Genomic DNA, 115,343 nt, shown 5'->3' with positions numbered 1-115,343 from the left:
TCCGGTGCCGATCGGCGGCCGTCGCGCGGGGGGCGTTGGCGAAATCTTTGGCACCCGCGGTGACGGCGCGGGAGCGGTGAGTGGCTCGCGGTCAACGTACCGAGAACCCTGGCCGATCGTTCGGTAAGTGCCGTGCGCCGCGATCGAGCCGATCTTCGCCGCCGCTTATAACAGTCGCCGGGCAGATGCTCATTTATGTGAACGCCGTTATCGGGAGTCCAAAGTGGCGCGAAAAAACACCCTACCCATTCTTCTGGCGGTGACGGTCGCGGGTGGCCTGACGCTCGGGATCCCCGCGGCCGCGGCCGCGCGGACCGTCATGTCACCGGTCGCCCCGGCGGAGGACGAGCCGGGCCTCTCGCCGGAGCCCGTCACCCTGGAGAACGCCGAGGAGCCGGGCGAGGACGTGGACGTGAGCCCGGTCATGCAGGAGAACGAGCCGGGGACGGCCGAGCAGCGGCCCGTCTGCACGGGCAACACGTGTAACAACAACAACGGCGGGATCTGGAACCAGAACGTCGGCGGCTGGAGCTATCCGCTGGCCTACACCTACAACGACACCAAGTCCGGCAACGCGCAGCCCATCGCCGCGGGCACGGGCACGGGCACGGGCACGGGTCTGGGCACGGGTCTGGGCACGGGCCCGGGGGTCACCGGCATCGGCCCGGCCATCGGCCCGGGCGCCGGTGCGGGCGCCGGTGCGCCCGGAGGCGAGGTCGCGCCACTGCAGAACGCGACGCAGAGCGCGGAGCAGTGGCCGGAGGCTCCGGTGGGAGCCGGCAAGGCCTCGGACGTCGAGGGAGAGCCGGAGGAGCTTCCCGGGAAGGAGGCCACCGGCGAGGAGGGAGTCCCGGAGAAGGAGGGCCGGGAGACGGCCGAGGAGGAGTTCCCCGAGAAGGACACCACCGACGAGGAGGAGACCGACGAGGACAAGGCGGACGAGGACGAGGCGGACGAGGCGCCGGCCGGCCTGGCGCCCGAGGAGATGGCCGGTCCCGCGCCGGTCGCCGCGGCCGGCCCGGCCGGCGGCGCCCGGCTGCCGTTCACGGGCGCCCCGGTGGGTCTGGCCGCCGCCGGTGCGGGCCTGCTGGCCGTCGCGCTCGGCAGCACCCTCGTCGCCGCGCGGCGGCGGCGCTCCACCGATGCCGGGTAGCACCGGCGCGGTAGTCCGGTGACACACGGTGATCTGGTGACACGCGGTGATCCGGTGACACACGGCAGAACCCGCAGGCTGGCCGTCGCCGGCCTGCCGACGCTGGCCCTCGGCCTCACGCTGGCCGGGGGCTGGGCGGTCCATCTCGGGCTCGGCGTGCGCGACCACCTGGACGCGGCGCGGGCCGCGCTGCTCCGGGCGCGGCCGGGCGACCTCGACCCGGGAAACCTGGGTCCGGACAGCCCGGCCGCCGCGGCGCTCGCCGAAGCCCTGGGGCACGCGGCCGAGGCGCGGCGGCTGAGCGGCGGCGCCTACTGGGCGATGCTCACGCACCTGCCCGTGGTGGGCGACGGCGCCGCCACGGCCCGGGGCCTCGCCGCGTCGGTCGCGGACATCACCGGCGCGCTGGTCCGGGTGGAGCGCTCGGCCGCGCCCCTCCTCACGGCGGGCGCCCGGGCACCGGGAGACATGCGGCGGGCGATCGACGCCTTCGACGCGATGGCGCCGGTTCTGCGCGACGCCACGGCCCGGGTGGAGGCGGCGAGGGCGCTCATGGCGCGCACTCCGGCGTCGACCGGGCTGGCCGCGCTGGACGGCGCGCGCGGCGCCGTGCTGCGCGAGGCGGCCCGGCTGCGCGGCTTCCTGAGCCGGGGGGCGGAGGCCGCCGCGCTCCTGCCGCCCATGCTCGGCCGGGACGGCCCCCGTCGCTACTTCCTGGCCTTCGAGACGAACGCCGAGGCCCGCGGCACCGGCGGGCTCGTCGGCGCGATCGGCGTCCTCACCGCCGACCACGGCAGCCTGTCGGTGACGCGGCTGTCGGCCGACAACGGCCTCGCGAGCAGCCCCGAGCCCGTCGCCGACCTCGGCCCGCGGTTCGTCTCGCGGTACGGGCGCGGACCCACCACCATGCTGTCGGTCTCCAACCTCTCCCCGCACTTCCCGTACGCCGCGACGACCTGGACGGGGCTGTGGCGGCGCCAGACCGGCCAGACGCTCGACGGCGCCGTGGCGACCGACCCCGTCGGTCTGTCCTATCTCCTGGACGTGACCGGGCCGGTGCGGCTGCCCGGCGGCGAGACGGTGACGGCGGGCGGCGTGGTCGACCTGACGGAGCGGGCGGCGTACGCCCGCTATCCCGACCCCCGCGAGCGCAAGAAGTACCTGATCGGCATCGCGGGCGCGGTCAGCGAGGCGCTGACCCGCCGGTTGAGCGATCCCGTCCGGCTGCTGCCGGCCCTCTCCCGCATGGTGGGCGAGCAGCGGCTGCGGGTCTGGAGCCGGGCCGCCGGCGAGCAGCGCCGTCTCGCGGAGACGCCGCTCGGCGGTGTGCTGCCGGAACGGCCGGGGCCTTACGCCGGGCTGGTGGTCAACAATTCGGCCGGCACCAAACTGGACTACTACCTGGACCGCTCGCTCACCTATGCCCTCGGCCCGTGCCGCCCGGACGGCACGCGCGCCTCCACGGTGCGGATCCGGCTGACCAACGACGTGCCGCGCGGGACTCTCCCGGCGTACGTCACCGGCCGCCTCGACACCCCGCGGCGTCCGCGCGCCGCCGGCTCCAACCTGCTGTGGGTGTCGCTGTACGGCGCGACGGGGGCCAGGGCGGCGGCGGTCCGGCTCGACGGCCGGCCGGTCCCGTTCTATTCGGAGACCGAGCGGTCGCATCCCGTGTTCTCCAAGGTGCTGGAGTTCGCGCCGGGCCAGTCGCGGACGCTGGAGTTCGACCTGCTCGAACCGTACGCGCGGGCGGCTCCCGTGGTCCCCGTGCAGCCGCTGGTCCGCCCGCAGCGCACGGCGGTGACCGCCGACGACAGGGGCTGCTCGTCCTGACAGACCGTGAGGCGGACCGGACGGGAACCGTAAAGGCCCGGCGCGCCCCCGGCGGCGGCGCGCCGGGCGCGGGTTAGCGTCCCGCCCATGGAGCGTACGTACGCGAGCGGCGTGCCGGACGATCCGGGCCGGTTCCGCATCCTGTTCGTGTGCACGGGCAACATCTGCAGATCGGCCATGGCCGAGCGGCTCGCCCTGGCGGCCCTCGGGCCCGGTTCGCCGATCCTGGTGGGCAGCGCGGGAACCCGCGCGGCCGAGGGGCAACCGATGAGCGAGCGGGCGCGCGTGGAGCTGCTGCGGCTCGGCGGGGATCCGTCGGGTTTCGCCGCGCGGCCGCTCACCGCCGAGGCGGTGGCCGGAGCCGATCTCGTGCTGGGGGCCACGCGTGAGCACCGTGCCGCGGCGGTGGCCCTGTGTCCCGTCGCGGCACGGCACGCGTTCACGATCGCCGAGTTCGGGGCGCTGGCCCGCGCGGTCCCCACCGGCCGGGTGCCGGAGGACGGCGACCCGGCCGCCCGGGCCCGGGTGCTGCTGGAGGAGGTGAGGGCGCTGCGCGGGCTGGTCCGGGTGGACCGGCCCGACATCGCCGACCCCTACGGAGGTTCCCGCAGGGCCTACCGCGAGGCGGCCCGCGTCATCGCGGACTCGCTCGCCGTCCTGCCGCGCCCGCTCGGACCCGTGCCGGCGCCCTGAACCCGCGGCGAGCCGGCACGGGGCCGCTCACATGTGCGCCGGAGCGGCGTCCGGCAGCGTCTCCTGGGCCGCCTGTGGTGCGTAGGCGTACCCATAGCGGTCGTCCTGCTTGACCGGGACGAAGTTCAGGACCGTTCCGACGAGCCGGGCGCCGACCGACGACAGCATCTCCTCCGCGCGCAGCACGTGCTCGCGCCGCGTCCTGCCGTGCCGTACGACGAGCAGGGCGCCGTCGCAGACCGCCGAGAGGGCGGCGGCGTCGGTGACGGGCAGCAGCGGCGGCGCGTCGATGACGACCATGTCGTACTCCTCGCGGAGCCGGCCCAGCAGCGTGCCCATGCCCCGGGAGCCGAGCAGTTCGCTGGGATTCGGCGGGATCCTGCCGCTGGGCAGCACGGACAGGCCCGGCCGGCCCCACGTCTGGATGACGTCCTCCAGCCGGGCCTGCTGGATGAGCACGTCGCTGAGGCCGGTGCCCGCCTCGATGCCCAGGTAACCGCCGAGGCGCGGCCGGCGGAGGTCGCCGTCGACGAGGAGCACGCGCCATCCCGCCTCGGCCATGGTGATCGCGAGGTTCGCGGCGGTGGAGGACTTGCCCTCCTCCGGCAGGCAGCTGGTCACCACCAGCGACCTCACTTCCCGGTCCACTCCTTTGAACTGCAGGTTCGTCCGGAGGGAGCGAAAGGACTCCGATCGCGACGACCGGCCGGTGTCCCGGACGATCAGGGGGTGGTCCCGCGCGTCCCGTTCGAGGGCGACGGTCCCGAGGACGGTGCCTCCGGTGGCCTGCTGCAACGCCTCCTTGGTCTTGATCGTGGTGTCCAGCCGGTCGCGCAGGACCAGGCTGCCGATGCCGATGAACAGCGCGATCAGCGCGCCGAGCGCGACGTTGACCGGCGGGTTGGGCGAGACCGGCGCCGTCGGGGTCTCGGCCGGGTCGATCACGGTGATCCGGAGCACGGGGTGGTCCCCCGCCGCGGGCCCGCTGATCTGGTTGATCACTTTCGTGAACGCGGCGCCCAGGGCGTTGGCCGCCCGGGCCGCCCGCGCCGGGTCGGTGTCGGTGACGCTCGCGCGGAGCATGGAGGTGCTGGGCACGACCTCGGCGACGATGTTCCCCTGGAGCGCCTCGGGGTCCCCGTCCGCGGCCTGTCTCACCACCCTGCGGCTGGTCAGCAGGGTCGCGTACGACTGCACCCGCTGTGCGGACAGCGCCCCGGCCTGGAGGGCGGCGGAGATGTCGTCGTCCGTCTCGTCGGCGGTCAGCAGCATGGTCATCGTCGCGACGTACTTGGGCGGGGTGCGCGCGGTGACGGCGAGGGCGGCGCCCACCCCGATGCCCAGCGCGAGCAGGAGCACCAGCCAGTTCCTGCGGACGAGCCGGGCGTAGTAGAGAGAGTCCATGATCATCGCTTTCCGGTCGGAGATGACGTCTGTGGAAGAGCCCGCGGGTAGACCCGCACCCGCTGCGGCAGGCCGATGAGCGCGCAGGCGGCCACCACTCCGACGGAGGCCGCGCTGAGCGGGGTGACCCAGCCCAGCAACATCGCCAGGTGCAGCAGTCCGGCGACGGACGCGATCACGGCCAGGGTCACGGCCGTGAGCGCCGGGCCGAGCCCGAGCCCGCACAGGCGGTGGGAGAGATGGTCGGTCCCGCCCTGCGTCAGGGGGCGTCCCGCCCTCTTCCGGGACAGCAGCACGACCCCCGTGTCGACGGTCGCGACGAAGGCCGGCAGCAGCAGACCGGCGACCGCGGTGACGCGGTCCCGGCCGGTGACCAGCAGCGCCGCCGAGCAGGCGAGGACGAACCCGATGAACAGCGAGCCGGCGTCCCCCATGAAGATCTTCGCCGGCGCCCAGTTGTACGGGAGGAACCCCGCGACGGACAGCAGCAGGCTCACGAGGACCATCCCGATCACCGGCTGGGCGCACAGGAAGGCCACCGCCGCCAGGGTCGCCGCGCTCGCCGCGGCGACCGCGCCGAGGGCGCCGTCCATGTTGTCGAGAAGGTTGAAGGAGTTGGTGATGACGACGATCCACAGCGTGGTGATCGGGATGTCCGGCCAGCCTCCGGTGACGGGCGCCTGCACACCGGTCAGCACCACCCCTCCGGCCGCCAGCGACTCGACCGCCAGCCGGGCACCCGGAGACAGCTGCCGCAGGTCGTCGATCAGCCCCAGCAGCGTCACGGCCAGCGCCCCCGCGACGATCGCGACGGCGCGGGGGTCGGCCGGACCCGCGAGGACGGCCGGAGGGACGACGGCGCCCAGCATGATCGCGAGGCCGCCCAGGAAGGGAGTGGGACGCCGGTGCGTCTTGTGGCCGCCGGGCCGGTCGGTGACGTCCCAGCACAGCGCCACACGTCTGAGCAGGGGCGTCGTCGCGGCCGACAGCAGGAGGGCGCCCGCCGCGGCGGTGAGGAGGGCCGGGCCGTTCATCGCCGCGCCGCCGCCTGCGCCGCCGCCTGTTCCGCCCGGGCCTCGGCGATGGTCTCCAGCAGGATGTCGTCGAGCGTCCGGCGAGTTGTCCATCCGGTGAGCTCGCGCAGTCGTGTGGTGTCGGGCACCCGGCGGGCCATGTCCTCGAAGCCCGCGCCGTAGGCGTCGGAGTAGGGGACGAGGTCGACGCCGGAGGTGCTCCCGCTGAGCTCGACGACCAGTTTGGCGAGCTCCAGGATGCTCACCTCGTCGCTGCGGCCGATGTTGAAGGTCCGGCCGACCGCGCCGTCGTGGTGCAGCAACTCGACCAGGGCCCGTACGACGTCGAGCACGTGGGTGAAACAGCGGGTCTGGGTGCCGTCGCCGAAGACGGTCAGCGGGGCGCCGGCGACCGCCTGTCTGACGAGGCGTGGGATGACCATGCCGTAGGCGCCGCTCTGCCGGGGGCCGACCGTGTTGAACAGCCGGACGACGACGACGGGCAGGCCGCGTTCCCGGTGGTAGGCGTTGGCCAGGATCTCGTCCACGGCCTTGGCCGTGCTGTAGGACCAGCGGGCGACGCCGGGGTTGCCCAGGACGCGGTCGGCCGACTCGCTGAGCGGCCCCGCGGAGTTCTTGCCGTAGATCTCACTCGTGCTCGTGAGGAGGACCTTCCGGCGGTGGCGGTGCGCCGACTCGATCACGGTCTCCGTGCCGCGGATGTTCGTGATCAGCGAGCGGAGCGGGCGTTCCACGATCAGCTTCACGCCCACCGCCGCGGCGAGATGGACGACCACGTCGCACTGGTGGACCAGTTCGTCGACCAGGAGGGGGTCGAGGACCGAGCCCCGCACCAGCCGCAGCCGGGGATCGCCCGCGTGTCGCGCGAGGTTCTCGCGGCGCCCGGTCGACATGTCGTCCAGAACGGTCACCGAGTCGCCCCGCGCGAGCAGGGCGTCGGTCAGATGGGATCCGACGAAGCCGCTTCCGCCCGTTATCAGATATGTGGTGTGTGCGCTCGGCATGGTCAACACTTCTCTCCACGTAGATGGCGGTTGACGGGTCGCATCGGGGATGGTCAGCCGCGCGGGTGCGCGGCCTTCTCGAACCAGCTCACGGTCAGGCGGAGCCCCTCGTCCAGCGGCAGGGGCCGGATTCCGGGGAGCAGGTCCAGCAGCAGACGGGACGACGCCCGGGAGTCCCTGATGTCGCCCGCCCGCGCCGGCCGGAACTCCACCTCGATCGGCCGCTCCAGCACGGCTTCCAGCGCCTGCCTGAGGCCGAGCAGGGACACCCGCGTGCCGAACGCCAGGTTCACCGGTCTCCGGCTGGTGATCCGGCGTACTGCGGCCTCGGCCACGACGCCGGCCACCGACCCCACGAAGGTGAAGTCGCGTGACTGCTCGCCGTCCCCGTGGATCTGGACCGGCCGCCCGGCCAGGGCGGCGGAGACGAAGGCCGGGACGACGGCGGCGTAGGCGTGACCGGCCGGCTGGAGCGGCCCGTAGACGTTGAAGAAGCGGAACGGCAGGACCGGCAGGCCGTAGCTCGCCGCGTAGGCCAGCGCGTACGCCTCCGCCGCGAGCTTGCCGGCGCCGTACGGGCTGAGCGGCCGCGCCGGAAGGTCCTCGTGCTTGTGCGGCTCGCGGCAGTCGCCGTACACCGACGACGAGGACGCGAGCACGACGTGCGGCCGGGTGGCCCGGCAGGCGTCGAGCACGTGCAGGGCGCCCGTCGCGTTCACGGTGTGCGAGGCGATGGGATCGGCCAGGGACCTCGGCACCGACGGCCGGGCCGCGAGGTGGATCACGTGCGTCGCGCCAGGGACGATCTCCGCCAGGAGGTCCCGGTCGAGGATGCTGCCCTCGATCACGCGGACGCCCGCGTCGTGGAGGTTGGCGCGGCTCCCGGTGCTGAAGTCGTCCAGCACCGTGACGCTCTCGACCTCCGGCCGGTTCGTGAGCGTCCGGCAGAGGTTGGCGCCGATGAAGCCGGCGCCGCCGGTGACGAGGACCCTCATGCGACGCTCCCCCTGAGCCGTCGTGACGTGGTCGCCGGCGACCGGTAGAGCTCCCGGTAGAGATCCTCGGTGTCGGCGACCAGCCGCTCCACGCCGAAGGCCGCCGTCGTCCAGCGCAGCGCGGCCGCACCCATCCGGGAGGCGAGCGCGGGATCGGACAGCAGGCGCACGGTGTGCCCGGCCAGTTCGCCGGCGTCGGGAGCCGCGAGCAACCCGGTGGAGCCGTCGTGGACGACCTCGGCGACGCTGCCCACCCTCGTGGCGACGACGGGGGTCCCGGTCATGCCCGCCTCGACGAGCGTCAGGGGCGTGCCCTCGTTGTCGGAGGTGAGGATGACCACGTCGGCCGCGGCGTACACGGTCTCGACGTCCCGCCGCCACCCGAGCAGATGGAAGGAGCGCGGCGCCTCCGCCGCGGCGCGCTCCACCTCCCCGCTCAGCTCGCCGCCTCCGCAGACGACGAACCGGCACGCGGGCAGGCGGCGGAGCACGGCATGGGCGGCGGCGACGAACCGGTCGGGCCGTTTCACCCGCGTGAGGCGGCCGACGAAGGCGACGACGGGCACGTCCGGTGGAAGGCCCAGGGCGGCGCGCGCCGCCGCGCGGCCGGGGACCCGGCCCAGCGAAACGCCGGGCGGGATGACGATGTACTGCTCCGGCCGCCCGATCCCGGCGGCGAGCAGGTCGTCGCGGACTTGTGCGCCGACGGCCACCAGGCGGTCGGTCATCGCGGCCAGGCGCCGTTCGGCCATGACGTAGAGGCGCCGCTTCGCCGGCGAGAAGTAGCCGTGGAGCAGATGTCCGTGGAACACGTGCACCCGGGCCGCGCGGACGCCGGCGAGACAGGCGGCCGTACGCCCCAGGGCCCCGGCCTTGGCCGTGCGGGTGTGCACGATGTGCGGCCGGAACTCCCGCATGGCGCCGGCCAGGCGGGCGAGCGCGCGGCAGTCGTCGGCGGGCCGGACCGCCCGGCCGAGCCCGGTGACGCGGTGCACCCGCGTCGCGCCGTCCCCGCTGAGGAGCCGGTCGCCCTCGTCGCCGTCGACATGGCCGGTGTAGAGGCGGTGGTCGAACTCCTCGCGGCCGAGACCCTCGTACAGTCCCATGACCTGGGTCGCGGGGCCTCCGATGTTCATGCGCGCGATGATTTCCATGACACGAATACGGCCGTCCGATGTCAGCACGGGGCTCCTCGCTCACAGAGCTGTTTCACGAGGAGAAAAGCTAACCCGCCGCCGCGCCCGCGCCGCCGCGTGCGCACCGCGCCGGACAAGAGTTTCCGATTCCGGTACTTCCGCGTGATCGATCACCTGATCACCGAATTGGCGGCGCCGGATCAACGGAAAAGTGGCCGGACTTCGCCGGAAAGAAAAAGCCAAGATGCCGTGTGCGCCTTGCCGCCGGGTGTTTCCGGCGATTTTCTTGCGCTGCCGGGCCGTTACGGGCGGCGACGGGCCGGTCCGGGCCGCGATTTCGCCCCGAGCGGACAAAGAATCAGACAAAGAATCGGACAAATAAATCGGCGCACGACGGCCGGGACGCGATCGGGAGCGGAATGAGTGATCTACGGGTGTGCGAGGTCGTGAAGACCCTCGACGTCGGCGGCGCCGAGGTGTTGCTGGTGGAGCGGCTGCTGCGGGCCCGCACGGACGTTCTCCGCTACACCGTGGTCTGCATGCGCGCGTCCACGGGCGAGTTGACGGAGCGCCTGCGGGCGGCCGGCGTGGGCGTCGTCGATCTCAGCGCGTGCCCCCGCCCGCTCGTCTACGCCAGGCTCGTCGCCACGGTCCGCGGGCTCGCGCCCCACGTGCTGAACGTCCACTCCCCGGCGCCCGCCGTCGTCCTGCGCCTGTTCGTCCGGCTCGCAGGGCGGATGACAGGGTGGCTCGCAGGGCGGATCACAGGGCGGCCCGCTCTGGTCGTGACCGTGCACAACGAACATTGGCGCAGGTTCGGGGGGCTCGACCGCCTGACCAGGGGGCTCGACGACTGCACGGTCGCGGTGGCGCCGCTCGTGGCGCGGTCGAAGGCGACGGCCGGCTGCCGCCGCGTGCTCACCCGCGTCCACGGCGTCGACGTGGCGGAGCAGCGGAGGTGGAGCGCCCGGGCGGACCAGGTGCGGCGCGAGTTCGGGGTGCCCGGCGACGCCTTCCTGTTCGCCTGCGTGGCCAACTTCCGCCCGCAGAAGAACCACCGCCTGCTCGTCGAGGCGGCGGCGGAGGTCGTACGGCGCAGACCCGGCGCCCTGTTCCTGCTCGCGGGCGACGGCCCGCTGCGGCACGAGATCGTCCGGGAGGTGGCGGCCCGCGGCCTGGACGGCTCCGTACGGGTCCTGGGGCAGGTCCCCCGGGCGGGCAGGCTGGTCGCCGCCGCCGACGTCCTGGTCCTCTCGTCCGACCACGAAGGGCTCCCGGTGGTGGTCATGGAGGCGCTCGCGTCCGGGGTGCCCGTCGTCTCCACCCGGGTGGGCGGAGTGCCCGACCTGGTCGTCTCCGGACACAACGGGATCCTGACCGAGCCGGGCTCCGTGCCCGGCCTGGCCGGGGCGATGCTCCGGGCCATGGAACCGGGACCGCACCGGGACCTGCGGGCCGGAGCCCTGGCCTCCGCCGAGGGCCTGGACATGGCGGGTACGGCGGAGTGGTTCGAACGGCTCTACGAGGAACTGGCGTACGGAGCGACGGCCTGATGTGCGGGATCGCGGGAATGGTCTCGACGGCTGGGCCGGACCCGGATCTGGTGCGGCGGATGTGCGATATGATCGCGCACCGGGGGCCGGACGGCGAGGGTCACTACCACGACGAGAGCGCGGCGCTCGGCATGCGGCGGCTCGCGATCGTCGACGTGGCTACCGGTGGCCAGCCGGTCCACAGTGAGGACGGCATGGTCGTCGCCGTCTTCAACGGAGAGATCTACAACTACGCCGAACTGCGCCGCGACCTGGAACGGCGCGGGCACCGGCTGCGGTCCGGCGGCGACTCGGAATGCCTCGTGCACCTCTACGAGGAGCACGGCGCCGACCTGGTCCACCGGCTGCGCGGGATGTTCGCCTTCGCGATCTGGGACCGGGCGCGCGGGCGGCTCGTGCTCGGGCGGGACCGGGCCGGCAAGAAGCCGCTCTACTGGCGCGGAGAGGGCGGCACCATCTGGTTCGGGTCGGAGCTGAAGTCACTCGCCCAGGACCCGGGAATGGACAGGGAGCTGGACCCGGTCGCCCTCGACCTCTACCTCACCTACCAGTACGTCCCCGCGCCGTGGTCGATCTACCGGCGGGTGCGCAAGCTCCCGGCCGGGCACGTGCTGATCTGGGAGAAGGGCCGGAGCGAGACACACCGCTACTGGTCGCCCGACTGGACGCCGCGGAGGGTGGCCGACCCCCGCGCGGAGGAGGAGCGGCTGCGCGAGCTGATCCTTGAGGCGACGCGGATCCGCCTCATGGGCGAGCGGCCCGTGGGGGCGTTCCTGTCCGGCGGGATCGACTCGTCGGCGGTGGTCGCCGCGATGGCGACGCACAGCGCCGAGCCGGTCCGGACGTTCTGCATCGGGTTCGAGGAGGCGTCGTACGACGAGCGCCACAAGGCGTGGCTGGTCGCGCGCATGTACGGCACCGACCACCACGAGCTGGTCGTCACCTCCGGCATGCTCGACGTGGTGCCCCGCCTGGCCCGGCAGTTCGACGAGCCGTTCGCCGACTCCTCGGCGATCCCCTGCTTCTACCTGGCCGAGCTGAGCCGGGGGCACGTGACGGTCGCGCTGAACGGCGACGGCGGCGACGAGTCCTTCGGCGGTTACCAGCGCTACGCCCTCATGGACATGGCGCGCGCGCTGCCCCGCCTGCCGTCGCCGCTCGCCGCCGCGTGCCGGCGGCTGGGCGCCGGGATGGTGGAGCGCAGCGAGTACGGGACCCTGCGGCGGCGGGTCGGCCGTGTCCTCCGGTTCGCCGCCGAGCCCCCCGCACGCCGGTACGCGGGACTGATGCGCCACTGCGGAGAGGCGCGGAAGGCGCTGCTCTACGGCGACGAGCTCGGCCGCGCACTCGCCCGTGCCGGCGGTGACGGGCTGCTGGAGGTGCTCTTCACTGCCTCCCGCGCGGGGACGGACCTCGGCCGGGCCCAGGACGTCGACATGCTGACCTACCTCCCGGGCGCTCTCCTGGTGAAGATGGACACCACGACGATGGCGCACTCGCTGGAGGGCAGGTCGCCGTTCCTCGACCATCACCTGGTCGAGTGGGCGGCCGGGCTGCCCCGGGAGCTGAAGGTCCGGGGCCGCCGCACCAAGGTCCTGCTGCGGCGGGCCGTCGCCCCCTGGCTGCCGCCCGAGCTGGTGGACGGTGCCAAGAAGGGGTTCGGCGTCCCGCTCGCCTCCTGGCTGCGCGGCGAGCTGCGCGATCTCGCCTGGGACGTGCTGGCCGACGAGACGGCGCGGGCCCGTGGCCTGTTCCGGCCGGCGGCCGTACGCGAACTGCTGACGGGCCATATGGACGGCGCCGACCACAGCGGCGTCCTCTGGTCGCTGATCCAGTTCGAGCTCTGGCAGCGGACCCGCGCCGTTCAGCCGGTAAACGTCCCGCGCTGAACCTCAGCGCCGGACGTCGGCGCAGGGTCAACGCAGGTCGGCGCAGGGTCAACGCAGGGCGGCGCAGGCCGCCGGATCCGTCGGTTCCGACGAGAGGGGGTGCCGCAGGCCCAGCACGGCGAAGGCCACCACGAGCGCCGTCACCGTCCCGGCCGCGAGCCACCAGCCGCGGCCCATCCGGGCGTCTCCCCCCAGAGCGCGCGGCACGAGCAGGGCGCAGCCCGCCACGCCGAGCAGCACCACGGGCAGGGCGAAGCGCGCCTCGGTCGTCGTCGTGACGAGCGTGGCGGCGGCTCCCAGGAACGCCGCGACCACCGTCGGCGCGTGGCCGCGCGGCACTCCCGCGCGGGCGCGCACCGCCGCCGCGACCAGCGCCGTTCCTCCGCACACGGTCACCGCCGCGATCGGCAGCAGGAGGCCGAAGTCCTCCACGCCGGCCGGGGCGCTGTACGGTGTCGACCCCGACCAGGCCAGGGCGGCCGAGAACTTCTCCGCGAGGAAGCCGGGCGACCACGGCAGGCCGGCCAGCAGGGTCCGCACCGGCCCGCCCCGGGAGACGGACGCCATGAGGGGATCGCAGTAGAACAGCCGGGGGGCGCCGGGCAGGACGGTGTCGTACCGGACGATGTAGGAGCCGAGTTCGGCCTGGTAGCGCGCCAGGAGAGCGGTGAGGGGCGGCGCGGGGAGCCAGCCGTAGTTCAGCACGAGGTTGAGCGCGAACTGGGGGAGCAGGGCGAGGGTCAGGCCGGGCAGTGTCCACAGGGCGCGCAGCCGGTGGACGGCCACCGACGCCGCCGCCAACGCGGCGAGGGGGAGGAGGTAAGCCGGCCGGATGTTGAGGGCCACCCCCGCGAACAGTCCCGTCAGGGCGATCGCCCACCGGGACCTCGCCGAGGCGAACAGGACCGCGCAGACGAACGCGGCGGCCGCGGGCAGGTCCATCAGCGGGTACGGCGCGAAACCCGCGCCGGCGATCCAGGCCAGGGCGGCGCACAGGCAGACCACCAGAGGGCTTCGCGCCCCGAGCCGCCAGGCGATGGCCGGCAGCAGCACGGCCCCGGCCAGTGCCAGGATCAGCGCGTTCTCGGCGAGGACCGCGACGGCGCCCGCGCCGGGGAGGACCCGGTCCACCAGGGCCGCCGGAGCGTAGACGAGGTAGGTCAGAACCCCACGGAGACGAAGGGGGAACTCGAACATGGTGTCGAGCGTCGCGGCTCCGGTGGGACCGGCCCTGCCGGCGGCCATCGGGGTCAACGTGGCCTTGGTCGCCCAGCCGCCGTGGAGGAGCACCTCCCATCCGGCCTTTGAACCGGCCCAGTACGACGTGGCGTCGTAATGGAATTCCCGGGCGGGGCGCCGGGCCATTGTGAGAAGAAACAGCAACCCCGCCGTGACGACTGTGATGACGCGGCGCGTCCTGGCCACCGATTTTCCCCGGGCGGCGCCTTCTGGGGGAGCCGTCGTCCTGGTCAGGAGTTCTGCCATGTCGCCGTTGTAACAGCATGGGGCGATGGCCGGGCACAGGCACGCCACGATCCGGCGATTCTCTGGCGCGTTTGGTTTCTTTAGGGGGTCTTGGCGTTGTCCGGCCCCTCCGCGCGGGTGTTCTCCGGCGGCTTACGGTTACCTTGGCGGGAAGTGCCGGAGCCCCCCTCCCACCACAGCGTTCGGGTGATTTCTTCGTGGAGTACGCAATCGTCGCGGTGGCCGCGGCAACGCTCGTCTTCCTGGTGCAGGCGTGCCTGGACCGGCGGGCGGCGGGGCCCGTCACAGGGGTGCTGCTCCTGGCGTTCGCCGTGCGGCTGCTCATCCACACCCTGGTCATACGGACCGGACTGCTGCCGTACGGCGGTGACAACTTCGGCTACGAGAAGAGGGCTCTGGAGATCGCGGCGTACTGGAACCACGCCGGCATCCAGTTCGTCACCTCCGACCAGTTGCCGAACCTGGAGCACGTCGCGGTGCCGTGCAACATCTTCGCGCTCGTCGTCTACCTGTGCGGCGGCCGGGCCTCGCTCGCCTGCACGTCCGTGGTGGCACTGGTCGCCTGCGCGTTGTGCGTCGTTATGTACCGGTTCGCCAGGGTGGTGGGCGCCGACGAGCGGGCCGCCTTCCGGCTCCTCGTGCTCACGGCGTTCATGCCCGCGTTCCTGCTGCACACGTCGGACACCTTCAAGGACGGGTTCAACGCCTTCCTCGTGGTGACGTGCCTCGGGCTGGCCGCCTCGAACGTGCGGCGGTTCGACCTCCGCAAACTGGTGCTGCTCGCACCGCTGCTGTGCGCGCTGTGGAACGTGCGGCCGTACATGGTCTTCATGTGCGCGGGACCGCTCCTGTTCGGCTTGTCCGGGGCCAGGCGGGCGCTTCCGCTCTGCACGCTGGCCCTGCTGGCCGGCGCCCTGTCGCTGTTCGTCTTCTTCCCCGAGGCGACCACGAACGTGGCCGTGGATACGCCGCGGCAGCAGTTCGAACAGGCGCAGTCGGAGACGGTCCGCGGCGCGAACGCCGAAGGCGGCTCGGGAGTCGTCTTCGCCGACGGTGGTGACCCGTGGGGCGCGTTCGGGCCGAAACTCCTCTACACGCTGCTGTCCCCGTTCCCGTGGACGGGCGGCAGCCTCGTGCTGCAGCTCGGCAAGATCGAGACTTTGGTCTGGTACTACCTCGTCCTCTGCGCGGTGCGGGGCGGGCGGCACCTGTGGCGGCACAACCGTCGCGTTCTCGTGCTCATCCTGGTCTTCGTCGTCCCCTGCACGGTCGCCTATGCCACCAGCATGAGCAACATCGGGCTCATCTTCCGGCAGCGCATGCCCATCGTCATGGCCGTGAGCCTGTTGTCGGCGGTGGGGTGGACGTACTCCCGCAAACGCTCCAGCGAGAGCCTCTCGGCGGCCGTGCCCCGGGAACACGCGCGTCTGTGACACACCAGCCAGGAGCCGGCCGTGAGGATTCTGCACATCGCCCATCGCCTGCCACCCGAGCCCGGCGGCAAGGAACGCTATGTCGAACGGCTCGTTGGCGAGCAACTGCGGCGCGGGCACGAGGTGGCCGTCGCGCACCGGCGGGGTGATTGCCCGCCGGGGGCGGAGCCGCTGCGCCCGGCGCGCACCTGGCCCGCCCGGGTCGTCTCGCTGCGGTCGGACGAGGCGGGCTTCGCCGTCGAGTGCGCCCGGGCCCTGCGCACCGCGGGCCCGCTCGACGTCGTCCATCTGCACGGGGACCACCGGGAGGCGCTCGCGCTCGGCCCGGCGGCGCGGCGCCTCGGCGTCCCGCTCGTGCTCCACGTCCACGGCGCCCTCGCGATGCGCCACCGCCCGGTCATGCCGTGGGCGTTCCGCCATGTGGCCGGCTTCGCCGTGGTGGGCGCGCGGCCGAGGGCCGACCTGCTCGCCGCCGGTGTGCCCGGACGGCTGGTCCACGTCGTGCCGAGCGGCGTGGACCTGAACCGTCTCCGCGGGTTCCGGTGCGGCCCGCGCGAGCGCGGCCTCGTCGTCAGCGTGGGATCGCTCGTGCCGGTGAAGAACCACGAGCTGACCGTCGAGGCGTTCGGCCGGGTGCGGGCCGACCGGCCGGACGCGCGCCTGGTCATCGCCGGGGACGGGCCGGAACGCGACCGGCTGCGGCGGCTGGCGGCGGCCTGCCCGGGGGTGGAGCTCGCCGGGCACCTGTCCGGTGACGAGGTCCGCGCGCTGGTGAGCCGGGCGGAGGTCTTCGTGCAGTCGTCGCGCCGGCTGTCCGGCGTCGGCGAGGGGATCCCGCTCGCGGCCCTGGAGGCGCTGGCGCTCGGCACCGCCGTCCTGGCGTCGTCGGACGCCTCGCTCGACCCGGTGGTCCCGCCGGACTGCTATCGGATGTTCCGCTCGGGGTCGGCGGCAGGGCTGGCCGCCGGGCTGCGTGATCTCCTCGACCAGGGCGGTCTGCCACGGCAGGCCACCGAGAAGGGGATGCGGGCCGTGGAGGGCCTCGACTGGCCGCTCGTGGCCGCGCGCGTCGAGCGGCTGTACGAACGCGTCGTCCACGGGACTCCCGCACCGGCGGAACCGTGACGACGGGAGGGGTCCGGCCGCCCGGACGGCGGCACCTGCGGACCTTCACGTCGCTGAGCGCGGCAGGTCTCGGCGAGGCACTGCTGCCCACCCTCGCCCTGGTGGCCCTCGTCCGCGTCGCGGGAACCGAGGCCACCGGCCAGGTCGTCTTCGCCCAGTCCCTCGCCAACCTGTGGTTCCTGCTGTGCGATCCCTGCCTGGAGAACGCCGCCCAGCGGTTCGTCCCCCTGGAACAGGCGCGCGGCGGGCGCGGCGCCGCGCTCTTCCTCCGCCTCCTGCGCCTGGACGCGGGAATCGGCCTCGCGGCGACCGTCCTCGCCCTCGCGGCCGTGTTCGGCGCCCGGCTCGCGGGCCTGACCTCGGAGGGCTTCGCGCTCACGCTCGCCCTGTCGGCGGTGGGCCGGGGAGCAATGGCGCCGTACGGCACGGCCTTCGCCGGGTTCGCGCTGGCGGACCGGCTGACTCTGTCGGGGATCGTCCGCGTGCTGGGCGCGCTGCTGTCGGTCGCGCTCTCGTTCGCCGGGCTGCTCACCGGCGGCCCGCTGCTCTACCTGGCCGGTCAGGCCGCGGCCGCCCTGCTGGCGGCGGCGGGGTTCTGCCTGCTCGCCGGGCGGGTCGTCGCCCGGGCACTCGGCATGCCCACGGGCAGTCCACCGCTGCCCGCCGGGCTGCTCCGGTTCACTTTTCCGGCCACGGCCGGCACGACGATCGCGGGGATTTCCGACTCGGGCATTCTCGCCGTCGCGGGCCTCGTCGGCGGCCCGCCCCTCGTCACCATCCTCAAGATCGCCATGGCTCCCGGGCGGTTCTACGCCAACCTCGCGATTCCGGTGGCCGCGATGCTGTATCCGCGGCTCGCCCGGGCCGTCGCGGCGGGCGCCGGTGCGGCCGTCATGAGACGCGACGTCGCGCGCGTGACGCGGCTGATGACCGTCGGTGGCGTGGCGACGGCCGCCGTCGCGGTGCCGGCCCTGGTCCCGGTCGTCGCCCTGGTCTACGGCCCCGCCCAGGCGGCCGCCGGCGCGGTGGCGGCGCCCCTCCTGTGCGCCGCCTGCGTGAGAGGAGCGGCCTGCTGGTCCAACGTGCTGCCCATGGCCCTGGGCAGGTCGGGATGGCGGCTCAGCTACCTCGGCGCCGAGGCGGCCCTGCTCGTCGCGACGCTGCTCGCGGCCGGCTGGGCGGCGCCGGGTGCCCAGGCGACGGCCCGCCTGTTCGCCTGGGGGACGCTGGCCCTCGCCGTCCTCGGCACCGGCTTCTGGATCCTGTCGGCGCGGCACCTCCTCCGCCGTGCCCCCGACCGTGCCCCCAGCCGGCCGGCCCCGGCGGACGCCCGCGTGCCGGCGCCCCGGCCCTGACAGACGCCCCGGCCCTGACAGACGCCCCGGCCCTGACAGACGCCCCGGCCCTGACAGACGGCCCTGACAACGCCCCTACAACAACGGGCAAGGAAAGAACGCGCGCCGGGTGTCGGCGCCGTCGCGTCACAGGCGGGTCGTCAGGATGACGCGCATGGAGACGCGTATGGAGACGACTTCACCCGTCCGTCCTCCCGCCGCCGCACCGGTCGCGGACGCGGCCGGGAGCGCCCTGCGGTCCCCATGGCTTCCCGCCGCGACGACGGCCTCGCTCACGGCGATGGTGCTGCTCCGCTTCGGCGTCTCCCCGCGCGACCTGCTCGTCTTCAGCGCGTACGCCGTCGTGTGCCTGGCCGTTCCCGGCGTGCTGCTGATCCGGGCCCTGCTGCCGGGCCATCTCCTTCATCTCCGTACGGCGGCGGAGGAGGCGGCCCTCGGCCTGGCCCTCGGCTACGCGCTGGAGACGCTCGCCTACGTCGCCGCCCGCGCGGCCGGGCTGCCCCTGCTGGTGCTGGCCTGGCCCGCCACCGTGTACGCCCTGCATCTGGCGCGGCCGTCGCTGCGCGGCCACTGGAGACGGCCGCCCCGCCGGCCCGCGCCGCTGTGGTGGTCGTGGGCGCTCGCCCTGACCATGCTCTACCTGCTGGCGCTGGCCGTCGCGACGTTCCTCCGGAGCAACGCCCTCACCTGGCCGGGGCTGGCCGTCTCCGACGCCGACATGCCCTACCATCTGGCCCTGATCGGCGAGCTGAGGCACCATGTGCCGCCGATATCGCCGATGGTCGCCGGGGAGCCGCTGTCGTACCACTGGTTCGTCTACGCGCACTTCGCCGCCGCGAGCTGGATCACCGGCGTCGAGCCGCTGGTGCTGCTGTTCCGCCTTGGCATGCCGCCCATGATGGCCGCCCTCGTCGTGCTCCTCGCCATGGTCGGCCGGCGGGTGACCGGCTCGTACGCCGGCGCTCTGGTGGCGCTGACCGGCACCGTCCTCATGACCGCCCCGAACCTCTACCGGGGGGCGAACATCGGGACGTTCACCTGGCGGGGCTTCCAGTCCTGGACCAGCCCGAGCCAGACGTTCGGCGCGCTGCTGTTCGCGCCCCTCGTGCTGGTGGCGATCGGCCTGCTGCGGTCCCGCGGGCGGGACCCGCGCGCCTGGCTCCTGTACGGCGTGTTCTGCGTCGCGGTGATGGGGGCGAAGGCGACCCATCTCCCGCCGCTGGCCGCCGGTCTCGCGCTGGTCGCGGCGGCGCGGGCGATCAGGAGCCGCCGCCCGCCGTGGCCGGAGCTCGCCATGCTCGGCGTGACCGTGGCGTGCGCCGCGTACGCGCAGTTCGTGCTGTTCGGCGGGGCGCGGCTGGCCATGGGGGTCGATCCGCTGTCGCTGCTGCGCCGCGCCTGGGGGGAGCTGACCGGTCACCCCGGCGCGGTTCCGCCCGCCGCGTCGGTCGCGGGGATCACCGCGCTCTACCTGGCGTGCCTCGCGGTCACCTGGGGCGGGGTGCTCGGCCTGTGCCACCGGCCGCGGCTGTTCCTGCGGCCCGACGTGACGCTGCTGCTCGGCACCGGCGCCGCGTCGGTGGGGGCCGTCCTGCTCCTCGGCCACCCGGCCGCCGGTCAGCTCTACTTCTTCGGCGCCGCCTACCCGTACCTGATGATCGTCGCCGCCCGCGGGCTCGTCACCGCGGTCCGCCGCGCGGCGCTGCCCGCCCGCACCGTCGCGTACGCCGCCTGCGCCGGGGTGGTCTGCGCGAACCTCGTGCGGCTGCTCTGCGACGTCCGGTCGCCGCTGCCCGCCGGACAGCCGGACGGCGTCCTCTACCGGCCGTACGTCGTGCTGGCCGTCGTCGCGGTGACGGCGGTCGCGGTCGTCTTCCGCCTGCGGCGTGCCCGGCGCCGCGCGGGGGCCTGGGCGTGCCTGCTCGTCGCGTTCTGCGCGGTGGGCTGGCCCGCCGCCTGGACGGCCCGGGCGCTTTCCGTCGTGGACCCGGTGCCGCCGGGCACCCCCACGGGCGTGCCGCCGGTGGCCGCCGGGGCGGTGCCCCGGGGCCTGGTGCCGGCGGCGCGGTGGCTGCGCGCACACGCCGCGCCGGACGACCTGGTGGCGACGAACGCGCACTGCCGCTGGGGGTACGCCGACCCTTGCGACACCCGGCAGTTCTGGGTGTCGGCGCTGACCGAGCGGCGCGTGCTCGCCGAGGGCTGGGCGTACACGGAGACGAACCAGCGGCGCTGGCGGCCGGGGGAGGCGGTGGAGAACCTCCCGTTCTGGGACGCCGAGCGGCTGCGGCTGAACGACCTCGCCTTCACCACCCCCTCGGCGGAGGGGATGCGGCTGCTCCGCGACCGGTACGGCGTGCGCTGGCTGATGGCCGACGAGCGCCCGGCCACCGCGTCCGCCGGGGCCGCCGCGCTCGGCCGGGTCGCCGCCCTGCGGTTCCGCTCGGGCGACTACGCCGTTTATCGGCTCCCCTGACGTAAAAGAACCGGCAAGATCGGGTCCGCCGGAGGGGTCCCGCCGCCGCGAGGCGACCGCCCGCCGTCAGGCTTCACCCCATGGTCGAAGCTCGGCGTCAGCCGCGATCCGCCGCGACGGGACCGGGGCGCCCGCGGGACCGGTGGACGGCCGCCGCGACGGCGGCACGGTGTCTGCCGGGGGCGCGGTGTCTGCCGGGGGCGTTCGCGGCCGCCGTCGCGGTGGCCGCCGTGCTCTGCTACGGCGTCTCCGCCGGGGAGGTCGCCCGCTTCACGGCGTACGCGGGGCTCGGGATCGCGGCGCCGGGCGTGCTGTGGGTCCGGGCGCTCCACCGCGGCGGCCGTACGGCGGCCGAGGAGATCGCCCTCGGCCTGGCCTGCGGGTACGCCGCCGAGGTGTTCGCCTACATCGGGGCCCGCGCCATGGGCGCGCCACTGCTCGTGGCGGGCTGGCCGGTCGCCACCTATGTCCTCTTCCTGGTCGTGCCGGGGCTGCGCCGGCACTGGCGGAGCGGCCGCGGCCGATGCGCGCCTCCCGTCTGGTACTCCTGGTCGCTCGCCCTCGCCTTCGCCTATCTGACGGCCTGGGGCGCGGTCACCTACTTCCGGCCGAACCCGCTGACCTGGCCGGCGCTGGGCAGGTTCGTGAGCGACCTTCCGTTCCACCTGGCCCTGACCGGTGAGCTGAAGCACCACGTGCCGCCCAGCCTGCCGATGGTCGCCGGTGAGCCGCTGCTCTACCACTGGTTCGTCTACGCGCACCTCGCGGCGGCGAGCTGGATCACCGGGCTGGAGCCGCTGGTGCTGCTGGCGCGCCTCGCCGTGCTGCCCATGCTCGCGGCCCTCGTCGTCCTGATCGGGATGACGGCCAGGCGCGTCACGGGCCTGTGGGCGGCGGCCTCGCTGTCGGTGGCGGGGGCCGTGCTCGTCGCGCTGCCCAGCCTCTACCTCGGCTCCAACGGGTCGTTCACGTGGGGCGGCATCCCCGACCTCGCCTGGACGAGCCCCACCCAGACCTTCGGCGCGGTGCTGTTCGCCGCGCTCGTGGTCCTGCTCGTGGACACGCGCCGGCATCCGCGCCACCGGGGAGCGTGGGCCCTGGCGGCGCTCCTGCTCCTCGCGGTCATGGGGGCGAAGGCGACGTATCTGCCGTTGCTCGCGGCGGGGCTGGTGGCGGTGGCCGTGACGGAGGCCCTCAGGCGTGGCCGCCCGTCCCGGCAGGCGCTCGCGATGCTGGCGCTCACCGGCGGCTGTCTGCTGTACGCGCAGTTCGTGCTGTTCGGCGGGGCCCGGCAGGCCGTCGTCGTCGCGCCTCTCTACACCGTACGGGCGTCCTGGCGGGAGCTCACCGGCCGGGGACAGCTCGCGTCGCCGGCGCCGGGCTCGCTGTGGGCCATGACGGCGGTGTGGCTGCTGGGCTGGCTCGTCACCTGGTCGGGGACGGCCGGGCTGCTGATCCGGCCCCGGTCGCCGCTGCGGCCACCTCTGGCCCTCATGCTGGGCATGGGCGCGGCGGGCCTCGGTACGGCGCTGCTGCTGGGCCATCCCAACCGCAGCCATCTCTTCTTCCTCTGGGGGGCCTACCCCTACCTCGTGATCGCGTCGGTGTGCGGTCTCGTCGCCGTCGTGCGGCGCGCGCGGCCGCCGCGCCGGGTGATCGCGGCCGCCGCCTGCGTGGGGGTGGCCGCGGCCTACCTGGTCCCCGTCCTGTGCGGGGTGCGGGTGCCGCTCGGCCCCGGCCGGCCGGACACCGTCCTCCTGACGCCCTACCTCGTGCTGACGGCCCTCACGGTGCTCACTGCGGTCGTCGCGGCCCGGGTGTGGGGACGCCGCCGAGGTGCGGCCGTGCCGCTCGTCATGCTCGCGGCCGTCGGCCTGCTCGCCGACGCCCACGGGTTCGTCCTCGGGCACCTGCCCGGGCGCGGCGGCTCCGGCGGAGCGGTCGCGGCGGAGCGGCCGCGGCCGGTGCCGCCCGATGTGCCGCCCGATGTGATGGCGGGTGCGATGGCGGCCGGGCGCTGGCTGCGCGGCCACTCCGCCCCCGGCGACCTGGTCGCCACGAACGCGCACTGCCTGCGGGGCACGGAGAGCCCCTGCGACAGCCGCCACTTCTGGGTGTCCGCGCTGTCGGAGCGCAGGGTGCTGGTCGAAGGCTGGGCCTTCTCGGAGAGGAGCGAGGGCGCCTGGCGGCCGGACCGGCCGGCGACCGTGCTCCCGTTCTGGGACCGGCGGAAGATGGCGGCGAACGAGGCGGCCTTCACCACCCCCTCGGCGGCGGCGATCGGGCTGCTGCGCGACCGCTACGGAGTGCGCTGGCTGGTCGCCGACGAACGGCTCACCGGGCCGGGGACGAGCATCGGCCGGTTCGCCGATCTCCGGTTCCGTTCCGGTGACTACGCGGTTTATCGGGTGCCGGGCGGCGGGGGTCACTGATCCCGTCATCAAGGGCAAAGAAACGATCGCGGCCTGCGTCGGAGCGCCCGGCGGCGGGGGAGCCGGTGGTCTTATCGCGCTGAGCACGTCGAGCGTTTCGAGACAGCGAGGGAAGACGTGGCTGAGCAGATCCCGGTGAACGACCTCCGCCGGCACGCGAGCGTGTCGGAGAAGGAGGTGAGCGCCTCCGTCGGACGGGTGCTGGGCAGCGGCCGGTACGTCCTGGGCGAGGAATGCGAGTTCTTCGAGAAGGAATTCGCCGAGTTCTGCGGCACGGCCCACTGCGTGGGCGTCGCCAACGGAACCGACGCCATCGAGCTCGGGCTGCGGGCGCTCGGCGTCCGCCCGGGCGGGCGGGTGGCCACGGTCGCCAACGCGGGCCCCTACACGACGACGGCCCTGACGGCGCTCGGCGCGCGGCCGGTGTTCGTCGACGTGGACCACGAGACGAGATTGATGGACCTCGCCCACCTCAAGCAGGTCCTGGACGAGCAGGTCCTCGACGCGGTCGTCGTCACCCACCTCTTCGGGCTGCTGCACGACATGGAGACCGCGCTGGACCTCGCGGACCGGGCGGGGGTCCCCGTCTTCGAGGACTGCGCCCAGGCCCACGGCGCCCGCCGGGACGGCCGGCGCGCCGGCTCCTCCGGCGCCGCGGCGAGCTTCAGCTTCTTCCCGACCAAGAACCTCGGCGCCCTCGGCGACGGCGGCGCCGTCGTCACCGGCAGCGCCGAGGTGGCCGAGCGGGTCAGGCGGCTGCGGCAGTACGGCTGGGAGCCGAAGTACCGGGTCGCGGCGGCGGGCGGGCGCAACAGCCGCCTCGACGAGATGCAGGCCGCGGTCCTGCGGGCCCGGCTGCCCCTGCTCGACGGCTGGAACCGGCGGCGCCGGGAGATCGCGGCCCGCTACTCCCGGGAGATCCGCGGCGCGCGGGTGACCTGCCCACCGGTGTACGGGGAGGAGTTCGCCGCCCACCTCTACGTCGTCGTGAGCGACGACAGGGAGGCGCTGCGGACGCACCTCGCCCGCGCGTCGATCCTGACGGACGTCCACTACCCGGTGGCCGACCACCGCCAGCCCGTGCCGGGCCGGGCCGGTGACCGGGACCTTCCGGTCGCCCTTCCGGTCACCGACGCGCTGACGGCCTCGGTCCTGACGCTGCCCTGCTTCCCCGAGCTCACCGACGAGGAGGTCACCCGAGTGATCTCCGCGGTCGACGCGTGGTGACGCGATGTTCTCGGTGATCGTCCCCGTCTACCGGAACGCGGAGTTCGTGCCGGCGCTGATCGCGGAGTTCGGCGGTGTGAGCGCGGCCGTCGCGGAACGCCACGGGATGCCCGTGGAGTTCGTCTTCGTGGTCGACGCGAGCCCGGACGACAGCTTCGAGCTGCTGCGGACGGCCCTGGCGCAGGCGCCGTTCCGCTCCCAGCTGCTGCTGCACGCGCGCAACTTCGGCGCCTTCGCCGCTATCCGCACCGGCCTGCGGGCGGCCTGCGGCGACTATTTCGCCGTGATCAGCGCCGACCTCCAGGAACCCCCGGAGCTGCTGCTCGGGTTCCTCGGCGAGCTCGCGGACGACCGGGCGGACATCGCGGTGGGCGTCCGCAGGTCGCGCGAGGACCCGGGCCCGTCCCGCCTCGCGGCCGGCGTCTTCTGGAGTTTCTACCGCCGGTTCGTCGTCCGGGACATCCCGCGCGGAGGCGTCGACGTCTTCGGCTGCAACCGGCGCATCAGGGACGAGCTGCTGCGGCTGGAGGAGGCCAACAGCTCGCTGGTCGGGCTCGTCTACTGGCTCGGGTTCCGGCGCAGCGAGGTGCCCTTCGAGCGGCGCGCGCGGGCGTTCGGGAAGAGCACCTGGACGTTCCGCAAGAAGCTCGACTATCTGCTGGACAGCGTCTTCGCCTTCACCGACCTGCCGATCCGGATCATCACGGTGCTCGGCGCGCTCGGGTTCGCGTTCGCCGCCTTCCTCGCCGTCTTCGTCGTCGTCATGCGGCTGACCGGGCAGATCGCGGCGGCGGGCTACACGACGACCATCCTGGTCATCACGTTCTTCGGCGCGCTCAACACCCTCGGCCTCGGCTTCCTCGGCTCCTACGTCTGGCGGAGCTACGAGAACACCAAGAAACGGCCCCTGGCCCTGGTGCGTTCGGCGCTCTCCTTCGACGGCGCCTCCGAGGCCCCCGGCGAACTCTCCGATCTCCTCCACTCCGGCAGGCGGCCGTGAAGCAACCCCATATCCATCCGCAGTCCCTCTGCGAGACCGCCCACGTCGGCGCCGGCACCCGGGTCTGGGCCTTCGCGCACGTGCTCCCGGGGGCGCGGATCGGCGCCGACTGCAACATCTGCGACGGCGTCTTCGTCGAGAACGACGTCGTCGTGGGAGACCGGGTGACCGTCAAGTGCGGCGTCCAGCTCTGGGACGGCGTCACGATCGAGGACGACGTGTTCATCGGCCCCAACGCGACGTTCACCAACGACCCCTTCCCGCGCAGCCGGGTCCGTCCCGCCGGGTTCGCCCGTACGGTGGTCCGCGCGGGCGCGTCCATCGGGGCGAACAGCACGATCCTGCCGGGCGTGGAGATCGGCGGCGGGGCGATGGTGGGCGCGGGGGCCGTCGTGACGCGCCCGGTGCCGCCCAACGCGATCGTGGTGGGCAACCCGGCGAGGGTCACGGGTTACGCCGCCGTCCCGGGCTCCGGCCCGCCGCGCCCCGCCTCCGCCGCCTCTCCCGCCGGGAGCGGCGCGCCGCTCCCGGGCCGGACGGAGCTCGGAGTCGGCGGGGCGAGCCTGCACGAGCTGCGCCTCTTCCGCGACCCGCGCGGCGAGCTGTCCGTCGGCGAGCTCGGCCGAGAGCTGCCGTTCACGCCCAGACGCTTCTTCCTGGTCTCCGGCGTGCCGGGCCACGAGGTGCGGGGCGAGCACGCGCACCGGAGCTGCGAGCAGTTCCTGGTCTGCGCGCGCGGCTCGTGCCGGGTCCTGCTGGACGACGGGCACGACCGCCGTGAGGTCACGCTGGACCGCCCCAGCCTGGGCGTCCACATGCCGGCCATGATCTGGGGCACGCAGTACCGGTACTCGCCGGACGCCGTGCTCCTGGTGTTCGCCTCCGGCCACTACGACCCGGACGACTACGTCAGCGCGTACGAGGAGTTCCGGAAGCTCGCCGCGGGACGAGCGGTGGGCGCGTGAGGACCTCCAGGTTCGCCCGGTTCCTCGCCGGCGGCGCGCTGAACACCGCCGTCACGTACGGGTTCTTCGTGGTCCTCTCGTGGTGGCTGCCGCCCGCCGTCGCCTATTCGGCGGTCTTCCTGCTCGGCATCGCCCTGTCCTACGTCGTCAACAGCGTGTTCGTGTTCCGGGCGAGGGCGTCGGTCGGCTCCGCCGTCCGCTACCCGGCCGTCTACCTGGCCCAGTACGCCGCCGGCCTGGCCCTGCTGACGCTGCTGACGCGGATCGGGGTCGACGGCCGGGCGGCCCTGCCGCTGACGATGTGCGTGACCGTTCCGCTCACGTTCGCGATGACCCGGCACGTACTGGTGAAGGCCGCTTCGCGGGAGCAGCCCGCGAAGCGGGACGCAGGGAGTCTGAGCAGAGTTTGACATCCTCCCCTCCCTGAAGGGAGGGGATTCCAACCCTCACAGGTTGGTCTTCCTGTTTCGCCGCCGGTTGCCCGCTCGGAGGACTCCGTTGAGGTCTTACACCAGCTCCACAGGCGTTTCACCTCTCCGCCAGCCCGGCGGCGAGGATGTTCCTGGCGGCGTTGACATCCCGGTCATGGACCGCGCCGCAGGCGCACTCCCAGTCCCTCAAGAGTGTAGGCGCGGGTGCGTTCCTCCAGCGCCTTGTTGTAGACCAGGCGCACACACCCGAACGTCCGGGCAAGCTCGCAGGCCTGCTCGGGGGTGGGATAGAAGCGGTACTTGTAGGCCCGCTTCACCGTCTGCGCCACCCCGCACATCATGCCACCCGATTGGCCGATGATCGCATGTTTGTTCGTACGGCGTTTCGCCTGGCGGCGAAACGCCTACCTCTGCCCTGCCCCGCAGGCAGTCCGATTCCTCCCCCGCCTGAAGGCGGGGGTTTCCTCGGAGGCTTTGATGAAAGGACTGCGTGAGCGGTGAAGGCACTTGTTCTGGCGGGCGGCAAGGGATCGAGGCTGCGCCCGCTCACCCACACCTCGGCCAAGCAACTGGTTCCGGTCGCGAACAAACCGGTGCTCTTCTACGGACTGGAGGCGATCAGGGACGCCGGCATCACCAGCGTGGGGATCATCCTGGGGGACACCGGCCGGGAGGTGCGGGAGGCCGTCGGCGACGGTTCGGCGTTCGGGATCGAGGTCACCTACATCGAGCAGGAGGCCCCGCTCGGGCTGGCGCACTGCGTCCTCATCGCCAGGCAGTTCCTGGCCGACGAGCCGTTCGTGATGTATCTCGGCGACAACTTCCTCGTCGACGGCATCACGGGACTGGTCGACGCCTTCCGCGCGGCCGGGTGTGACGCGCGCATCCTGCTCACCCGGGTGGCCGAGCCACAGTTCTACGGAGTGGCCGAGCTCGGGCCGGACGGGGAGATCGTCGGGCTGGAGGAGAAGCCGGAGTTCCCGCGCAGCGACCTCGCGATCGTCGGGGTCTACACGTTCTCGCCGGCGATCCACGAGGCGGTGCGCGCGATCAGGCCGTCCGCCCGGGGCGAGCTGGAGATCACCGAAGCGATCAAGTGGCTGATCGACACCGGCCACAGCGTCCAGTCCCACTTCGTCACGGGCTACTGGAAGGACACCGGGCGCCTGGAGGACATGCTGGAGTGCAACCGCATGGTCCTGGAGGCGATCGAGCCCGACGTCGGCGGCAGCGTGGACGGCCTCTCCCACGTCACCGGCCGGGTCGTCATCGCCCCCGGGGCCGTCGTGGAGCGTTCGGTCATCCGGGGACCGGTCGTCATCGGCGCCGACACCAAGATCATCGGTTCGTACGTCGGCCCCTACACCTCCATCGGGGAGGGCTGCGTGCTCGACGACGCCGAGGTCGACTACAGCATCGTGCTCGGCGAGTCGGCCATCAGGGGCGTCTCCGGCCTCACCCACTCGCTGATCGGCCGGTACGTCGAGGTCACCCGGGCGACGAGGGTGCCGAACACCTATCAGCTCATGGTCGGCGACCACAGCAAGGTGCAGGTGCGGTCATGAGGATCCTGGTCACCGGGGGCGCCGGGTTCATCGGCTCCCACTACGTCCGGTCGCTGCTGGCGGGGGCCTACCTGGGGCACGAGGACACCCGGGTCACGGTGCTGGACAAGCTGACCTACGCCGGAAACCCGGCCAACCTCGCCCCGGTCGCGGGCGATCCCCGTCTCGAGTTCGTCCTCGGTGACGTGTGCGACGCGGGCCTGCTGGGCGACCTGGTCCCCGGGCACGACGTGGTGGTGAACTTCGCCGCGGAGACGCACGTCGACCGCTCCATCAGCGGTGCGGGCGACTTCGTCACGACCAACGTGCTGGGCACGCAGCGGCTGCTGCAGGCGGCGCTGGAGTCCGGAGTCCGCACCTTCGTCCAGGTCTCCACCGACGAGGTCTACGGGTCGATCGACGCGGGCGCGTGGACGGAGGCGGAGCCGCTGCTGCCGAACTCGCCCTACTCCGCCGCCAAGGCCGGCGCCGACCTGCTCTGCCGCGCCTACCACCGCACGTACGGGCTGGACGTCCGGGTGACGCGATGCTCGAACAACTACGGGCCGTACCAGTTCCCGGAGAAGGTCGTCCCGCTGTTCGTCACCAACCTGATCGACGGGCGGCCCGTGCCGCTCTACGGCGACGGCCGCAACGTGCGGGAGTGGCTGCACGTCGACGACCACTGCCGGGGCGTCCAGGTCGTGCTGGACAAGGGGGAGCCCGGCGAGGTCTACAACATCGGCGGCGGGGTGGAGCTCAGCAACCTCGACCTCACCCGGCGGATCCTCGCCGCGTTCGGCGCCGGGTGGGAGATGGTCGAGCACGTGCCCGACCGGGCCGGGCACGACCGGCGCTACGCGCTGGACAGCGGCCGGATCCGCACGATCGGCCACGAGCCCCGCACGGACTTCGACGAGGGACTGGCCGAGGTGATCCGGTGGTACCGGGACCACCAGGACTGGTGGCGCCCCCTGCTGGGCCGCCGAGCGTGAGGAAGGGCACGTCGTGAGGAACGTCCGAGTCGTCGTCAGGAACGCCGCCCGCCCCGCGTACCTGCCGGTGATGATGCGGAAGGTGTGGGTGCGCCTCGGCCGCGGGCACGACGCGGAGAGGGAGGCCGCCCGCCGCTGGGCGGCGTGGCACGCGCGGGACCTGGACGCCTGGGGGAGCGCCGTCGATCCCGTGGTCTGGCGGGAGGGCCGGGCGTTCGCCCGCGCCCACGCCGACGCCGTGCGGCCACGCCTGGAGCGGCTCGCCGAGGCGGGCGTGCGGCTGGGCGGCGGGGGCGGGGTCGAGCTTCTCTACCTGCTGACGAGGATCATCCGGCCCGCGCTCGCCCTGGAGACGGGCGTGGCGGCCGGCTGGTCCACCACCGCGATCCTCGCCGCCATGCGCGCCAACGAGACCGGCCGCCTGCTGTCCAGCGACTTCCCCTTCTTCCGGCTGCCCGATCCCGAGCGGTACATCGGATACGTCGTTCCCGGCGATCTCAGGCACCGGTGGACGCTGCGCGTCCGGGGCGACCGGCGCAACCTGAAGGAGCTGCTGAGCCCGGACACCATGGTCGACCTGGTCCACTACGACTCGGACAAGACCAGGAAGGGCCGGGAGTTCTTCCTGCGGCGCGTGCGCCCGCACCTGACCCGGCAGCACGTGCTGGTCATGGACGACATCCAGGACAACCTGGTCTTCCGGGAGTACGCGGAGCGCCAGCCGGCCTTCCGGGTCTTCGAGTACGAGGGCAAGTACATCGGCGTGACGGGCGTCGGGCTGCCGGCCCTGGAGGGCCGCGGGCTCGACGCCGGACGGCTCTGACACCGCCTCCCGGCGCCCCCGCCTCCCCCTGCCCCGCGTACGTCAGAGGACGCGGGGGTGGCGGGTCAGGTCGTGCGGGCCGACCGCCGGGCCGTGCTCGAACGGCAGGTCGCCGACGAGCGCCGTACCCCCGCCGGAGAGGTCGCCGGAGAGGTCGCCGGAGCCGTCCGGCAGCGCCAGCCGCGGCGGCGCGGCCCCGGGGCGGCGGGGCGCCCGGCCGCCCAGGCGGCGCACGACGTCGGCCCGCAGCTGCGGCAGGTACGCGTAGAGGCGGTCGCCCGGGCAGGCGGTCCGGTTGAGGTCGCGGTGGCCGATGACGGCCACCTGCGGGTCGAGCCCGTACGCGTCGCACAGCCACGCCAGCAGGGAGGTCAGCGCGGACAACTGCCGGGCGGGCGGCAGGCAGGAGGTGTAGGTCCCCTCGGTCTCGACGCCCAGCGTGTGGTCGTTGTGGTCGGCCACCTGCGCCCCCAGCACGTGCCGGCCCGCCTCGGCGGCCGGCAGCGAGCGGTTGCGGCCCTCCATGACGTAGCCGCCCCGGCTGACCGTGAACTGCTCGCCGATGTCCTCCCAGCCGTTGTGCCGCATGTGGTAGCGCTGGATCGACCGGGACAGCCGGAAGGCCGCCGCCAGGTCGGCCGCGCCGGTGTTCGCCGTCGCCGTGTGGTGGACGACGAGCCGGTCTGGGGCCCGGTCGAGCACCTCGGCCTTGTTCTCGGGCGGGTCGGCCTGCCACTCGGAGCGGGTGTACACGCGCGGTCGCCGGGGGCCGCGGGCCGCCAGGGCGGGCCCGGCCAGCGAGGTGATCCCGCCCTGCGCGGACAGCAGCGCCACGGACAGGTACGCCGACGACAGGAACGCGCGGCGCGAGATCGCTGGCATCCGTCCTCCCGGGTGGGCGCGGGCCCTCGCGGGCACGCATCAGGCGGGAGGCGGCTTCGATATCCCCGTCCGTCACCGCGGATATTCCTGCGGCCGGGAAACCGGTCACATGTCAGCCGAAATGTCCGTGCCATGCCGGTGCCATTCCGGTGGCGGAAACGGCGCACCCCGGTCACGAAACAGCAGTCCCGTGATCACGGGAATGTCGTGACATGACCGCACGTGGCGCTCCGTGGTGCTCGGTGGTGCATCGGTGGTGCATCGGTGGTGCTCGGTGGTGCTCTGAGGCCGGAGCGCCGTCCTTCCGTGACGGCCCGCGACCACCGCGTACCGGGTGCCGGGCGGCCCGGGTGCGCGCGGCGACACGCGGCCTTAACGCGGAGCCCCGCGCGGGCGCCCGATCGTTTCCGCGGTGTTGCATCCGTTATGCCTGTGGATCGCACGTTTCCTGGGTGCGGCACATGTAACGGCCGCACGATCACACATCGTCAAAGTGCGTAACGACCCCTTCCTAGCGTCGGTACCGGTCCCCAGCTGAGAAAGACGCCCCAGCTGGCCCGAGACCCCAGCCGGCCCGAGACGCAGGAGGAACGATGACCGTGACGCAGGCGGCGAACACGGCTACCGGCGAACCCGGGAAGGGCCGGTGGATCGGCGACTGGCGGCCGGACGATCCCGCGTTCTGGGAGGGCACCGGGAAGAGGACGGCCCGGCGCAACCTGGTGTTCTCGATCCTGGCCGAGCACCTGGGCTTCACGCTGTGGACCGTCTGGAGCATCGTCGCCGTCAGGCTCGGCGCCTACAAGTTCTCCACCGACCAGCTGTTCTGGATCGTCTCCCTGCCCAACCTCGTCGGCTCCGCGCTGCGCATCCCGTACACCTTCGCGCCCGCGCGGTTCGGCGGGCGCAACTGGACGGTGGTCAGCGCGCTGCTGCTGCTGGTGCCGGCGATGCTGCTGGCGGTCGCGGTGAACGACCCGGGCACGCCCTACTGGGCGTTCCTCGCCATCGCGGCGACGGCCGGGCTCGGCGGCGGCAACTTCGCCTCCAGCATGGCCAACATCACCTACTTCTACCCGCAGAACAGGCAGGGCGCGGCACTCGGCCTGAACGCCGCGGGCGGCAACATCGGCGTCAGCTCGGTGCAGCTGCTGATGCCGCTGGTCATCGGGGGCTTCGGGCTCGCCGCGGCCGGACTGTTCTGGGTGCCGTTCATCCTGCTCGCCGCCGCCGGGGCGTACTTCTTCATGAACAACCTCACCTCCGCCAAGGCCGAGCCGAGGGAGATGGCCAAGGCGGCCGGCCGGGCCCAGACGTGGATCATGTCGCTGCTCTACATCGGCACGTTCGGCTCGTTCATCGGCTACTCGACGGCCTTCCCGCTGCTGATCAAGTCGCAGTTCGCCGAGCACGCCTCGATGGTCTCGCTGGCGTTCCTCGGCCCGCTGGCCGGCTCGCTCATCCGGCCCGCCGGCGGCTGGCTGTCGGACCGCCTCGGCGGGGCCGCGGTCACGTTCTGGAACTTCGCCGCGATGATCGGCGCGGTGCTCCTCGTGTGGCAGGCCATGTCCGTGCACAACTTCGCGCTGTTCTTCGTGGCCTTCATGCTGCTGATCGGCACCTCCGGCGTCGGCAACGGCTCCACGTACCGGATGATCCCGGCCATCTTCCGCGCCAAGGCCGTCGCGGGCGTCGAGCCCGGCACGCCCGCGTACGAGGAGGCGCTGCGCACCGGCAGGCGCGACGCGTCGGCGGCCATCGGCTTCATCTCCGCGATCGGCGCGTTCGGCGGCTTCTTCATCAACCGCGGGTTCGGCAGCTCCATCGCCGCCACGGGAGGCGCCGGAGCGGCGCTGGCGGCCTTCGCCGCGTTCTACGCGCTGTGCTTCGCCGTCACCTGGTTCTGCTACCTGCGGACCCTCGGCGCGAAGGCGGCCCCCGGCCTGGCGGCGGCCCGCGTCTGACCCGTCACCGGACCCCCACCCCGTGCGGGCGCCCCGTGTGGCGCCCGCTCTTTTCCGCCGTACGTCTCACCGGCGGCGACAGCACAAGTGAGCTCCGGAGACGACGAGGTCTCTCACCACACCGTGATCGCGGAAGTTAGCGCGGTTGGCGCCTTGTAGCACAGCGGTAACAGAAGGGACCCAGCGGTGAAACCGCCTGTACCCACCATCGGATCCATGCCGATCTCACTGCACACTCCCGGTCCTGTGATGTCACAGGTCCCCGGGGACACCACAGTGGGCTCGGCCACGCACTGCCCGTACTGCGCCCTGCAGTGCGGCATGCACGTCGCCAATGGCGAGATCACCCCGAGGGAGGACATCCCGGCCAACGCCGGCGGCCTGTGCCAGAAGGGCTGGACGGCGGCCGAACTGCTGACCTCGCCCGAACGGATCACCACCCCGCTGCTCCACGGGAAGCCGGTGACCTGGGAGGAGGCGCTCGACTACACGGCCGGCCGCCTGCGGGCCATCCGGGCCGAGCACGGCCCGGACGCCGTGGCGGTGTTCGGCGGCGGCGGGCTGACCAACGAGAAGGCCTACCAGCTCGGCAAGTTCGCCCGGGTGGCGCTGCGGACCAGCCAGATCGACTACAACGGCAGGTTCTGCATGTCCTCGGCCGCGGCCGCCGTCAACCGCGCCTTCGGGATGGACCGGGGCCTGCCGTTCCCCATCACCGACATCGGCCGGGCCGACGCGGTGCTGCTCGCCGGGGGGAACGTCGCCGAGACCATGCCCCCCTTCGTACGGCACCTGACCGCGATGCGGTCCCGGGGCGGCCGGCTCGTCGTGATCGACCCCCGCCTCACCCAGACCGCCCGGCTGGCCGACCTGCACCTGCAGGCGACGCCGGGCACCGACCTCGCGCTGGCGCTGGGCCTGCTGCACCTCGCGGTCGCCGAGGGCCACGCCGACCTCGGCTACCTCGCCGAGCGCACCACCGGCTTCGAGGAGGTGCGCGCCTCCGTGTCGGCCTGGTGGCCCGAGCGGGTGGAGCGCGTCACCGGCGTCCCCGTCGCGCGGATGCGGGAGGCCGTGCGCATCCTGGGCGAGGCCGGGCGCGCCATGATCCTGACCGGCCGGGGCGCGGAGCAGCACGCCAAGGGCACCGACACCGTCACCGCGTTCGTCAACCTGGCGCTCACCCTCGGCCTGCCGGGCCGGGAGGGCTCCGGGTACGGCTGCGTGACCGGCCAGGGCAACGGCCAGGGCGGCCGGGAGCACGGCCAGAAGGCCGACCAGCTCCCCGGCTACCGCAAGATCGACGACTCGGCGGCGCGGGCGCACGTCGCGGCCGTGTGGGGCGTGGACCCCGCCGACCTGCCCGGACCCGGCAGGTCGGCGTACGAACTGCTCGACGCGCTCGGCACTCCGGAGGGGCCGAGGGCGCTGCTGCTGTTCGGCTCGAATCCCGTCGTCTCCGCGCCGCGCGCCGGGCACGTGACGGAGCGGCTGGCCGCGCTGGACCTGCTCGTCGTCGCCGACTTCGTGCTGTCGGAGACCGCGGCGATGGCCGGCGTCGTGCTCCCCACGACCCAGTGGGCCGAGGAGTCGGGCACGATGACCAACCTGGAGGGCAGGGTGCTGCTGCGCCGCCAGGCCGCCGCGCCGCCGCCGGGCGCGCGCAGCGACCTGCGGATCCTGGGCGGCCTCGCCGAGCGGCTCGGCTGCGGCGAGAAGTTCCCCGCCGACCCGCGCACCGTCTTCGACGAGTTGCGCCGGGCCTCCGCCGGCGGCGTCGCCGACTACTCCGGCATCACCTACGAGCGGATCGCGGCCGAGACCGGCGTGTTCTGGCCCTGCCCCGCGACCGAGACCGCCACCGAGACCGCCACCGAGACCGCCACCGAGACCGCCACCGAGACCGGAACAGGAGCCGGGACCGGAACAGGAGCCGGGACGGAACCGCACCCGGGAACGCCGCGGCCCTTCCTGGACCGATTCGCCACCCCCGACGGCCGGGCCCGCATGGTGCCGGTGGACCACCGCCCGCCCGCCGAGGACGTGGACGAGGAGTTCCCCCTCTATCTCACCTCCGGGCGGGTGCTCGCCCACTACCAGTCGGGGGCGCAGACGCGCCGCATCCGGTCGCTCAACCAGGTCGCGCCGGAGGTCTTCGTGGAGGTGCACCCCGAGCTCGCCGACCGGCTGGGCATCGCGTCCGGCGACCTCGTGCGGGTGCGCAGCCGCCGCGGCGCAGCGGAGGCGGTGGCCCGCGTCAACGCCTCGATCAGGCCCGACACCGTGTTCATGCCGTTCCACTGGGAGGGCGTCAACCTGCTCACCAACCCGGCGCTCGACCCGATGTCGCGGATGCCGGAGTTCAAGGTCTGCGCCGCCGCTCTCGAACGGTGCACCAGTGAGGTCTCCGGCGAGGACCCCAGCGAGGACCCCGGCGAGGACAGGGAGCGTGACGCGTGAGGCTCGTCGTGGTGGGGAACGGCATGGCCGGCGCGCGTCTCGTCAGCGAGGTGCGCGCCCGGGACCGGGACGTCAAGATCACCGTGTTCGGCGCCGAGGCCTGGCAGCCGTACAACCGGGTGCTGCTGTCGAACGTGGTGGCCGGCACGTCGCGGCCGGACCAGGTCCGGCTGCTCGGCCCCCGCTGGCACGCCGAGCACGACGTGACCGCGCACCTTGGCATCGAGGTCGTCGCGATCGACCGCGACGCCCGGACCGTCGTCGCGGCCGACGGGACGCGCGAGCCGTACGACGTGCTCGTGCTGGCCACGGGCAGCGAGCCGGTGATCCCGACGATCCCCGGCGTGGAGCGGGCGACCGCGTTCCGCACGCTGGACGACTGCGACCGCATCAGGGAGGCCGCCGCGAGCGCGCGCGGCGCGGTCGTGATCGGCGGCGGGCTGCTCGGCATCGAGGCCGCGCGCGGGCTGGCCGGCCGGGGCGTCCCGGTGACGCTGCTGCACGTGCGCGACCACCTGATGGAGCGCCAGCTCGACGCGGAGGCCGGGCTCATCCTGCGCGAGACGCTCGGCTCGCTCGGCGTCGCCATCCGCACCGGCGTCACCGTGACCGCGGTGCGGGAGCGGCACGTCGAACTGGCGGGAGGTGAACTGGCCCGAGGGGAGCCGGCGGGAGGGGAGCTCGTCGACGCCGACCTGGTGGTGGTCGCCTGCGGCGTGCGCCCGGTCGTCGGGCTCGCCCACGACGCGGGGCTGGAGGTCGAGCGCGGCGTCGTGGTGGACGACGAGCTGCGCACCGACGACCCGTCGATCTTCGCCATCGGCGAGTGCGCACAGCACGCCGGCCGGGTCTACGGCCTGGTGGCGCCGGCCTGGGAGCAGGCGTCGGTGCTCGCCGACCTGCTGACCGGGGCCGACAAGGGCGCGCGTTACCGGGGCTCGCGGCTGGTCACCCGGCTGAAGGCCAAGAGCGTGGAGCTCGCGGCGATGGGCGAGACGCACCTGACCGAGGAGGAGGCGGAGATCGTCCGCTTCTCCCACCGGCACAAGGGCACCTACCGCAAGCTCGTCATCCGCGACGACCGGCTGGTCGGCGCGATCCTGCTGGGCGAGACCTCCGCCGTGGGCACGCTCACCCAGCTGTTCGACCGGGGCGGGCCGCTCCCGGGCGACCGGACCGGCCTGCTGTTCCCCGGCGTGGGCGCCGCGGCGACGGCCGACAACCCGACCCGGATGCCGGACTCGGCCCGGGTCTGCCAGTGCAACAACGTGACGAAGGGCCAGATCAGGGCGTGCTGGGAGTCCGGCGCGCGCGACGTGGAGGCCGTGGCCGCCGCGACGAGGGCCACCACCGGGTGCGGCGGCTGCCGCGACGCGGTCGAGGGCATCGTCGGCTGGTTGTGTGAGCAGGAAGGCGTGAGCGCATGAGGGTACGTCCGGGCATGAGACTCGTCGTGGCGGGACACGGACCGACCGCCCACCGCCTGATCGAGACGCTCGTGGAGCGGGGCTTCGACGGGACGATCACGGTGTTCGGGGAGGAGCCCCGCCCGGCCTACGACCGGGTCGCGCTCACCTCCTATCTCAGCGGCAGGAGCGTGGACGACCTCACCTACCGGGTGCCGGACGGCGTAAGCCTGCGGACCGGCGTGCAGGTGGTCTCCGTCGACCGCGCCGCCCGCACCGTCGCCACCGACGCCGGCTACACAGAGCCGTACGACGTGCTGGTGCTGGCCACCGGGTCGGCGCCGTTCGTGCCGCCGGTGCCGGGCAGGGACCTGCCGGGCTGCTTCGTCTACCGCACCATCGACGACCTCGAAGCGATCAGGGAGGCGTCGCGGGGCGCCCGCGCCGGGGTGGTCATCGGCGGCGGCCTGCTCGGCCTGGAGGCGGCCGACGCCCTGCGCGGGCTCGGGCTCGAGACGCACGTCGTCGAGATGAGCGGCCGGCTGATGCCCCGCCAGGTGGACGAGGGCGGGGGCTCGGTGCTGCGGGGCCACATCGAGGCGCTCGGGCTCACCGTCCACACGGGCGCCGGGGTCCGGTCGATCGGGGCCGGGCCGGACGGCCGGGTGGCCGCGCTGGTCCGGCCGGACGGCGAGGCCGTCGACGCCCAGGTCGTCGTCTTCTCCGCGGGCGTACGGCCGCGCGACGAGCTCGCGCGAGGCTGCGGCCTGGAGGTCGGCGAACGCGGCGGCATCGTGGTGGACGAGGGCATGCGCACCTCCGACGAGCACATCTACGCGGTCGGCGAGTGCGCGCTCGCGGCCGGGATGGTCTACGGCCTGGTCGCGCCGTGCTTCACCCAGGCGGAGGTGGCCGCCGACCGCATCCTGCGCGGCTCGGCCGCCTTCACCGGCGCCGACATGTCCACCAAGCTGAAGCTGCTCGGCGTCGAGGTGGCGCAGTTCGGGGCCATGTCGGGCGCGCTCGACGTCACCTACATGGACCCGGTCGCCGGCGTCTACAAGCGCCTGTTCGTCAGCGACGACGCCACGACCCTGCTCGGCGGCATCTGCGTCGGCGACGCCGGGCCGTACAACGCGCTGCGGCCCTTCGTCGGCAGGCCGCTGCCCGGCGCGCCGAGCGACCTGCTGTTCGCGGGCGCGGGCGCCACGTCGGCCGACCTGCCGGACGACGCCCAGGTCTGCTCCTGCAACAACGTCACCAAGGGAAGGATCTGCGCGGCCATCGCCGACAAGGGCCTGACCGACGTGCAGGGCATAAAGGACTGCACCCGGGCCGGCACGACCTGCGGCAGCTGCGTGCCGATGCTCAAGCAGATCCTGGTGAAGTCGGGCGTCGACGTCGGCAAGGCGCTGTGCGAGCACTTCGCCCACAGCCGGGCCGAGCTGTTCGACATCGTCAGCGTGCGGGGGATCACCACGTTCTCCCAGCTCATCGCCGAGCACGGGACGGGCCGCGGCTGCGACATCTGCAAGCCGGTGGTCGCCTCGATCCTCGCCTCCCTCGGCCGCGGCCACATCCTCGACGGCGAGCAGGCCACGCTGCAGGACACCAACGACCACTTCCTCGCCAACATCCAGAAGAACGGGACCTACTCGGTGGTCCCGCGCATCCCGGGCGGCGAGATCACTCCGGACAGGCTCATCGTGATCGGCGAGGTGGCCCGCGACTTCGGGCTCTACACGAAGATCACCGGCGGGCAGCGCATCGACCTGCTCGGGGCCCGGGTCGAGCAGCTGCCCGCCATCTGGCGCCGCCTCGTGGACGCCGGCTTCGAGTCCGGGCACGCGTACGGCAAGGCCCTGCGCACGGTGAAGTCGTGCGTCGGGTCCACCTGGTGCCGGTACGGCGTGCAGGACTCGGTCGGCCTCGCCATCGCGCTGGAGCTGCGCTACCGCGGGCTGCGCTCACCGCACAAGCTCAAGTCGGCCGTCTCCGGATGCGCCCGCGAGTGCGCCGAGGCCAGGTCGAAGGACTTCGGCGTCATCGCCACCGAGCAGGGCTGGAACCTGTACGTCGGCGGCAACGGCGGCTTCAAGCCCCGCCACGCCGACCTGCTGGCCGCCGACCTGTCCACCGACGACCTGGTCAGGACCATCGACCGGTTCCTGATGTTCTACATCCGCACCGCCGACCGGCTGCAGCGCACCGCCGCGTGGCTGGAGGGCCTGGACGGCGGCCTCGGCTACCTCCGTGAGGTCATCATGGAGGACTCGCTCGGGATCTGCGCCGACCTCGACGCGCGGATGGAGCGGCACGTGGCGACGTACGCCGACGAGTGGCGCGCCGCCATCGAGGACCCCGACAAGCTGCGCCGATTCGTCAGCTTCGTGAACGCCCCGGGCATCCCCGACCCCTCGATCTCCTTCGAGACCGAACGCGACCAGATCAAGCCGGTGCTGATTCCTCTGGAGGCAGTGCGCTCATGACCATCCTCGACGAGACGGCCGCGAACGGGACGGCGACCCGTACCGGCCGCTGGACCCCGGTCTGCTCCTACACCGACCTGCTCCCCGAGCGCGGCGCGGCCGTGCTGGTCGGCGCCCGGCAGGTCGCGGTGTTCCGCACGTTCGACGGAGCCCTGTACGCCCTCGGCAACTTCGATCCCTTCAGCGGGGCGTACGTGCTGAGCCGGGGCATCGTCGGCACCAGGGGCGGCGCGCCGACCGTGGCCTCGCCCATGCACAAGCAGGTGTTCTCACTGGTCACCGGCGTGTGCGTGGACGACCCCGGAGTCGCCGTGCCGACCTATCCCATTCGTGTGACGGACGGAACCGTGGAGGTGAGCGTGGTATGACCGCGCTGCTTGAGGAGGCCCCGATGACCCTGGAGACGGCGCCGGACGCGCTGGCCGGGTTCACGATCGGGGTGACGGCGACCCGCCGCAGCGAGGAGCTCTCGGCGCTCCTGGAACGGCGGGGCGCCCGGGTGGTGCGGGCGCCCGCGATCCGCATCGTGCCGCTGGCGGAGGACACCGGGCTGCTCGCCGCGACCCGGGCCTGCCTGGAGGCGCCGATCGACGACGTGGTCGTCACCACGGGCGTGGGGTTCCGCGGCTGGATGGCGGCCGCGGAGGGCTGGGGCCTGTCCACCGACCTCAACGCCCACCTGTCCGGCGCCCGGCTGCTGGCCCGCGGCCCCAAGGCGAGGGGAGCCGTGCGCGCGGCCGGCCTGGCGGACTACTGGACGCCGGGCACCGAGTCGTGCGAGGAGGTCAAGGAGTACCTGCTCGCGCAGGACCTGCGGGGGCGCCGCATCGCCGTGCAGCTGCACGGCGAGCCGCTGGACGGCTTCGTCGCCGCGCTGCGCGAGGCGGGGGCCGACGTCATCGAGGTGCCCGTCTACCGCTGGCTGCCCTACCGCGACACCTCGCCGCTGCGCCGCCTGATCAGCCAGGCCATCACCGGCTCGGTGGACGCGGTCGCCTTCACCAGCGCGCCCGCCGTGCTGGCCATGCTGGGCGCCGCCCGCGCCGACGGGCTGGAGGACGCCCTGCTCGCCGCGTTCGACACCCGGGTGGTCGCGGCCTGCGTCGGCCCGGTCACGGCCGGGCCGCTGACCCAGCGGGGCGTACGGGTCGTCCAGCCCGACCGGGCCCGCCTGGGCGCGCTCGCCCGGATCCTCGCCCGCCACCTGCCGGAGAGCGGGGTCACCCGGCTCGTCGCGGGCGGCCACGAGCTGGAGATCCGCGGCCACGCCGTGGTGGTCGACGGCGACCTCAAGCCGCTGCCGCCCGCCCCGATGGCCGTGCTCAAGCGGCTCGCCGAGCGGCCCGGGCACGTGGTGGGCCGCGCCGACCTGCGGGTCGTGCTGCCCGGCGGGCCCTCCCGCGACTCGGCCGAGCACGCCGTCGAGATGGCGATCACGCGGTTGCGCCGGGCGCTCGGCCCCTCCGGCATCGTCGAGACCGTCGTCAAGCGCGGCTACCGCCTCGCCTGCGGCCGCGACGACCGGTGACGCCGCCCATGCGGTGAGGCGGCCCGGTGGCGGGAACGACGACGGAGGCCTTACGGGCCTCGGGGCGGAGGAGTGCGAGATGGAGACCCCAACTCTGGTGATGGCGGCGCACGGGGCGCGCAGCGGGCACTGGGAGTCGGTGATGGAGTCGCTCGCGGCGCGGGTGCGCCGGGCCCGGCCCGGCGCACGGGTCGAGCTGGGGTTCCTGGAGATCAGCTCGCCGTTGCTCGCCGACGTTCTGGCGGGGGCGCCGGGACCGGTCGTCGTGGTCCCGATGCTCCTCGCCGGGGGATACCACGCGCACATCGACCTGCCGGCGGTCGTCGCCCGCACCCGGCCCGACGCGGTCGTCGCCGGGCAACTCGGCCCGCACCCGCTGCTGACCTCGGTGCTGGCGCGGCGGCTGGCCGCCGCCGGCCTGCGGCCCTGCGACGCCGTCATCCTCGGCGCGGGCGGGTCGTCCGACCCCGCCGCCCTGGACGACGTCCGCGCCGCCGCGCGCCTGCTGTCCGTACGGCTGGCGCGTCCCGTCACCGCCGCCTTCGCCTCGTCCGGCACTCCCACGGTCGCCGAGGCGATGGAACGGGCCAGGTCGGGCCTCGCGCCGCGGGTCGCCGTCGCGTCCTACCTGCTCGCGCCCGGCTTCTTCCACGACCGCCTGGGCAGGGCCGGGGCCGACCTGGTCGGCGCGCCCCTCGGCGTGGACGACGACCTCGCCGCCCTCGTCTGGACCCGCTTCGACGAGGCCCTCACCCGCCGCGACCCCACCGGCCTGCCCGCCCTCGCGGGGTGAGACCCCACACAGAGGCGCCGCCGGGCGAGGAGCCTGCCCGTCCGCTCTCCACGCCCCGAATCGGCCCGAATCAGACTCACGGGCGCGCACCGACGCGTATTCGGGCGTAGGTCAGGCGGCGTGGTCACGCAGGTAGCGGGCGAAGGCCTCCCGGGCCAGTTGTGACACGGTCTTTCCCTCCCGTTCTGCCAGCTCTCTGGCGGCGGCCTTCTCCTCAGGGCTGAGCCGGAACGTCACCTGCGGCGACCGCGTGCCAGGGGCCGTGAGAGATGGGCGGCCCACCGTACGCCGCACATGTTCCACCGCGGCGTCGACGTACGCTTGGTCGATCCGGTTGCCTCGCCGGTCGTAGACCTCCTCGGCCTGGAGGTCGACGTCCGACTCGTCGTCCAGGCTGAGCTCGACGTCGTCGGGGGGCCAAGGGCCGTCGTACTCGCTCACGGCTTTCTCCTCAGTGCGATCGGCATCGCGTGGATGACCAGCAGGTGCTTCTCGGTCAGCACGGCGATCACCTCGAGTTCCAGTCCGCGGTCGTCCGGCCCGGCCCAGTGCCACTGCTCGTCCAACCCGACATGGGGCGGCGGCACCACCAGGGGTGGTCCGCCTCGAATGACGGCCAGCACCCGGGCAGTGCCGACGCGATGCTTCCGCGCTGACTGCGCAAACCTGATTCTACGCACGTCGCTGGATTATGCCATGCACAATGCGGTCTCATGTGCAGATGGTAATGATCCGATTACTCTTCGTCCCACTGTCCTCGGTTGTGGCCGGAGGGGGCGGCGAGGGTTAAGGGATCCTTTCTCGATGTGCACGGCTCTGTTGGCGTACGGAATGAACTGCGCTTTCAACCGGGTGGTTGACGGAGGGGTGGCGTGCGGCCTAGGGTCCTTTCAACCAGTAGGTTGAAAGAGGGGTGAGGGTCACGGACGCGCTGTCCCGGGTCTTCGCGGCCCTCGCTGATCCGACCCGGCGTGACATGGTCGCCCGGCTCTCGGAGGGCGACGCGACCGTGAGCAGGCTGGCCGAGCCGTACCGGATGACGCTGCAGGCCGTCTACAAGCACCTGCGGGTGCTGGAGGAAGCCGGGCTCGTCAGCCGGCCGAGCGGGCCGCAACCCCGGACGGTACGCCTGGAGGCCCACGCCCTCGAACTGGTGGACACCTGGATCGAGCGCCACCGGGACCGCGTCGAGCGGCGCTACCGCCGCCTTGACGCGGTCCTGGCGGAGATGGACGGAGACGAGAATGGACAGGATCACGGAGACGAGCATCGAAGCCGACCCGAGCGTGCCGGTGATCAGGACGAGTCGTGAGTTCGCGGCGGCGCCCGAGCGGCTGTTCCGCGCGCACACCGATCCCGCGGTGTACGCCCGGTGGGTGGGTCCCGACGCCACGGTCACCCGGATCGAGCACTGGGACGCGCGCACCGGCGGCAGCTGGCGGTACGTCTCGGAGCACGACGGCGTCGAGTACGGGTTCCACGGCTGCTTCCACGAGGTGCGGCCGGACCGCATCGTGCAGACCTTCACGTTCGAGGGCGACCCCGACGGAGTCGCGCTGGAGACGCTGTGGTTCGAGGACCTGGGCGACGGCCGGACGCGGGTGCGGACGCAGTCGCTGACCGACAGCTTCGAAAGCCGCGACGCGTGGCTGCGCAGCGGCATGGAGGTCGGCGTCGACGAGGGATACGCGAAGCTGGACAGGATGCTCGGCGATGACGCTGTCTGACCACCCCGCCGAGCGGCACCGGCAGGTCGCCGGGCTGTTCACCGAGCGGGTCAACGGCGCCCGGGTCGAGGTGCCCGGCGACGCGGACGCCCAGACCAGACTGCTCGGTTTCGTCGGCCGGGACCCCTTCTGGCCGGGGCGCTGAACGCGCCCTGACGGCGGAGAACGGTCCGGCTTCGGCGTGGACACCTGACGCCGACGGGGTGGGTCAGCGGTCGGTGCCGCGGTCGCGGCGGCGCAGGTAGCGCTCGAACTCGGCGGCGATCGCGTCGCCGCTGGCCTCGGGGAGCTCGGTGGCGTCCTTGCGCTCCTCCAGCTCCCTGACGTACTCGGCGACCTCGGTGTCCTGCGCGGCGAGCTCGTCCACGCCGTGCTCCCAGGCCCGCGCCTCCTCGGCCAGGTCGCCGTACGGCATGGGGATGTCGAGCATGTCCTCGATGCGGCGCAGCAGCGCCAGCGTCGCCTTGGGGTTGGGCGGCTGGGCGACGTAGTGGGGGACCGACGCCCACAGGGACACGGTCTGCAGCCCGGCCGTGCCGAGGGTGTGCTGGAGCACCCCGACGATGCCGGTGGGGCCCTCGTACTTGTTCAGCTCCAGGTTGAGCGCGCGGGCCATGCCGAGATCGCTCACGGAGCCGGTGATCGGCACCGGGCGGGTGTGCGGCGAGTCGTTGAGCAGCGCGCCGAGCAGGATCGCCAGCTCGACGCCGAGGTCGTGGCAGAGCCCCACGAGCTCCGCGCAGAACGAGCGCCACCGCATGTTGGGCTCGATGCCGCGCAGCAGCACCACGTCGCGCTTGGCGCCCGGCGGGCGGGCCAGCAGCAACCGGGTGGTCGGCCAGGCGACGGAGCGGGTGAGGCCGTCGCCGAGCTCGATCACCGGCCGCGTCACCTGGAAGTCGTAGTAGTCCTCCGGGTCCAGCTCCACGAGGGGAGTGGCCTTCCACTCGGCCTCGAGGTGCGCGAGCACGCCGCTGGACGCCTCCCCGGCGTCGTTCCACCCCTCGAACGCGGCGATCAGCACCGGGTCGACGAGCTCGGGGAGCCCTTCGAACTCGATCACGCGCCGCCTCCCTCACTGGCCCTATGCAGTATGGCTCACTCCAAGACTATTCGGTGAGGGGCCCCGCCCGTCACCTTCGCAGGGCACACCCGCCTGTGGCGCGGCCCCGACCTGCGGCGATGTCCGAGGGCGCGGAGAGGCCCCGCCTCCGTCTCCACCGGTCTTCCCTTTCCGCGCGCGGAATCGGGGATCCGCCCGCGGGCCGATAGTCTTGCTCCATGACCAGCAGACCGTCCTTCCGTACCATGCTGTCCGAGCGAGTTCTGGTCGCCGACGGGGCCATGGGGACGATGCTGCAGTCCTACGACCCCACTCTTGACGACTTCCAGGGCCACGAGGGCTGCAACGACGTGCTCAACGTGAGCCGTCCCGACATCGTGCGGGCCGTCCACGACGCCTACCTGGAGGTGGGGGTCGACTGCGTCGAGACCAACACCTTCAACGCCAACCGCGCGGCCCTCGGCGAGTACGGCATCGACGACCGCGTCTTCGAACTGTCCGAGGCCGGCGCGCGGCTGGCCAGAGAGCGGGCCGACCACTGGTCGACGCCCGACCGGCCCCGGTTCGTCCTCGGCTCGATGGGCCCCGGCACGAAGCTCCCCACGCTCGGCCACCTGCCGTACGAGACCCTGCGGGACGCCTACCGGGACAACGCGGCCGGCCTGATCGCCGGCGGGGCCGACGCCCTGATCGTCGAGACCTGCCAGGACCTGCTCCAGGTCAGGGCGGCCGTCGTCGGCGCGAAGCGGGCCGTCGAGGCCGCCGGGCGGGACGTCCCGATCATCACCCAGGTCACCATCGAGACCAACGGCGCGATGCTGCTCGGCTCCGAGATCGGCGCCGCGCTGACCGCGATCGAGCCGCTCGGCGTCGACCTGATCGGGCTCAACTGCGCCACCGGCCCCGCCGAGATGAGCGAGCACCTGCGCTACCTGGCCAGGCACGCCCGCGTGCCGCTGTCGTGCATGCCCAACGCCGGGCTGCCGCAGCTCACGTCCGACGGCGCCTACTATCCGCTGAGCCCGGGCGAACTGGCGGACGCCCACGAGACGTTCACCCGCGACTACGGGCTCGCCCTCGTGGGCGGCTGCTGCGGCACCACCCCCGAGCACCTGCGCCAGGTGGTCGAGCGGGTCGGCGGGCGCGCCCGCGGCGAGCGCCGCCCCCGGCCCGAGGCCGGCGCGGCCTCCCTCTACCAGCACGTGCCGTTCCGGCAGGACACGTCGTATCTGGCCATCGGCGAGCGGACCAACGCCAACGGCTCCAAGGCGTTCCGCGAGGCGATGCTGGCGGGCAACTACGAGGAGTGCGTCGAGATCGCCCGGGCGCAGGCCCGGGACGGCGCGCACCTGCTCGACCTGTGCGTCGACTACGTCGGCCGCGACGGCGTCGCCGACATGAAGGAACTGGCGTTCCGCTTCGCCACCGCCTCGACGCTGCCGATCGTGCTCGACTCGACCGAGCCAGCCGTGCTGGAGGCGGGCCTGGAGATGCTCGGCGGCCGGGCCGTGATCAATTCGGTGAACTACGAGGACGGCGACGGCCCGGACTCGCGGTTCCAGAAGGTCATGCGCCTGGTGCGGGAGCACGGCGCGGCCGTGGTCGCGCTGACCATCGACGAGGAGGGCCAGGCCCGCACCGCCGAGTGGAAGGTGCGGATCGCCACCCGCATCATCGAGGACCTGGTGAACAACTGGGGCATGCGGGTCGAGGACATCATCGTCGACTGCCTGACGTTCCCGATCGCCACCGGCCAGGAGGAGACGCGCCGCGACGGGGTCGAGACGATCGAGGCGATCCGCGAGCTCAAGCGCCGTTATCCCACCGTGCAGACCACGCTGGGCCTCTCCAACGTGTCGTTCGGCCTCAACCCGGCCGCGCGCATCGTGCTGAACTCGGTGTTCCTCAACGAGTGCGTCAACGCGGGGCTCGACTCCGCGATCGTGCACGCCTCCAAGATCCTCCCCATGAACCGGATCCCGGACGAGCAGCGCCAGGTCGCGCTTGACCTGGTGTACGACCGCAGGCGCGAGGGCTACGACCCGCTGCAGCGGTTCATGGAGCTGTACGAGGGCGTGGACGCCGCGTCGGTGAAGGCCGGGAAGGCGGCCGAGCTGGCCGGGCTGCCGCTGTGGGAGCGGCTCAAGCGGCGGATTGTCGACGGCGAGCGCAAGGGCCTGGAGGCCGACCTCGACGAGGCCCTCGCCCAGCGGCCCGCCCTGGAGATCATCAACGACGTGCTGCTCGACGGCATGAAGGTCGTCGGCGAGCTGTTCGGCTCCGGCGAGATGCAGCTCCCGTTCGTGCTCCAGTCGGCCGAGGTGATGAAGACGGCCGTGGCCCACCTCGAACCGCACATGGACAAGGTCGAGGGCAGCACCAAGGGCCGCATCGTGCTCGCCACGGTGAAGGGCGACGTGCACGACATCGGCAAGAACCTCGTCGACATCATCCTGTCCAACAACGGCTACGACGTGGTGAACCTCGGCATCAAGCAGCCGGTGTCGGCGATCCTGGAGGCCGCCGAGGAGCACCGGGCCGACGTGATCGGCATGTCCGGGCTGCTGGTGAAGTCCACCGTCGTCATGAAGGAGAACCTCGAGGAGCTTAACTCCCGGAACCTTTCCGGCAGGTTCCCGGTGCTCCTCGGCGGCGCCGCGCTGACCAGGGCGTACGTCGAGCAGGACCTGGCCGATCTCTACCGGGGCGAGGTCCGCTACGCCCGCGACGCCTTCGAGGGCCTGCGCCTGATGGACGCCTTCATGGCGGTCAAGCGAGGGGAGGACGGCGCGTCGCTGCCGCCGCTGCGGGCGCGCCGGGTGAAGACCGGGGCGGTGCTGACGCGGACCGCGGAGGCGGACGTCCCGGCCCGATCCGACGTCGCGGCGGACGCTCCCGTGCCCGTCCCGCCGTTCCTCGGCGACCGGGTGGTGAAGGGCATTCCGCTGGCCGACTACGCCGCGTTCCTCGACGAGCGGGCGACGTTCATGGGCCAGTGGGGACTGAAGGCCGCCAGGGGCGGCGCCGGCCCGTCGTACGAGGAACTGGTGGAGACCGAGGGCCGGCCCCGGCTGCGGATGTGGCTGGAGCGCCTGCAGACGGAGAACCTGCTGGAGGCGGCGGTCGTCTACGGCTACTTCCCCTGCGTGAGCGAGGGCGACAACCTGATCATCCTCGACGAGGACGGCAAGGAGCGCACCCGCTTCACCTTCCCGCGCCAGCGCCGCGACCGCCACCTGTGCCTGGCCGACTTCTTCCGCTCCCGCGAGTCGGGTGAGGTGGACGTCGTCGGCTTCCAGATCGTCACGATGGGCAACCGCGTCAGCGAGGCCGCGGGCGAGCTGTTCGCGAAGGACGCCTACCGCGACTACCTGGAGCTCCACGGCCTCTCGGTGCAGCTCACCGAGGCGCTGGCGGAGTACTGGCACGCGCGGGTGCGCTCGGAGCTGGGCATCGGCGGCGACGAGTCGCTGGCGGACATGCTCAAGGTGAACATCGCCGGCTGCCGCTACTCCTTCGGCTACCCGGCCTGCCCCAACCTGGAAGACCAGGTGCAGGTCATGGAGCTGCTCGACCCCGGGAGGATCGGCGTGCGGCTGTCGGAGGAGTTCCAGCTCCACCCCGAGCAGGCCACCTCCGCCCTTGTCGTCCACCACCCCGAGGCGAAGTACTTCAACGTCTGACGGGTTCATGAAACGTCTGACCGGGTCTGCAACGTCCGACCGGCCGTCGGCGCCTCCACGCGGCCCCCGTACCATGTCAGTCCCCCCTCATCGGGGGGTCACCGGGGGGAAGGGGCCACGTGGACGCCGTGCTGTTCGACATGGACGGGCTGCTCGTCGACACCGAGGGGGTGTGGTTCGAGGTCGAGACCGAGGTGGTCACCCGCCTCGGCGGCACCTGGGGGCCGGAGCACCAGGAGCAGCTCGTGGGCGGCTCCTGGGACCGCACCGTCAGGTACATGCTGGAGCTGACGCGGGCGGACGTCGATCCCATGGTGGTGGGGCAGTGGCTGCTCGACGGGATGGAGAGCAGGCTGTCGGCCGACGTGACGCCGATGCCGGGAGCCCTGGACCTGCTGAGGGGGCTCGCCGACCACGGGGTGCGCACCGCGCTCGTCACGTCGTCGCTGCGGATCATCGCCGACGCGGTGCTCAAGGCCGTGGGCCGGGAGCACTTCGAAGTGATCGTGACGGCCGACGACGTCACGTGCACGAAGCCCCACCCGGAGCCGTACCTCACCGCGGCGGGCCTGCTGTCGGTGGAGCCGGGGCGGTGCGTCGCGCTGGAGGACTCGCCGAACGGCGTGGCGTCGGCGTCGGCGGCCGGCTGCCGGGTCGTCGCCGTGCCGAGCGTGCTGCCGATCGCGCAGGCGCCGGGGCGGGTCGTCATGCCGTCACTGCTCGACGTGGACGTGAACTTCCTGCGGGCACTCGTCCGCTGAATCGGGGTGGCGCGGGCCCCGCATGATCGCGTCACGGATGCCAGGATGGAAGTACGTGACGAAGGGGCCCCGCCATGAACTACAACGAGATCGCCTGGCTGCCGGTGTGCGGCGGCCTGACCGCGGTGGGACTCGTGCTCACCTATCTGGCCTTCCGCCGCAGGGGAGCGGCCGCGGGCCTGCGGGCCGCCGCCTGGTCCCTGCTGCCGCTGGCCGCCTATCTCACCGGCGCGCAGGCCGCGCTCTGGACCATCGGCACGGCCGCCGTGAGCTTCGTGACCGGCCTGGTGCTGTCACCGCTCGCCTGGGCCGGCGTGGCGGTGGCGGGGCTGTCGGCGGTGCTGTTCGTCGTGTCCGGCGCGATGCGCGGCCGCTCGCTGGCACGGGCTCGTACGGCCCGTCCCGGCGCGGCCGAGGCGGCACCGGCCGCCGCACCCAAGGCTGGAACGCCCAAGGCTGGAACGCCCAAGGCTGGAACGCCCAAGGCTGAAGCACCCAAGAAGGTGCAGACCGCGAAGACGGCGCCACGTCAGGTCGAACAGGCCGCGGCGGATGATTTCTCCGAGATCGAGGACATCCTGAAGCGGCGCGGCATCGGCTGAGCCCCCCACGCCGAACATCCCACGCCGAACATCCCACATCGTGGGACCAAGTTACTCCTGGGTGCAATGTTACAGTTCCACGACACAATCGAAACGGGACTCCGACAATCCTTTCAAGATCAACACGAATAAGTTTCTGGTGAATCACAGTTGAGCCACAGGCCGGCTCTGGGTACTGGTCATCCCAGCTCAACGCATACATTGTCCGTTTGCGGGAGCCGTACACAGCGGACCCCGCTGGACAATGTCGTCTGGGACCCAGGGGGCCGTACACCAAATGGCCGCGCGAAGCAAGGTCATGAGCGAACTTCGCTCCTCCGCCTCAGCGCCGTACTCCGGCTCTCCTGAGTGCGCCGCCCGCCGCACGCCGGCCACAGGCGGGCTCGGAGGGGCCTGGTGAGCGCCCCTCTCGACGTCTCCGGTCAGGAGATGCGGGCCGAGCCGGAAGCCGTCGTCACAGCGGGCGGCGCTCCCATCCAGGGCCGCTCGCTCGGCCAGATCGCCTGGATGCGGCTCAGGCGCGACAAGGTCGCCCTGGGGGGCGGCCTGATCGTCGTCTTCCTGATCCTGGTCGCCGTCTTCGCGCCGTTGATCGTCGGGGCGTTCGGGCAGGACCCGACGCAGTTCAACTCCGACCTCATCGACTCCTCCACGATGGCGCCCAAGACGGGCACCGGCATCGGCGCCCAGCACCTGTTCGGCATCGAGCCGGTGAACGGCCGCGACATCTTCAGCCGGGTCGTGTACGGCGCGCGGATCTCGCTGCTCATCGCCTTTCTGGCCACGCTGCTCTCGGTGGTCATCGGCACCCTGCTCGGGGTCACCGCCGGTTACTTCGGCGGCCTGGTCGATTCGATCATCAGCAAGACGATGGACGTCTTCCTGGCCTTCCCGCTCCTGGTCTTCGCGATCGCGCTGGCGGGCACCGTCCCCGACTCGGCGTTCGGCCTGACCGGCGACACGCTGCGCGTCGCACTGCTGGTGTTCATCATCGGCTTCTTCAACTGGCCGTACATCGGGCGGATCATCCGGGGGCAGACGCTGTCGCTGCGCGAGCGCGAGTTCGTGGACGCGGCGCGCAGCCTCGGGGCGCGCGGGCCGTACATCATCTTCCGCGAACTGCTGCCGAACCTGATCGCGCCGGTCCTCGTCTACTCGACGCTGCTGATCCCCACGAACGTGTTGTTCGAGGCGGCGCTGTCGTTCCTCGGCGTCGGCGTGCGCCCGCCCACCCCCACCTGGGGCGGCATGCTGTCGGACGCGGTGCGGTTCTACACGATCCCGCACTTCATGTTCTTCCCCGGCATGGCGATCTTCATCACGGTCCTGGCGTTCAACCTGTTCGGCGACGGCCTGCGGGACGCTCTCGACCCGAAGGCCCGCTGAGCCCTCCCTCCTCCCGTAAAGTCCCCGGCCCTCGTAATGTCTCCCCGGCTCCCATCACCAAGGGGTTTGCAATGCTAAGAAGAAGACTGGGCATGGCCGCCACCGGCGCCGTGCTCGCCCTCGCCGTGGCCGCCTGTGGCGGCGGTTCGGGCAGCGGCACGCCGTCGTCCTCCGACGGCGCCGCGGCCGGTGGCCCGGACTCGAAGAGCGAGTTCAACGCCGCGATGACGGGGGTGGTCAACCCCTCGGACAAGAAGGGCGGCATCCTCAAGTTCGCCAACGGCGGTGACTGGGACTCCCTCGACCCGGGTGACACCTACTACGGCTACTCCTGGAACTTCGTCCGGCTGTACGGCCGGTCGCTGCTGATGTTCAAGTCGGCGGTGGGCAAGGAGGGCAACCAGCTCGCCCCCGACCTCGCCGAGGACATGGGCACGCCGAGCGACGACGCCAAGACCTGGACGTACAAGATCAAGAAGGGCGTCAAGTTCGAGGACGGCACTCCGGTCACGTCCAAGGACGTGAAGTACGCCGTGGAGCGGTCGTTCGACAAGGAGGTGTTCCCCGACGGGTACACCTACTTCAACGACTTCCTCGCCTGGCCGAAGGACTACAAGGGCGCGTACAAGTCCAAGGACGTCAACACCGACAGCGCGATCGAGACGCCCGACGACTACACGATCGTCTTCCACCTCAAGCAGCCGCTGAGCAACTTCGACTACTTCGCCCAGCTTCCCGCCACGATCCCGGTCCCCAAGGACAAGGACACCGGCGCGAAGTACAAGGAACACATCATCGCCACCGGGCCGTACAAGTTCGAGAAGAACGAGATCGGCAAGGGCTTCACGCTCGTCCGCAACGACCAGTGGGACGCGGCGACCGACCCGAACCGCAAGGCGCTGCCGGACGGCTACGAGGTCTCCACCAACGTCAACGCCGACGACATCGACAACCGGATCCTCTCCGGCGACCTCGACATCGACGTCGCGGGCATCGGCGTGCAGTCGGCGGCCCTCGGCCGGGTCCTGTCCGACCCCGCGATGAAGGCCAACGCCGACAACCCGACCAGCACCCGCCTCTGGTACACGTCGATCAACGGCAACGTCCCGCCGTTCGACAACATCGACTGCCGCAAGGCCGTCCAGTACGCCGTGGACAAGGTGGCCCTCCAGACCGCCTGGGGCGGCGAGTTCTCCGGCGGGCAGATCGCGACCAGCATGCTGCCGCCGGCGATCCCCGGTCACGAGGACTTCAACCTCTACCCGCCGGGCGCCGACAACAAGGGCGACCTGGACAAGGCCAAGGAGGCGCTGACCGCCTGCGGCCAGCCGGGCGGCTTCGAGACCAACATCTCCTACCGCGCCGAGCGGCCGAAGGAGAAGGCGGCCGCCGAGGCGCTGCAGCAGTCGCTCGGCCGGGTCGGCATCAAGCTCACGCTCAAGCCGTTCCCGCAGGCCGACTACTTCGCGCTGTACGCCGGCAAGCCGGGCTACGCCAAGGACAACAAGATCGGCCTGGCCATGAACGGCTGGCAGTCCGACTGGCCCGACGGCTTCGGCTTCCTGCAGCAGATCGTGGACAGCCGCGTCATCCGTGAGACCGGCGGTTCCTCCAACATCAGCGTCCGCGACCCCGAGGTCGACAAGCTCGTGGACCAGGCGATGCTGGAGACCGACACCGACGCCCGCAACGCGATCTGGACGCAGATCGACAAGAAGGTCATGGAGGACTCCTTCGTCCTGCCGAACGTGTGGACCAAGACCCTGCTCGTGCGGAGCAAGAACGCGACGAACATCTTCGTCAACGAGGCGTACGGCATGTACGACTACCTCGGCATGGGCGTCAAGTAAGCGTCCGCGACCAGACACATCCGATAGACGCGTGAACGCGGCAAGGGGGCCGGGCCGACCGGACCGGCCCCCGGAGCCGGGGGGACTGTGGTCACATACATCATCCGGCGGCTGATCTGGGCGGTCGTGATGCTCACCATCGTGAGCATCGCCACCTTCGCCATCTTCTTCCTGGTGCCCCGCATGGCGGGCGCCACCTCGGAGAGCCTGGCCGCGCGCTACGTCGGGCGCACCGCCTCGGCGGAACAGGTCAAGCTCGCGGCCGAGAAGCTCGGCTTCAACGATCCACTGATCGTGCAGTACGGGCGGTTCGCGAAGGGCATCGTCGCCGGCGCCGACTACGACTACGGTCCCGGGGTGGAGCGCTGCCCGGCGCCCTGCTTCGGCTACTCCTTCCTCACCCGGCTCCCGGTCTGGCCCGACCTGCTGGACCGGCTGCCCGTGACGATCTCACTGGCCATCGGGGCCGCCGTCATCTGGGTGCTGGCCGGTGTGGCGACCGGCGTGCTGTCCGCGCTGAGACGCGGCAGCTTCTTCGACCGGGCCGCGATGAGCGTCGCCCTGGCCGGCGTCTCACTGCCCATCTTCTTCACCGGCATCGTCTCGCTGGTCGTCTTCAGCTACGGCACTCCGTTCCGCATCACCGCCCCGGGCGGCAGCTTCACGCCGTTCGGGGAGAACCCGGCGATGTGGGCGTACAACCTGATCCTGCCGTGGATCACGCTGGCCTTCCTGTACGCCGCCGGATACGCGCGGCTCACCCGGGCGGGCATGCTGGAGACGATGAACGAGGACTACATCCGCACCGCCCGGGCCAAGGGCCTGCGCGAGCGGACGGTCGTGGTCAAGCACGGCCTGCGCGGCGCGCTGACGCCGATCGTCACGATCTTCGGCCTCGACCTCGGTCTGCTGCTCGGCGGCGCGGTGCTCACCGAGAGCACCTACTCGCTGCCCGGCCTGGGCAAGTACGCGATCGACGCGATCCTCGCCCAGGACCTGCCGAAGGTCTCGGGCGTCGTGCTCGTCGCCGCGTTCTTCGTCGTCTTCGCCAACCTGATCGTCGACCTCCTGTACGCCGTCGTGGACCCGAGGGTGAGGCTGGGATGAGCTTCCTGGAACTGAAGGACCTGCGGATCCACTTCCCGACCGACGACGGCCTGGTCAAGTCGGTCGACGGGCTGTCGTTCACGCTGGAGCGCGGCAGGACGCTCGGCATCGTCGGCGAGTCCGGCTCCGGCAAGAGCGTGACCAGCCTCGGCATCCTCGGCCTGCACAAGGGCGGCCGGGCCCGCATCTCCGGCGAGATCTGGCTGGACGGCGAGGAGCTCGTCGGCGCGAGCCAGGAGCACGTGCGGACGCTGCGCGGCAAGAAGATGGCGATGATCTTCCAGGACCCGCTGTCGGCGATGCACCCCTTCTACACGGTCGGCGACCAGATCATCGAGGCCTACCGCATCCACAACGACGTGAGCAAGAAGGTCGCGCGCAAGCACGCGATCGACATGCTGGGCCGGGTGGGCATCCCGCAGCCGGCCCGCCGGGTGGACGGCTACCCCCACGAGTTCTCGGGCGGCATGCGGCAGCGCGCGATGATCGCGATGGCGCTGAGCTGCGACCCCGAGCTGCTGATCGCCGACGAGCCGACGACCGCGCTCGACGTGACCGTGCAGGCGCAGATCCTCGACCTGATGCGCGACCTGCAGCGCGACTTCGACGCCGCGCTGATCGTCATCACCCACGACCTCGGCGTGGTCGCCGAGCTGTCCGACGACATCCTCGTGATGTACGGCGGCAGGTGCGTCGAGTACGGCACGTCCGACGACATCTTCGAGCGGCCCGAGCACCCCTACACGTGGGGCCTGCTCGGCTCGATGCCGCGGCTGGACCGCGAGCCGACCGAGCGGCTGATGCCGATCAAGGGCTCGCCCCCGTCGCTGATCAACGTGCCGTCCGGCTGCGCCTTCCACCCGCGCTGCGCGTTCGAGGAGCGTACGGCCGGCCTGGCCAGGGTGGAGGTCCCCGAGCTGCGGGAGACCGAGGGCGGCCACCTGGTGCGCTGCCACCTGCCGGCCGAGCGCAGGCGCGCCATCTGGCGCAACGAGATCAAGCCGAACCTGGAGGCTTCGTGAACGAGGAGCCCTTGCTGTCCGTACAGGGGCTGGAGAAGCACTTCCCGGTCACGAAGGGCCTGCTCCAGCGGCAGGTCGGCGCGGTCAGGGCCGTCGACGGCATCAGCTTCGACGTCAGGAGGGGCGAGACCCTCGGCCTGGTCGGCGAGTCGGGATGCGGCAAGACCACCACCGGACGCCTCATCACGAGGCTGATCGAGCCGAGCGCCGGGAAGATCCTCTACGCGGGACAGGACATCACGCACATGTCCCAGGGACGGCTGCGCCCGCTCCGGCGCGACGTTCAGATGATCTTCCAGGACCCGTACAGCTCGCTCAACCCCCGTCACACGGTCGGCGCCATCGTCGGCGCGCCGTTCCGGATCCAGGGGATCAGGACCGAGCAGGGTACGAAGAAGGCGGTCCAGGAGATCCTGGAGCTCGTCGGCCTGAACCCCGAGCACTACAACCGCTATCCGCACGAGTTCTCCGGCGGCCAGCGGCAGCGCATCGGGATCGCCCGGACGCTCGCGCTGAAGCCCAAGCTGATCATCGCGGACGAGCCGGTCTCCGCGCTCGACGTGTCGATCCAGGCCCAGGTCGTCAACCTGCTGGAGGACCTGCAGGGGGAGCTCGACCTGACCTACGTCGTGATCGCGCACGACCTGTCGGTGGTGCGGCACATCAGCGACCGCGTCGCGGTGATGTACCTCGGCAAGATCGTGGAGATCGCGGACCGCAAGGGCCTGTACGAGTCGCCCATGCATCCGTACACCAACGCCCTGCTGTCGGCGGTCCCGATCCCGGACCCGAAGCGGCGCGCGGGCCGGGAGCGGATCCGGCTGCAGGGCGACGTCCCCTCGCCGCTGAACCCGCCGCCCGCCTGCCGGTTCCACACCCGCTGCTGGAAGGCGCAGGAGGTCTGCCGCACGGTCGAGCCTCCGCTGGAGACACTCGCCCCCGGCCATCAGGTGGCCTGCCACTTCCCCGAGAACGCACCCGGTCTCGCCGGCGGCGTCCCGGGTGGCGTCCCGGGTGGCGTCTCGGACGGCGTCCCGGGAGGCGCGGCCGCCACGGGCGCGGTCCCGGCCGGGACCGACCCCGCCTGATCGTCCTCGGCCTGATCGTCCTCCGCCGGTACGGCTCCCGCCGTCTTCCCCCAAGACGGTCCGCGGGAGCCGTACCGGCGGGGCGTGTGCCGCGCCCCCACGGCCACGCCCTGTCTCCGACGGTACCGGGGGCGGGCCCCGCCGGGCATCGGCCGCGCGTACGGTCCGCGCCTGCGCCCGGGGAAGGATCCGCCGTGCTCCGCTACTCCTGGAGGAGGAGCGCGCGCCCGCCGGCCGGGAGACTCAGGAGAAGGTGCCGGGGACGATCAGCCCGGTCTCGTAGGCGAGCACGGCCGCCTGCACCCGGTCGCGCAGGCCGAGCTTGGTCAGCACGTTTCCCACGTGCGTCTTGACGGTCGTCTCGCTGACCACCAGCGTGGCGGCGATCTCGGCGTTCGACATGCCCTTGGCGATGAGGCGCAGGACCTCCAGCTCGCGTTCGGTGAGCCGGTCGAGCCGCGCGGGGGTGGCCTGCTGGTGCGCGGAGGGCAGCCGGGCGGCGAAGCGGTCCAGCAGCCGCCGGGTGACGCTCGGCGCCACGATGGCGTCGCCCGCCGCCACCACGCGGATCGCCTGGATCAGGTCGTCCGGCGGCACGTCCTTGAGCAGGAACCCGCTGGCACCGGCGCGCAGCGCCTCGACGATGTACTCGTCCAGGTCGAACGTGGTCAGCACGAGCACCTTCGGCACATGGGCGGTGGGCGCGGCCTCCCGCACGATGCGGCGGGTGGCCTCGATGCCGTCGGTGCCGGGCATGCGGACGTCCATGAGCACCACGTCGGGCAGTAGGGCGCGGGACTGGTCCATCGCCGTGGCGCCGTCGCCGGCCTCGCCCACGACGGTGACGTCTGGCTCCGCCTCGAGGATGAACCGGAACCCGGTGCGCAGCAGGGGCTGGTCGTCGACCAGCAACACCCGGATCGTCATGATCCGTCCGTCCTGGGCGGGGCGGCGACCCATCGCCGGGCGGGGGAGAACACCCTGATTGTCATGCTGTGTCCTTCAGAGGGTCGTGCGTGAGGGGGTCGTCCACGGCGGGGTGGTTCGTGGCGGGCCTGTTCTTCGGGGAGCTGTCCTTCAGGGGGCTGTCCTTCAATGGGCTGTCCCTCAAAGGAAACCGGGCGCGGACCTCGAACCCGCCCCCGACGCGGGGTCCGATCCGCAGGACTCCACCATAGAGGGCCACGCGCTCGCGGATGCCGACGAGCCCGTGACCCTTGCCACCGATCCGCACCGACTCCTGCGCCGCGCCGCGCCCGTCGTCCTCGACCTGGAGGGTCAGCTCGTTCCCCTCGTGCCGTACGGTGACCCACGCGCGGGCGGCGGGCCCGGCGTGCCGCAGGCTGTTGGTGAGCGCCTCCTGCACGAGGCGGTAGGCGGCGAGGTCGACCCCGGGCGGCAGGCGGCGGCGGTCGCCCTCGACGCGCAACTGCGTGCGCAGGCCCGCCTCGCGCATCTGCTCGACCAGTGCCGGCAGGTCCCCCATGCCCGGCTGCGGCCCGCGCTCGGCCGGGCCGTCGGTGCGCAGCACGCCGACGATGTTGCGCATCTCCGCCATCGCCGTACGGCCCATCTCCTCGATGGCGGTGAGGGCGTCGCGGGCGACGTCGGGCTTGGTGTCCAGCATCCGGCGCGCCGCGGCGGCCTGCACGGTCATCACGCTCACGTGGTGGGCCACCACGTCGTGCAGTTCGCGGGCGATCCGGGAGCGTTCCTCGGCCCGGGCGGCTCGCGTGTCGGCGTCCCGCGCCCGCTCCAGCCGGTGCGCCCGCTGGACCAGTTCGTCGAGGTAGGCGCGGCGCAACCGCAGCGCCCGGCCGCACACCCAGCACAGCAGCAGGACGGCGGTGACGACGGCGTGGTCGGTCCAGGACGGGGTGATGACCCCGCTGACGGCGCCGGCGACGTAGGAGGAGAAGGAGACGCCGAGGGCGGCCAGACTCAGCGCCAGCCCCCGGTAGACGGCCACGGAGTAGAGCAGGACGAGCCCGCCGAACTCGCTCAGGCCGGGGTCGTAGTGGAGCGAGTCGAGCGCCGCCTGGGGGACGCAGGTGGCCAGGAGCAGAACGAGGGGCCGGCCGCGCCGCAGGGCCACGGGCAGTGTGCAGGCCGCCGCGAGGACCAGGTTCAACGCGTCCGCCGGCCGCGGCGTGGCGGACCGGAGCCAGCCGGCCCCCTCACCCGGGCCGGCCGAGGCGATCCACCAGAGGGACGCGGTCGTCAGCACCACCGCGAGGATCGCGTCGAAGACCAGGGGATGAGCCCGAAGCCAGGACCGCGTACTGCCGGGGGTGGTGCGCACGTACCAAATTTAGGCCGTCCCCGCGTGTGTCCACCCTGCCCGGGAGGGAAATCCCGCATCCTTCGTACGGAGGATGCGCGCCCTGGCCCGGGGAGCGCCTAGATCTCGTCGGCGGCGGACCGTCGGTTCACCCGGGCCGACAGACCGGGCTCGCGGTCCGGCACGGGCGGCGGGGTGCCGCCGAACTCCGGGCAGAGCGCCTGGTGGTCGCACCAGTCGCACAGCCGTGAGCGGCGGGCGCGCCACTCCCGGGTGCGGACCGCGCGCTCGATCGCCGCCCACAGCGCCTCGACCTTGCGCTCGGTGGCCCGCAGGTCGGCCTCGTCGGGGACGTAGCGGAGGATCTCGCCGTTGCCGAGGTACATGAGCTGGAGCATCCGGGGGACCTGCCCCTTCAGCCGCCACAGCGCCAGCGCGTAGAACTTCATCTGGAACAGCGCCTTGGCCTCCCACTCGCGGCCCGGCGCCGTGCCCGTCTTGTAGTCCACGATCCGCGTCTCGCCGGTCGGGGCCACGTCGAGGCGGTCGATGTAGCCGCGCAGCAGCAGCCCGCTGTCGAGCACGGCCTCGACGTACATCTCCCGCTCGGCGGGCTCCAGCCGCTGCGGGTCCTCCAGCGTGAAGTAACGCTCCACCATGCCGCGGGCCTGGGTCAGCCAGGCGTCGCGCTCCTCGTCGCTCTCGAACAGCCCCGCGTAGTCGGGCTCCTCGGTCAGCAGCCGCCGCCACTGCGGCTCCAGCAGCTCCTGCGCCGCGGCGACCGTCCGCGCCTCGGCCGGCAGGTCGTACAGCCGCTCCAGCACGGCGTGGACGAGGGTGCCCCGGACCGCGGCCGCCGAGGGACGCTCGGGCAGCTGGTCGATCACCCTGAACCGGTAGAGCAGGGGGCAGGTCATGAAGTCACCGGCCCGGGAGGGGGACAGCGCCCCGATAACGGCGCGCTCTTCGGCGAGGGTCATGCCGGAACTGTAGGACATCGAGCCGACAGAACGCGTCCGCGCGGGCCGTCTCCCCGCTCCCCGCCTCCCGCCTCCCGCCGCCGTTCCCGTACGGCTGGGACGATCGCGTGCTCCGCGGCGGGCGGGCAGCTCTTAGGCTGATCTCACGTCGCGCCGCGTAGCATCGAGGGGCGCGGGAGGGAAGGCGGCCACATGAGCACACCTGTCAAGGAGTCCACCGGACTGCGGATGGGGCGGCCGTTCGGCATTCCCGTCTACGTCTCGCCGACGTGGCTCATCGTGGCGGCGTTCATCACGATCAGCTTCCAGCCGCGGTTCGCCGACATGCTGCCCGGCTACGGCGAGTCCGCCACCTACCTGGTCGCGCTGGCCTTCGCCGTCCTGTTGTACGTCTCCGTCCTGCTGCACGAGCTGGCGCACTGCGTGGTGGCCAAGCACTACGGCCTGCCGGTGCGCCGGATCACCCTCTACATGCTCGGCGGCGTCTCGGAGATCGAGCGCGAGCCCGAGACGGCGGGCCGGGAGTTCAACGTGGCCTTCGCCGGGCCGCTGCTGTCGCTGGGGCTGGCGGGGATGGGGGCCCTGGTCGAGGCGTTCGTGGTGCCGCCGGGCGGCCTGGCCCACGTGCTGATGTGGCAGCTGTGGCTGTCCAACCTGATCGTCGGCGTGTTCAACCTGCTGCCCGGCCTGCCGCTCGACGGGGGCCGGATGCTGCGGGCGGCCGTGTGGAAGATCAAGCGTGACTCGGGCACGGGCACGGTGGTCGCCGCCTGGGTCGGGCGCGGCGTGGCGGTCGCGGTGGTCGTGGTGCCGCTCCTGATGAACGTGATGGCCGGGCAGGAGCCCGGCATCGGCAGCATGCTCTGGACGGTGGTGCTGGCGTCGTTCATCTGGCTCGGGGCCTCCCAGTCGCTGCGGGTCGCCCGCGTGCGGGCCCGGCTGCCGCAGCTGCGGGCCAGGGTGCTGGCGCGCAGGGCGATCCCGGTCACCGCCGAGGTGCCGCTCTCCGAGGGCCTGCGCCGGGCACGCGAGTCGGGAGCCGGGGCGATGGTGGTGGTGGACCACGACGGGCACCCGGTGGGCATCGTGAACGAGGCGGCGGTGAACGCCACTCCCGAGCAGCGCAGGCCGTGGGTGAACGTGGGGTCCCTGTCCCGCACCCTGGAGCCCGCGCTGGTGCTCGGCGCCGACCTGGAGGGGGAGTCGCTGCTCGACGCCATGCGGGGCTCTCCGGCGCCCGAATACCTGCTCGTCGAGCGGGGCGGCGAGATCTACGGCGTGCTCGCCACCGCCGATGTCAACCGCATGTTCAGCGGGGTGTGAGCGGCGTGGGAGGGGCACTAAGGTGCTGAGCGAGACCGGGGCCCGAGCACGCTCGGTCACCCGTACGCGCGCTCCGGCAGGCCGGTTCACCATACTTTTTGCTACTTTCTGGGGTGATCGATCCGGCACACGGCGTGCCGGCGATGATGCCGGACATCCGGTGGCGTTTCCGGAGGGAGAACTTCTGTGACGGAACAGGGCGTGGGGGTGGTCCGCCCGCTGCCGGGAGAGGGCGTGGTCGCCCATCTGAACGGTTTGCTGCTCGTGTGCGCCACCGGCGGCGACCAGCCGGTCGAGGAGCTGCTGAGCGCGATGCACGAGACCGCCACGACGGGCGGGGACGGCCGGGCGCTGGCCCGGCGCGTGGCCCAGGTCCTCGCACGCGCCATGGACCGCTCGATCGGTGAGCCGATGGCCTGCGCGGTCGCCGGGCCCGCCGGGGGAGGCGTGGCCGTGCTGGTCAGCGGGGCCGCGTACGCGACCGTGTCCGGCCCCGAGGGCGAGGTGCGCCTCGCCGGGCACGACGCGCTGACCTGGACCGACCGCCTCATCAACGGCCCGGTGTCCACGGTGCTGCTGCGCCTGCCCGGAGCCGGCCCGTCGAGCCCGTACGCCCGGCTGGACGGCGGCGTCGTCACGGGAGCCGGGCTGGAGTGCGACCTGACCCGGCACGGCGACCTCGCCTTCCCGCCGCTGCCCCCGCGGCCGCCGCAGCAGCATTCCCCGCACCAGTCCCAGCATCAGGCCCCACACCAGTCGCAGTATCAGGGGCAGCACCCGGGCACGCAGCCCCCGCCGCCCGGGGCGCCGGAGCCGATCGGCCCGCGGGGGCCCGTGGTGCCGCCCCCTCCCGTCTCCCCGCCCGCCCAGCCGCCTCTCTCGCCGCCCGTCTCGCCGTTCGGCGGCGGGCCGTTGTCCGGCCCCGGGCCGTCGGCCGAGCACGCGTCTCCCCAATCGGCCGCCCAGTCGTCCGGTCTGTCGTCCGGTCTGGCGTCGCCGCCGGTCCCTCCGCCTTCCCAGCCGCCGCACGTCTCCCAGCCGCTGCCGCCGTTGCCGTCCGGTCTGTCGGACCCGGCGCCCGCACACCACTCCGGCCCCCAGCCCGACATGCCGCCCGCCCCGCCCTACACCCCGGCCCATTCGGGCCCGCAGCAGTCCCCGGGGCAGCCCGAGCCGCCCGACGACCGCGGCGGGCCCCGGGACGCCCAGGACGGGCCCGCCCAGGACCGGGGAGCGCAGGAGAGGGGTCAGGATCGGGGCGGCTCGCCGGACGGGCCGGGAACCGGACCGCTCGGCGGCCTGTTCGACGGGCCGTTCGATGGGCCGTTCGACGGACCGTTCGAGGGGGCGCCGCAGGACTCCGACGAGGAGCCGGGGGAGGCGACCCAGCTCGACATGGCGCCCGACCCGGAGCAGCGGCCCATGGTGTACGGCGTCGACTGCAAGAACGACCACTTCAACGACCCGCGCGCGCCGTACTGCGCGGTCTGCGGCGTCCCCATCGACCAGCGGGCGGTCGTGCCGTACAAGGGCCCGCGCCCGCCGCTCGGCGCGCTGCTGCTCGACGACGGCATGGCGCTGCCGCTGGAGGCCGACTACCTGCTGGGCCGCGACCCGGAGCGGGCTCCCGAGGTGCAGTCGGGCGAGGCCAGGCCGGCCAGGGTCACCAGCCCCGACGGCTCGGTGTCCCGCCGCCACCTGCGGGTGTTCCTGGAGAACTGGGACGTCAACCTGCTAGATCTGGGCTCGGTGAACGGCACGCAGATCCAGCCGCCGGGCGACCCCAACTTCTACGACATCCCGCCGAACGAGCCGGTGCCGATCCTGCCCGGCACGACCGTGCGCATCGGGGTCTCCCGCACCATGCGCTACGAGGCGCACCGCCCCGCCTGACACCCGACCGGCGCCCGCCCGGCGCCCGACCGGCACCTGCCTGACGCGGCCGGACCGCCGGGGACCCGGGTACGGGCTCCCGGCGGCCGGTCAGCCGTCGCGCAGGCGGTCGATCTCGCGCAGCAACAGCCGCTCCAGCCGGTCGGCGGTGACGTTCGCGGGATACAGCAGCCGGTGCACGCTGAGGCCGTCCACCAGCGCGAGGAGCCGTTCCGCCACGTCCTCCGGGTCCTCGTCCGTACGGATCTCACCGGCCTCGGCGGCGGACCTCAGCAGGCTGGTCACCACGTAGCGGAGCTCGGCGGCCTCCCGCCGCTGCACCTCCAGCAGCGCGGGACTGGTCAGGCTGCGCCCCCAGAAGCCGACTTCGAGCCCGGTCTCCCCGGCGCGCTCGCCGTCGAGGGGGACGTTGTCGAGCAGCAGCTCCCGCAGCGCCGCCAGGCCGGTGCGGCCGGACAGCTTCTCCCGCAGCCGGTCGGCGATGCGCCGGTGGGAGGCCTCCAGCGCCGACAGCAGGATCTCGTCCTTGTCGGCGAAATAGTGTGTGAGCACCCCGTTGGAGTAGCCGGCCTCCTTCGCGATGGCCCGGGTCGTCGCGGCCTCGATGCCGTCGCGCAGGATGATCCGGCGGGCCGCCGCGACGACCTCCTCGCGGCGTTCCTCATGGTTGACGATCTTCGGCATGCTCCCTCACCTCGGTTGACATTTTAGTCGGGCGCCCGTCTATTATCCGCACATGACGGTTGTGACAGTCGGCGTGCAGATCGTCGACGTCCTGGCCCGCCCGGTCGAGTCCATCCCGTCCGGCCAGGACACCCACCTGCTGGAGCAGATCCGCATCACCGCCGCGGGGGCGGCCGCCGGCACGGCCGTGGCCCTCGCCAGGATCGGTGTGCCGGTGGCCACCATGGGCGCCGTCGGCGACGACGAGCTGGGCGACTTCCTCCTGATGATCATGGCGCGGCACGGCGTCGACGTGAGCGGCGTCGTGCGCCGGCCGGGGGAGCAGACCGCCGCCTCCATCCTGCCGATCCGGCCGGACGGGGGGCGGCCCTCGTTCCACGTGCCCGGCGCCAACCTCGGCCTCGCGACCGCCGACCTCGACGCCGGCCGCCTGACCGCCGCGAAGCTGGTGCACCTCGGCGGCATGGACGTCACCTGGGGCCTGCACGACCCCGAGTTCCACGCGCTGCTCGGCAAGGCCCGCGAGGGCGGCACGATCGTCACGCTGGACCTGCTGTCCAACCTGCCGGACCTCATGCCCGCCGTACGGGCGTTCCTGCCGCACGTCGACTACCTGCTGCCCAACGAGGAGCAGGCGCTTATGCTCAGCGGCGCCGCCACCCCGGAGGAGGCCGCCGCCGTGCTGCTCGGCGAGGGCCCGAAGGGCGTGATCGTCACGCGGGGGAGCGAGGGAAGCCTGGTGGCCACCGCCGCCGGCGTCACGGCCGTCCCCGCGCTGGACGTGCCCGTGGTCGACACCACAGGCTGCGGCGACGCGTACTGCGCCGGGTTCGCCGCCGGCCTGCTGCGCGGCCGGGACGTGCTCGGCGCCGCCCGCCTCGGCACGGCCGTCGCCGCGCGGGTCGCGGGCGGGCTCGGCTCCGACGCCGGTCTGGACGGCCCCCTCGACGACTGATCCCCCCTCCGGCCGCCCCTCTGTTCCTCCTGTCTCCGAACCCCCGGGAGTCCGCCCATGTCCGTCGACGCGTCCCTGCGGGCCCGTGCCGCGAAGGTCATCCCCGGTGGCATGTACGGCCACCTCAACGCGGTCCTGCACGGCGACCGCTATCCCCAGTTCTTCGTCCGGGCCGAGGGCGCCCGGCAGTGGGACGCCGACGGCCGCGAGTACGTCGACCTGATGTGCAGCTGGGGCCCGATGATCGTCGGCCACCGCGAGCCGCGGGTCGAGGCCGCCGCCGCGGCGCAGCAGGCGTCGGGCGACTGCCTCAACGGCCCCGGGCCGGTCATGGTCGAGCTGGCCGAGCTCCTGGTCGACCTGATCCCGTCCGCCGACTGGGCCATGTTCTCCAAGAACGGCACCGACGCCACCACGCAGGCCCTGATGGTGGCCAGGGCGGCCACGGGCCGGACCAGGGTCCTCGTCGCCCACGGCGCCTACCACGGCGCCGACCCCTGGTGCACGCCCGGCCTGTCGGGGGTCACCCCCAACCAGCGGGCCGACACGATCGAGTTCACCTACAACGACCTCGCGAGCGCCGAGGCCGCGGCGGCGGAGGCGGACGGCGACGTCGCCGCGATCCTCGTCACCCCCTTCAAGCACGACTCGTTCGAGGACCAGGAGCCGGCCGACGCGGAGTTCGCCCGGGGCGTGCGGGCGCTGGCCGACCGCCTCGGCGCGGCGCTGGTGATCGACGACGTGCGGGCCGGGTGGCGGCTGGACCTGCGCGGCTCGTGGGAGCCGCTCGGCGTGCGCCCCGACCTCACGGCCTGGAGCAAGGCGATGGCCAACGGCTTCCCCATCGCCGCGCTCACCGGCGCCGACGCGCTTCGGGGGGCGGCCCAGTCGCTGTACTCGACCGGCTCGTTCTGGTTCTCCGCGACCGCGATGGCCGCCGCCAGGGCGACGATCGAGATCCTGCGGGAGAGCGACGGGCCCGCGCTCATGCACCGGGCGGGGACCCGGCTGCGCGAGGGGCTCGCCGCCCAGGCCGCCGCGCACGGCTTCGTCGTGCGGCAGACCGGCCCGGTGCAGGTGCCGTGGCTGTCCTTCGAGGGCGACGACACGCTGGAGAAGGGCATCCACTGGGCCGGGGCCTGCCTGGAGGAGGGCGTCTACCTGCATCCCTGGCACAACTGGTTCCTGTCGGCCGCCCACACCGACGAGGAGATCGACCGCGCGCTCCAGGGGACCGACGCCGCCTTCGCCAAGCTGCGGGCCGCGTACGGCGCCGACTGAGGGGCCGGGCCGGCATCGGGATCGCCGGTCCTCCCCGATGCCCGGGAACGGCTCAGTCGCGCGTACGGGCCCACTGGAGGTCGTCGACGCGGGTGCCCCCGGGGCCCGGCAGCAGCCCTCGTACGAGCAGCTCACGGGTGAAGCCGGCCCGCTCCAGCACCCGATGCGACGCGGTGTTGCCCGGCGTGGTCCCCGCGACGATCCGGCGCAGCGGCGTGTGCCCGAACGCCCAGTCGGCCAGCAGGTTCACCGCCCGCGTCACCAGGCCGCGCCCGCGGAAGGCGGGGAGCAGGCTGTAGCCGAGCATGGCCTGGCCGAGGTCCGGGACGACGCCGGTCAGCTGGATGTCCCCGGCGAACTCTCCGGTGCGGGCGTCCCTGATCGCGGCGTCCAGCCGCTGCCCGGTCAGCCATCGATGGCGCGTGTATCCGCAGACGAGCTCGCTGCCGGCGTACACCGGTCGCCGGGGCGGCACGTGCGAGTCCATCACGTCGGGCACGGACGCCAAGGCGAAGTGATCGGCCGCGTCGGCGGTGGTCAGCGGCGTGAGCCGCACCACGTCATCGGTGAGCGAGCCGCCGGAGAACCCTCCGGGAAAGAACGGCAGGAAGGGAGTGATCGGATCGCCGGGGTCGGTGCTCAGCCGCCCGAACGCGGCGATGTCGGCGTGGGCGCCGTCCCACGGAGCGCCGGCCCCGCGCAGCACTCCCTCGTAGGCGAAGCCGCACCGCAGGGCGACCTGCTGGCTGGCGACGTTCTCCACGTTGGCGAGCAGCCCGATCCGGGAGACGCCCAGGGCGAAGGCCCGCTCCGTGAGCGTCCGCACGGCGGCCGTGGCGACGCCGCGGCCCCGGGCCCACGGCGCCAGCCAGTAGCCCACCTCCGAGGCGCCGAAGCGGTCCGGCGGCTGGAGCCCCGCGGCGCCGAGGACCTCGTCCGTCCCGGGATCGGCGACGAGGAAGCCGGCGCCGCCGTTCTCCCACATCGCGGGCACGGTCTTGGTGATCCACGTCAGCGCGTCGTCCCACGTGTACGGCGAGGGCATGAACGGGATGAACCGCGCGATGTCGGGGTCGGAGCAGGCGCGGGCGATCTGGCCGGCGTCCCCCTCGGCCGGCAGGCGCAGAACGGCCGGACCGGCGGGGATGGCCTCTTGGGGCAACATGTCCCATTGTTACCAGCGGTGTCCCCGCCACGGCCAGGCGTTTTCGGCCGGCCGGAGACCCCCGGGACCACTCAGGGCCACTCCGGGCCACGGCCCCTGGCGGGCAAACCTCGGCGGTCGCGGCACCTCGTGCCCCTCCCGCCGATCTCGGCCATGGGCAAAGCTCGGCGGTCGCGGCACTAGCCTTTTCCGCATGGGTTTTCGCAGGCACGGTCCGTTCCGGGCTGGAGATCAGGTCCAGCTCACCGACCCCAAGAACAAGCGGCACACGGTGACGCTGAAAGAGGGCGGCGTCTTCCACACGCACAAGGGGTGGATCCCGCACGACGACCTGATCGGGCAGCCCGAGGGATCCGTGGTGCGGTCCTCCGGCGGCACGTCCTACCTGGCGTTCCGGCACCTGCTGGCCGACTACGCGCTCTCGATGCCGCGCGGCGCGGCGGTGGTCTACCCGAAGGACGCGGCGCAGATCGTCGCCATGGCCGACATCTTCCCCGGCGCGCGGGTCGTCGAGGCCGGGGTGGGATCGGGCGCGCTCACCTGCTTCCTGCTGCGGGCGGCCGGGCCGGAGGGCAAGGTCATCTCCTACGAGCGGCGCGCGGACTTCGCCGAGGTGGCCACCAAGAATGTGGAGAAGTTCTTCGGCGGTCCGCAGGGACAGTGGCGCCTGGTGGTGGGCGACTTCGTCGACGCGCTCGACGAGACCGACGTGGACCGCGTCGTCCTCGACATGCTCGCCCCCTGGGAGTGCGTGGACGCGGCGGCGAAATCTCTCACGCCAGGCGGAGTTATCTGCTGCTATGTTGCGACAACGACCCAGTTGTCCAGAACGGTGGAGGCCCTGCGAGAGCACGGGAGTTTCACCGAGCCCCACGCGTGGGAGACCCTGGTTCGCGACTGGCATGTCGAGGGACTCGCGGTCCGGCCGGACCATCGGATGGTCGGCCACACGGGTTTCCTCGTCATGGCCCGTCGCATGGCGGACGGCGTCACGCCCCCGCCGCGGCGCAGGCGTCCCGCCAAGGGGGCGTACGGAGAGGGGACCGAACAAGTGTGACGATTCGGCCACATCCCGGCAAAGCCCCGTGACACGGGAGCATTCGGGTGCGTTGCTAATGCTGATCCGAAGATTCGGTCCATAAGGCATCAAACGCCGAACACCCAACGTAACTACACGAACACTGCCCGGCCAGGTTACGTACAGCGCCAAGATAGGTAGGGTCTTGAGTAGTCGTTCTCGACGGGGAAGGAGGTGACGGGGCGTGGCAGCTCGCGACGACGCTGAGGCTCGAGCCGCGCAGCGCGAACGGGAGGTCGCCGATCTCACAACACAGGTCTCCTTCCTGCAGGAGGAGATCACCGCGTTGCGCCGGAAGCTGGCCGAGTCTCCCCGGCAGGCCAGGGTCATCGAGGAGCGCCTTCACGAGGCGCAGGCACAGGTGGCCGCTCTCACCAGCCAGAACGAGCGTCTGGTCGCCACACTCAAAGAGGCCAGGGACCAGATCGTCGCCCTGAAGGAGGAGGTCGACCGGCTGGCGCAGCCGCCATCAGGTTTCGGCGTCTTCCTGGAGGCCAGGGACGACGGCACGATCGAGGTGTTCACCGGCGGGCGCAAGCTCCGGGTGAACGTCAGCCCGGCCGTCGACGCCGACTCGCTCAAGCGTGGCCAGGAGGTCATGCTGAACGAGGCGCTCAACGTCGTCGAGGCCCTCGGGTACGAGGACGTCGGCGAGATCGTCATGCTCAAGGAACTGCTGGAGAGCGGCGACCGCGCACTGGTCATCTCCCACGCGGACGAGGAGCGGGTCGTCAAGCTCGCCCACTCGCTGCTGGACCAGCCGCTGCGCGCCGGCGACTCCCTGCTTCTCGAACCCCGTTCCAACTACGTCTACGAGCGCATCCCCAAGTCCGAGGTGGAGGAGCTCGTCCTGGAGGAGGTCCCCGACATCTCCTACGAGGAGATCGGTGGCCTCAGCCGGCAGATCGAGCAGATCAGGGACGCCATCGAGCTTCCCTACCTGCACGCCGACCTGTTCCGCGAGCACCAGCTGCGCCCGCCGAAGGGCGTGCTCCTGTACGGCCCGCCCGGCTGCGGCAAGACGCTGATCGCCAAGGCCGTGGCCAACTCCCTGGCCAAGCAGGTCGCGGAGAAGACCGGTCAGTCCGGCAAGAGCTTCTTCCTCAACATCAAGGGCCCCGAACTCCTCAACAAGTACGTCGGTGAGACCGAGCGGCACATCCGCCTGGTGTTCCAGCGGGCCAGGGAGAAGGCCTCCGAGGGCACCCCGGTGATCGTGTTCTTCGACGAGATGGACTCGATCTTCCGGACCCGCGGCTCCGGCGTCTCCTCCGACGTCGAGAACACCATCGTCCCCCAGCTCCTGTCGGAGATCGACGGTGTCGAGGGCCTGGAGAACGTCATCGTCATCGGCGCCTCCAACCGCGAGGACATGATCGACCCGGCGATCCTGCGGCCCGGCCGCCTGGACGTCAAGATCAAGATCGAGCGGCCGGACGCCGAGGCGGCCAAGGACATCTTCTCGAAGTACCTGGTCAGCGAGCTGCCGCTGCACCCGGAGGATCTGAGCGAGCACAGCGACAGCCGTGCGGGCACGATCGCCGGGATGATCCAGCGGACCGTCGAGCGGATGTACGCCGAGAGCGAGGAGAACCGCTTCCTCGAGGTGACCTACGCCAACGGCGACAAGGAAGTCCTCTACTTCAAGGACTTCAACTCCGGCGCGATGATCCAGAACATCGTCGACCGGGGCAAGAAGATGGCCATCAAGGAGTTCCTCGACACCGGGCAGAAGGGCCTGCGGATCTCTCACCTGCTGGCCGCCTGCGTGGACGAGTTCTCCGAGAACGAGGACCTGCCCAACACCACCAACCCCGACGACTGGGCTCGCATCTCCGGCAAGAAGGGCGAGCGGATCGTCTACATCCGCACGCTCGTGCAGGGCAAGCAGGGCACCGAGGCCGGCCGTTCGATCGACACGGTCGCCAACACCGGCCAGTACCTGTAGGCGCCTGTGGCACGCGTCGTCCGGCCCTGACGGGCCGCCGGCGAGAGTGACGTGACGGAAGAGGAGGAGCGGCGCGATCCCGTATCGCGCCGCTCCTCCGGTTTTCCGGGGCCGCCCGGAGATCGTCGATCACATATGGATCTCGGCGGGAACCGGAACCGCATGTGATCACGTCAAAGTTGGCGTGATCTTTCTTGGCGCGCGCGGGTGAGCCCGGTGAGTCCTGTGCGACATTCCGTTCCCCCCGCGGGCGTGCCGGACGCGCCCGGCGACGGCCGGGCAGTGCGGGCCCGCCGCCTCGTCGAGCTCGACGTCCTGCGCTTCGTCGCCGCGTTCGCCGTCATGTCCTTCCACTACATGGCGGCCAGCAGATCCCTGTGGGACGAGTTCCCGACGAAGCTGTTCGCGCCGGTCGCCCGCCTCACCACGCTGGGCATCCTCGGCGTCGAGCTGTTCTTCCTCATCAGCGGGTTCGTCATCCTGATGAGCGTGTGGGGCCACACGGTCGGCGAGTTCGCGGTGTCCCGGGTCTCCCGGCTGTACCCGGCGTACTGGTTCGCCGTGATCGTGATCTTCATCCTGTACCGCTTCAGCGGGGTCTCCGGGTTCGATCCCAAGCTCGGCACTGGGGAGTACCTGCTCAACCTGACCATGCTGCAGGGGGCGTTCGACGTCGGGCACGCCGGAGGCGTCTTCTGGTCGCTCTGGGTGGAACTGCGGTTCTACGTCCTCGTCGCGCTGTTCTCCCTCGTGGGGATCACGCTGCGGCGCTGCCTGCTGTTCCTGGCGGCCTGGGCCGGTCTGGCCCTGCTCGCCGAGATCACCCAGAACGACGTGCTGGTCTTCGTCTTCATGCCGCGGCAGGCGCCGTACTTCATCGCGGGCATGGCCTTCTTCCTGATCCACCGCTTCGGGGCGCGGTCGGCGGCCTTCGTGCCGTGGCTGCTCGTGGCGGCCGGCTACGGGATGTCCCTGCACGCCGCCATGGAGCGCGTGGGGGAGCGGGTGCGCCTGATCGGCATCGCCCGCTACCCGGCGCCGCCGGAGGCCGTCATCGTCGCGATCACGGTCGTCTACCTCCTGATGGCCGCGGTCGCCCTCGGCTGGCTACGCTGGCTTCGCTGGCGTCCCCTCGTCACCGTGGGCGCCCTGACATATCCCCTCTATCTGCTGCACCAGACGATCTCCGCCGTCCTGATCCCGGCGTACCGGGACGTGCTTGACCCCTGGCTGCTGACCGGGATCACGATGACGGTCTCGATCGCGCTCGCGTACGCGGTCTACCGGCTGGTCGACCGGCCCGGCCAGCGATGGCTCAGATCCAGGCTGGGGGCCCTGCTCGACCGCTCGCGCGGGTCCCGCCGGCGCGGCCGGGGCACCCCTTCCCGGACGGCGCCGCCGATTCCGGCGCAAAGTCCCGAGGCATCTGTGCCGTAACTGTTCGGTAGCAGGGCATAGAGAAGGGGCTAGGCTCGGATATGACGACGACGGCCTGACACGGGCGGGGTGGGAATGACGGTTCGGCGGGTGATGGGCATCGAGACCGAGTACGGCATCGCCGTGCCCGGTCAACCGGGGGCGAACGCGATGGTGACCTCCTCACAGGTCGTCAACGCGTACCTGGCGGCATCGGCCGCCCGCGCCCGCCGGGCCCGATGGGACTTCGAGGAGGAGAACCCGCTCCGCGACGCCCGGGGATTCGATCTCGCCCGTGAGGTGGCCGACCAGAGCCAGCTCACCGACGAGGACCTCGGGCTCGCCAACGTGATCCTCACCAACGGCGCGCGTCTGTACGTCGACCACGCCCATCCGGAGTATTCGACGCCCGAGTGCACCAACCCCAGGGCGGCGGTCATCTGGGACAAGGCGGGCGAGCGGGTGATGTACGACGCGGCGGTCCGGGCCTCCGCCGTCCCCGGCAACGCCGCCATCCAGCTCTACAAGAACAACACCGACGCCAAGGGCGCGTCGTACGGGTGCCACGAGAACTACCTCATGCGCCGGGCCACGCCGTTCGCGGACATCGTCCGGCACCTGACCCCGTTCTTCGTGTCGCGGCAGGTCATCTGTGGCGCCGGGAAGGTCGGCATCGGCCAGGACTCGCGCGGCGACGGCTTCCAGATCAGTCAGCGCGCCGACTTCTTCGAGGTCGAGGTCGGCCTGGAGACCACGCTCAAGCGGCCGATCATCAACACCCGGGACGAGCCGCACGCCGACCCGGAGAAGTACCGCCGCCTGCACGTGATCATTGGCGACGCCAACATGTCGGAAATTTCGACATATTTGAAGCTTGGTACGACGGCCCTGGTCCTGGCGATGATCGAGGAGGGGTTCCTCACCATCGACCTGGCGCCGGAGTCGCCGGTCGCCGCGCTGCGCGCGGTGTCCCACGACCCGACCTGCAAGTACGAGATCGCGCTGCGCAACGGGCGGAAGATGACCGCCGTGCAGTTGCAGATGGAATACCTGGAGCAGGCCCGCAAGTACGTCGAGGACCGCTTCGGCTCGGGTGTGGACGACCTGACCAAGGACGTGCTCAACCGCTGGGAGTCGGTGCTCACCCGGCTGGCCGAGGACCCGATGCAGCTCTCCCGGGAGCTCGACTGGGTGGCCAAGCTGGAGATCCTGGAGGGCTACCGCACCCGCGACAACCTGCCGTGGTCGCATCCCCGCCTGCAACTGGTGGACCTGCAGTACTCCGACATCCGCCCCGACCGCGGACTGTACAACCGCCTGGTCGCCCGGGGCCGGATGCAGCGCCTGGTGACCGACGAGGACGTCGACCGCGCGGTCGAGACGCCGCCCAACGACACACGGGCCTACTTCCGCGGCCGGTGCCTGCGTCAGTACAGCGAGTCGGTCGCCGCGGCCTCCTGGGACTCGGTGATATTCGACATCCCCGGCCGCGAGTCGCTCCAGCGCGTGCCGACCCTGGAGCCGCTGCGCGGCACCAAGGCGCATGTCGGCGACCTGCTCGACCGGTGCCGCACCGCGGCCGAACTCGTCGCCGCCCTCACCGGCGAGGCCTGACCCGCGGCCGCGGCGACCACGTCGCTCGTCCCGGAGTCGCTTCCGGTGCTGTGGCGGTGCAGGGCGCGCCGGAGGCGCGCACGGCGGGTCACGCGCTGAACCACCTCGCGGAGCGGATCTCCGACCTGCTCGCCGGGGAGCGCGAGAATGGTCGCGGACGTCTCCCGCCGGTCGCCGGGCCCGGCCTGCGGCCTCCGGCGTCACAACGGGGCGGCCGGCGGGCGCGGGCCGTCCGGGTGACCTCCACCGGGATTCGGGGGATAGCCCGGACTACCCGAACCGCCCGAACCGCCCGGATTGCCCGGGCCGGCGTGACGGCGTGGACGGCTTGGGGGCGCGGGCCAGCGCGGAGCGCCCCCACGCTGGCGGCCCTCGCCGTACGAGGACCCGGTGGTCAGCTCCGCCTGCCGCGGGGGCGCGCCGAGAGCGGGGGAGTGCCCGTACGGGTTCGTCCGGGCGCGGCTGGGTAGTTCGCCGGAGGTCCGGCCCGGCGCGGCGGCGGGGATGCCCTGCCGCCGCAGCATCTCCACGAGCATGTGCATGGCCTGCTCGATCGTGAACCGTTCCAGCGGGTCGCGCCGCAGCAGGCCCTCGATCAACGGCCGCAGCGGGCCCGCACGGCGCGGCGGGTCCGGCTCGCGGCCGGACATCATCCCGGCCGACAGCGGGCCCATGCTCGGGTACGGCGGCCTGCCCTCCACGCCGCAGTACAGCGTGGCGCCGAACGACCACAGGTCGGCGGAGGGGGCGAGGTCCTCGCCCCGGAGGCGCTCGGGCGCGAGATAGGCCCCCGACCGCGTCACGGGCACCGTCGTCCGTCCCGCCGGGTCCCGGTCGAAGGCGGCGATGCCGAAGTCGGTCAGCACCACCCGGTCCTCGGTCAGCGTCACGTTGCCCGGCCGGATGTCCCCGTGGACCACGCCCATCACGTGCGCGTGCCGCACACCCGAGAGGAGCTGGAAACCGACCCAGGTGGCCCAGTGGACCGGCAGCCGCCCGAGATGACGCACGGTGTCCCCGAGCGTGAGCCCCTGGAGCAGCTCCGTGACGATCCAGAGCCGGCCCTTGTCCTCCAGGAGGTCGTGCACGGTGATCACGGCCGGATGGCTCAGCCGGGCCGCCGAGCGGGCCTCCCGCAACGCCTGCCTGCGGGCGGCGGGCAGGTCCGCCACGTCCACGCGGTACGGCGGCTGCACCTCCTTGATCGCGACGTCGCGCTTGAGGCGAAGATCATGGGCCTGCCACATGATCCCTCCGCCGTCCCGCCGGAAGGGCGTCAGCAGCTTGTACCGATCCGCCAGCAGTTGCCGTGCGTGCGATGCCATCGACCACCCGTGTGCTAGAGCCGGCCCAGATCCGTGATCCCCCATTGTCGTCCCGCGGGTGGGGGTACGACGCCGAAAGGCGGCCACGAAGAGTGTGACGTCGATAACGATCCGATGTAGCGAAGGCCCGCGCCGAGGCTCGGCGCGCCCGCCGCGGACACCGTTCCAAAGATCGCGAGCCCCGACGCGCGCAATGTCGGCCGGTTCGGGGAAGATATGGGGAGAGGCGTCCCCCCGAGCAGCGGAGGTGTCAGGGATGGCGACCAAGGAAACCGGCGGCGGCCAGAAGCAGACTGGCCGCCAGGAGAACGAGGTCGAGGAAGTCGAGGCGCAAACGTCTTCCGACGTGCAGGAGCGCCACGAGAAGCTCACTGACGATGTCGACGCGATCCTGGACGAGATCGACGAGGTCCTGGAGGAGAACGCGGAGGAGTTCGTCCGCTCCTACGTGCAGAAGGGCGGACAGTAACCCAGGGGGGACGTCACCCAAGGGGGGAGACGTCTGGGCCGGTGGCGGCGCCCGGAGCCATCCGGTGCGCCGGCCGCCGCGCCCCCGATGCGCCGGCCGGGCGAAGAGCCCGGCCGGTCACCGGCGTCGGCTGTCGGGCGGCCGTTCGGGCGGCCGTTCGGGCGGCCGTGTGGCCCGGTCACGGAGCAGCACCCACCACGCCACGGCGACCCATGGAAGCGCCAGCAGCGCGCTCGCGAGCACGCCTATGGGGTGCTGCGTCCCACGATAGATCTGCGACAGGGCGCACAGCAGCGGGACGAGCACCGCCGCCGTGCCCGCCGCCAGTCGCCGTTCACGGCGTGTCGTAGCGCGCCCGACCAGGACCACGATCGCCGTGAAGAGGGCCACCACGCCGGCGACCTGACTGGAGGGGAAGCCTGACGCGAGCGGCGGCCATGACTGGTGCACGGCGATCGCCAGGCCGGCCGCCGGATCGCCGGGTGGCGGGACCGGCGGGACGATGGTCAGGTCGCCGGGCAGCTGGACCGGCGTGGCGGGGTGGAAGCGGCCGACCGCCGCCGAGGCGGTGCGGAACAGGGCCAGGTGCCCCGCCGTCACCACGAGCGGGAACACCGCGGGCCGTGCGCGCCGCAGCGCGATCAGGGCGAGAGCGCAGACCGCGAGGGTGCCGGCGAGGATCCACGGGAGGTCGCCGATCCGGCCGCCGAACGCGGTCACCTCGTCGAGCACGGGGGTTCGCAGACCGGAGACCCACCGGACGACCAAGTGATCGGCGGCGGCCAGGGCCGTGCTCCCGGACGCCCTGGTGAGCAGCAACCCGGTCCCGAACAGCGCCCCGAGCACGAGCACCCAGGCCGTCAGCGCCTCCGCCGCGGCGCGCCAGGGGCGCGGCGGCGACTCCCGGGGCAGCGAATCCCGGGGCACCGAGTCACGAGGCGATGGCTCTCGGGGCGGCGGTTCCCGGCCCCCGTGGGGGCCGGGCACGGGCTCCGGTCGCCAGGGCCGGAAGGCCGCGGCGGTGACCCAGAGCCAGACCAGCCCGAGAAGCCAGCCGCCGATCACGTCGCTCAGATGGTGTACGCCGAGCGCGACGCGGGTGAAGCCGACGAGCACGACGAGGGCCGCGACGGCGGCGACGGCGAGGGCGCGCGCCCGCCGGGGCGCGAGCGGCGCGAAGACCATCAGGAGCACACCGTAGGAGACCAGGGAGCTCATCGAGTGGCCGCTGGGAAAGCTCATCCCGGTCGCCGTGGCCACGGGCTCGGCCACGACGGGACGCAGCCTGCCGATCAGCAGCTTCAGCACGGCGTAGAGGATCAGCGCGCCGAGCGACGTGGCTACGACAAAGGCGGCCGGCCGTAGCTCGCGCCGGACGAGCAGGAACACGGTGGCCAGGACCAGCACGCAGGTCAGGATGGTGCCGCCGCCGAAGTCGGTCAGCGCCCGGAGGATGTCGAGGACGAGCGTGTCACCGGCGACCAACCGGTTGAGGTCGTCGGTCACGGCCCGGTCGGTGGCATACAGCGGCTCCCACCGGCCGGCCACCAGACCGGCCAGCAGTGCGAAGCCGGCGCCCGCCAGGGCCACCCCGGCCGGTCCCGGCGCGCCGCGGAGAGCGAAGCGTTCCAGACGGCCCGGCTCCAGGCGGTGCGACCGGTCCAGCATGCCCTCCTCCTGCCCCGCCGGTGCTCTTCGGTGCCTCAAGGCGAGTGAATATCTCCACTACCCGGGCCGGGCTGAACGAAAAACCGCGGAAGAACAACCGCAGTGCGGGCGGATCCGCCCGGTTCACGGTCCGCCGGCGCCGCTGCCCGGTACGGCGAGCAGATCATGGCGGAACTCCTCCACGAGCCTCGGCAGCCCCGCCTCGCGCCACGCGCCCGCGTACGGCAGGACGGCGAGGCGCACCGGCAGCGGCCCCTGGCACAGAGCGGCCGGAGCAGGCGTCTCGGGGCCCGCGGGCTCGTCCAGGCAGGGGTTGCGGTTCCCGGACAGGTGGCCGGCGGGCCGGACCAGCGTCACCGCCATCTCCGTCCCGTTCCCGGTGATCTCGCACTCGCCGACGTGGTCGAGCAGCACGGCCAGGCCGCCCGCGGCGGCGAACGACTCGGCGGGGAAGACCGGGATCGGCCGCTCGCCGGCCCGGCCCCCGTCCCCATCCCCGTCCCCGGCCGTCAGGCCCCGCCGCCCCTCCGCGAACCGCCCCTCCGTGCGCGACTCCGCCGCCGCCCGCGGCAGCGGCGCGTGCCAGCGGACACGGTGGTCGCGGCAGCGCACGTCCATGCTGATCTCGCACCGCGCGTACGGCTCGCCCGCCCGCAGTTCCACCCGGGTGGTCACGACCGTACGGACGTCCCCGCCGCCGGACCGCTCAGCGCCGCCGGACCGCTCAGTGCCGCCGCCGATCGCGGCCGGCCGGTCGTACGCCCGGACGATCTCGTACACGCCGGTGAGCGGGCCCGAGCAGATCTCCTCGACGGAGACGTCCGCGGGCCGGTCGAGGAGCCGGTCGATCGGCGGAGGCGCGTGGGTGCAGGTGTCTCCGGCGTCCCCGCCGTGGACGACCCGCCCGACTCCGTGGACCTCGGTGCCGTCGGCGGCGCGCAGCGAGAGCGTCCCATCGCCGGCCACACACACCCGCAGCAGCCCGTTGTCGAGCACCGGGTCGAAGCCGTACGGATCGACTCGCAGGGGATGCGCCACGGCGGCCGGCCCCGCGGGTGCGGGGGACCGGGAGGTGAGGACGGCGCGCCCGAGCGGCGGCACGGTGACGAGAGCCGCCACGGTGACGACGGGTTGGGCCACCGTGCGGACGACCCAGAACCCCGGCTCCGCCTCCAGGATCGCCCGCCGCAGATCCTCGTAGGAGTAGTGGCCGGAGGCGTGGCGGCCCACGGTCACGGTGAAGACGCCGTCCGCCGCGTCCCAGGAGACGATCTCGTGGCCGTGGAGCTCACGCCCGTGGATCCGCCCGAGGAACGGCCGCAGGTCGTCCATGACCGTCTCGTCGAGCAGCGTGGGCGCGAGTCCGAGCCGCTGGAGCGGCACCGGGCTCCCCGCCGCGTCCACCAGCCGGGCGCGGGTTTCCGGCAGGTCGGCGAGCACCAGGCCGGTCCGCTCGAACGGCGAGGGGTTGACGACCACGAGGGAGCCCTTCGGCGCCGCCCCGGCGAGTGCGGCGGCGACGAGGTCCACGACCGCCTGGGCCGCCCGCTCCCGGCCCGCGCCCGATCCGTCCCCTGCGGGCTCAACCGCGCCGGCTGTGGTGGGGGCTGCCGGGGGCTCGGGGTGGCCCGCGTTCGCGAGCCCGGGTTCGGCATCGGTGGGGCCGGCGGGGGGCTCAGGGTCGGCTGACGCGCTCCTCGGCGTGACCGGCTCCACTCGCGCCCTCCTCGGTGTCGCGGCTGTCGGCGCCCCCGGCGGCCGCCTCCGGCGGGGCGCCCGTGGGCTCGCCCGCGCACTCCCCGGCGATGGGGATGCCCGCCCACCGGGCGTACCGGTGGACGATCCGCTGCGCCGTGACGATATCCTCCAGGGCCCCGTCCAGTCCGGTGAGTGGACGTTCGTCCTGGGTGACGAACCGGTGGAAGGCGAGAAGCTGCCGCTCGAAGGACTCGGCGACGTCCTCGTGGACGATCGTCCGCTCGGTGGTCCCGACCCGGCAGGCGACCGTCAGGTGGGTGGGCGCGTTCAGCAGGTACGGCGAGGGGAAGCGCAGCTCCATCGAGCCGTGCTCGTGGTGCAGCGTCACGATCTCGTGGTAGGCGGGGTAGCTCGGCAGGTAGTGCCAGCGGATGCCGTACCTGCCGGAACTCTCGGCCGGCAGGGTCCCGCTCAGCTCGACCGACGGCGGGAAGACGTCGGGAGGCCACACGGCGACGTGGTCCACGGTGTCGGGCGACCCGGTGAACAGCCGCATGAGCGACAGTTCGTGGCAGAGGCTGCCCAGCACGACCTCGGCGTACAGCCGCCGCAGCCGCTCCGACGACGTGCCGAGCGCCGCGGTGAGCGCCGCCTCGTCGGCCTCGGCGTAGGGGGCGACCCGCTCGGGCGCGGGCCGTCCGCGGCGCACGCGGGCGAACAGCAGCTGTGAGTCCTCCGACGGATGCAGCACGGTGACGTCCAGGTGGCGGACGACCCCCGGCCCGCCCGCCTCGTGCAGGGCCTCCAGCAGTCGCTGGGAGGCGGGGTCGTACTGCTTCATGTAGCCGACCATCAGGCGGTCGCCGGGCAGGCCGTCCAGCTCGGCACGGCTGTAGGCGAGCGGTTTCTCGGCCAGCACCCACAGGCCGCGTTCGAGCGCGGCCCGCACGAGCGGGCCGTGGGATCCCGGCGTCAGCACGAGCACCGCGTCGAGCCCGCCGGGTCCACCGCCGTCGTCGAGCATCCTCGCCGGGTCGTCGTACGCCGGTGCGCCGGCCTCCCGGCCGGCCGCCTCCGCGTGGTCGCGGTCGAGGTCGCAGACGGCGGCGATCCGGAACAGGTCGCGCCGCCGCGCCAGCAGGGGCAGGTAGACGGCCTGCGCGATCACGCCCAGCCCGGCGATGCCCACCTTCACCGTCATCACGTCCCGCCCTTCTCGTCCCGGCGCGCGGTGTCCGGTGTCCCGTGTCCCGTGTCCCGTGTCCCGTGCCCCGTGCCCCTGCACCTTCCCCACCGGCGGCGGCGCACAACCTCGCCCACCCGGCACGCTCCTCCCGCACGGCCCTCCCGCACGGCCCTCCCGCACGCGCTGACGTGCGGACACGCCGGTCCAGGCGGACGATCACCACCGCGTAAAGAGAAGGTCCGGCGAACGAGCCGGGGCCGTGGACCGGAGCGCCGGGTGATCTCGGTTCGCGCTGAGCTGATCGGGAAGAGTGCAACCAGTGCGCCGACCTGAGTAGGGTCGGGCGTAACAACGCATGCTTGGAGGGAGTCGCGTGGCATCTCAGCCGGCCTGGATGAACAGCCTCTTCATAGATACGGGGTCGTCGTCGTTCACCGAGTTCCTCGGCGCGCACGCGCCGAACCTGCTGCCGACCCGCGCGCAGACGCTGGCGGCCCCGGTGGGCGAGCAGATCCCGCACGCGACCACCATCGTCGCGGCGACCTGCGAGGGCGGCGTGGTGATGGCGGGCGACAGGCGGGCGACCTCCGGGAACATCATCTCGCAGCGGGACATCGAGAAGGTGTTCCGCACCGACGACTACTCCTGCATCGGCATCGCGGGCACGGCGAGCCTCGGCATCGAGGTGGCCCGCCTCTACCGGGTGGAACTCGAGCACTACGAGAAGCGGGAAGGCCGCTCGCTGTCCACGGAGGGCAAGGCGCACCGCCTGGCCACCATGATCCGCGAGAACCTGGCCATGGCGATGCAGGGCCTGGCGGTCGTGCCGCTGTTCGCGGCCTACGACCCGGCCCGCGAGGGCGGCCGGATCTTCAGCTACGACGTGGGCGGCGGGCCGTACGAGCAGTTCGGCTACCACTCGATCGGCTCGGGCTCGATCTTCGCCCGGGGCTCGCTGAAGAAGCTGTACCGGGAGAACAGCAGCGCGCAGGACACCGCCCTGGCCTGCCTGCACGCGCTGTACGACGCGGCCGACGACGACTCCGCGACAGGCGGGCCCGACATCACACGGCGGATCTGGCCCGTGGTGTCGGTGATCAACGCCGACGGCTTCCGCCGCCTGCCGGACGACGAGGTCGCCGAGTTCGTCGAGTCGATGCTGGAGACGCGGATGGCGGCTCCAGAAGGCCCGACCGCCCCGCTGCGCTAACCCAAGAGAGGATCACCCCCGGTGTCCATCCCCTTCGGAGGATATGCCTCACCCGAGCAGATCATGCGGGACAGGGCGGAGTACGCCCGTAAGGGCATCGCCCGAGGCCGCAGCGTGGTCGTCATGCAGTACGCCGACGGCATCCTGTTCGTGGCGCCCAACCCGTCCAGGGCGCTGCACAAGATCAGTGAGATCTACGACCGCATCGGCTTCGCCGCGGTCGGGCGGTACAACGAGTTCGAGTCGCTGCGGCTCGCCGGCATCCGCTACGCCGACATCAACGGCTACACCTTCAACCGCAGCGACGTCACCGGGCGCGGCCTGGCCAACCTGTACGCCCAGCACCTCGGCATGATCTTCACCGAGTCGATCAAGTCGCTCGAGGTCGAGATCGTCGTGGCCGAGGTGGGCGACGTGCCCGAGGACGACCAGATCTACCGGCTCACCTTCGACGGCTCGGTCTTCGACGAGCAGGGCATGGCCGTGATCGGCGGCCAGGCCGAAGCCGTGGCGGGCCGGCTCAAGGAGCGCTACCAGGAGGGGCTGCCGCTGGCGCGGGCACTCGACGCCGCTCTGGCCGCCCTCACCGAGCCCGGCGGCGAGCGTCCGCCCGCGACGCAGCTCGAGGTCGCCGTGCTCGACCGGTCGCGGGAGCACCGCAAGTTCCTGCGCCTGACCCCCCCGCGCCTGGAGCGGATCCTGCGGGAGAGTGGGGAGAACGGCGAAGGCGCCGGGGCCGAGAAGCCCGCGGACGACGCCACCGCCGAGCACGCCCCCGACACCACTCCCGCGGCGCCGCCGCCCACCGCTCCGCCGATCGGCCCCGAGGGCGACATCGACACGGGTTCCGGCGAGTAGGGTCTCCCTCGCCGTACGCGGTCCAGCGTCGCGTCCCTGTCCGGGGCGCGGCGCCGCCGTGCTCGCGGCGGGGTCCGGGATCGGCCCGCATGGTGGAACGGGCCGCATCAGGGATTCCGGCTCAACCAAAGCCCTGTTTCGCTAGTCTCATCCGGTTGTGACTACTTTTGATCTTTTCCGGCGCGCGAGCCTCCCGGCCGCCGCCGTCGCCCTCCTGTCGCTGACCGCCTGCTCCGGCTCCTCCGGCGCCACGGCCACGGCGACGGCCACGGTGACCGTGACGGCCCCGGCCTCCCCGGCGGAGCCGTCCGGCAACACTCCGGAGGCCTCGCAGGACCCCGGCACGTCGGACACCCCGGAACCCGCGGCCACGACCGCCACACCCCGGAAGACGGAGAAGGCCGGTCCGCCGATCACCGCCGCGACGCCCGGCGTCTTCGGCGAGACCTTCCAGTCGGACCCCGGGCACGACTTCACCAAGGGCCTCAGCCCGAGCAGGGACGGCGTGCTGCGCGGGCAACTGGTGACCATGCAGGACGAGAACGTCGCGGAGTACCGGCCGATCAAGTTCGTGCCGGAGGTCGGCGGCAGCACGAACGGCCACTTCGAGGGACCGCCCGAGGGCGACGTGATGGCCTTCGCCGCGCCCCTCGCGAAGGACGTCGAGTTCCTCAGCGCCGTGGGATGCAAGGGGAACGACCAGACCATCAACAGCCGTTATGTGGGCACCCAGCGCTGCTCCCGGGACAAGCTGATCCTCCGGGCCGACGCCGGTGACCTGCGCGCACTCATCACGGTGCGGCGCGGTCAGATCGTCAAGGTGGTGGAGATCTACGCCCCCTGAGGCCGTCGCCGCCGCATTCCCCCGCCTGATCACTGTTCGGCCGCCGGTTCCGGGGAATAGGGTGAGGTGATGGATCGACGCATATTCGGGCTGGAGAACGAGTACGGCGTCACCTGTACGTTCCGCGGGCAGCGGAGGCTGTCGCCGGACGAGGTGGCGCGGTACCTGTTCCGGCGAGTGGTGTCCTGGGGCCGATCGAGCAACGTCTTCCTGCGCAACGGCGCACGTCTCTACCTGGACGTGGGCAGCCATCCCGAGTACGCCACCCCCGAGTGTGACAACGTCGTGGAGCTGGTGACCCACGACAAGGCGGGGGAGCGGATTCTTGAGGGTCTCCTCGTGGACGCCGAGAAGCGGCTCCGCGAGGAGGGCATCGCGGGAGACATCTACCTGTTCAAGAACAACACCGACTCGGCCGGCAACTCCTACGGCTGCCACGAGAACTACCTCGTGGGCCGGCACGGGGAGTTCGGGCGGCTGGCCGACGTCCTGATCCCTTACCTGGTGACGCGGCAGATCATCTGCGGCGCGGGCAAGGTGCTGCAGACCCCGCGCGGAGCCGTCTACTGCGTCTCCCAGCGGGCCGAGCACATCTGGGAGGGCGTCTCCTCGGCGACCACCCGGTCCCGGCCGATCATCAACACCCGCGACGAGCCGCACGCGGACGCCGAGCGGTTCCGCCGCCTGCACGTCATCGTGGGCGACTCGAACATGAGCGAGACCACGATGCTGCTCAAGGTCGGCGCCACCGACCTGGTGCTGCGCATGATCGAGGCCGGAATCGTGATGCGGGACCTGTCCCTGGAGAACCCGATCAGGGCGATCCGGGAGGTGTCCCACGACATGACCGGGCGGCGCCGGGTGCGCCTGGCCAACGGCAGGGAGGCGTCGTCCCTGGAGATCCAGCAGGAGTACCTCACCAAGGCGCGCGACTTCGTCGACCGCCGAGGCGGGGACGAGATCGCCAAGCGGGTGCTGGAGCTGTGGGAACGCACGCTGCGCGCGGTCGAGACCGGCGACCTCGACCTCGTCGCACGAGAGATCGACTGGGTCACCAAGTACCAGATGATTGAACGTTACAGGCAGAAGTACGACCTGCCGCTGTCCTCGCCCAGGGTGGCGCAGCTCGACCTCGCCTACCACGACGTCCACCGCAAGCGCGGCCTGTTCTACCTCCTGCAGAAGAGGGGAGCGGTCGAGAGGGTGGCCGACGACGTCCGGATCTTCGAGGCCAAATCGGTTCCGCCGCAGACCACGCGGGCCAAGCTGCGCGGAGAGTTCATCCGCAAGGCGCAGGAGAAGCGGCGTGACTTCACCGTTGACTGGGTCCACCTGAAGCTCAACGACCAGGCCCAGCGGACGGTGCTGTGCAAGGACCCGTTCCGCAGCGTGGACGAGAGGGTCGACAAGCTCATCGCGGGTATGTGATCTCTTACACCGCGCTGACGGCGGGTTCGGGTAGCCTGGCCCGGACCCGCTGTCTGTTTGAGGATTCCCATATGCGCCGTCGTACGGCACTCGTCGCCGCCCTGCCTCTCCTGCTCGCCGCCGCCTGCGGAACCGCGCAGAAGAGCGCGTCCACCGCGAGCCCCGCCTCCAGCGGCCAGGCGGCCGCCTCGGCCATCAAGGTGACCGGTGAGGCCGGCCAGAAGCCGACCCTGACCTTCCCCTCGGGCAAGCCCCCTCTCACCTCCGCCTCTCTCAAGGTGCTCGAGGGCCAGGGGACGCCCGCCGCGGACGGCGATGTCATCACCGCGAAGGTCACGGTCTACAACTGGGACGGCAAGGAGAACAAGGCGGCCGGTTCCGACTACGACCAGGGCAAGTCGGAGTTCGTGACGGTCAGCCCGCAGCTGCCCAAGGCGCTGCACGAGGCGCTGATCGGCGCCAAGCCCGGCGGCCGGGTGATGGCCGTCGTCGCCAAGGACAACCTCACCGCCGACCAGGTCACCCAGGCCAAGCAGCAGGGCCAGGACTTCGACAGCACCTCCCAGGTGCTGGTCATCGACGTCGTCGGGGCCGCGCTGAAGTCGGTCCAGGGCACCGCGGTCGACCCGGACGTCACCGGCGTCAAGCTGGACAACTCCGCCGGCGACAAGGGTCCCGGACTGACCACCAAGACCAGCGAGAAGGCCCCGAAGAAGCTCACGGTCAAGACCGTGATCAAGGGCGGCGGCCCGGAGGTGAAGGCCGACCAGACGGTCCTCGCCCACTACGTCGGCAAGATCTGGGGCACCGACAAGAAGTTCGACTCCAGCTGGGACCGCGGCCAGCCCGCGACGTTCGCCCTCAACCAGGTCGTCAAGGGCTGGGCGCAGGGCCTGACCGGCGTCCCGGTCGGCAGCCGCGTGCTCCTGACGATCCCGCCGGACCTCGGCTACGGCAAGAAGGGCAACGAGCAGGGCGGCATCAAGGGCACCGACACCCTCGTCTTCGTCGTCGACGTCCTCGGCGCGGCCTGACCGCGTCGCACCCGCCCCGGTCCCGCCCGCTCGCCGGGCGGGAGCAGGCCGCGTGGGTCTCCGCGTCTCGCCGGAGGCGCCCGGCGGTCCCGCCAGGTCCCGGCCGGCGGGCGACTGATCAGCTGATCTCGTAGGCGTCGCCGTAGACCTTCCAGCGCAGCGGAGGGTCGAGGTCGAGGTTGCCGTTCCGGAGGAACACCCGCTGGGCCGTGTCGACCCGGCTGGTGTCGGCGTGCGCCTCCTCGGTCTTCATCGCCGCCTTCCGGGCGTCGAGGAACGCGTTGAGATAGGTCACCTCGTCGCCGCCCCGGGCGGGAGTCCTCGCCTTTCTCATGGCGGTCCCGCGGATGCCGCCGAAGCTGACCGGGTCGGCGCCGGGACCGTGCATGACCATCGCGTCGTAGTAGACGAACTGGCCGAGGGCGCGCAGACCGTCGGCCTCGGCCCGCGCGACGGCCGGGCCGAAGTAGACCCGGTCGCGCTCGGTGTCCTGCGCCCGCCGGAAGACCGGGTCGGCCGCGGCGTGGCGCCAGGCCTCCACGAAGCCGGGTCCGAGTCCCCGGTGCGAGTCGGTGCCGTTCACCTTCCGCAGCGCCGGCAGATATCCGGCGAGCGCGTTCCCGGGCCTGCGCCTGGTGTAGCCCTCGACCAGGCCGAGCATGTCGCCGGTGCCGGAGCAGAACCCGATGATCCCGCCCGTGTAGCCGCGCCCGTCGTCGATGTCCTCGATGTACGCGTACTGCGCCTTCCAGTCGAGTGAGGAGTTCTCCGCGCTGGAGACGATCTCCATCGCGATCTCCTTCTTCCTCGCGTCCGTGAGGCCGGTCGGCGCGGGCCGTACGGTGATCGACAGGGCGGGCCCGGGGGACGCGCCTGGGCCGGACGCCGCGTGCGCGCCCGGCGCCGCCGTCGCGGGGGTGACGGCCGCCACGGCAGCGAGGGCCGGCAGCAGGGCCGCCCGCCGGAGGGCATGCCTGATCAGGGGGGATGTCACGCGTGTCACTCCGTTCTCCGCCCGCGCCGCGCCGCTCCGCCCGCGGGTGACCCGCAGCATACGACCTAGACTCCCGCTGTGGTGAGCGACGACCTGGAGTCGATGAGCGCGCTGGCCGATCCGGTGCGGCGGGCGCTGTACCGGTTCGTGAGCGAGCGGGGGCGGGACGTGGGCCGCAACGAGGCGGCCGAGGCCGTCGGGATACAGCGCACGCTGGCGGCCTTCCATCTCGACAAGCTGGTCGAGTCGGGCCTGCTGGAGGCGGGCTTCCGGCGGCTCACCGGCAGGACGGGCCCGGGCAGCGGGCGCCCGGCCAAGGTCTACCGGCGGGCGCGCGAGGAGCGGTCCGTGAGCCTGCCGCCCCGCGACTACCGCACGCTCGCGCTCGTGCTGGCCGAGACCGTCGACCTGCTGGGCGGCGAGGAGAAGGCCGAGGAGGCCGCCCGCCGGACCGGGGAGCGCCTGGCTTCCGTAGCGGCCTCCGAAGCGGCCTCCGGCGGGGCCGGCGATCTCGTGGAGGTGCTGCGGGAGCGGGGCTACGAGCCGTACGAGGAGGACGGGCGGATCCGGCTGCGCAACTGTCCCTTCCACGTGCTGGCGGAGAGTCATCCGGTACTCGTGTGCTCGATGAACCTCGCGCTGTGCCGGGGACTGCTGGCCGGGCTGGGCGAGACGGGGATCACCGCGATGCTCGACCCGCGCCCGGAGGAGTGCTGCGTCGCCTTCGGCCCGGCTGGCGCCGCAGAAAAGGCCGTCCCCTTCTGAGGCCGCACCTTCTAAAACCAACGAAGATTGACTTAGAATCGGGGCATGCATCTGGCCCAGCTGAACGTCGCCCATCTCCGGGAACCCCTCGACTCGCCCGCCCTGGCCGGCTTCCTCGCCGCCCTGGAACCGATCTACCAGGTGTCGGACTCCGCGCCCGGCTTCGTCTGGCGCATGCAGGAGGGCGATCTGCCCACGGACATGATCCAGCACGACTACGGATCACTGCTGCTCGTGAACCTCTCGGTCTGGGAGTCGCGCGAGACGTTGTGGAACTTCGCCTACCGCAGCGCTCACCTCGAGGTGATGCGGCGCCGCCGGGAGTGGTTCCACCGGATGGCCGAGCCGTACATGGTGCTGTGGTGGGTGCCCGAGGGACACCTTCCGGCGGTCGACGAGGCCATGGCGCGCCTGAGCGTCCTCCGGGCCGAAGGGGCGGGCCCGGAGGCGTTCACGTTCCGTGAGTTCTACGAGAGCAGCGAGGCGGCGTGCCGCCCGGCGGCGGCGGAGGTGAGGAAGTAGGCGAGATCCTCCTCCAGGCCGCGGCCCATCGTCGAGAGCCGCACGGGTGACGCCTTCAGCGCCTCGTGCAGGCCGTCCACCGGCACCGTGACGATCTCGTGCCGGCCGGCGAGGGCCGCGGCCTGCTCACGTACGGCCGCCCCGAACGCGCCGGGCAGGTCGGGCACGACGACCTGGGCCGGGGCCAGCGCCACCCGGCCGTACGCGGTGATCGAGTGGTGCGACACCCCGACGTGCCGCTCGCGCGGGTCGCCCTCGCTCACCCTGAGCGCGGCCACCGGCCGCCCGGACAGCACGGCCGCGGCGTTCACCGCCTCGCCCGCGGCGACGCCGGAGAACCCCCAGCGGGTGCCGGTGCCGAGGTTGCCCGGGCCCTGCGCCACCACCGCGACGTCGGCGCCGAGCACGTGGCGGGCCGCGAGAAGGCCGGTGTGCAGCGTGACCGCCTCGACGTCACCGCCGAACGACTGGCCGGTCGTCACGACCCCGCACAGCCACTCCACCTCCCGCAGCTTCGCGCACGACATGGAGAACCAGGCCGGCAGGGCCCCGCCGTCCTGCATCACGTACGCCACCCTGATCCCCGGGGAGCCCGCGGGGGAGGCCGGGAGGGAGGCCGGGGGGGAGCCCGAGCCCGCGTACAGGCCGCACAGGATCGCCGGCAGCGCGGAGTGCAGGTCGGCGACCACGACCGGCATGCCGTCGACGGAGTCGGCCTCGCGCAGCGCCTCGTGGTGGGGGGAGCCCTGCTCGTCCGCGCCGAGCACGGTGGCCTGCAGGGGGGTGTAGCGTGCCTTCACAAGGTGGCCGGGGCCGGAAGGATCTTGCGGCAAACGGTCCGGGACGGCCACCACCATGGCGTACCCTCCCGTACCGAGGCCCATGGCGAGGGCGGTCGTGTTGAGCAGGACGGTGTCGCCCACCTCAGGGCGTCCGACGAGCGGGGGATAGGCGAGTGCCCGGCACTCGCCTTCGGCGACGGCGACGTCGAGTTCCACCGCCCCCGGCCACTCGCGCCGAACCCGCACCACCTCGCCCTTGCGCCATCTGATCACGCCGGAAAGGGTAGCGTTTCCGACGGAAGGGAGGCCCGATGTCGCGGCGGAAGACCGAGCGGCTGCTCAATCTGGTGATCTGCCTGCTCGCGACGCGGCGGCCGCTGAGCGCGGAGCAGATCCGGCAGGCCGTGCCCGGGTACGACCCGGACAACGACGAGGCCTTCCAGCGCATGTTCGAGCGCGACAAGAACGAACTGCGCGAGATCGGCATCCCGATCGAGGTCCACAAGGACCCGTGGGAGGACGACCCCGGCTACCGGATCAGCCGCGAGTCCTACGAACTGCCCGAGATCACGCTGGAGCCGGACGAGGCCGCCGTCATCGGCCTGGCCGCCCAGGTGTGGCAGCGGGCCAGCCTGGCGGAGGCCGCCAGCGGAGCCCTGTTGAAGCTCACGGCCGGGGGCGTGCACGCCGACCTCCCGGAGAGCCCCCTGGAGCTGCGGGTGGACACCCGCGACCCGGCGTTCCCGGCCCTGTGGGAGGCCGTGCGGGACCGGCGGGCCGTGACGTTCGACTACCGCTCGGCCGGCAGCGAGTCGGTGCTGCGGCGCACGGTCGAGCCGTGGGGCGTCGTCAGCCGGCGCGGCAGGTGGTATCTCGTCGGCCACGACCGTGACCGCGGCGCGCCCCGGGTCTTCCGCCTCAGCCGGATCACCGGGGCCGTCTCCACGCTCGGGCGGCCGGGCGCCTTCACCGTCCCCGAGGGGCTCGACCTGCGGTCGATGGTGGGCTACCAGGACCTGCCCACGGAGCGGGTCGCGCTGGTGCGCGTGCGCAAGGGGACCTGTCTCGGGCTGCGCCACGCCGCCCAGGCCGTACGGACCGGGCCGGCGGAGTGGGACGAGGCAGAGGTGACCTTCGCCGACCCCGAGCGCCTGGCGGGCTGGCTGGCGAGTCTCGGCCGCAACGCCGTGGTGGTCGGGCCGCCGGACGCCCGCGAGGCCGTGATCCGTCGTCTGAAGGGGGCCCTGCAGTGAGCTCGGACCGGCTGCCGCGGCTGCTCGCGCTCGTGCCGTACCTGATGTCGCATCCGGGCGCGCAGGTGCCCGAGGTGGCGCGGCTGTTCGGCCTGTCGGAGAAGCAGCTCGTCGACGACCTCCAGCTCGTCTGGATGTGTGGTCTGCCCGGCCACACCCCCGGCGACCTGATCGACGTCTCGTGGGACGGCGGCGAGATCCTCATCGACAACGCCGACGCGATCGCCCGCCCGCTGAAGCTCGGCGTGGACGAGGCGAGCGCGCTGCTCGTCGCGCTGCGCATGCTCGACGAGCTGCCCGAGTTCCAGGACCGCGACGTGCTCGGACGGGTCATCGCGAAGCTGGAGCAGGCGGCCGGCGAGGGCGCCGCCACGGTGAGCAGCCAGGTCCAGGTGGAGATCGGCGCGGCCCCGGACGCCCACGCGGTCATCACCGACGCCGCCCGGCGGGGCCGCAGGCTCTCGCTGCGCTACTACGTGCCGGGCCGCGACGAGATCACCCCCAGGGAGGTCGACCCGCTGCGGGTGGTGCTCGTGGACGGGCAGCACTACCTGGAGGGGTGGTGCTACCGCGCGGAGGCGATGCGGATGTTCCGGGTCGACCGGATCATGGACGTCGAGGTGCTCGACGTGGCCGCCGACCCGCCGGCCGAGGCCGAGCCGATGGACGTCACCCGGGGGGTCTTCCGGCCGTCGGACGGGGACGAGGTGGTGGAGCTGGAGCTCACCCCCACCGGGCGCTGGGTCGCCGAGTACTACCCGTGCGAGGAGGTCGCCGAGCTGGGGGAGGGCCGCCTGCGCGTATCGTTGCGGGGTCGTGACCAGTCCTGGCTCGTACGGCTCGCGCTCCGGCTGGGCGACAGCGGCCGGGTGGTGTCCCCGGCGTCCCTGGCCGGGCGGGTGTCCGCCGCCGCCACCGAGGCGCTGGCCGCCTACGAGACCGCGGTCTGACTCCGCATCCTGTCTGACCTGCGAGAGGACCGGCATGACCTGGATCTTCGCCCTCACCGGGACGGCCGTGGCGGGGCTAGCCGTCCTCGCCTGGCCGGCCGCCCGGGTGTTGTCCGCGGCGCGGGCGCTGCGGGCCGAGGTCGACCGGGCGCGGAGCCGGGCCGTGGCCCGTGAGACGGAGTTTTCCAAGATCAGCCCAACAGCCGATCCGGACAGCAGGTGAACTTCAGGCCGTTCTGCGCGTACGATCGGGGGAGTAGGTACGGCCCTCGCGGTAAGGACACGACATGCCCAATCTCGGACCAGTTGAATTGATCGTGATCCTCCTGGTTGTGATCCTTCTTTTCGGCGCGAAGAAGCTCCCCGACACCGCGAAGGCTCTGGGGCAGTCGCTGCGCCTGTTCAAGAAGGAGACCAGCAAGATGAGCGAGGAGGACGAGGCGCGGTCCACGGCGAAGACCCAGGCCGAGACCGTCGCCCCGCCGCCGGCGCAGATCCCGCCGACCACCCCGTCGGTCGAGGAGCGGCTGCGCGCGCTGGAGGAGGAGAACCGGAAGCTGCGCGAGGCGCAGCAGCCGGTGAGCTCGCAGAACGAGCCGCGCTCCAACTAGGCTCCCCCCGCCTCACCCCACCGATCCCAGGACGAGCTAGATGGCGCTGCTGAAAAGGTCGACTCCCGTCACGTCGGAGGACGGGCGGATGACGCTCATGGAGCATCTCCGCGAGCTGCGCAACCGGCTGATCAAGGCCATCCTCGCGGTCGTCGCCGGAACGGTGCTCGGGTTTATCTACTTCGAGCCGATCTGGAACTTCCTCAAGCAGCCGTACTGCCGCCTGCCGCAGGCCCACCAGTTCAACAAGGACCAGTGCATCCTGGTGGTGAACGGAGTCTTCGACTCGTTCTTCGTGAACCTCAAGGTCGCGGTGATGTTCGGCCTGGTGGTGTCGGCGGTGTTCTGGATCTACCAGCTCTGGGCCTTCGTGACCCCGGGCCTGTACCAGAACGAGCGCCGGTACACCGTGGCGTTCCTCGGTCTCTCCGTGCCGTTGTTCACCGCCGGAGCGGCCCTGGCCTACGTCACGATGGACAAGGGCCTGGCGCTGCTGCTCGGGTTCGCCCCCGAGGGCACGCTGACGCTGGTGAGCATCAGCGAGTACCTCAGCTTCGCGCTGGCGATGCTCGTGATCTTCGGCGTCTCCTTCCTGCTGCCGCTGGTGCTGGTGTTCCTCAACATCATCGGCGTGCTGCGGTACAAGACGGTGGCCAAGCACACCCGCATGGTCGTGTTCCTGATGTTCGTCTTCGCGGCCGTCGCGACGCCGAGCCAGGACCCCATCAGCATGCTGGCCCTGGCGATCCCGATGGTCGGGCTGTTCTTCGTCGCGGAGGCCTTCATGTACTTCCACGACAAGAGGCGCGACGCCGCCGAGGCGGCGCACGCACGGGCCATCGAGGAGGAGCTCGACGGGCCGTCCGCCGCGGCGGACCCGGCTGCCTCGGTGGACGCCGGAGACTGACCGGGGATTCCTCTGGTGCGGCCGCGTGGGCGGCGGTAGGTTCCGCGTGTGCGCGATGAGATCGTCGTCCTGGTGAACCCCGCCGCCCGCGGCGGCCGTACGCTGCGCCTGCTCGACCCGGTGCTGCGGCGGCTGCGCACGGGCGGCCGTCCGCTCTCGGTGGTCGTCGGGACCTCGGCCGCGGACGCGCTCGACCGGGCCCGCGCGGCGGTCGCCGCCGGACCGGCCGCGCTCGTCGCCTTCGGCGGCGACGGCCTGGTCCACCTCGCCGTACAGGCGGTGGCCGGGACGTCCGTTCCGCTCGGCATCGTGCCCGCGGGCACCGGCAACGACATCGCCGCCGCCCTCGGCGTCCCCCGCCGGGACCTCCTCGCCGCGGCGGACGTCGTGACCCGCGGCGCGTCCAGGACCGTGGACGCGGGCAGGACCGGTACGGGGGAGTGGTTCGCCGGGGTTCTCGCCTGTGGGTTCGACTCCCGCGTCAACGAACGGGCCAACGTCATGACGTGGCCGCCCGGCATGGCCCGATATCTCGTCGCGCTCGCGCGGGAGCTGCGCTCGTTCACGCCGATCCCGTTCCGGATCACCCTCGACGGCGAGACCGTCGAACGCGAGGCGATGCTCGTGGCGGTGGCCAACACCCGCTCGTACGGCGCCGGGATGCGGGTGTGCCCCGACGCCCGGCCCGACGACGGCCTGCTCGACGTGCTCGTGCTCGGAGCGATCTCCAAGGGCGAGTTCCTCCGCACCTTCCCCCGGGTCTACCGGGGCACCCACGTCGGCCACCCGGCGGCGACCCTGCGGCGGGCCCGGCGGGTGGAGATCGAGGCTCCGGACACCGTCGCGTACGCCGACGGCGAGCGGATCGGCCCGGCCCCCCTCACCTGCGTGGTCGAGCCCGCCGCCCTCCACGTCCTGGCCCCCGAATCCTGAGCGCCCCGATGGTGAAGCGGGAAGCTCCGAGCGAACCGGAGGGGCGCGCCGCCGATCTGGACTGAGGAGCGAGGGACGAGCGACGAGGGAAGACGGCGGGTGTGAGCGCCCCGATGGTGAAGCGGGAAGCACAGCCCGGAATCCGGTTATCGGTAGGGTTGATGTATGAGTACGCCAGCGGAACGCTACGCCGCTTTCCGTGAGGGGCAGTCCGGTTCCGGGCCGGCTCTCGCCTCGTTCCGCGAACTTTACGACTTCGAGCTCGACGAGTTCCAGATCGACGCCTGCCAGGCGCTGGAGGCGGGGGACGGCGTGCTGGTGGCCGCGCCCACCGGGTCGGGCAAGACGGTGGTGGGGGAGTTCGCCGTTCATCTGGCCCTGGAGCAGGGCCGCAAGTGCTTCTACACCACGCCGATCAAGGCGTTGTCCAACCAGAAGTACAACGATCTCGTCCGGCGGTACGGCGCGCGCAGGGTCGGCCTTCTCACCGGTGACAACAGCGTCAACGGCGAGGCCCCGATCGTCGTGATGACCACCGAGGTCCTGCGCAACATGCTGTACGCGGGGTCGAACACGCTGACCGGTCTCGCGTACGTCGTGATGGACGAGGTCCACTACCTCGCCGACCGGTTCCGCGGCGCGGTGTGGGAGGAGGTCATCATCCACCTGCCGGAGTCGGTGCGGGTGGCGGCCCTGTCGGCGACGGTCAGCAACGCCGAGGAGTTCGGCGAGTGGCTGGGCGAGGTGCGCGGCGACACCACGGTCATCGTCGACGAGCACCGGCCGGTGCCGCTGTGGCAGCACATGCTGGTCGGCAACCAGATGTACGACCTGTTCGTCAACGAGGGCGACGACGTCCTGCGGGTGAACCCGTCCCTGATGCGGATCTCCCGTGACGAGATGCGGCTGGCGCAGGCCCGGGGCAGGCGGGGCTACTCGCGGCCCGGCCGGGGCTCGACCCCGAGCCGCTCCGACGTGATCGAGAAGCTCGACGCCGAGGGCCTGCTTCCGGCGATCACCTTCATCTTCTCCCGCAACGGCTGCGACGCCGCGGTCATGCAGTGCCTCTACTCCGGGCTGCGCCTCACCACCCAGACCGAGAGCCACGAGATCCGCCAGATCGTGGACGAGCGCACCGCCCACCTGCCCGACGAGGACCTCGCGGTGCTCGGCTACCTCGAATGGCGCGACTGCCTGGAGCGCGGTCTCGCGGCCCACCACGCGGGCATGCTCCCCGCGTTCAAGGAGGTCGTCGAGGAGCTGTTCACCAAGGGCCTGGTGAAGGCGGTCTTCGCGACCGAGACGCTGGCGCTCGGCATCAACATGCCGGCCAGGTCGGTGGTGATCGAGAAGCTGGACAAGTGGAACGGCGAGACCCACGCCGACCTCACCCCGGGGGAGTACACCCAGCTCACCGGACGGGCCGGGCGGCGCGGCATCGACATCGAGGGCCACGCGGTGGTGGTCTGGCAGCCGGGGATGGACCCCCTCGCGGTCGCCGGCCTCGCGGGCACCCGCACCTACCCGCTGCGCTCCAGCTTCAAGCCGTCGTACAACATGGCGGTGAACCTGGTCGGGCAGGTCGGCCGGGAGCGGGCCCGGACGCTGCTGGAGGACTCCTTCGCCCAGTTCCAGGCCGACCGGGCCGTGGTCGGGCTGGCCCGCCAGCTCCGCAAGGCGGAGCACGCCCTGGAGGGCTACTCCGAGGCGATGACCTGCCACCTCGGCGACTTCCAGGAGTATGCGGCGATGCGCAGGCGGCTGTCGGACCGCGAGGCGGAGCTGTCGCGCCAGCGGGGCGCGGCCCGGCGGGCCCAGGCCGTGCAGTCCCTTGAGGAGCTCAAGCCCGGGGACGTCATCCGGGTGCCGGGCGGGCGGCGCGCGGGCATCGCGGTCGTGCTCGACCCGGGCACCAACGCCCGGGGGCACGAGGGGCCGGCGCCGCTCGTGCTGACGATCGGCAAGCAGGTGAAGCGGCTGTCGGCGGCCGACTTCCCGGTGCCGGTGGAGCCCGTCGACACGATCAGGATCCCAAAGGGCTTCAACCCCCGCTCGCCCAAGGAGCGGGCCAACCTCGTCTCGACCGTGCACGCGAAGCTGGGCGACCGCGACCTCGGCAAGCCGCCCCGGGCGCGCGACCACGCGGCGGAGGACGAGGAGATCCTGCAGTTGCGGCGCGAGCTGCGGCAGCACCCGTGTCACGGCTGCGACCAGCGTGAGGACCACGCCCGGTGGGCCGAGCGCTACTACAAGCTGCTCCGCGAGACAGAGGGCCTGCGCCGCCGGGTCGAGGGGCGGTCCCACGTCATCGCGCGGACCTTCGACCGGGTCTGCGGGGTGCTCGACCAGCTCGGCTACCTGGAGGGCGAGACCGTCACCCAGGAGGGCCGCAGGCTCGCCTCCCTCTACACCGAGCTCGACCTGCTCACCTCCGAGTGCCTGCGGTCGGGCGGGTGGGACCGGCTCGACCCCGCAGAGCTGGCCGCCTGCGTGTCGGCGCTGGTCTACGAGTCACGGCAGTCCGACGACATGCGCAGCCCCAAGATCCCGGCCGGCGCGGCCCGGGACGCGCTCGCGGAGATGGTGCGCCTGTTCGGCGAGCTGGAGGGCATCGAAGAGGATCACGGGCTGTCGTTCGTCCGCGAGCCCGACGTCGGCTTCGCCTGGGCGGCCTTCCGGTGGGCCAAGGGCCACAGCCTCGACGCCGTGCTGACCGACTGCGACCTCGCGGCGGGCGACTTCGTCCGCTGGATCAAGCAGCTGCTCGACCTGCTCGGGCAGATCAGGGAGGCCGCGCCACGGGGTGGCAAGGTCGCGGAGAACGCCGGCAAGGCCGTCGACGCCATGCGCCGCGGAGTCGTCGCCTACTCCTCCGTGAGCTGATCGGGCTATCCGTGAGGTGCCGCCCGGCCTGACGCCGCCGCGTCAGGCCGCTCTGACGGTCCCCGGTACGGCTCCCGTGGTGGTCCGTGTGGCGGTCGCGGGGACGGTCGCGGGGACGCGGTCGTACCAGCGGATGGCCCGCCGGTTCAGCCGGGTGGGCTCTCCCGCGAGCGTGAGGTCCGGCAGCCGGCGCAGGACCGCCGGAAGGGCGATCTGCGCCTCCAGCCGGGCCAGCGGTGCCCCGAAGCAGAAGTGCGGGCCGGCGCTGAAGGAGAGCGAGTGGTTGCCGGGCCGGTCGGGCCGGAACTCGTGGGGCGAGTCGAAGCGCCGGGGGTCGCGGTTCACCGCGCCGAGGAGGATCAGGATCTCGGCGTCCGGCGGTAGCGTCGCGCCCGCGACCCGCATCGTGGAGGTGGCCCGGCGCACGGTGAACTGCGACGGCGTGTCCCAGCGCAGCAGCTCCTCGACGTACGGCTGCGCGAACCCGTCGTCCGCGCGCAGCCGGGTCGCGTGCTCCGGGTGCCGGAGCAGGTGCAGTAGACCGTTCGCCAGCAGGTACGCGGTCGAGTCGAGTGCGGCGGCCATCAGCAGCACCAGGTGGGACAGTATCTCCTGGGCGGTGAGGGCCGTCCGGTCGCGGTCGTGGGCGGCGATGAGCGCGCTCGGCAGGTCGTCCGCCGGCCTGCGGCGCCGGGCGGCGACGAGGTCGGTCATGTACGCCTCGATCTCCTGCGTCGTCCGGTTCCCCCGCTCCAGCTCCCCGGGCTCCGGGGACGCCTCCATCACGATCAGCAGGTCTCCGGCGCGCTCCTCGAACCAGCGATGGTCGGAGGGCGGCACGCCGAGGATGTCGCACATGATCCGCACCGGCAGGGGCAGCGCGAAGTCCTTCACGAGGTCGGCGACGCCGTCGTCGGCGCATCGTCCGGCGACGCCGTCGGCCAGCTGGTCCGACTGCTCGCGGATGAAGCCCCGCATGTCCGCCACCCGTCGCGCGCTGAACCAGCCGGCGAGCAGGGGGCGGACGCGGCCGTGGTCCGGAGGATCGGTCAGCAGCACCGTCTCGGTCAGCAGCGTCGCGGCCCGGTTCGCCCGCCAGGCCGGCCAGTCGCGCTCCAGGCGCGCCTCGTTCACCACGGAGATGGAGGGGTCGCGCAGGATCTGGTTGGCCGCGTCGTAGCCGACCACGACGAACATGCTGTCGGTCACCTGCACGACCGGGCCGTGCTCGTGCAACGCCTGATATGCCGGATAGGGATCCTCGATCCCCTCGGGGCCCATGAGCCATGCCAGGGCGGACTGCAGGTCCATCCTGGATCACCTCCTTGTCGTCGTCATTGTGTCGTCGTCATCGGTCTCGTGCGTCCGGGGCCGCCGCGACCGCGGCGTCCTGTGGCCGTACCGCGGTCAGCCGGTCGCCGGATGTGTGGCGGGCGGCCGCCCGCAGGACGATGTCGGCGGCCCGCGCGACGCCCCCGGCCTGCCGGAGCCGGTCGCCCCAGTGCCTGCTGCGCCGCCGGTAGGAATCGCCGGACAGCAGCCGGAGCAGCTTGGCGGAGACCTCGGCGGCGTCGAAGGCGGGCGGCCTGTCCAGGGCCAGCCCGGCGCCGGAGTCCACGGCGCGGGCCGCCAGGTCGTAGCAGTCCAGCCAGAACGGCATGACCAGCATGGGCTGCCCGCAGTAGAGAGCCTCGTGGAAGATGTTGTTGCCGCCGTGGCAGACGACGGCGCGCACGTGCGGGTGGGTGAGCACCCCGAAGTGCGCCGGCACCCACTCGACCGTACGGACATTGGCCGGCAGCTCGGCGGGCAGCAGCGCCCTCTGGTCGGCGGGCAGCTTCCACAGCACCTGGTTGCCGGGGCCGATCCGCCGCAGCGCCTCCGCGAACTCCCGCAACTGGACGGCGGACAGCTTGATCAAGGTGCCCATGTTCACGTACACGACCGACTCGTGCCGGTCCAGCCAGCCGCTCAGCTCGTCGTCCCGGTCCGCCCGCGCCGGCTCCTGCGGAACGACGGCGCCCACCATGTGCAGGTGCGGGGGAGCGGCGAAGGGGTGTTCCAGCCCGAAGACGGAGTAGCCGAGCACCGCGACGGCGTCGTCGCTGTGCCGTTCCGGGTCGGCGAAGACGTTGGCGATGCCGTGCGCCCGCCGCTCGCGGGCGGCCGCGAGGTCGGCGCAGCGCAGCATCGCCGCCCGCATCCGGATCCGGAACGCGACGTTGGCGATCCGCTGGGTCCCGTTCATCCGGTGTGGCAGGCCGGACGTCGGGGTCGGGTAGCTCCACGGCAGCCGCCCGAGGTACACCCCGCTCGGGGGGAAGGCGATGCTCAGCACGAACGGCACCCGGCGCACGCAGGCCGCGTCGATCGCGCCGACGTTCAGGTTGTCGATCACCATCAGACGGGGACGGATCCGGTCGATCTGCTCCACGGTGTGCCGGAAGAACGTCCGCAGCACCGCCCTGTCACGCACCAGTCGCGCCAGTGCCACCGTGCCGGCGGTGGTCCGCGGGCCCCGGGTCATGGCGGCGTACATCGCGCCGTCGACCTTGATCATCTTTTCGCCGCAGGAATGGAACGAGATCGGGCTGCCCGCGCCCGCCGCGTCCACCGGCCGCCGGGCGTCCTCCTCGGAGGCGAAATGCAGATCCGGAATTTGCCGGCGGGACAGTTCTCCGGCGATTGAGACAAGTGGATTGAGCAACCCGGAGTGTGCCGCCGCGGCGAAGAGGATGGGGCGTCGATCTGGTGTGATGCGCATTCCCGAATTGGCCACATTTGGCAGGTTAAGCAGCGCCGGAAGGCCGGGCAACCCCTAGCCTTACGGCCGGTTACGGCCGGCGGTTTCACCCATCTGAACTGGCCTGATCTGTTCGTATTCCGCTTGGCGGGGGAAATGGGGAGGGCAACCCTTGGATTCGCGGGCGGGTGACAGGGGTGCCGCCGCGGCGCTTAGGAGTTTGATTCTCCGGGGCGGGCGGTGACCATGGGCGTATCGGGACCTCGTGAGGTCTGCCGGCGGCGTCCGGCGTATCACCCCGGACGCCGAAGCTGCCAGGGGAATGCCAATGTCGCGATCAGGCTCCGCTCTTCCCGGTTTCTACTCACGGGAATTCGTGAGTGACCCGTACGCCGCGTACGACTATCTGCGCCGGACCGGGCCCGTCCGGCGGGTCTACCGGGCCGGCGTGCCCGTCTGGCTGGTCACCAGCTATGACGAGGTCCGGCTGGTCCTCACCGATGCGCGCTTCGTCAAGGAACCGGCGCGATGGCCCGTGCCGATCGAGGAGGCCGACCCCGGGCTGGGGGGCCTCAACCGCTTCGTCGGCAAGCACCTGCTCTATTCGGATCCGCCGCGCCACACCCGGCTTCGCCGGCTGGTGTCGAAGGCCTTCACGCCCCGCAGGGTGGCGGGATACGAGCCGATGATCACAACCGTGGTGGACGAACTGCTCAAGCAGTTCGACGCGTGTGACGAGATCGACCTCGTCGGCCGGTTCGCGGTGCCCATCGGGACCACCGTGATCTGCGAGATGCTGGGCATCCCGGCGGCCGAGCGCAAGGACTTCCGGCGGTGGTCGCTCCCGCTGGTCTCCGACCACGGGCCCGCCCGGTCGGCCGAGGAGCTCGCGGCCGGCCGGCGGGCCGCGCTGGACCAGCTGAGCGAGTATCTCGGCGCGCTGATCCGGCACAAGCGTGCCCGGCCCACCTCCGACCTGCTGAGCGCGCTTATCGAGGCCCGCGACGGCGACGGGTGCCTGAGCGAGCCGGAGCTCATCGCGATGGCGCTGCTGCTGCTGATCGCCGGGCACGAGACGACCGTCAACTTCATCGGGAACGCCACGCTGGCCCTGCTGGACCACCCGGACCAGGCCGAGCTGCTCCGCCGCCGGCCGGACCTGCTCCCCGGCGCGATCGAGGAACTGGTCCGCTACGAGGGATCGGTCATGATCTGCAGCCTGCGGGTCACCGGCGAGCCCGTCGAGCTCGCCGGGGTGCTGATCCCGGCGGGGGAGCTGGTGATGGCCGTGGTGGCCGCGGCGGACCGCGACCCCGCCCGGTTCGCCGATCCGCAGCGGCTCGACGTCACCCGGCCGGCCAACCCCCATCTGGGGTTCGGCGCGGGGATCCACTACTGCGTCGGGGCGCCGCTGGCACGGCTGCAGAGCCGGATCGCCATCGGCGAGCTGCTGCGGCGCTATCCCCGTATGGAGCCGGCCGTGCCCCGGGACGAGCTGACCTGGCATCCCAGCATCACGCTGCGGGGCCTGAACTCCCTCCCGGTCGCGCCGCACGGCCTCGGACGGATTGCGGCCCCGGCCGGGCAGCCGGCGATGGGAGGTGCCCGCGGTGGCCGCTGACACCTCGCCCGGACCGGTCGAGCTGCTGCGCCGGCACGTCCGCCGGACCCCCGGCGCCACCGTCTTCGAGCTCGCGGGCGAGCGCGCCGGCCTGCCCGCCGAGCGCCTCACCTTCGGCGATCTCGACGCGCGGGCCACGGCGCTGGCCGCCGAGATCAGGCGGCACACCACGGCCGGAGACCGGGTGGCCATCCTGCAGGAGTCCGGGCTGGAGTTCCCGGTCGCCTTCTTCGCCTGCCTGTACGCCGGAGCCATCGCCGTTCCCCTGTATCCGCCCGACGCCCAGCGGACGGCCGCCCGCCTGAACTCGGTGGTCCGCGACGCGGATCCGGCCCTCGTCCTGACCACGGCACGGCACCGCCGCGCGGTGCGCGACTGGCTGGACGGCGGCGTCCTGCGCACGCCGCGGCTGGCGCTCGTCGACGAGGTCCGCACGCCGGGACCGGTGGAGGCGGAGCCGATGGCGGCACGGGGTGACGAGCCCGCGCTGCTGCAGTACACCTCCGGCTCCACCGGCGACCCGGCGGGGGTCGTCGTCACCCACCGCAACCTGGTGGCCAACGTCGGCCAGATCCAGCGCGCCTACGCCGTGTCCTCCGGCAGCGTCCTGGTCAACTGGCTCCCGCTGTTCCACGACATGGGTCTGCTGAGCATGGTGGTGCTGCCGGCGCTGTCCGGGATCCGCTCGATCCACCTGACGCCCGGGACGTTCATCCGCCACCCCCGCCGCTGGCTGGAGCTGATCTCCGAGCAGGCCGACGCCAACGCCATGTCGCCCGACTTCGGCTACCGGCACTGCGTGCAGCGGATCGCCCCGCCGCAGCGGGCCGGACTGGACCTGCGCGGCTGGCGGATCGCCGGGAACGGCAGCGAGCCGGTCCGGCCGCGGACCCTCGACCTGTTCGCCGAGGCGTTCGCCGGCCAGGGGTTCGACCCGGCGGCTTTCCGCCCCAGTTACGGCCTGGCCGAGGCGACCGTGCTGGTGTCCGGGTTCCGGGCGTCGGGGCCGCCCCGGCGGTTGGCGGTCGACCGCGCGGCGCTCGGCCGCGGCGAGGTCCGGCCCGGCGGGCCGGGTTCGCCCGGGGACGCCGGGGCGGAGCGCACCGCCGTCCTGGTCGGCTGCGGCGTCCCGGCCGGCCAGGAGGTCCGGGTGGTCGACCCGGACACCGGGCAGGTGTGCCCGCCGGGCCGGGCCGGCGAGCTGTGGGTGTCCGGGCCGAACGTCACCGCCGGCTACTTCCGGCGGCCGGAACGCACCGCCGGCGCGTTCCTCCCCCGCGACGAGGCGGGGCCCGGTCCCTGGCTGCGTACGGGAGACCTGGGATTCCTCGACCAGGGCGAGATCTTCGTCGTGGGACGGCTGAAGGACCTGATCATCGTCGACGGACGCAACCACCACCCGGCGGACGTCGAGGAGACCGCCGGACAGGCGCATCCGGCCGTCGTCGTGGGGGGCGTCGCGGCGGTCTCCGTGGACACGGCCGACGGGGAGGCCCTCGTGGTGCTCGCCGAGGTCGACCGGCGCGCCCCCGGCTACACGCCGGCGGCGGTGCGCGCGGCGGTGCGCCGGGCGCTCGCCGACCGTCACGGCGTGCCGCCGTACGAGGTCGTGCTGGTCCGGCGCGGCGCGCTGCCCCGCACGACCAGCGGGAAACTGCAGCGGCGCCAGAGCCGGCGGCTCTACGCGGAGGGCGCTTTCGCGGCCGATCCGGTGTTCGCGGAGCCGGCGGCCGCGCCGGTGGGGAACTGATGGCGAGCAGGCAATCGATCGGCGGCCCGGAGAGGGCCGTCGCGTCGGGGATGGGGATCTGATGGCGAACGGGGAAACGATCGGCGGCCCGGAGGCCGTGGCCGCCGGGCGGCTCAGTGCGGTGGCGTTGCAGGCGTGGTTCGCCGAGCAGATCGCGGCGGCCGCCAGGATCGCGCCGGACGAGGTGGACCCGGAGGCGAGTTTCCGGGATCTGGGGCTGTCGTCGCGGGCGCTGGTCTCGCTGCACGGAGCCCTGGAGGACCGGCTCGGCCGTACGGTGCCGGCGGAGGTCGTCTGGGAGCACGGCAGCCCGGCGCGGCTGGCGCGGTTCCTCGGCGCGGACTCCGCCGCCGGCGCGCGGGGCGTACTCGCCGCCGAGCAAGGACCCGCGGCGGCGGACGGCTCCGGGCCGCACGGGCCGCATGCCGGGCCGGGCGCCGAGCCGATCGCGGTCGTCGGCATCGGGCTGCGGCTCCCCGGCGGCGTCGACTCCCCGGACGGCTTCTGGCGGCTGCTGTGCGACGGAGCCGACGCCGTGCGCGAGACGCCGCCGGAGCGCTGGCCGCTGGACGCCGAGGCCGTCCGGCGGGCGGGCGCGGATCCGGGCGCGTGCCGCTGGGGGGCGCTGCTGGAGCGGGTCGACGAGTTCGACGCCGGGTTCTTCGGCATCTCGCCGCGCGAGGCCGTCGCGATGGATCCGCAGCAGCGGCTGCTGCTCGAGGTCGCCTGGGAGGCGATCGACCGGGCGGCCGTGCCGCTGGACCGTCTGCGGACCGGCCGGACCGGGGTCTTCGTCGGGATCGCCAACTACGACTACGGCCGGATGCAGGACGCGGAGGGCGCCGGAATCGGGGCCTACACCAGCACCGGCAGCGCGCTGAGCATCGCCGCGAACCGGCTGTCGTACGCCTTCGACCTGCGCGGACCGAGCCTTTCGGTGGACACCGCCTGCTCGTCGTCGCTGGTGGCCGTGCATCTGGCCGCGCAGAGCCTGCGCAACGGGGAGAGCGACGCCGCGCTCGTGGGCGGGGTGAGTCTCGCGCTGTCCCCGGTCATCGGGCTCAACTACGGCCTCCTCGGCGGGATCTCGCCGACCGGGCGATGCCGGGCCTTCGACGCCGACGCGGACGGCATCGTCAGGGGCGAGGGGGTGGCCGTCGTCCTGCTGGAACGGCTCTCCGACGCCGTCCGGAACGGCGACCCGGTCATCGCGGTGCTGCGCGGCAGCGCGGTCAACCAGGACGGGCGGACGAACGGCCTGACCGCGCCCAGCGCCGCCGCGCAGGCCGACGTCGTGCGCAACGCCTGGCGGGAGGCGGGCGTCACGCCCGCCGACGTCGGCCTGGTGGAGACCCACGGCCCCGGCACCCGGCTCGGCGATCCGATCGAGGTCGCCGCGCTCGCCGAGGTGTTCGGCGACGACGGCGTCCGCTGCGCGCTCGGATCGGTGAAGACCAACATGGGGCATCTGGAGGCGGCCGCCGGGCTCGTCGGGCTGGTCAAGGCGGCACTGTGCGTGCAGCGCGGCAGGATCCCCGGCAACCTGCACTTCCGGCGGCCCAACCCGCGGATCCCGATGGAGAGGACGCCGTTTTTCGTGCCCACCGGCGTGACCGACTGGCCCGCCGCCTTCGCCCGGAGGGTCGCCGGCGTGAGCAGCTTCGGCTTCGGCGGCACCAACGCGCATGTCGTGGTGGCGAACGCCGAGACGCCGCAGGTCACCCCCGGCCCGGACCCGGCGGCCGGCAGGCCGCACGTCCTGATGGCGTCGGCCCGCGACGCCGGTGCGCTGGCGCGGTCCGCCCGGCGACTGGCCGAGACCGTCGAGCTCGAGGCGTCACTGGGCGACCTGTGCTTCACCGCGGCCCGGCGCCGGACCCACCTGGAGCACCGGCTCGCCGTGGTCGGGCACAGCCGGGACGAACTGACGGCCGGGCTGCGCGCCTTCGCCGACGGCGGTCATCCGGCCGGGGTGCGGGCCGGGCTGGCCCGCGGTGTCGCGCCGATGGTGGCGTGGTGCTTCGCCGGGTACGCGGGGGACCCGGGCGAGGCCGGCCGGGCCCTGTACGCCGTGCCCGGCCCGTTCAGGGACACCATCGACCAGGTCGCGCCGCTCATCGCCGAGGAGGCCGGTTTCGACGTCCGCGACATCCTGCGGGAACGCGCGACCGCGCCGGAAGACCGGCTGGACGTGCTGCTGCCGGCCGCCTTCGCCGTGCAGGTCGCGCTGGCGGCCTGGTGGCGGTCCGCCGGTGTCACGCCCGACGCCGTCGTGGGGCACAGCGCGGGCGAGGTCGCGGCCGCGTACGTCGCGGGCGCGCTGGACCTGCCGGACGCCACCCGGGTGATCTGCCGGCGGGCCCGGCTGCTGCAGACGCTGACCGGCCGCGGGGCCATGATGTCGGTCGACCTGTCGTACGAGCGGGCGCTCCGGGAGTCGGGCAGCGGCCTCGCGGTCGCCGTGGACGCGGCGCCCGGACAGGTCGTCGTGTCCGGGCCGGCCGAGGCGCTGGCCGCGCTGGGCGAGCGGTGCGAGGCCGAGGGCATTCGCTTCCGCCGCCTCACCACCCGGGTGGCCGGCCACTCCGAGCTGGTCGAACCCATCCTGGCCGAGCTGGGGGAACAGCTGAGCGGCATCACGCCGCGGACGCCGGCCGTCCCGTTCGTGTCCACCGTGGACCCCGGGGTGTGGAACCCGGTCGCCGACGCCGCCTACTGGCTGCGCAACCTGCGGCACACCGTGCATTTCCGGCCCGCGGTCGAGGACCTGGCCGCGCGTGGGTTCGGCGTGTTCCTGGAGATCAGCACGCATCCGGTGCTGGCCCACTCGATCGACCGCACGCTGCCCGCCCGCGGGCCCGCGCGGCCGGCCGTCCTGCCCTCCGTACGGCGTGACGCGCCGTCGTGGGGATCGCTGCTCGAGACGCTGGCCGAGCTGCACTGCCGGGGTGTCGCGGTGGACTGGTCGGCGCGGTACCCGCGGGGCGAGATCGTCCCGCTGCCGTCCTATCCCTGGCAGCACCGGCCGTACTGGTTCACCCCGCAGGAGCGCCGCCCCGCCGGCCCGGCTCCGGCCGCGTCCACAACGGTGGAGCCGGCGGCGTCCGCCGCGGCGGCTCCGGCCGCGTCTGCCGAGTCCGCCGCGTCGGCCACGGCGGAGCCGGCGGCGACCCGGCTACCGGCCGCGCCGCCGGGGCAGTACGCCGTGACGTGGCACCCGGCTCCGCCGCCCGCGGCGCCCGCCGCCCGTGACGACGGCTGGCTGGTGCTGACCGACGACGGCCCGTACGGCACGGCGGTCGTCGTCGAGCTGGCCCGGCGCGGACGGCGATGCCTCCTCGTCCGGCCGGACCGGCTCGACGAGCACGTGCTGCGGCGCCTGCGCGAGGGGGCGCAGCCCTGGCTCGTCGTCGACCTGCGCGCCCTCACCGACACCCGTGAGGACCATGAGGAGAGCCCGCCGGACCTCGCCGGACAGCGGCTGGCGCGGACCACCGCGCTGGTCGCCGGCCTGACCGCGGCGGGGCTCGGCGACCGGGCGCGGACCTGGTGGGTCACCCGGGGCGCCCAGCCCGTGTCCGGGCCCGGCGAACCGGTCGACGTGGCGTCGGCGGCGCTCTGGAGCCTGGCCCGGACGGTGCGGCTGGAGCACCCCGGCCTGTGGGGCGGCCTGCTGGACGTCGGCGCCGACGACCCCGCGCTGGTGGCACGCTGCCTGGCCGACGAACTGCTCGCCGCGGGGCCGGAGGACGAGGTGGCCTACCGGGAGGGGAGGCGCTTCGTCGCCCGGCTCACCGCCGCCGAGCCCGCCCGCCCCGGTCCCGCTCCGGACGCCGACCCCGAGGGCGCCTACCTGGTCTGCGGTGGCCTGGGCCGCCTCGGGACGGAGGTCGCGCGGTGGCTCGCCGGGCGCGGCGCCCGCCACCTGGTCCTGACCGGACGCACCGGCCCCGGCCCCCGGCACCAGGCCGGGCTGCGGGCCCTGGCCGACCTCGGCGTCGAGGTCACGACGGTGCGGGCGGACGTCGCCGACGAGGCCGCGATGAGGGCGCTGTTCGAGCGCTTCGGGCGGGACCTGCCGCCGCTGCGTGAGGTGTATCACCTGGCCACGAGCCGGGGGATCGGCCGCCTCGCCACCACCCGGGCCGAGGACGCGCACGCGAGGCTGGCGGCGAAGGTGCGCGGGGGCTGGCTGCTGCACCGGCTGTGCGCCGGCCGCGGCGTGTCCCGGCTCGTCTTCTTCTCCTCCGCCGTGGCCTGCCTGGGATGGCGATCGGGCGGGCACTACGCCGCGGCCAACGGCTTCCTGGACGCCCTGGCGCACGAGCGCACCCGCGCCGGGGAGCCGGCGCTGAGCGTCGGCTGGGGCGCCTGGGACGTGCCGGACTCGCCCGACGTCGACCTGGTCGGCGACGACGGATTCCGTCTCATGCCGCCCGGCGACTGCCTGGCGATCCTCGGCTCGCTGCTGACCGGAGACGTGACCCACCGCGCGGTGGCGGCCGTCGACTGGCCGGTGCTCGCGGGCGCCTACCGGTCCGGCCGTGCGGTGCCCGTGCTCGACACGGTCGCGGGTGCGGCCAGGACGGCCGCGGCCCAGTCTCCGGCGGCTCAGTCTCCGGCGGCCGCGTCGGCGGACGGGAGCCCGGCGCCGGTCCGCGACGACGGCGGCCGGGTCGCCGCACCGCGGGCCGCCACACCGTGGGCGGCCGTCCCCGGCGGCGCGGACGGGACCTCGGAGGCCCAGGCCGTGCCCCGCCCGGACGTCGTGAGCCCCCTGAGCCCCCTGAGCCCCCTGAGCCCCGTGAACGCCGTGGACGGCATGCGCGGGATGCTGCGCGCGGAGCTCGCCACCGTGCTGCGGGTCGCCGATCCGGAGGAGATCGATCCGAGGGTCGGCCTGTTCGAGCTCGGGCTCGACTCGGTGATGAGCGTCGAGCTGCGCGCCCGGATCGAGCGGCGCCTCGGCCGCGAGGTGCCGCCGACCCTCGTCTACGAATACCCGACCATCGAGGAGCTGGCCGTCGCCCTGGCCGGGGACACGGCCGGGAACACGGCCGGGGACGCAGCCGGGAACACGGCCGGGGACACAGCCTGGGAGGCAGCCGGGCCGCCGGCCCCCTTCTCCGGCCGTCCCGGCCCCGCCGGCGGCGACGGCGGGCCGGTGGCCGCCGCGGGCGCGCCCCTGCCGGCGGACCTGCCCCTGCCGGTGGACCCGCCCCACGCCGCCGAGGCGGGAGCGGCGCCGCACGGGCACGACCCGCTGGAGGAACAGGACGAGCTGATCAGGCGGCTGGCCGAGAAGCTGGAGCTACTCCGCTGACCACCCGCGTCCGTGACCGCGCAGTGAGGGAAGGGACCGTATGGACATCGATCCGGCGCACCGGGTCTTGCTCGGCCGCGCGCTGGCGACCATCGAAGATCTGGAGGCCCGCCTCCGGCGGGCCGAGCGGGACCGCGCCGTGCCGATCGCCGTGCCGATCGCCGTGGTGGGGGCAGGCTGCCGCCTGCCCGGCCGGATCCGGGGCGCCGCCGAGTTCTGGCGTGCCCTGCGGGACGGCGCCGATCTGGTCGGCGCGCTCGACCGGCGGACGGCCGGGGCCGACGCCTCGCCCGGCGGGTACGTGACCGGCCTGCCGGGCGCCTACCTCGACGACGTCGACCGGTTCGACGACGAGTTCTTCGGCATCCCGCCGGGCGAGGCGGCCGTCATGGACCCGCAGCAGCGGCTCCTGCTCGAGACGGCCTGTGACGCCCTCGATCACGCGGGCATGCCGCGCGAGACGGTACGGGGCAGCGTGACCGGCGTCTTCCTGACCCTCGGCACCCACGACTACTGGCAGGTGGGCGTCTCCCGGCTCGGCGCCGCGCCGCGGCACGACCACGCCGTGCTCAACAACTCCCACAGCACCGCCTGCGCCCGGATGTCGTACCTGCTGGGCGTCCGTGGCCCGAGTCTGACCATCGACGCCGGCTGTTCGTCGGCCCTGCTCGCGACGCACCTGGCGGCCCGGAGCCTGCGGACGGGCGAGTGCGACGCGGCGCTGGTCGGGGCGGTGAACCTGATGATGGCCGAATCCTCGGGCGCCGGCATCGCCGAGGCGGGCCTGCTGTCGCCGGACGGCCGCTGCCGCACGTTCGACGCCGGGGCGGACGGCTACGGGATCGGCGAGGGCTGCGGCGTGGTGGTGCTCAAACGCCTCGCGGACGCGGAACGGGACGGCGACCGGGTGCTCGCCGTGCTGAGCGGCAGCGCGGTCAACCACAACGGCGGCGGGCCCGGGTACGGCGTCCCCGCCGTCTCCGCCCAGCGCGAGGTCATCCGCGCGGCCTACGAGGACGCCGGGGTCCCGGCGTGGACCGCGACGTACGTGGAGAGCCACGGCACCGGCACCCCCATGGGCGACGCGGCCGAGCTGCGCGCGCTCGCCGCGGAGCTGCTACCCGGCCGGCCGGCCGACCGGCCGCTCGTGGTGGGCGCCGTCAAGACCCATGTGTCGCACCTGTTCGCCGCGTCGGGCGTCATCGGTCTCATCAAGGCCGTGCTGTGCCTGCACCACGGGGAGATCCCGGGGAACCTGCACTTCACCCGGCCGCATCCCGACCTCGGGCCGCTTCCCCCGGAGATCGTCATCCCCGGCGCCACGCGCCCGTGGCCGCGGGGCGGCGAGCCCCGGGTCGCCGGGGTCAGCGCGTTCGCCGCCGGCGGCAGCAACGCCCACCTGGTCGTGACCGACCCGCCGGCCGGGGCCGTGACCGGCGGCGGGCCCGCGGCGGACGACGGCCCGCGTCCGGTTCTGGTCCCGGTTCTGGTCCCGGTGTCGGCCCACGACGAGGCGGCCTCGCGCGCGCTGGCGGCCGGGCTCGCGGACCTGCTGGACCGCGGCGGCCCCGGGATCACCCCGGCCGACGTGGCGTACACGGCGGCGCGGCGGCGTTCGCACCACGCGCACCGGGGGGCGGTGACCGGCCGCACGGCCGGGGAACTCGCCACGGCGCTGCGCCGGCTCGCCGAGGGCCGGAGCGGGCCCGCCGCGCGGGCGGGGCGGGCCTCCGTCGCCGTGCGCACCGCGTGGTGCCTCGGCGCCGGCGCCGACTGGCCGGTCGTGGCGTCCCTCGCCGCCGGCGAACCGGTTCGCCGGCTCCTCGCCGAGGCGGCGCCTCTGGTGACCGCCGAGACCGGTGTCGATCCGGCGGTCGTCGACTGGGCGGAGCTCGCCGCCGCCCACCGGTCCGGCCGTCCTGCGCCGGGGCCGGGCACGGCGCCGTACGACCCGGCGGCGGTGCGGGCGCTGACCGTGCTGGCGCAGATCGCCCTGGGACGCTGGTGGCGGTCGCTGACCGGTGAACCGGCCCTGGTGCTGTGCACGGGGCTGGGCGTGCCGGCCGCCCGTCACCTCGTCGGCGGGCGATCACTGGAAGACACGATCAAGTCGGTGCTGGCGGACGACGGCCCGGACGACGGCCTCCCGGATGAGGGGGGCCCGGCCGTGCTGCGCCGATACGACGACCCGGCCGCGCTCGCCGCCGCGGCGTCCGAACTGGCGCGGGACGGCCGGCACGGCGTCGTGGAGATCGGCCCGGTCCGGGTGCCGCCCGGCGCCGATCCCGGCGCGGCCGGCCCCGGCACGTCGGTGCTGGACGCGCTCGGACGGCTGTACTGCCGCGGTGTGGACGTGCGATGGGACGTCCTGTATCCCACGGGACGCCACGTCGACCTGCCGCCCTATCCGTGGGCGGACCGGCGGCACTGGTGGGGCCCGCCGCCCGGCGGGCGGGACGCGAAGGAGCCGCGGGAATGACCGCTACCGGCCAGTGGGGCCTCGTCGAGAGAGGGTGCTGAACTACCGTGCGGAGAGCATTGATCACCGGAATCACCGGTCAGGACGGGTCCTATCTCGCGGAGCTGCTGCTCGACAAGGGCTATGAGGTGTTCGGGCTGCTGCGCGGCCAGAACAACCCCAAGGCCGCCTGGTTGGAACGCGAACTGCCCGACGTGCGCGTCCTCAGCGGCGACCTGCTCGACCTGCCCGGCCTCATCCGCGTCCTCGCCCGCGCCGATCCCGACGAGGTGTACAACCTGGGCGCCATCTCCTTCGTCGCCTACTCCTGGGAGAACGCCCGCATGGTCGCGGACGTCACCGGGGGCGGGGTGCTGAACATGCTGGAGGCGGTCCGCCTCCAGCAGGAGCGGAGCGGCCGGCAGGTGCGTTTCTACCAGGCGTCGAGCTCGGAGATGTTCGGCAAGGCGCAGGCCGTCCCGCAGAACGAGACCACCCTGCTGTGGCCGCGCTCGCCGTACGGGGTCGCGAAGGTCTTCGGCCACCACATGACCGTCAACTATCGCGAGACCTACGGCATGCACGCCAGCTCGGGCATCCTGTTCAACCACGAGTCGCCGCGTCGCGGCCGCGAGTTCGTCACGCGCAAGATCACGCGCGCGGTGGCGCGGATCGCGCTGGGCACGCAGCACGAGCTGGTTCTCGGCAACCTGGACGCCAGGCGCGACTGGGGGTTCGCCGGGGACTACGTGAAGGCGATGCACCTCATGCTGCAACAGGATCAGCCGGACGACTACGTCATCGCGAGCGGGGAGGCCCACTCCGTGCGCGAGTTCCTCGACGCCGCCTTCGCGTACATCGGCGTGGACGACTGGTCCTCGTACGTGCGCACCTCCGCGCGTTTCGTCCGGCCCGCCGAGGTCGACCTGCTCGTCGGCGACTGGAGCAAGGCCAAGTACGTCCTGGGCTGGAAGCCGGAGGTGGGGTTCGAGGAGCTGGTCGCCATGATGATCGAGGCCGACCTGGACGCGGAGGTCCGCGCCGAGGGCCGCACCGCCGCCGAAGGGGCCCCTCAGCGGCCCGCCTTCCGGTCCCTGAGCCGGGCGAACATGACGTGGACGAGCCCGGCGGCGCCCGGCAGGGCCGTGCCGAGCAGCAGGCCCATGGCCGCGTGGTAGGCGACGTCGTGGGCGGTGACGTCCGGCGCGAGCATCGCGCCGGCCACCCCCGTGAGCAGCGCGATGCCGAGCAGCGTGAGGGACATCGCGAGGTACTGCCGCAGCGGGCGGGTGGTTCGCAGCTCCTGGCAGATGAACAGCACGGCCGGGGCGGTGGTCATCCGGAGGCCTTCGGCGACGTACCCGAGGGCCCGCAGCGGGTTGGCGGCGAAGAACCGGACGACGGCGGGGATGCCCGCCGCCCAGACGGCGTTCGGCGGCTCGCAGTTCGCCTTCAGCCAGCTCGAGCCGCCCCACAGGGCCGCGAGGCCGGCGATCATGAGCGCGTACTCGCTCCAGGGGCGGGGGCCGCGGCCCGCCTCCGGCGCGGAGTCGTCGGTCGTCATGTGTCCTCCGCCGGTAGGACCGCACCGGCAGGATAACGACGGCGGCCCCGCGCGAGCGGCGATACGCCGGAATACGCCCGCTTCCGGTCAGGCGGCGGTGAAGCGGACCTCACGGGTGGCGGGGTCGGCGCGGGTGAGCCGTACGGGGATGCGCTCGCCGAGCGGAAGCCGGTCGCCGTCGCAGCGGGCGATGACGGCGGGGTCGGCCACCTGGACCTGCCCGCCCAGTTTGCCCTCGGTGACGTCGATGACGACCGCCTCGAAGACCTCGCCGATCCGGGGCCGGAGCACGGCCGCCTCGACGAGGTCGACGCAGGCCCGCTCGACCCCGGCGGCCCGCCTGCCGCCCTCGGCCATCCGCCCGGGCAGATCGGGCAGCGCCCGCGCGACGTCTTCGGGGACCGGCCGGCCCGCCGTCGCCGCCAGGCAGACCTCCGTGCCGTACCGGTCGACCAGACGCCGCAGCGGCGCGGTCACGTGCGCGTACGGCGCGCCGACGGCGGCGTGCAGCGACCGCCCGGGCGGGCCGCCGTCGAAGGCGGTGTATGCCGCGCCGCGCAGCAGCACCGTCGACTCGTGCAGGAACGCGGCGTGCCCGGGGAGCGCGGGATCGAGGCCGTGCACGACGCCGGCGTACGTCGCGCCGTCCGGCCAGGGCACCCCGAGCGCGGCGGCCACCCGGCGAACCTTCTCGACGTCCTCGGGGCCGGCCTGGGGGAGCACCCGCAGCACGCCGACGCCCGCCTCCAGCATGATCCGCGCGGCGGCGATCCCGGTGAGCAGGGAGATCTGCGCGTTCCACGCCTCGCAGGGCTGGTTGCCGCGGAACTCCAGGCGGTAGCCGCCCTCGCCGTCGGCGACCACCTCCTGGTCGGGCGTCGGCAGCGACAGCCCGCCCCTGGCCCGCTCCCGTTCGAGCCGGAGCGGTCCCACCTCGGCGAGCAGGGCGAGCGTGCCCTCCGCCCGGCCGGCGTCCACGGTGGCCTGGACCGTCTCGTAGTCGAGCCGGTCGCGGCTGCGGACCAGCGCCCGGCGCAGGTCCACGGACTCGATCTCGCCTTCGGCGTCGAGGTCGAGCCGCCACAGCACGGCGGGACGGGTCTGCCCGGGGAGCAGGCTGGCCGCGCCCTCCGACAGGACCGGGGGATGCAGCGGCACCCGTCCGTCCGCCATGTAGACGGTCTCGCCACGGCTCCGCGCCTCACCGTCGATCGCCCCTTCGGGCCGGACGAACGCTCCGACGTCGGCGATCGCGTACCAGACCCGGTAGCCCGGCCCGCGCCGCTCGATGCACAGCGCCTGGTCGAGGTCCATCGAGCCGGGCGGGTCGATCGTCACCAGCGGCAGGCCGGTGTGATCCTCGGCGGGTATGTCCGGAGCCTTCGCGGCCCGTTCGGCCTCCTCCCGCACCGGCTCGGGGAAGCCGTCCGGGAGGTCGAAGTCACCGCGAATGCGGGCGAACCCGTCGCGGAGGCCGTTCGCGGTGTCCCGGAGGCGGATCGTCATGTACGGCACGCGATCAACCTACCCGGGAGCGGACATAACAGGCCGAAAACGACCTGCGGAGATCACGCCGTAGATACCGGTGGACCGGGCCGTAAGGGGGCCGGTCCACCCCTTGCCGCAGGTGAGCACCCCGCCGTCACGTGACTGGACGGCACCATGCGTCGCCATCCCGACGATCCGCACGGGGCTCAGGCATCAGGCGCCGCGCCTAGCCCAGGGTGGCGAGCAGGCGGTTGAGCGGGCTGTCCAGGCCGTACTTCCGGGACAGCGCGACCAGCCGCTCGGGGTCGCGGGGCGCGGCGGGGAGGCCGACGTCGACGTCCGGCAGCGGCACGTCATGGGCCACCCTGACCACGGCGGGGGCGACCTCCAGGTAGTCGCGGGCGGCGGCGAGCCTGTTCCGGGCGCCCGCCGGGAAGCCGTCGGCGCCGCCCTCGTCCAGCGCGGCGAGCAGGGCCGGGAGGGACCCGAAGCGGGTGATGAGCGCGGCGGCCGTCTTCTCCCCGATGCCGGGGACCCCGGGCAGGCCGTCGCTGGGGTCGCCGCGCAGCGTCGCGAAGTCGGCGTACGCCCGTCCGGGGATGCCGTACTTCTCCCGGACGAAGGCCTCGTCGACGACCTGAAGGTTCCGGATTCCCCTTACTGTGTAAAGGGCCCGGCACGGCTTGTCGTCGTCCACGAGCTGGAACAGGTCCCGGTCGCCGGTGACGATGTCCACGGCCGTGGTCGCGGCGATCGCGAACGTGCCGATGACGTCGTCGGCCTCGTAGCCGCCGACCCCGACGCGGGCGATGCCGAGCGCGTCCAGGACCTCCTCGATCACCGGCACCTGCGGGGCCAGCGTGTCCGGCACCTCCTCCTGGTCGCCGCTCGCCACCCGGTGGGCCTTGTACGACGGGATCGCCGCCACCCGGAACGCGGGACGCCAGTCGGCGTCCATGCACGCGACGATCTCCCGGGGCGAATGCTGCCGGACCAGGGTCGCGATCATGTCGAGGAGCCCGCGCACCGCGTTCACCGGCATGCCGTCCGGCGAGGTCACCGAGTCCGGAACCCCGTAGAAGGCACGGAAGTACAGCGACGGGGTGTCGAGAAGCATCAGCACCCGACCATTGTCACGCCTGTCAGGCCGTGCGCGGGCCGTCTCCGGTCACCGCCACCGCCAGCAGGCAGGTGTCGTCCTCGGGGTTGGGGCCGCCGATCGCCTCCAGCAGGCGGTCGAGGCTCGCGTCGAGGTCGGCTCCGGTCGCGCCGGTCGAGGCGGCCGCCCGCATGACGAGCGACACCCCGGCCTCGATGTCGCGCGACCGGCGCTCCACGAGGCCGTCGGTGAACATCAGCAGCAGATCGCCGGGCTCGAGGCGGACGTCGGCCACTCCGTACGGCAGGCTCGACGTCGCCCCGAGCACGACTCCCCGGGGCGCCCCGAGCTGGCGCACGCCCCCGCGGCGCACCAGGATCGGAGCGGGATGCCCCGCCTGTGCCCACGTGAAAAGGCGGGACGCCGGGTCGAAGTGGCCGCACACCGCCGTGGCGGTCGTGTCGTCCAGGCGCGTGAGCACCAGGGTGTTCAGCCACGACAGCAGCAGGCCGGGGGAGGCCCCGGTCATGCTCAGGCCGAGCAGGGCGTGCCGCAGTTGCGCCATCTCCGCGATCGCGGGCAGGCCGTGGCCCGACACGTCGCCGACGGCGAGGAACATACGCCCGTCGGGGAGGGGGGCCGCGTCGTACCAGTCGCCCCCGAGGCTCGACTCCCGGCCGGCCGGGACATACCGGACCGCGATCCGGGCGTACGGAAGCTCGATCGAGGCGCCGGGCTCGGGCAGGATCGCCTCCCGCAGCGCCAGCGTGACGCGCCTTTCCTCGCGCCGTTCCTCGCGTCGTTCCTCGGCGGCGCGCTCACGTGCCTCCAGTGCCTGCCGCCTGGACTCGCCCACCACCAGCTCCGCCCACCACCGTCCGCCGACGGGGGCGGCGACGGGAGCCACGTCCGGGCCGTCCGCGGGGGGAAGGGCGGGCTTCGCGCCGCCCACTACGCCGACCATTTTTCTCGCTCTCGATGCCGCTCTCGCACTGTCGTACGGACGTTCTGTGATCGTCCTGACGCGGAGCGTAGCAGTACTTCTTGTCCCTGGGGTTAGTTTTCTTCTACCGCGTGGAATAAGCCAATGCCTCTCGCGGCACGTCCACGCGACGTCTGTGCTATGAGCCCGATGGGCGTCGTCGGTGCGCGCCGCCGGGGCCGGATCTCGTTAGATTGGGCACCGTGACAACGACGTCCCCGGATGCCTCCGACCTGTATCCCACGACCCGTCCCGCCGCCGTGCGCGAGGCCGCCGGCCGCGCCGGTCTCGACGCGCTGCTGCTGACGCCCGGCCCGGACCTCCGCTACGTCACCGGCTACGACGCGATGCCGCTCGAACGGCTGACCTGTCTCGTCGTGCCGGTGTCCGGCGAGCCGTTCCTGATGGTGCCGCGCCTCGAACTGCCGGCCGCGGAGCACTCGCCCGCCTCCCGGCTCGGCGTCGAGTTCGTCGCCTGGGACGAGACCGACGATCCCTTCGCCGAGGTGGCCCGCCGCCTGGGCCCGGTCGCCCGGGTCGGGCTCGCCGACCGCATGTGGGCGCTGCAGTCGCTGCGGTTCCGCGCGGCGATGCCCGGCGCGGAGCAGACACTGGCCGGTGACGTGCTGCGCGAGCTGCGGATGCGCAAGTCGCCCGCCGAGAAGGCGGCGCTCGCGGCGGCGGGAGCGGCCATCGACGCCGTGCACGCCCTCGTCCCCGGGCTGCTCAAGGCGGGCCGTACGGAGCGCGAGGTCGGCCGGGACATCGCGGAGGCGATCGTCGGGGCGGGGCACGCCCGGGTCGACTTCGTGATCGTGGGCTCCGGCCCGAACGGCGCGAGCCCGCACGCCGAGCTGACCGACCGGGTGATCCGGCCGGGCGAGCCGATCGTCGTGGACATCGGCGGCACGATGCCGAGCGGCTACTGCTCCGACTCCACCCGGGTGTACTGCGTCGACGAGCCGCCGGCCGACTTCGCGGCGTACTACGAGGTGCTCAGGGCGGCCCAGGAGGCCGCCTGCGCCCACGTGCGGCCCGGGGTGACCTGCGAGTCCGTGGACGCCGCCGCCCGCGAGGTGATCGCCGAGGCGGGGTACGGCGAGTACTTCGTCCACCGCACCGGCCACGGCATCGGCCTGGAGACCCACGAGGAGCCGTACATCGTGGCGGGCAACACCGAGGAGATGCGGCCGGGGTTCGCGTTCTCCGTCGAGCCCGGCATCTACCTGCCGGGGCGTCACGGCGCCCGGATCGAGGACATCGTCATCTGCGGCGAGACGGCGGGCGAGCGCCTGAACGGCTCCACCAGGGAGCTCGTCGTCGTGTGACCGCCGTCCGGTGAGTGCTCACGGCCTGCGCCGGAGCCGCCCGCCGGTGGTCGAGCGGATTCCCTTCGGTCTGCCGGCTGCCGAGCTGCGACGCCTCGCCGGCCGCGCGACACTTAACAAATCGCTTTACTTTCCCGTCCTGGCGTCGTACGGTTAAGTACATGCTTAACGAAGCTGCTTCGCTTGACCGGGTGTTCCAGGCGCTGGCCGACCCAACCAGGCGGAGCATGGTCGAGCGGCTGAGCCGCGGGCC

Annotated in this window: 93 protein-coding genes and 1 pseudogene (1 of these 94 cut by a window edge); 65 read left to right on the top strand and 29 right to left on the bottom strand. The window is 72.9% G+C overall.

The window, feature by feature from the left end; genetic code table 11:
* Positions 1 to 259 precede the first annotated feature (259 nt).
* The 3 genes from OG344_RS27875 (at position 260) to OG344_RS27865 (ending at position 3,679) form a co-directional block, all read left to right on the top strand.
* Positions 260 to 1,153 (top strand): hypothetical protein, encoded by an 894-nt coding sequence (locus OG344_RS27875; protein WP_405085634.1) that lies wholly within the window; start codon positions 260 to 262, stop codon positions 1,151 to 1,153.
* Between the two features lie 54 nt (positions 1,154 to 1,207).
* Positions 1,208 to 2,986, top strand: coding sequence for a DUF4012 domain-containing protein (locus tag OG344_RS27870; RefSeq protein ID WP_405085633.1), 1,779 nt, complete (start codon positions 1,208 to 1,210; stop codon positions 2,984 to 2,986).
* Between the two features lie 87 nt (positions 2,987 to 3,073).
* Positions 3,074 to 3,679 carry a hypothetical protein gene (locus tag OG344_RS27865; RefSeq protein ID WP_405085632.1) on the top strand — a complete coding sequence of 202 codons (606 nt, stop codon included), beginning with the start codon at positions 3,074 to 3,076 and terminating at the stop codon, positions 3,677 to 3,679.
* 27 nt (positions 3,680 to 3,706) lie between these two features.
* Here OG344_RS27865 and OG344_RS27860 read toward each other — a convergent pair whose 3' ends face one another.
* Genes OG344_RS27860 through OG344_RS27840 form a run of 5 tightly spaced genes read right to left on the bottom strand, consistent with a single transcriptional unit; the run spans position 3,707 to position 9,252 of the window.
* A complete protein-coding gene (locus OG344_RS27860) occupies positions 3,707 to 5,083 on the bottom strand; it encodes a polysaccharide biosynthesis tyrosine autokinase (RefSeq protein ID WP_405085631.1) in 1,377 nt (458 codons plus the stop codon).
* Between the two features lie 2 nt (positions 5,084 to 5,085).
* A complete protein-coding gene (locus tag OG344_RS27855) occupies positions 5,086 to 6,117 on the bottom strand; it encodes a glycosyltransferase family 4 protein (protein WP_405085630.1) in 1,032 nt (343 codons plus the stop codon).
* Positions 6,114 to 7,121, bottom strand: coding sequence for an NAD-dependent epimerase/dehydratase family protein (locus tag OG344_RS27850; protein ID WP_405085629.1), 1,008 nt, complete (start codon positions 7,119 to 7,121; stop codon positions 6,114 to 6,116). The genes OG344_RS27855 and OG344_RS27850 overlap by 4 nt, the downstream gene beginning before the upstream one ends.
* 53 nt (positions 7,122 to 7,174) lie before the next feature.
* Positions 7,175 to 8,116 carry an NAD-dependent epimerase/dehydratase family protein gene (locus tag OG344_RS27845; RefSeq protein WP_405085628.1) on the bottom strand — a complete coding sequence of 314 codons (942 nt, stop codon included), beginning with the start codon at positions 8,114 to 8,116 and terminating at the stop codon, positions 7,175 to 7,177.
* Entirely contained in the window at positions 8,113 to 9,252 is a 1,140-nt protein-coding gene (locus OG344_RS27840) for a glycosyltransferase (protein WP_405085627.1), read from the bottom strand. The genes OG344_RS27845 and OG344_RS27840 overlap by 4 nt, the downstream gene beginning before the upstream one ends.
* Positions 9,253 to 9,671: 419 nt before the next feature.
* Between OG344_RS27840 and OG344_RS27835 the strand changes: the two genes are divergently transcribed.
* On the top strand, positions 9,672 to 10,805 hold the full coding sequence (locus OG344_RS27835) for a glycosyltransferase (RefSeq protein ID WP_405085626.1): 1,134 nt from the start codon (positions 9,672 to 9,674) through the stop codon (positions 10,803 to 10,805).
* Positions 10,805 to 12,694, top strand: coding sequence for an asparagine synthase (glutamine-hydrolyzing) (gene asnB, locus OG344_RS27830; protein WP_405085625.1), 1,890 nt, complete (start codon positions 10,805 to 10,807; stop codon positions 12,692 to 12,694). Before OG344_RS27835 ends, asnB begins: the two co-directional genes overlap by 1 nt.
* A gap of 48 nt (positions 12,695 to 12,742) precedes the next feature.
* On the opposite strand, the gene OG344_RS27825 is transcribed toward asnB, so the two are convergent.
* Entirely contained in the window at positions 12,743 to 14,179 is a 1,437-nt protein-coding gene (locus OG344_RS27825; RefSeq protein ID WP_405085624.1) for a hypothetical protein, read from the bottom strand.
* Between the two features lie 197 nt (positions 14,180 to 14,376).
* On the opposite strand from OG344_RS27825, the gene OG344_RS27820 reads away from it, so the two are divergent.
* The 9 genes from OG344_RS27820 (at position 14,377) to OG344_RS27780 (ending at position 26,602) form a co-directional block, all read left to right on the top strand.
* Positions 14,377 to 15,612, top strand: a complete 1,236-nt coding sequence (locus tag OG344_RS27820) for a hypothetical protein (RefSeq protein ID WP_405085623.1) — start codon at positions 14,377 to 14,379, stop codon at positions 15,610 to 15,612.
* Between the two features lie 21 nt (positions 15,613 to 15,633).
* Positions 15,634 to 16,737, top strand: coding sequence for a glycosyltransferase family 4 protein (locus OG344_RS27815; protein ID WP_405085622.1), 1,104 nt, complete (start codon positions 15,634 to 15,636; stop codon positions 16,735 to 16,737).
* Positions 16,734 to 18,092 carry a hypothetical protein gene (locus tag OG344_RS27810; protein ID WP_405085621.1) on the top strand — a complete coding sequence of 453 codons (1,359 nt, stop codon included), beginning with the start codon at positions 16,734 to 16,736 and terminating at the stop codon, positions 18,090 to 18,092. The genes OG344_RS27815 and OG344_RS27810 overlap by 4 nt, the downstream gene beginning before the upstream one ends.
* Before the next feature lie 154 nt (positions 18,093 to 18,246).
* Positions 18,247 to 20,568: a hypothetical protein gene (locus OG344_RS27805; protein WP_405085620.1), complete on the top strand. Its 2,322-nt coding sequence runs from the start codon at positions 18,247 to 18,249 to the stop codon at positions 20,566 to 20,568.
* Positions 20,569 to 20,648: 80 nt separating this feature from the next.
* Positions 20,649 to 23,000, top strand: a complete 2,352-nt coding sequence (locus OG344_RS27800; RefSeq protein ID WP_405085619.1) for a hypothetical protein — start codon at positions 20,649 to 20,651, stop codon at positions 22,998 to 23,000.
* Between the two features lie 117 nt (positions 23,001 to 23,117).
* A complete protein-coding gene (locus tag OG344_RS27795; protein ID WP_405085618.1) occupies positions 23,118 to 24,227 on the top strand; it encodes a DegT/DnrJ/EryC1/StrS family aminotransferase in 1,110 nt (369 codons plus the stop codon).
* Positions 24,228 to 24,231: 4 nt separating this feature from the next.
* Complete coding sequence (locus OG344_RS27790) at positions 24,232 to 25,227, top strand: glycosyltransferase (RefSeq protein WP_405085617.1); 996 nt, start codon at positions 24,232 to 24,234, stop codon at positions 25,225 to 25,227.
* Positions 25,224 to 26,192, top strand: coding sequence for a WxcM-like domain-containing protein (locus OG344_RS27785; protein ID WP_405085616.1), 969 nt, complete (start codon positions 25,224 to 25,226; stop codon positions 26,190 to 26,192). The genes OG344_RS27790 and OG344_RS27785 overlap by 4 nt, the downstream gene beginning before the upstream one ends.
* A complete protein-coding gene (locus tag OG344_RS27780; RefSeq protein ID WP_405085615.1) occupies positions 26,189 to 26,602 on the top strand; it encodes a GtrA family protein in 414 nt (137 codons plus the stop codon). Before OG344_RS27785 ends, OG344_RS27780 begins: the two co-directional genes overlap by 4 nt.
* Before the next feature lie 118 nt (positions 26,603 to 26,720).
* Here OG344_RS27780 and OG344_RS27775 read toward each other — a convergent pair whose 3' ends face one another.
* Positions 26,721 to 26,867, bottom strand: coding sequence for a zinc ribbon domain-containing protein (locus tag OG344_RS27775; protein ID WP_405085614.1), 147 nt, complete (start codon positions 26,865 to 26,867; stop codon positions 26,721 to 26,723).
* Positions 26,818 to 26,952: pseudogene (locus OG344_RS27770) on the bottom strand (helix-turn-helix domain-containing protein); the annotation flags it as partial. The gene OG344_RS27775 and the pseudogene OG344_RS27770, both read right to left, overlap by 50 nt.
* Before the next feature lie 168 nt (positions 26,953 to 27,120).
* On the opposite strand from OG344_RS27770, the gene OG344_RS27765 reads away from it, so the two are divergent.
* Genes OG344_RS27765 through OG344_RS27755 form a run of 3 tightly spaced genes read left to right on the top strand, consistent with a single transcriptional unit; the run spans position 27,121 to position 29,985 of the window.
* Positions 27,121 to 28,188 carry a glucose-1-phosphate thymidylyltransferase gene (locus OG344_RS27765; RefSeq protein ID WP_405085613.1) on the top strand — a complete coding sequence of 356 codons (1,068 nt, stop codon included), beginning with the start codon at positions 27,121 to 27,123 and terminating at the stop codon, positions 28,186 to 28,188.
* Entirely contained in the window at positions 28,185 to 29,162 is a 978-nt protein-coding gene (gene rfbB, locus OG344_RS27760; RefSeq protein ID WP_405085612.1) for a dTDP-glucose 4,6-dehydratase, read from the top strand. Before OG344_RS27765 ends, rfbB begins: the two co-directional genes overlap by 4 nt.
* A gap of 13 nt (positions 29,163 to 29,175) precedes the next feature.
* Complete coding sequence (locus tag OG344_RS27755) at positions 29,176 to 29,985, top strand: class I SAM-dependent methyltransferase (RefSeq protein ID WP_405085611.1); 810 nt, start codon at positions 29,176 to 29,178, stop codon at positions 29,983 to 29,985.
* A 42-nt stretch (positions 29,986 to 30,027) separates the two neighbouring features.
* Here OG344_RS27755 and OG344_RS27750 read toward each other — a convergent pair whose 3' ends face one another.
* Positions 30,028 to 30,867: a peptidoglycan recognition family protein gene (locus OG344_RS27750; protein ID WP_405085610.1), complete on the bottom strand. Its 840-nt coding sequence runs from the start codon at positions 30,865 to 30,867 to the stop codon at positions 30,028 to 30,030.
* 593 nt (positions 30,868 to 31,460) lie between these two features.
* Here OG344_RS27750 and OG344_RS27745 point away from each other — a divergent pair.
* From OG344_RS27745 to OG344_RS27715, 7 genes are all read left to right on the top strand, one after another.
* Positions 31,461 to 32,831 (top strand): MFS transporter, encoded by a 1,371-nt coding sequence (locus OG344_RS27745; RefSeq protein WP_405085609.1) that lies wholly within the window; start codon positions 31,461 to 31,463, stop codon positions 32,829 to 32,831.
* A 249-nt stretch (positions 32,832 to 33,080) separates the two neighbouring features.
* A complete protein-coding gene (locus tag OG344_RS27740) occupies positions 33,081 to 35,291 on the top strand; it encodes a molybdopterin oxidoreductase family protein (protein WP_405089180.1) in 2,211 nt (736 codons plus the stop codon).
* Positions 35,288 to 36,718, top strand: a complete 1,431-nt coding sequence (locus OG344_RS27735) for an FAD-dependent oxidoreductase (protein WP_405085608.1) — start codon at positions 35,288 to 35,290, stop codon at positions 36,716 to 36,718. The genes OG344_RS27740 and OG344_RS27735 overlap by 4 nt, the downstream gene beginning before the upstream one ends.
* Positions 36,719 to 36,732: 14 nt before the next feature.
* Complete coding sequence (nirB, locus tag OG344_RS27730; RefSeq protein ID WP_405085607.1) at positions 36,733 to 39,186, top strand: nitrite reductase large subunit NirB; 2,454 nt, start codon at positions 36,733 to 36,735, stop codon at positions 39,184 to 39,186.
* The gene (gene nirD / locus OG344_RS27725) at positions 39,183 to 39,554 is read left to right on the top strand and encodes a nitrite reductase small subunit NirD (RefSeq protein ID WP_327046210.1); all 372 of its coding nucleotides are present in this window, start codon (positions 39,183 to 39,185) and stop codon (positions 39,552 to 39,554) included. The genes nirB and nirD overlap by 4 nt, the downstream gene beginning before the upstream one ends.
* Positions 39,551 to 40,714, top strand: coding sequence for a uroporphyrinogen-III synthase (locus OG344_RS27720; RefSeq protein ID WP_405085606.1), 1,164 nt, complete (start codon positions 39,551 to 39,553; stop codon positions 40,712 to 40,714). Before nirD ends, OG344_RS27720 begins: the two co-directional genes overlap by 4 nt.
* 79 nt (positions 40,715 to 40,793) lie before the next feature.
* On the top strand, positions 40,794 to 41,507 hold the full coding sequence (locus OG344_RS27715) for a sirohydrochlorin chelatase (RefSeq protein WP_405085605.1): 714 nt from the start codon (positions 40,794 to 40,796) through the stop codon (positions 41,505 to 41,507).
* Positions 41,508 to 41,618: 111 nt separating this feature from the next.
* Here the strand turns inward: OG344_RS27715 and OG344_RS27710 are convergent, their stop codons facing one another.
* Together OG344_RS27710 and OG344_RS27705 are read right to left on the bottom strand one after the other, a co-directional pair.
* Positions 41,619 to 41,948, bottom strand: coding sequence for a plasmid mobilization protein (locus OG344_RS27710; RefSeq protein WP_359872942.1), 330 nt, complete (start codon positions 41,946 to 41,948; stop codon positions 41,619 to 41,621).
* The gene (locus OG344_RS27705; protein ID WP_405085604.1) at positions 41,945 to 42,187 is read right to left on the bottom strand and encodes a hypothetical protein; all 243 of its coding nucleotides are present in this window, start codon (positions 42,185 to 42,187) and stop codon (positions 41,945 to 41,947) included. Before OG344_RS27705 ends, OG344_RS27710 begins: the two co-directional genes overlap by 4 nt.
* A 233-nt stretch (positions 42,188 to 42,420) precedes the next feature.
* Between OG344_RS27705 and OG344_RS27700 the strand changes: the two genes are divergently transcribed.
* From OG344_RS27700 to OG344_RS27690, 3 genes are read left to right on the top strand one after another with little or no spacing between them, the layout of a single operon-like run.
* Positions 42,421 to 42,819: an ArsR/SmtB family transcription factor gene (locus OG344_RS27700; protein WP_405085603.1), complete on the top strand. Its 399-nt coding sequence runs from the start codon at positions 42,421 to 42,423 to the stop codon at positions 42,817 to 42,819.
* Positions 42,752 to 43,234 (top strand): SRPBCC family protein, encoded by a 483-nt coding sequence (locus OG344_RS27695; RefSeq protein WP_405085602.1) that lies wholly within the window; start codon positions 42,752 to 42,754, stop codon positions 43,232 to 43,234. The genes OG344_RS27700 and OG344_RS27695 overlap by 68 nt, the downstream gene beginning before the upstream one ends.
* A complete protein-coding gene (locus tag OG344_RS27690) occupies positions 43,221 to 43,379 on the top strand; it encodes a hypothetical protein (protein WP_405085601.1) in 159 nt (52 codons plus the stop codon). Before OG344_RS27695 ends, OG344_RS27690 begins: the two co-directional genes overlap by 14 nt.
* Before the next feature lie 63 nt (positions 43,380 to 43,442).
* Here OG344_RS27690 and OG344_RS27685 read toward each other — a convergent pair whose 3' ends face one another.
* Entirely contained in the window at positions 43,443 to 44,297 is an 855-nt protein-coding gene (locus OG344_RS27685; RefSeq protein WP_327046205.1) for a PAC2 family protein, read from the bottom strand.
* 218 nt (positions 44,298 to 44,515) lie between these two features.
* On the opposite strand from OG344_RS27685, the gene metH reads away from it, so the two are divergent.
* From metH to OG344_RS27645, 8 genes are all read left to right on the top strand, one after another.
* On the top strand, positions 44,516 to 47,980 hold the full coding sequence (metH, locus tag OG344_RS27680; protein ID WP_405085600.1) for a methionine synthase: 3,465 nt from the start codon (positions 44,516 to 44,518) through the stop codon (positions 47,978 to 47,980).
* Positions 47,981 to 48,099: 119 nt separating this feature from the next.
* A complete protein-coding gene (locus OG344_RS27675) occupies positions 48,100 to 48,741 on the top strand; it encodes an HAD family hydrolase (protein ID WP_405085599.1) in 642 nt (213 codons plus the stop codon).
* A gap of 74 nt (positions 48,742 to 48,815) precedes the next feature.
* The gene (locus tag OG344_RS27670; protein WP_405085598.1) at positions 48,816 to 49,343 is read left to right on the top strand and encodes a cellulose synthase; all 528 of its coding nucleotides are present in this window, start codon (positions 48,816 to 48,818) and stop codon (positions 49,341 to 49,343) included.
* Positions 49,344 to 49,739: 396 nt separating this feature from the next.
* Entirely contained in the window at positions 49,740 to 50,729 is a 990-nt protein-coding gene (locus tag OG344_RS27665; protein ID WP_405085597.1) for an ABC transporter permease, read from the top strand.
* 71 nt (positions 50,730 to 50,800) lie between these two features.
* On the top strand, positions 50,801 to 52,579 hold the full coding sequence (locus OG344_RS27660; protein WP_405085596.1) for an ABC transporter substrate-binding protein: 1,779 nt from the start codon (positions 50,801 to 50,803) through the stop codon (positions 52,577 to 52,579).
* Positions 52,580 to 52,666: 87 nt separating this feature from the next.
* Positions 52,667 to 53,686 carry an ABC transporter permease gene (locus OG344_RS27655; protein ID WP_405085595.1) on the top strand — a complete coding sequence of 340 codons (1,020 nt, stop codon included), beginning with the start codon at positions 52,667 to 52,669 and terminating at the stop codon, positions 53,684 to 53,686.
* Positions 53,683 to 54,708 carry an ABC transporter ATP-binding protein gene (locus OG344_RS27650; RefSeq protein ID WP_327046199.1) on the top strand — a complete coding sequence of 342 codons (1,026 nt, stop codon included), beginning with the start codon at positions 53,683 to 53,685 and terminating at the stop codon, positions 54,706 to 54,708. The genes OG344_RS27655 and OG344_RS27650 overlap by 4 nt, the downstream gene beginning before the upstream one ends.
* On the top strand, positions 54,705 to 55,796 hold the full coding sequence (locus OG344_RS27645; RefSeq protein ID WP_405085594.1) for an ABC transporter ATP-binding protein: 1,092 nt from the start codon (positions 54,705 to 54,707) through the stop codon (positions 55,794 to 55,796). Before OG344_RS27650 ends, OG344_RS27645 begins: the two co-directional genes overlap by 4 nt.
* 243 nt (positions 55,797 to 56,039) lie before the next feature.
* Here the strand turns inward: OG344_RS27645 and OG344_RS27640 are convergent, their stop codons facing one another.
* The 3 genes from OG344_RS27640 to OG344_RS27630 form a co-directional block, all read right to left on the bottom strand.
* Positions 56,040 to 56,723 carry a response regulator gene (locus OG344_RS27640; RefSeq protein ID WP_405085593.1) on the bottom strand — a complete coding sequence of 228 codons (684 nt, stop codon included), beginning with the start codon at positions 56,721 to 56,723 and terminating at the stop codon, positions 56,040 to 56,042.
* Between the two features lie 61 nt (positions 56,724 to 56,784).
* Positions 56,785 to 58,098 carry a sensor histidine kinase gene (locus tag OG344_RS27635; RefSeq protein WP_405085592.1) on the bottom strand — a complete coding sequence of 438 codons (1,314 nt, stop codon included), beginning with the start codon at positions 58,096 to 58,098 and terminating at the stop codon, positions 56,785 to 56,787.
* A gap of 98 nt (positions 58,099 to 58,196) precedes the next feature.
* The gene (locus OG344_RS27630; RefSeq protein ID WP_150934739.1) at positions 58,197 to 59,057 is read right to left on the bottom strand and encodes a RecB family exonuclease; all 861 of its coding nucleotides are present in this window, start codon (positions 59,055 to 59,057) and stop codon (positions 58,197 to 58,199) included.
* Positions 59,058 to 59,249: 192 nt separating this feature from the next.
* Here OG344_RS27630 and OG344_RS27625 point away from each other — a divergent pair, with 192 nt between their 5' ends.
* Positions 59,250 to 60,380, top strand: a complete 1,131-nt coding sequence (locus OG344_RS27625; protein WP_327046195.1) for a site-2 protease family protein — start codon at positions 59,250 to 59,252, stop codon at positions 60,378 to 60,380.
* 186 nt (positions 60,381 to 60,566) lie between these two features.
* Positions 60,567 to 62,273, top strand: coding sequence for an FHA domain-containing protein (locus OG344_RS27620; RefSeq protein ID WP_405085591.1), 1,707 nt, complete (start codon positions 60,567 to 60,569; stop codon positions 62,271 to 62,273).
* 90 nt (positions 62,274 to 62,363) lie between these two features.
* Here the strand turns inward: OG344_RS27620 and OG344_RS27615 are convergent, their stop codons facing one another.
* On the bottom strand, positions 62,364 to 62,957 hold the full coding sequence (locus OG344_RS27615; RefSeq protein WP_327046193.1) for a TetR family transcriptional regulator C-terminal domain-containing protein: 594 nt from the start codon (positions 62,955 to 62,957) through the stop codon (positions 62,364 to 62,366).
* Positions 62,958 to 63,009: 52 nt separating this feature from the next.
* On the opposite strand from OG344_RS27615, the gene OG344_RS27610 reads away from it, so the two are divergent.
* Complete coding sequence (locus OG344_RS27610) at positions 63,010 to 63,912, top strand: sugar kinase (protein WP_327046192.1); 903 nt, start codon at positions 63,010 to 63,012, stop codon at positions 63,910 to 63,912.
* Between the two features lie 57 nt (positions 63,913 to 63,969).
* Positions 63,970 to 65,193, top strand: a complete 1,224-nt coding sequence (locus OG344_RS27605; protein ID WP_327046191.1) for an aminotransferase class III-fold pyridoxal phosphate-dependent enzyme — start codon at positions 63,970 to 63,972, stop codon at positions 65,191 to 65,193.
* A gap of 52 nt (positions 65,194 to 65,245) precedes the next feature.
* Here OG344_RS27605 and OG344_RS27600 read toward each other — a convergent pair whose 3' ends face one another.
* Positions 65,246 to 66,358: a GNAT family N-acetyltransferase gene (locus OG344_RS27600; protein ID WP_405085590.1), complete on the bottom strand. Its 1,113-nt coding sequence runs from the start codon at positions 66,356 to 66,358 to the stop codon at positions 65,246 to 65,248.
* A gap of 193 nt (positions 66,359 to 66,551) precedes the next feature.
* Between OG344_RS27600 and OG344_RS27595 the strand changes: the two genes are divergently transcribed.
* The 4 genes from OG344_RS27595 (at position 66,552) to dop (ending at position 72,414) form a co-directional block, all read left to right on the top strand.
* Positions 66,552 to 67,415, top strand: a complete 864-nt coding sequence (locus tag OG344_RS27595; protein ID WP_327046189.1) for a tRNA (adenine-N1)-methyltransferase — start codon at positions 66,552 to 66,554, stop codon at positions 67,413 to 67,415.
* Between the two features lie 205 nt (positions 67,416 to 67,620).
* Positions 67,621 to 69,384, top strand: a complete 1,764-nt coding sequence (gene arc / locus OG344_RS27590) for a proteasome ATPase (RefSeq protein ID WP_327046188.1) — start codon at positions 67,621 to 67,623, stop codon at positions 69,382 to 69,384.
* Positions 69,385 to 69,609: 225 nt separating this feature from the next.
* Entirely contained in the window at positions 69,610 to 70,821 is a 1,212-nt protein-coding gene (locus OG344_RS27585; protein WP_327046187.1) for an acyltransferase, read from the top strand.
* 75 nt (positions 70,822 to 70,896) lie between these two features.
* Positions 70,897 to 72,414, top strand: coding sequence for a depupylase/deamidase Dop (dop, locus tag OG344_RS27580; protein WP_405085589.1), 1,518 nt, complete (start codon positions 70,897 to 70,899; stop codon positions 72,412 to 72,414).
* A 200-nt stretch (positions 72,415 to 72,614) separates the two neighbouring features.
* Here dop and OG344_RS27575 read toward each other — a convergent pair whose 3' ends face one another.
* Positions 72,615 to 73,739, bottom strand: coding sequence for a serine/threonine-protein kinase (locus OG344_RS27575; protein ID WP_405085588.1), 1,125 nt, complete (start codon positions 73,737 to 73,739; stop codon positions 72,615 to 72,617).
* 256 nt (positions 73,740 to 73,995) lie between these two features.
* Here OG344_RS27575 and OG344_RS27570 point away from each other — a divergent pair, with 256 nt between their 5' ends.
* Entirely contained in the window at positions 73,996 to 74,208 is a 213-nt protein-coding gene (locus OG344_RS27570; protein WP_327046184.1) for a ubiquitin-like protein Pup, read from the top strand.
* 117 nt (positions 74,209 to 74,325) lie between these two features.
* Here OG344_RS27570 and OG344_RS27565 read toward each other — a convergent pair whose 3' ends face one another.
* The 3 genes from OG344_RS27565 to OG344_RS27555 all read right to left on the bottom strand — a co-directional run bounded on the left by OG344_RS27565 (position 74,326) and on the right by OG344_RS27555 (position 78,775).
* Positions 74,326 to 75,876, bottom strand: a complete 1,551-nt coding sequence (locus OG344_RS27565) for a phosphatase PAP2 family protein (RefSeq protein ID WP_405085587.1) — start codon at positions 75,874 to 75,876, stop codon at positions 74,326 to 74,328.
* A gap of 123 nt (positions 75,877 to 75,999) precedes the next feature.
* The gene (locus OG344_RS27560; protein WP_405085586.1) at positions 76,000 to 77,592 is read right to left on the bottom strand and encodes a hypothetical protein; all 1,593 of its coding nucleotides are present in this window, start codon (positions 77,590 to 77,592) and stop codon (positions 76,000 to 76,002) included.
* The gene (locus OG344_RS27555; protein ID WP_405085585.1) at positions 77,552 to 78,775 is read right to left on the bottom strand and encodes a Gfo/Idh/MocA family protein; all 1,224 of its coding nucleotides are present in this window, start codon (positions 78,773 to 78,775) and stop codon (positions 77,552 to 77,554) included. The genes OG344_RS27560 and OG344_RS27555 overlap by 41 nt, the downstream gene beginning before the upstream one ends.
* A 379-nt stretch (positions 78,776 to 79,154) precedes the next feature.
* Here OG344_RS27555 and prcB point away from each other — a divergent pair, with 379 nt between their 5' ends.
* From prcB to OG344_RS27530, 5 genes are all read left to right on the top strand, one after another.
* The gene (gene prcB, locus OG344_RS27550; protein ID WP_327049609.1) at positions 79,155 to 79,970 is read left to right on the top strand and encodes a proteasome subunit beta; all 816 of its coding nucleotides are present in this window, start codon (positions 79,155 to 79,157) and stop codon (positions 79,968 to 79,970) included.
* Between the two features lie 27 nt (positions 79,971 to 79,997).
* Positions 79,998 to 80,828, top strand: coding sequence for a proteasome subunit alpha (gene prcA / locus OG344_RS27545; protein ID WP_405089179.1), 831 nt, complete (start codon positions 79,998 to 80,000; stop codon positions 80,826 to 80,828).
* A 157-nt stretch (positions 80,829 to 80,985) separates the two neighbouring features.
* The gene (locus tag OG344_RS27540) at positions 80,986 to 81,672 is read left to right on the top strand and encodes a hypothetical protein (protein WP_405085584.1); all 687 of its coding nucleotides are present in this window, start codon (positions 80,986 to 80,988) and stop codon (positions 81,670 to 81,672) included.
* A gap of 69 nt (positions 81,673 to 81,741) precedes the next feature.
* Positions 81,742 to 83,100, top strand: coding sequence for a Pup--protein ligase (gene pafA / locus OG344_RS27535; protein WP_327046178.1), 1,359 nt, complete (start codon positions 81,742 to 81,744; stop codon positions 83,098 to 83,100).
* 71 nt (positions 83,101 to 83,171) lie between these two features.
* The gene (locus OG344_RS27530) at positions 83,172 to 84,134 is read left to right on the top strand and encodes an FKBP-type peptidyl-prolyl cis-trans isomerase (RefSeq protein ID WP_327046177.1); all 963 of its coding nucleotides are present in this window, start codon (positions 83,172 to 83,174) and stop codon (positions 84,132 to 84,134) included.
* A gap of 118 nt (positions 84,135 to 84,252) precedes the next feature.
* On the opposite strand, the gene OG344_RS27525 is transcribed toward OG344_RS27530, so the two are convergent.
* Positions 84,253 to 85,128: a chitosanase gene (locus tag OG344_RS27525; protein WP_405085583.1), complete on the bottom strand. Its 876-nt coding sequence runs from the start codon at positions 85,126 to 85,128 to the stop codon at positions 84,253 to 84,255.
* Positions 85,129 to 85,206: 78 nt separating this feature from the next.
* Here OG344_RS27525 and OG344_RS27520 point away from each other — a divergent pair, with 78 nt between their 5' ends.
* Together OG344_RS27520 and OG344_RS27515 are read left to right on the top strand one after the other, a co-directional pair.
* Positions 85,207 to 85,893, top strand: a complete 687-nt coding sequence (locus tag OG344_RS27520; RefSeq protein ID WP_405085582.1) for a helix-turn-helix transcriptional regulator — start codon at positions 85,207 to 85,209, stop codon at positions 85,891 to 85,893.
* A 45-nt stretch (positions 85,894 to 85,938) separates the two neighbouring features.
* The gene (locus OG344_RS27515; protein WP_405085581.1) at positions 85,939 to 86,415 is read left to right on the top strand and encodes a DUF3291 domain-containing protein; all 477 of its coding nucleotides are present in this window, start codon (positions 85,939 to 85,941) and stop codon (positions 86,413 to 86,415) included.
* Here the strand turns inward: OG344_RS27515 and OG344_RS27510 are convergent.
* The gene (locus tag OG344_RS27510) at positions 86,361 to 87,470 is read right to left on the bottom strand and encodes a DUF3866 family protein (protein ID WP_405085580.1); all 1,110 of its coding nucleotides are present in this window, start codon (positions 87,468 to 87,470) and stop codon (positions 86,361 to 86,363) included. The genes OG344_RS27515 and OG344_RS27510 overlap by 55 nt on opposite strands.
* Before the next feature lie 38 nt (positions 87,471 to 87,508).
* Here OG344_RS27510 and OG344_RS27505 point away from each other — a divergent pair, with 38 nt between their 5' ends.
* From OG344_RS27505 to OG344_RS27475, 7 genes are all read left to right on the top strand, one after another.
* A complete protein-coding gene (locus OG344_RS27505; protein ID WP_405085579.1) occupies positions 87,509 to 88,450 on the top strand; it encodes a helix-turn-helix transcriptional regulator in 942 nt (313 codons plus the stop codon).
* The gene (locus OG344_RS27500; RefSeq protein ID WP_327046170.1) at positions 88,447 to 89,400 is read left to right on the top strand and encodes a WYL domain-containing protein; all 954 of its coding nucleotides are present in this window, start codon (positions 88,447 to 88,449) and stop codon (positions 89,398 to 89,400) included. Before OG344_RS27505 ends, OG344_RS27500 begins: the two co-directional genes overlap by 4 nt.
* 34 nt (positions 89,401 to 89,434) lie before the next feature.
* Positions 89,435 to 89,623: a hypothetical protein gene (locus tag OG344_RS27495; RefSeq protein ID WP_405085578.1), complete on the top strand. Its 189-nt coding sequence runs from the start codon at positions 89,435 to 89,437 to the stop codon at positions 89,621 to 89,623.
* Between the two features lie 64 nt (positions 89,624 to 89,687).
* Complete coding sequence (gene tatA, locus OG344_RS27490) at positions 89,688 to 90,011, top strand: Sec-independent protein translocase subunit TatA (protein WP_405085577.1); 324 nt, start codon at positions 89,688 to 89,690, stop codon at positions 90,009 to 90,011.
* Between the two features lie 40 nt (positions 90,012 to 90,051).
* Positions 90,052 to 90,918 carry a twin-arginine translocase subunit TatC gene (tatC, locus tag OG344_RS27485; protein WP_405085576.1) on the top strand — a complete coding sequence of 289 codons (867 nt, stop codon included), beginning with the start codon at positions 90,052 to 90,054 and terminating at the stop codon, positions 90,916 to 90,918.
* A 48-nt stretch (positions 90,919 to 90,966) separates the two neighbouring features.
* The gene (locus tag OG344_RS27480) at positions 90,967 to 91,851 is read left to right on the top strand and encodes a diacylglycerol/lipid kinase family protein (protein WP_405085575.1); all 885 of its coding nucleotides are present in this window, start codon (positions 90,967 to 90,969) and stop codon (positions 91,849 to 91,851) included.
* Positions 91,852 to 92,016: 165 nt separating this feature from the next.
* Positions 92,017 to 94,734 (top strand): DEAD/DEAH box helicase, encoded by a 2,718-nt coding sequence (locus tag OG344_RS27475; RefSeq protein WP_405085574.1) that lies wholly within the window; start codon positions 92,017 to 92,019, stop codon positions 94,732 to 94,734.
* A 42-nt stretch (positions 94,735 to 94,776) separates the two neighbouring features.
* Here the strand turns inward: OG344_RS27475 and OG344_RS27470 are convergent, their stop codons facing one another.
* Together OG344_RS27470 and OG344_RS27465 are read right to left on the bottom strand one after the other, a co-directional pair.
* The gene (locus OG344_RS27470; protein WP_405085573.1) at positions 94,777 to 96,045 is read right to left on the bottom strand and encodes a cytochrome P450; all 1,269 of its coding nucleotides are present in this window, start codon (positions 96,043 to 96,045) and stop codon (positions 94,777 to 94,779) included.
* A gap of 37 nt (positions 96,046 to 96,082) precedes the next feature.
* On the bottom strand, positions 96,083 to 97,348 hold the full coding sequence (locus OG344_RS27465; protein ID WP_405085572.1) for a glycosyltransferase: 1,266 nt from the start codon (positions 97,346 to 97,348) through the stop codon (positions 96,083 to 96,085).
* Positions 97,349 to 97,853: 505 nt separating this feature from the next.
* On the opposite strand from OG344_RS27465, the gene OG344_RS27460 reads away from it, so the two are divergent.
* The 5 genes from OG344_RS27460 (at position 97,854) to OG344_RS27440 (ending at position 109,807) form a co-directional block, all read left to right on the top strand.
* Complete coding sequence (locus OG344_RS27460; RefSeq protein ID WP_405085571.1) at positions 97,854 to 99,098, top strand: cytochrome P450; 1,245 nt, start codon at positions 97,854 to 97,856, stop codon at positions 99,096 to 99,098.
* A complete protein-coding gene (locus tag OG344_RS27455; RefSeq protein ID WP_405085570.1) occupies positions 99,088 to 100,848 on the top strand; it encodes a fatty acyl-AMP ligase in 1,761 nt (586 codons plus the stop codon). The genes OG344_RS27460 and OG344_RS27455 overlap by 11 nt, the downstream gene beginning before the upstream one ends.
* Positions 100,849 to 100,909: 61 nt before the next feature.
* Positions 100,910 to 106,171, top strand: a complete 5,262-nt coding sequence (locus OG344_RS27450; RefSeq protein ID WP_405085569.1) for a beta-ketoacyl synthase N-terminal-like domain-containing protein — start codon at positions 100,910 to 100,912, stop codon at positions 106,169 to 106,171.
* A 40-nt stretch (positions 106,172 to 106,211) separates the two neighbouring features.
* Complete coding sequence (locus OG344_RS27445) at positions 106,212 to 108,650, top strand: beta-ketoacyl synthase N-terminal-like domain-containing protein (protein ID WP_405085568.1); 2,439 nt, start codon at positions 106,212 to 106,214, stop codon at positions 108,648 to 108,650.
* A 59-nt stretch (positions 108,651 to 108,709) separates the two neighbouring features.
* Positions 108,710 to 109,807, top strand: a complete 1,098-nt coding sequence (locus OG344_RS27440) for a GDP-mannose 4,6-dehydratase (protein ID WP_405085567.1) — start codon at positions 108,710 to 108,712, stop codon at positions 109,805 to 109,807.
* Here the strand turns inward: OG344_RS27440 and OG344_RS27435 are convergent.
* From OG344_RS27435 to OG344_RS27420, 4 genes are all read right to left on the bottom strand, one after another.
* Complete coding sequence (locus OG344_RS27435) at positions 109,702 to 110,193, bottom strand: hypothetical protein (RefSeq protein ID WP_405085566.1); 492 nt, start codon at positions 110,191 to 110,193, stop codon at positions 109,702 to 109,704. The two genes, OG344_RS27440 and OG344_RS27435, sit on opposite strands and share 106 nt — an antisense overlap.
* A gap of 87 nt (positions 110,194 to 110,280) precedes the next feature.
* Positions 110,281 to 111,699 carry an RNB domain-containing ribonuclease gene (locus OG344_RS27430; protein WP_405085565.1) on the bottom strand — a complete coding sequence of 473 codons (1,419 nt, stop codon included), beginning with the start codon at positions 111,697 to 111,699 and terminating at the stop codon, positions 110,281 to 110,283.
* A gap of 208 nt (positions 111,700 to 111,907) precedes the next feature.
* The gene (locus OG344_RS27425) at positions 111,908 to 112,798 is read right to left on the bottom strand and encodes a 5'-3' exonuclease H3TH domain-containing protein (RefSeq protein ID WP_405089178.1); all 891 of its coding nucleotides are present in this window, start codon (positions 112,796 to 112,798) and stop codon (positions 111,908 to 111,910) included.
* 25 nt (positions 112,799 to 112,823) lie between these two features.
* On the bottom strand, positions 112,824 to 113,744 hold the full coding sequence (locus OG344_RS27420; protein ID WP_405085564.1) for a PP2C family protein-serine/threonine phosphatase: 921 nt from the start codon (positions 113,742 to 113,744) through the stop codon (positions 112,824 to 112,826).
* Between the two features lie 221 nt (positions 113,745 to 113,965).
* Here OG344_RS27420 and OG344_RS27415 point away from each other — a divergent pair, with 221 nt between their 5' ends.
* Positions 113,966 to 115,090, top strand: a complete 1,125-nt coding sequence (locus OG344_RS27415; RefSeq protein ID WP_405085563.1) for a M24 family metallopeptidase — start codon at positions 113,966 to 113,968, stop codon at positions 115,088 to 115,090.
* Between the two features lie 161 nt (positions 115,091 to 115,251).
* Positions 115,252 to 115,343, top strand: the 5' end (the start) of a protein-coding gene (locus OG344_RS27410) for a metalloregulator ArsR/SmtB family transcription factor (RefSeq protein WP_327046154.1). It continues 262 nt past the right edge of the window; 92 of the gene's 354 nt are visible here — the first part of the coding sequence; the start codon lies at positions 115,252 to 115,254; its stop codon lies off the right edge, out of view.

This window comes from Microbispora sp. NBC_01389 (assembly GCF_045040095.1).
Taxonomy (GTDB): domain Bacteria; phylum Actinomycetota; class Actinomycetes; order Streptosporangiales; family Streptosporangiaceae; genus Microbispora.
Note: the sequence above shows the minus strand (reverse complement) of the source record. Positions and strands in the feature narration are given on the sequence as shown.

Bases quoted from the DNA above. Each gene is read 5' to 3' on its own strand.
- OG344_RS27865 (WP_405085632.1), top strand. From the start codon at position 3,074: ATGGAGCGTACGTACGCGAGCGGCGTGCCGGACGATCCGGGCCGGTTC.
- OG344_RS27860 (WP_405085631.1), bottom strand. From the start codon at position 5,083: ATGGACTCTCTCTACTACGCCCGGCTCGTCCGCAGGAACTGGCTGGTG.
- OG344_RS27855 (WP_405085630.1), bottom strand. From the start codon at position 6,117: ATGAACGGCCCGGCCCTCCTCACCGCCGCGGCGGGCGCCCTCCTGCTG.
- OG344_RS27850 (WP_405085629.1), bottom strand. From the start codon at position 7,121: ATGCCGAGCGCACACACCACATATCTGATAACGGGCGGAAGCGGCTTC.
- OG344_RS27845 (WP_405085628.1), bottom strand. From the start codon at position 8,116: ATGAGGGTCCTCGTCACCGGCGGCGCCGGCTTCATCGGCGCCAACCTC.
- OG344_RS27840 (WP_405085627.1), bottom strand. From the start codon at position 9,252: ATGAACATCGGAGGCCCCGCGACCCAGGTCATGGGACTGTACGAGGGT.
- OG344_RS27835 (WP_405085626.1), top strand. From the start codon at position 9,672: ATGAGTGATCTACGGGTGTGCGAGGTCGTGAAGACCCTCGACGTCGGC.
- asnB (WP_405085625.1), top strand. From the start codon at position 10,805: ATGTGCGGGATCGCGGGAATGGTCTCGACGGCTGGGCCGGACCCGGAT.
- OG344_RS27825 (WP_405085624.1), bottom strand. From the start codon at position 14,179: ATGGCAGAACTCCTGACCAGGACGACGGCTCCCCCAGAAGGCGCCGCC.
- OG344_RS27805 (WP_405085620.1), top strand. From the start codon at position 18,247: ATGGAGACGCGTATGGAGACGACTTCACCCGTCCGTCCTCCCGCCGCC.
- OG344_RS27800 (WP_405085619.1), top strand. From the start codon at position 20,649: ATGGTCGAAGCTCGGCGTCAGCCGCGATCCGCCGCGACGGGACCGGGG.
- OG344_RS27790 (WP_405085617.1), top strand. From the start codon at position 24,232: ATGTTCTCGGTGATCGTCCCCGTCTACCGGAACGCGGAGTTCGTGCCG.
- rfbB (WP_405085612.1), top strand. From the start codon at position 28,185: ATGAGGATCCTGGTCACCGGGGGCGCCGGGTTCATCGGCTCCCACTAC.
- OG344_RS27750 (WP_405085610.1), bottom strand. From the start codon at position 30,867: ATGCCAGCGATCTCGCGCCGCGCGTTCCTGTCGTCGGCGTACCTGTCC.
- OG344_RS27745 (WP_405085609.1), top strand. From the start codon at position 31,461: ATGACCGTGACGCAGGCGGCGAACACGGCTACCGGCGAACCCGGGAAG.
- OG344_RS27740 (WP_405089180.1), top strand. From the start codon at position 33,081: ATGTCACAGGTCCCCGGGGACACCACAGTGGGCTCGGCCACGCACTGC.
- nirB (WP_405085607.1), top strand. From the start codon at position 36,733: ATGAGACTCGTCGTGGCGGGACACGGACCGACCGCCCACCGCCTGATC.
- nirD (WP_327046210.1), top strand. From the start codon at position 39,183: ATGACCATCCTCGACGAGACGGCCGCGAACGGGACGGCGACCCGTACC.
- OG344_RS27720 (WP_405085606.1), top strand. From the start codon at position 39,551: ATGACCGCGCTGCTTGAGGAGGCCCCGATGACCCTGGAGACGGCGCCG.
- OG344_RS27715 (WP_405085605.1), top strand. From the start codon at position 40,794: ATGGAGACCCCAACTCTGGTGATGGCGGCGCACGGGGCGCGCAGCGGG.
- OG344_RS27695 (WP_405085602.1), top strand. From the start codon at position 42,752: ATGGACAGGATCACGGAGACGAGCATCGAAGCCGACCCGAGCGTGCCG.
- OG344_RS27690 (WP_405085601.1), top strand. From the start codon at position 43,221: ATGACGCTGTCTGACCACCCCGCCGAGCGGCACCGGCAGGTCGCCGGG.
- metH (WP_405085600.1), top strand. From the start codon at position 44,516: ATGACCAGCAGACCGTCCTTCCGTACCATGCTGTCCGAGCGAGTTCTG.
- OG344_RS27670 (WP_405085598.1), top strand. From the start codon at position 48,816: ATGAACTACAACGAGATCGCCTGGCTGCCGGTGTGCGGCGGCCTGACC.
- OG344_RS27660 (WP_405085596.1), top strand. From the start codon at position 50,801: ATGCTAAGAAGAAGACTGGGCATGGCCGCCACCGGCGCCGTGCTCGCC.
- OG344_RS27650 (WP_327046199.1), top strand. From the start codon at position 53,683: ATGAGCTTCCTGGAACTGAAGGACCTGCGGATCCACTTCCCGACCGAC.
- OG344_RS27640 (WP_405085593.1), bottom strand. From the start codon at position 56,723: ATGACGATCCGGGTGTTGCTGGTCGACGACCAGCCCCTGCTGCGCACC.
- OG344_RS27630 (WP_150934739.1), bottom strand. From the start codon at position 59,057: ATGACCCTCGCCGAAGAGCGCGCCGTTATCGGGGCGCTGTCCCCCTCC.
- OG344_RS27625 (WP_327046195.1), top strand. From the start codon at position 59,250: ATGAGCACACCTGTCAAGGAGTCCACCGGACTGCGGATGGGGCGGCCG.
- OG344_RS27615 (WP_327046193.1), bottom strand. From the start codon at position 62,957: ATGCCGAAGATCGTCAACCATGAGGAACGCCGCGAGGAGGTCGTCGCG.
- OG344_RS27610 (WP_327046192.1), top strand. From the start codon at position 63,010: ATGACGGTTGTGACAGTCGGCGTGCAGATCGTCGACGTCCTGGCCCGC.
- OG344_RS27605 (WP_327046191.1), top strand. From the start codon at position 63,970: ATGTCCGTCGACGCGTCCCTGCGGGCCCGTGCCGCGAAGGTCATCCCC.
- OG344_RS27600 (WP_405085590.1), bottom strand. From the start codon at position 66,358: ATGTTGCCCCAAGAGGCCATCCCCGCCGGTCCGGCCGTTCTGCGCCTG.
- OG344_RS27595 (WP_327046189.1), top strand. From the start codon at position 66,552: ATGGGTTTTCGCAGGCACGGTCCGTTCCGGGCTGGAGATCAGGTCCAG.
- dop (WP_405085589.1), top strand. From the start codon at position 70,897: ATGACGGTTCGGCGGGTGATGGGCATCGAGACCGAGTACGGCATCGCC.
- OG344_RS27575 (WP_405085588.1), bottom strand. From the start codon at position 73,739: ATGGCATCGCACGCACGGCAACTGCTGGCGGATCGGTACAAGCTGCTG.
- OG344_RS27570 (WP_327046184.1), top strand. From the start codon at position 73,996: ATGGCGACCAAGGAAACCGGCGGCGGCCAGAAGCAGACTGGCCGCCAG.
- OG344_RS27565 (WP_405085587.1), bottom strand. From the start codon at position 75,876: ATGCTGGACCGGTCGCACCGCCTGGAGCCGGGCCGTCTGGAACGCTTC.
- OG344_RS27555 (WP_405085585.1), bottom strand. From the start codon at position 78,775: ATGACGGTGAAGGTGGGCATCGCCGGGCTGGGCGTGATCGCGCAGGCC.
- prcB (WP_327049609.1), top strand. From the start codon at position 79,155: ATGAACAGCCTCTTCATAGATACGGGGTCGTCGTCGTTCACCGAGTTC.
- pafA (WP_327046178.1), top strand. From the start codon at position 81,742: ATGGATCGACGCATATTCGGGCTGGAGAACGAGTACGGCGTCACCTGT.
- OG344_RS27530 (WP_327046177.1), top strand. From the start codon at position 83,172: ATGCGCCGTCGTACGGCACTCGTCGCCGCCCTGCCTCTCCTGCTCGCC.
- OG344_RS27515 (WP_405085581.1), top strand. From the start codon at position 85,939: ATGCATCTGGCCCAGCTGAACGTCGCCCATCTCCGGGAACCCCTCGAC.
- OG344_RS27505 (WP_405085579.1), top strand. From the start codon at position 87,509: ATGTCGCGGCGGAAGACCGAGCGGCTGCTCAATCTGGTGATCTGCCTG.
- OG344_RS27495 (WP_405085578.1), top strand. From the start codon at position 89,435: ATGACCTGGATCTTCGCCCTCACCGGGACGGCCGTGGCGGGGCTAGCC.
- tatA (WP_405085577.1), top strand. From the start codon at position 89,688: ATGCCCAATCTCGGACCAGTTGAATTGATCGTGATCCTCCTGGTTGTG.
- tatC (WP_405085576.1), top strand. From the start codon at position 90,052: ATGGCGCTGCTGAAAAGGTCGACTCCCGTCACGTCGGAGGACGGGCGG.
- OG344_RS27475 (WP_405085574.1), top strand. From the start codon at position 92,017: ATGAGTACGCCAGCGGAACGCTACGCCGCTTTCCGTGAGGGGCAGTCC.
- OG344_RS27470 (WP_405085573.1), bottom strand. From the start codon at position 96,045: ATGGACCTGCAGTCCGCCCTGGCATGGCTCATGGGCCCCGAGGGGATC.
- OG344_RS27450 (WP_405085569.1), top strand. From the start codon at position 100,910: ATGGCGAACGGGGAAACGATCGGCGGCCCGGAGGCCGTGGCCGCCGGG.
- OG344_RS27445 (WP_405085568.1), top strand. From the start codon at position 106,212: ATGGACATCGATCCGGCGCACCGGGTCTTGCTCGGCCGCGCGCTGGCG.
- OG344_RS27435 (WP_405085566.1), bottom strand. From the start codon at position 110,193: ATGACGACCGACGACTCCGCGCCGGAGGCGGGCCGCGGCCCCCGCCCC.
- OG344_RS27430 (WP_405085565.1), bottom strand. From the start codon at position 111,699: ATGACGATCCGCCTCCGGGACACCGCGAACGGCCTCCGCGACGGGTTC.
- OG344_RS27425 (WP_405089178.1), bottom strand. From the start codon at position 112,798: ATGCTTCTCGACACCCCGTCGCTGTACTTCCGTGCCTTCTACGGGGTT.
- OG344_RS27420 (WP_405085564.1), bottom strand. From the start codon at position 113,744: ATGGTCGGCGTAGTGGGCGGCGCGAAGCCCGCCCTTCCCCCCGCGGAC.